At 69.5% G+C, this 90386-nt stretch carries 89 protein-coding genes, 1 pseudogene and 1 riboswitch; of the genes and pseudogenes, 29 read left to right on the top strand and 61 right to left on the bottom strand.

Features of this window, described 5'->3' with window-relative positions; all coding sequences use genetic code 11:
- Positions 1-256: HNH endonuclease signature motif containing protein (locus EHW97_RS15555; protein ID WP_208001997.1), on the top strand; the 256-nt coding region annotated here is incomplete at its 5' end.
- A gap of 1 nt (position 257) precedes the next feature.
- Here EHW97_RS15555 and priA read toward each other — a convergent pair.
- Positions 258-983 carry a bifunctional 1-(5-phosphoribosyl)-5-((5-phosphoribosylamino)methylideneamino)imidazole-4-carboxamide isomerase/phosphoribosylanthranilate isomerase PriA gene (gene priA, locus EHW97_RS11005; RefSeq protein WP_124237213.1) on the bottom strand — a complete coding sequence of 242 codons (726 nt, stop codon included), beginning with the start codon at positions 981-983 and terminating at the stop codon, positions 258-260.
- Positions 984-1065: 82 nt separating this feature from the next.
- On the opposite strand from priA, the gene EHW97_RS11000 reads away from it, so the two are divergent.
- Positions 1066-1710: a YitT family protein gene (locus tag EHW97_RS11000; protein ID WP_124237212.1), complete on the top strand. Its 645-nt coding sequence runs from the start codon at positions 1066-1068 to the stop codon at positions 1708-1710.
- 6 nt (positions 1711-1716) lie between these two features.
- Here EHW97_RS11000 and hisH read toward each other — a convergent pair whose 3' ends face one another.
- The 4 genes from hisH to hisD are packed head-to-tail and all read right to left on the bottom strand — an operon-like array spanning position 1717 to position 5342.
- A complete protein-coding gene (gene hisH / locus EHW97_RS10995; protein WP_124237211.1) occupies positions 1717-2358 on the bottom strand; it encodes an imidazole glycerol phosphate synthase subunit HisH in 642 nt (213 codons plus the stop codon).
- Positions 2355-2957 (bottom strand): imidazoleglycerol-phosphate dehydratase HisB, encoded by a 603-nt coding sequence (hisB, locus tag EHW97_RS10990; RefSeq protein WP_124237210.1) that lies wholly within the window; start codon positions 2955-2957, stop codon positions 2355-2357. The genes hisH and hisB overlap by 4 nt, the downstream gene beginning before the upstream one ends.
- Positions 2954-4033 (bottom strand): histidinol-phosphate transaminase, encoded by a 1080-nt coding sequence (locus tag EHW97_RS10985; RefSeq protein WP_124237209.1) that lies wholly within the window; start codon positions 4031-4033, stop codon positions 2954-2956. The genes hisB and EHW97_RS10985 overlap by 4 nt, the downstream gene beginning before the upstream one ends.
- Position 4034: 1 nt before the next feature.
- Positions 4035-5342 (bottom strand): histidinol dehydrogenase, encoded by a 1308-nt coding sequence (hisD, locus tag EHW97_RS10980; protein ID WP_243696405.1) that lies wholly within the window; start codon positions 5340-5342, stop codon positions 4035-4037.
- 56 nt (positions 5343-5398) lie between these two features.
- On the opposite strand from hisD, the gene ybaK reads away from it, so the two are divergent.
- Positions 5399-5887: a Cys-tRNA(Pro) deacylase gene (gene ybaK, locus EHW97_RS10975; protein WP_124237208.1), complete on the top strand. Its 489-nt coding sequence runs from the start codon at positions 5399-5401 to the stop codon at positions 5885-5887.
- Here ybaK and EHW97_RS10970 read toward each other — a convergent pair.
- The 4 genes from EHW97_RS10970 to EHW97_RS10955 all read right to left on the bottom strand — a co-directional run bounded on the left by EHW97_RS10970 (position 5865) and on the right by EHW97_RS10955 (position 11814).
- Positions 5865-6383 (bottom strand): hypothetical protein, encoded by a 519-nt coding sequence (locus tag EHW97_RS10970; RefSeq protein ID WP_124237207.1) that lies wholly within the window; start codon positions 6381-6383, stop codon positions 5865-5867. The two genes, ybaK and EHW97_RS10970, sit on opposite strands and share 23 nt — an antisense overlap.
- Positions 6380-9922, bottom strand: a complete 3543-nt coding sequence (dnaE, locus tag EHW97_RS10965; RefSeq protein WP_124237206.1) for a DNA polymerase III subunit alpha — start codon at positions 9920-9922, stop codon at positions 6380-6382. Before dnaE ends, EHW97_RS10970 begins: the two co-directional genes overlap by 4 nt.
- 111 nt (positions 9923-10033) lie before the next feature.
- Positions 10034-10837: an ABC transporter permease gene (locus EHW97_RS10960; RefSeq protein ID WP_124237205.1), complete on the bottom strand. Its 804-nt coding sequence runs from the start codon at positions 10835-10837 to the stop codon at positions 10034-10036.
- Complete coding sequence (locus tag EHW97_RS10955) at positions 10834-11814, bottom strand: ATP-binding cassette domain-containing protein (RefSeq protein WP_124237204.1); 981 nt, start codon at positions 11812-11814, stop codon at positions 10834-10836. Before EHW97_RS10955 ends, EHW97_RS10960 begins: the two co-directional genes overlap by 4 nt.
- Before the next feature lie 69 nt (positions 11815-11883).
- Here EHW97_RS10955 and EHW97_RS10950 point away from each other — a divergent pair, with 69 nt between their 5' ends.
- Positions 11884-12531, top strand: a complete 648-nt coding sequence (locus EHW97_RS10950; protein WP_124237203.1) for a TetR/AcrR family transcriptional regulator — start codon at positions 11884-11886, stop codon at positions 12529-12531.
- Here the strand turns inward: EHW97_RS10950 and EHW97_RS10945 are convergent.
- The 4 genes from EHW97_RS10945 to EHW97_RS10930 are packed head-to-tail and all read right to left on the bottom strand — an operon-like array spanning position 12522 to position 15655.
- On the bottom strand, positions 12522-13745 hold the full coding sequence (locus EHW97_RS10945; protein WP_124237202.1) for a pyridoxal phosphate-dependent aminotransferase: 1224 nt from the start codon (positions 13743-13745) through the stop codon (positions 12522-12524). The genes EHW97_RS10950 and EHW97_RS10945 overlap by 10 nt on opposite strands.
- Before the next feature lie 49 nt (positions 13746-13794).
- Positions 13795-14721 (bottom strand): RluA family pseudouridine synthase, encoded by a 927-nt coding sequence (locus tag EHW97_RS10940; protein WP_124237201.1) that lies wholly within the window; start codon positions 14719-14721, stop codon positions 13795-13797.
- Positions 14718-15281, bottom strand: a complete 564-nt coding sequence (gene lspA, locus EHW97_RS10935; protein ID WP_243696404.1) for a signal peptidase II — start codon at positions 15279-15281, stop codon at positions 14718-14720. The genes EHW97_RS10940 and lspA overlap by 4 nt, the downstream gene beginning before the upstream one ends.
- Positions 15254-15655, bottom strand: coding sequence for a TraR/DksA family transcriptional regulator (locus tag EHW97_RS10930; protein WP_124237200.1), 402 nt, complete (start codon positions 15653-15655; stop codon positions 15254-15256). Before EHW97_RS10930 ends, lspA begins: the two co-directional genes overlap by 28 nt.
- A 60-nt stretch (positions 15656-15715) precedes the next feature.
- On the opposite strand from EHW97_RS10930, the gene ileS reads away from it, so the two are divergent.
- A complete protein-coding gene (gene ileS, locus EHW97_RS10925) occupies positions 15716-18889 on the top strand; it encodes an isoleucine--tRNA ligase (RefSeq protein WP_279432312.1) in 3174 nt (1057 codons plus the stop codon).
- 79 nt (positions 18890-18968) lie between these two features.
- On the opposite strand, the gene EHW97_RS10920 is transcribed toward ileS, so the two are convergent.
- From EHW97_RS10920 to EHW97_RS10825, 20 genes are all read right to left on the bottom strand, one after another.
- Positions 18969-19751, bottom strand: a complete 783-nt coding sequence (locus EHW97_RS10920) for a DivIVA domain-containing protein (protein WP_124237199.1) — start codon at positions 19749-19751, stop codon at positions 18969-18971.
- Between the two features lie 118 nt (positions 19752-19869).
- Complete coding sequence (locus EHW97_RS10915) at positions 19870-20160, bottom strand: YggT family protein (RefSeq protein WP_124237198.1); 291 nt, start codon at positions 20158-20160, stop codon at positions 19870-19872.
- 3 nt (positions 20161-20163) lie between these two features.
- Positions 20164-20667, bottom strand: a complete 504-nt coding sequence (locus EHW97_RS10910; RefSeq protein WP_124237197.1) for a cell division protein SepF — start codon at positions 20665-20667, stop codon at positions 20164-20166.
- A 42-nt stretch (positions 20668-20709) separates the two neighbouring features.
- The gene (locus EHW97_RS10905; RefSeq protein ID WP_124237196.1) at positions 20710-21423 is read right to left on the bottom strand and encodes a YggS family pyridoxal phosphate-dependent enzyme; all 714 of its coding nucleotides are present in this window, start codon (positions 21421-21423) and stop codon (positions 20710-20712) included.
- A complete protein-coding gene (locus tag EHW97_RS10900; protein WP_208001996.1) occupies positions 21420-22088 on the bottom strand; it encodes a purine nucleoside phosphorylase YfiH/LACC1 family protein in 669 nt (222 codons plus the stop codon). The genes EHW97_RS10905 and EHW97_RS10900 overlap by 4 nt, the downstream gene beginning before the upstream one ends.
- Before the next feature lie 2 nt (positions 22089-22090).
- On the bottom strand, positions 22091-23254 hold the full coding sequence (gene ftsZ, locus EHW97_RS10895; RefSeq protein ID WP_124237195.1) for a cell division protein FtsZ: 1164 nt from the start codon (positions 23252-23254) through the stop codon (positions 22091-22093).
- Between the two features lie 159 nt (positions 23255-23413).
- On the bottom strand, positions 23414-24124 hold the full coding sequence (locus tag EHW97_RS10890) for a cell division protein FtsQ/DivIB (protein WP_124237194.1): 711 nt from the start codon (positions 24122-24124) through the stop codon (positions 23414-23416).
- Positions 24117-25526 (bottom strand): UDP-N-acetylmuramate--L-alanine ligase, encoded by a 1410-nt coding sequence (gene murC / locus EHW97_RS10885; protein ID WP_124237193.1) that lies wholly within the window; start codon positions 25524-25526, stop codon positions 24117-24119. The genes EHW97_RS10890 and murC overlap by 8 nt, the downstream gene beginning before the upstream one ends.
- On the bottom strand, positions 25523-26599 hold the full coding sequence (murG, locus tag EHW97_RS10880) for an undecaprenyldiphospho-muramoylpentapeptide beta-N-acetylglucosaminyltransferase (protein ID WP_124237218.1): 1077 nt from the start codon (positions 26597-26599) through the stop codon (positions 25523-25525). Before murG ends, murC begins: the two co-directional genes overlap by 4 nt.
- A 9-nt stretch (positions 26600-26608) precedes the next feature.
- The gene (gene ftsW / locus EHW97_RS10875) at positions 26609-27817 is read right to left on the bottom strand and encodes a putative lipid II flippase FtsW (RefSeq protein WP_124237192.1); all 1209 of its coding nucleotides are present in this window, start codon (positions 27815-27817) and stop codon (positions 26609-26611) included.
- 45 nt (positions 27818-27862) lie between these two features.
- Positions 27863-29341 (bottom strand): UDP-N-acetylmuramoyl-L-alanine--D-glutamate ligase, encoded by a 1479-nt coding sequence (murD, locus tag EHW97_RS10870; RefSeq protein WP_378079925.1) that lies wholly within the window; start codon positions 29339-29341, stop codon positions 27863-27865.
- Complete coding sequence (gene mraY, locus EHW97_RS10865) at positions 29317-30381, bottom strand: phospho-N-acetylmuramoyl-pentapeptide-transferase (RefSeq protein ID WP_124237190.1); 1065 nt, start codon at positions 30379-30381, stop codon at positions 29317-29319. Before mraY ends, murD begins: the two co-directional genes overlap by 25 nt.
- 34 nt (positions 30382-30415) lie before the next feature.
- On the bottom strand, positions 30416-31786 hold the full coding sequence (locus EHW97_RS10860; protein ID WP_378079922.1) for a UDP-N-acetylmuramoyl-tripeptide--D-alanyl-D-alanine ligase: 1371 nt from the start codon (positions 31784-31786) through the stop codon (positions 30416-30418).
- Positions 31783-33264 carry a UDP-N-acetylmuramoyl-L-alanyl-D-glutamate--2,6-diaminopimelate ligase gene (locus EHW97_RS10855; protein WP_124237189.1) on the bottom strand — a complete coding sequence of 494 codons (1482 nt, stop codon included), beginning with the start codon at positions 33262-33264 and terminating at the stop codon, positions 31783-31785. Before EHW97_RS10855 ends, EHW97_RS10860 begins: the two co-directional genes overlap by 4 nt.
- A gap of 63 nt (positions 33265-33327) precedes the next feature.
- Positions 33328-35070, bottom strand: coding sequence for a peptidoglycan D,D-transpeptidase FtsI family protein (locus tag EHW97_RS10850; RefSeq protein ID WP_124237188.1), 1743 nt, complete (start codon positions 35068-35070; stop codon positions 33328-33330).
- Positions 35067-35486 carry a cell division protein FtsL gene (gene ftsL / locus EHW97_RS10845; RefSeq protein ID WP_124237187.1) on the bottom strand — a complete coding sequence of 140 codons (420 nt, stop codon included), beginning with the start codon at positions 35484-35486 and terminating at the stop codon, positions 35067-35069. Before ftsL ends, EHW97_RS10850 begins: the two co-directional genes overlap by 4 nt.
- Positions 35483-36433 carry a 16S rRNA (cytosine(1402)-N(4))-methyltransferase RsmH gene (gene rsmH, locus EHW97_RS10840; RefSeq protein WP_124237186.1) on the bottom strand — a complete coding sequence of 317 codons (951 nt, stop codon included), beginning with the start codon at positions 36431-36433 and terminating at the stop codon, positions 35483-35485. Before rsmH ends, ftsL begins: the two co-directional genes overlap by 4 nt.
- A 208-nt stretch (positions 36434-36641) precedes the next feature.
- Positions 36642-37094 (bottom strand): division/cell wall cluster transcriptional repressor MraZ, encoded by a 453-nt coding sequence (gene mraZ / locus EHW97_RS10835; RefSeq protein WP_243696403.1) that lies wholly within the window; start codon positions 37092-37094, stop codon positions 36642-36644.
- A 239-nt stretch (positions 37095-37333) separates the two neighbouring features.
- Positions 37334-37720, bottom strand: a complete 387-nt coding sequence (locus EHW97_RS10830) for a DUF3040 domain-containing protein (protein ID WP_124237185.1) — start codon at positions 37718-37720, stop codon at positions 37334-37336.
- Between the two features lie 22 nt (positions 37721-37742).
- Entirely contained in the window at positions 37743-38474 is a 732-nt protein-coding gene (locus tag EHW97_RS10825; RefSeq protein ID WP_124237184.1) for a methyltransferase, read from the bottom strand.
- Between the two features lie 50 nt (positions 38475-38524).
- Here EHW97_RS10825 and EHW97_RS10820 point away from each other — a divergent pair, with 50 nt between their 5' ends.
- Entirely contained in the window at positions 38525-39787 is a 1263-nt protein-coding gene (locus EHW97_RS10820; protein ID WP_124237183.1) for a phytoene desaturase family protein, read from the top strand.
- Between the two features lie 10 nt (positions 39788-39797).
- Here the strand turns inward: EHW97_RS10820 and metF are convergent, their stop codons facing one another.
- Entirely contained in the window at positions 39798-40691 is an 894-nt protein-coding gene (metF, locus tag EHW97_RS10815) for a methylenetetrahydrofolate reductase [NAD(P)H] (RefSeq protein ID WP_124237182.1), read from the bottom strand.
- Positions 40692-40714: 23 nt separating this feature from the next.
- Here metF and EHW97_RS15780 point away from each other — a divergent pair, with 23 nt between their 5' ends.
- Together EHW97_RS15780 and pknB are read left to right on the top strand one after the other, a co-directional pair.
- On the top strand, positions 40715-41758 hold the full coding sequence (locus EHW97_RS15780) for a polyprenyl synthetase family protein (RefSeq protein ID WP_243696402.1): 1044 nt from the start codon (positions 40715-40717) through the stop codon (positions 41756-41758).
- A 106-nt stretch (positions 41759-41864) separates the two neighbouring features.
- Positions 41865-43817 carry a Stk1 family PASTA domain-containing Ser/Thr kinase gene (pknB, locus tag EHW97_RS10805; protein ID WP_166367483.1) on the top strand — a complete coding sequence of 651 codons (1953 nt, stop codon included), beginning with the start codon at positions 41865-41867 and terminating at the stop codon, positions 43815-43817.
- A 53-nt stretch (positions 43818-43870) separates the two neighbouring features.
- Here the strand turns inward: pknB and EHW97_RS10800 are convergent, their stop codons facing one another.
- Both EHW97_RS10800 and EHW97_RS10795 read right to left on the bottom strand, forming a co-directional pair.
- On the bottom strand, positions 43871-45205 hold the full coding sequence (locus EHW97_RS10800) for a class II 3-deoxy-7-phosphoheptulonate synthase (protein ID WP_124237179.1): 1335 nt from the start codon (positions 45203-45205) through the stop codon (positions 43871-43873).
- Between the two features lie 60 nt (positions 45206-45265).
- Entirely contained in the window at positions 45266-46015 is a 750-nt protein-coding gene (locus EHW97_RS10795) for a lysophospholipid acyltransferase family protein (protein ID WP_124237178.1), read from the bottom strand.
- Between the two features lie 55 nt (positions 46016-46070).
- Between EHW97_RS10795 and EHW97_RS10790 the strand changes: the two genes are divergently transcribed.
- The gene (locus EHW97_RS10790; RefSeq protein ID WP_124237177.1) at positions 46071-46508 is read left to right on the top strand and encodes a hypothetical protein; all 438 of its coding nucleotides are present in this window, start codon (positions 46071-46073) and stop codon (positions 46506-46508) included.
- Here the strand turns inward: EHW97_RS10790 and EHW97_RS10785 are convergent.
- Positions 46408-47451, bottom strand: a complete 1044-nt coding sequence (locus EHW97_RS10785; RefSeq protein ID WP_124237176.1) for an ROK family glucokinase — start codon at positions 47449-47451, stop codon at positions 46408-46410. The genes EHW97_RS10790 and EHW97_RS10785 overlap by 101 nt on opposite strands.
- A 20-nt stretch (positions 47452-47471) precedes the next feature.
- A complete protein-coding gene (locus tag EHW97_RS10780; protein ID WP_124237175.1) occupies positions 47472-47915 on the bottom strand; it encodes an SRPBCC family protein in 444 nt (147 codons plus the stop codon).
- A 103-nt stretch (positions 47916-48018) separates the two neighbouring features.
- Between EHW97_RS10780 and EHW97_RS10775 the strand changes: the two genes are divergently transcribed.
- Positions 48019-49755: an AMP-dependent synthetase/ligase gene (locus tag EHW97_RS10775; RefSeq protein WP_243696401.1), complete on the top strand. Its 1737-nt coding sequence runs from the start codon at positions 48019-48021 to the stop codon at positions 49753-49755.
- Here EHW97_RS10775 and EHW97_RS10770 read toward each other — a convergent pair.
- The 4 genes from EHW97_RS10770 to EHW97_RS10755 form a co-directional block, all read right to left on the bottom strand.
- The gene (locus EHW97_RS10770; protein WP_124237174.1) at positions 49722-50987 is read right to left on the bottom strand and encodes a hypothetical protein; all 1266 of its coding nucleotides are present in this window, start codon (positions 50985-50987) and stop codon (positions 49722-49724) included. The two genes, EHW97_RS10775 and EHW97_RS10770, sit on opposite strands and share 34 nt — an antisense overlap.
- Positions 50968-51903 carry a C40 family peptidase gene (locus EHW97_RS10765; RefSeq protein WP_166367482.1) on the bottom strand — a complete coding sequence of 312 codons (936 nt, stop codon included), beginning with the start codon at positions 51901-51903 and terminating at the stop codon, positions 50968-50970. The genes EHW97_RS10770 and EHW97_RS10765 overlap by 20 nt, the downstream gene beginning before the upstream one ends.
- A gap of 50 nt (positions 51904-51953) precedes the next feature.
- Positions 51954-52095, bottom strand: a riboswitch (cyclic di-AMP (ydaO/yuaA leader).
- A 65-nt stretch (positions 52096-52160) separates the two neighbouring features.
- Positions 52161-53522, bottom strand: a complete 1362-nt coding sequence (locus EHW97_RS15865; protein ID WP_124237172.1) for a hypothetical protein — start codon at positions 53520-53522, stop codon at positions 52161-52163.
- A gap of 80 nt (positions 53523-53602) precedes the next feature.
- Positions 53603-53881 (bottom strand): hypothetical protein, encoded by a 279-nt coding sequence (locus EHW97_RS10755; RefSeq protein WP_124237171.1) that lies wholly within the window; start codon positions 53879-53881, stop codon positions 53603-53605.
- Positions 53882-53992: 111 nt separating this feature from the next.
- Between EHW97_RS10755 and EHW97_RS10750 the strand changes: the two genes are divergently transcribed.
- Positions 53993-55675, top strand: a complete 1683-nt coding sequence (locus EHW97_RS10750; protein WP_243696400.1) for a DEDD exonuclease domain-containing protein — start codon at positions 53993-53995, stop codon at positions 55673-55675.
- Positions 55672-55950, top strand: coding sequence for an Lrp/AsnC family transcriptional regulator (locus EHW97_RS10745; protein WP_124237169.1), 279 nt, complete (start codon positions 55672-55674; stop codon positions 55948-55950). Before EHW97_RS10750 ends, EHW97_RS10745 begins: the two co-directional genes overlap by 4 nt.
- Before the next feature lie 15 nt (positions 55951-55965).
- Here EHW97_RS10745 and trpD read toward each other — a convergent pair whose 3' ends face one another.
- Together trpD and EHW97_RS10735 are read right to left on the bottom strand one after the other, a co-directional pair.
- Positions 55966-57006, bottom strand: a complete 1041-nt coding sequence (gene trpD / locus EHW97_RS10740) for an anthranilate phosphoribosyltransferase (RefSeq protein WP_124237168.1) — start codon at positions 57004-57006, stop codon at positions 55966-55968.
- Complete coding sequence (locus EHW97_RS10735; protein WP_124237167.1) at positions 57003-57410, bottom strand: response regulator; 408 nt, start codon at positions 57408-57410, stop codon at positions 57003-57005. Before EHW97_RS10735 ends, trpD begins: the two co-directional genes overlap by 4 nt.
- A 24-nt stretch (positions 57411-57434) precedes the next feature.
- On the opposite strand from EHW97_RS10735, the gene ctaE reads away from it, so the two are divergent.
- The 4 genes from ctaE (at position 57435) to qcrB (ending at position 61768) form a co-directional block, all read left to right on the top strand.
- On the top strand, positions 57435-58073 hold the full coding sequence (ctaE, locus tag EHW97_RS10730) for an aa3-type cytochrome oxidase subunit III (protein ID WP_124237166.1): 639 nt from the start codon (positions 57435-57437) through the stop codon (positions 58071-58073).
- A gap of 61 nt (positions 58074-58134) precedes the next feature.
- Positions 58135-58986, top strand: coding sequence for a cytochrome bc1 complex diheme cytochrome c subunit (qcrC, locus tag EHW97_RS10725; RefSeq protein ID WP_124237165.1), 852 nt, complete (start codon positions 58135-58137; stop codon positions 58984-58986).
- A complete protein-coding gene (gene qcrA, locus EHW97_RS10720; RefSeq protein ID WP_124237164.1) occupies positions 58983-60062 on the top strand; it encodes a cytochrome bc1 complex Rieske iron-sulfur subunit in 1080 nt (359 codons plus the stop codon). Before qcrC ends, qcrA begins: the two co-directional genes overlap by 4 nt.
- The gene (gene qcrB / locus EHW97_RS10715; protein WP_124237163.1) at positions 60059-61768 is read left to right on the top strand and encodes a cytochrome bc1 complex cytochrome b subunit; all 1710 of its coding nucleotides are present in this window, start codon (positions 60059-60061) and stop codon (positions 61766-61768) included. The genes qcrA and qcrB overlap by 4 nt, the downstream gene beginning before the upstream one ends.
- Before the next feature lie 80 nt (positions 61769-61848).
- On the opposite strand, the gene EHW97_RS10710 is transcribed toward qcrB, so the two are convergent.
- The 12 genes from EHW97_RS10710 to EHW97_RS10655 form a co-directional block, all read right to left on the bottom strand.
- Positions 61849-63006 carry a Cmx/CmrA family chloramphenicol efflux MFS transporter gene (locus EHW97_RS10710; RefSeq protein WP_124237162.1) on the bottom strand — a complete coding sequence of 386 codons (1158 nt, stop codon included), beginning with the start codon at positions 63004-63006 and terminating at the stop codon, positions 61849-61851.
- Positions 63007-63238: 232 nt separating this feature from the next.
- On the bottom strand, positions 63239-64438 hold the full coding sequence (locus EHW97_RS10705; RefSeq protein WP_243696399.1) for a L,D-transpeptidase: 1200 nt from the start codon (positions 64436-64438) through the stop codon (positions 63239-63241).
- Positions 64439-64475: 37 nt separating this feature from the next.
- Positions 64476-64871: a cytochrome c oxidase subunit 4 gene (locus EHW97_RS10700; RefSeq protein ID WP_124237161.1), complete on the bottom strand. Its 396-nt coding sequence runs from the start codon at positions 64869-64871 to the stop codon at positions 64476-64478.
- Positions 64872-64874: 3 nt separating this feature from the next.
- On the bottom strand, positions 64875-66650 hold the full coding sequence (gene ctaD / locus EHW97_RS10695; RefSeq protein ID WP_465252552.1) for an aa3-type cytochrome oxidase subunit I: 1776 nt from the start codon (positions 66648-66650) through the stop codon (positions 64875-64877).
- Complete coding sequence (gene ctaC / locus EHW97_RS10690; RefSeq protein ID WP_243696398.1) at positions 66647-67480, bottom strand: aa3-type cytochrome oxidase subunit II; 834 nt, start codon at positions 67478-67480, stop codon at positions 66647-66649. The genes ctaD and ctaC overlap by 4 nt, the downstream gene beginning before the upstream one ends.
- Positions 67481-67591: 111 nt before the next feature.
- The gene (locus EHW97_RS10685; RefSeq protein ID WP_124237158.1) at positions 67592-68578 is read right to left on the bottom strand and encodes a carbohydrate kinase family protein; all 987 of its coding nucleotides are present in this window, start codon (positions 68576-68578) and stop codon (positions 67592-67594) included.
- Positions 68579-68704: 126 nt separating this feature from the next.
- Positions 68705-69067, bottom strand: coding sequence for a HesB/IscA family protein (locus EHW97_RS10680; protein WP_121794146.1), 363 nt, complete (start codon positions 69065-69067; stop codon positions 68705-68707).
- A 93-nt stretch (positions 69068-69160) separates the two neighbouring features.
- Complete coding sequence (locus EHW97_RS10675; RefSeq protein WP_124237157.1) at positions 69161-70288, bottom strand: glycerate kinase family protein; 1128 nt, start codon at positions 70286-70288, stop codon at positions 69161-69163.
- 2 nt (positions 70289-70290) lie between these two features.
- Positions 70291-71559 (bottom strand): aspartate aminotransferase type Ic, encoded by a 1269-nt coding sequence (locus EHW97_RS10670; protein WP_124237156.1) that lies wholly within the window; start codon positions 71557-71559, stop codon positions 70291-70293.
- 26 nt (positions 71560-71585) lie between these two features.
- On the bottom strand, positions 71586-72158 hold the full coding sequence (gene pspAB, locus EHW97_RS10665) for a PspA-associated protein PspAB (protein ID WP_124237155.1): 573 nt from the start codon (positions 72156-72158) through the stop codon (positions 71586-71588).
- Entirely contained in the window at positions 72158-73057 is a 900-nt protein-coding gene (gene htpX, locus EHW97_RS10660) for a zinc metalloprotease HtpX (protein ID WP_124237154.1), read from the bottom strand. Before htpX ends, pspAB begins: the two co-directional genes overlap by 1 nt.
- Positions 73032-73754: a PspA/IM30 family protein gene (locus EHW97_RS10655; protein ID WP_124237153.1), complete on the bottom strand. Its 723-nt coding sequence runs from the start codon at positions 73752-73754 to the stop codon at positions 73032-73034. The genes htpX and EHW97_RS10655 overlap by 26 nt, the downstream gene beginning before the upstream one ends.
- Positions 73755-73823: 69 nt before the next feature.
- Here EHW97_RS10655 and EHW97_RS10650 point away from each other — a divergent pair, with 69 nt between their 5' ends.
- Positions 73824-74366, top strand: coding sequence for a DUF3043 domain-containing protein (locus EHW97_RS10650; RefSeq protein ID WP_124237152.1), 543 nt, complete (start codon positions 73824-73826; stop codon positions 74364-74366).
- Positions 74367-74385: 19 nt separating this feature from the next.
- On the opposite strand, the gene EHW97_RS10645 is transcribed toward EHW97_RS10650, so the two are convergent.
- Both EHW97_RS10645 and gcvT read right to left on the bottom strand, forming a co-directional pair.
- The gene (locus EHW97_RS10645) at positions 74386-74586 is read right to left on the bottom strand and encodes a hypothetical protein (RefSeq protein WP_124237151.1); all 201 of its coding nucleotides are present in this window, start codon (positions 74584-74586) and stop codon (positions 74386-74388) included.
- Positions 74587-74588: 2 nt separating this feature from the next.
- Positions 74589-75689 (bottom strand): glycine cleavage system aminomethyltransferase GcvT, encoded by a 1101-nt coding sequence (gene gcvT / locus EHW97_RS10640; protein ID WP_124237150.1) that lies wholly within the window; start codon positions 75687-75689, stop codon positions 74589-74591.
- A gap of 32 nt (positions 75690-75721) precedes the next feature.
- Here gcvT and EHW97_RS10635 point away from each other — a divergent pair, with 32 nt between their 5' ends.
- Both EHW97_RS10635 and EHW97_RS10630 read left to right on the top strand, forming a co-directional pair.
- Entirely contained in the window at positions 75722-77158 is a 1437-nt protein-coding gene (locus EHW97_RS10635; RefSeq protein ID WP_124237149.1) for a leucyl aminopeptidase, read from the top strand.
- A complete protein-coding gene (locus EHW97_RS10630; protein WP_124237148.1) occupies positions 77155-78474 on the top strand; it encodes a serine hydrolase domain-containing protein in 1320 nt (439 codons plus the stop codon). Before EHW97_RS10635 ends, EHW97_RS10630 begins: the two co-directional genes overlap by 4 nt.
- Before the next feature lie 33 nt (positions 78475-78507).
- Here EHW97_RS10630 and EHW97_RS15770 read toward each other — a convergent pair whose 3' ends face one another.
- A complete protein-coding gene (locus tag EHW97_RS15770) occupies positions 78508-79068 on the bottom strand; it encodes a hypothetical protein (protein ID WP_243696397.1) in 561 nt (186 codons plus the stop codon).
- Positions 79069-79185: 117 nt separating this feature from the next.
- Between EHW97_RS15770 and lpdA the strand changes: the two genes are divergently transcribed.
- From lpdA to EHW97_RS10610, 3 genes and pseudogenes are all read left to right on the top strand, one after another.
- Positions 79186-80565: a dihydrolipoyl dehydrogenase gene (gene lpdA, locus EHW97_RS10620; protein WP_124237147.1), complete on the top strand. Its 1380-nt coding sequence runs from the start codon at positions 79186-79188 to the stop codon at positions 80563-80565.
- Between the two features lie 17 nt (positions 80566-80582).
- Positions 80583-82288 (top strand): annotated as a pseudogene (sucB, locus tag EHW97_RS10615) (2-oxoglutarate dehydrogenase, E2 component, dihydrolipoamide succinyltransferase).
- A gap of 4 nt (positions 82289-82292) precedes the next feature.
- The gene (locus tag EHW97_RS10610; RefSeq protein ID WP_124237146.1) at positions 82293-83183 is read left to right on the top strand and encodes a TIGR01777 family oxidoreductase; all 891 of its coding nucleotides are present in this window, start codon (positions 82293-82295) and stop codon (positions 83181-83183) included.
- A 13-nt stretch (positions 83184-83196) separates the two neighbouring features.
- Here the strand turns inward: EHW97_RS10610 and EHW97_RS10605 are convergent, their stop codons facing one another.
- The gene (locus tag EHW97_RS10605) at positions 83197-83610 is read right to left on the bottom strand and encodes a hypothetical protein (protein WP_124237145.1); all 414 of its coding nucleotides are present in this window, start codon (positions 83608-83610) and stop codon (positions 83197-83199) included.
- Positions 83611-83729: 119 nt separating this feature from the next.
- Between EHW97_RS10605 and lipB the strand changes: the two genes are divergently transcribed.
- The 3 genes from lipB to EHW97_RS10590 all read left to right on the top strand — a co-directional run bounded on the left by lipB (position 83730) and on the right by EHW97_RS10590 (position 86164).
- The gene (gene lipB, locus EHW97_RS10600) at positions 83730-84452 is read left to right on the top strand and encodes a lipoyl(octanoyl) transferase LipB (protein WP_124237144.1); all 723 of its coding nucleotides are present in this window, start codon (positions 83730-83732) and stop codon (positions 84450-84452) included.
- A 10-nt stretch (positions 84453-84462) separates the two neighbouring features.
- A complete protein-coding gene (gene lipA / locus EHW97_RS10595; protein ID WP_124237143.1) occupies positions 84463-85395 on the top strand; it encodes a lipoyl synthase in 933 nt (310 codons plus the stop codon).
- A gap of 64 nt (positions 85396-85459) precedes the next feature.
- Positions 85460-86164, top strand: coding sequence for a DUF4191 domain-containing protein (locus EHW97_RS10590; protein ID WP_124237142.1), 705 nt, complete (start codon positions 85460-85462; stop codon positions 86162-86164).
- A 2-nt stretch (positions 86165-86166) separates the two neighbouring features.
- Here the strand turns inward: EHW97_RS10590 and EHW97_RS10585 are convergent, their stop codons facing one another.
- Positions 86167-86580: an RDD family protein gene (locus EHW97_RS10585; RefSeq protein WP_124237141.1), complete on the bottom strand. Its 414-nt coding sequence runs from the start codon at positions 86578-86580 to the stop codon at positions 86167-86169.
- A 197-nt stretch (positions 86581-86777) separates the two neighbouring features.
- Between EHW97_RS10585 and glnA the strand changes: the two genes are divergently transcribed.
- From glnA to EHW97_RS10565, 4 genes are all read left to right on the top strand, one after another.
- On the top strand, positions 86778-88199 hold the full coding sequence (gene glnA, locus EHW97_RS10580; protein ID WP_124237214.1) for a type I glutamate--ammonia ligase: 1422 nt from the start codon (positions 86778-86780) through the stop codon (positions 88197-88199).
- 292 nt (positions 88200-88491) lie between these two features.
- Positions 88492-88866, top strand: coding sequence for an FAD-dependent oxidoreductase (locus EHW97_RS15970; protein ID WP_378079927.1), 375 nt, complete (start codon positions 88492-88494; stop codon positions 88864-88866).
- Positions 88812-89510: an FAD-dependent monooxygenase gene (locus EHW97_RS10570; RefSeq protein ID WP_378079923.1), complete on the top strand. Its 699-nt coding sequence runs from the start codon at positions 88812-88814 to the stop codon at positions 89508-89510. Before EHW97_RS15970 ends, EHW97_RS10570 begins: the two co-directional genes overlap by 55 nt.
- Positions 89511-89548: 38 nt before the next feature.
- Positions 89549-90133 (top strand): TetR/AcrR family transcriptional regulator, encoded by a 585-nt coding sequence (locus tag EHW97_RS10565; RefSeq protein WP_166367480.1) that lies wholly within the window; start codon positions 89549-89551, stop codon positions 90131-90133.
- Positions 90134-90386 lie beyond the last annotated feature (253 nt).

The raw sequence follows: 90386 nt of genomic DNA, 5'->3' as shown, positions 1-90386 counted from the left end.
CCGATACCCCTCGCACCACCTACGCAACGCAATCCGCTTCCGCGACGGCACCTGCAGATACCCCGGATGCACCACCAAAGCCACCAACTGCGACCTCGACCACCGACAACCGTTACCGGACGGCCCCACCTCAGGCGACAACCTCTGGGCGTTATGCCGACACCACCACAAACTCAAAACCTTCGACCACGCCGTGCCCATCCCACACGAGGAGGGCTGGGCCTGGGACGTCGGCGGCACGATCCTGACCGAGTAGGTCAGACCTCGGCCACGGCGGCGAGCGCCTCGGGGAGGGTGAACGCGCCCGCGTAGAGGGCCTTGCCCACGATGGCACCTTCGACCCCGATCGACGTCAGCGATGCGATCGCGCGCAGGTCGTCCAGGCTGGAAACGCCGCCCGACGCAACGACCGGCTTGTCCGTGAACTCGCACACCTGACGCAGCAGGTCCAGGTTCGGACCCTGCAGCGTGCCGTCCTTGGTGACGTCGGTGACCACGTAGCGCGCGCAACCGTCGCGTTCGAGCCGCTCGAGCACCTCGAACAGGTCGCCGCCCTCCTCAGTCCATCCACGAGCGGCCAGCGTGCGGCCGCGCACGTCGAGCCCTACGGCGATCCGGTCGCCGTACTCGGCGATGGCGCGTCGGCACCACTCCGGGTTCTCGAGGGCGGCGGTACCGAGATTGACCCGACGGCAGCCCGTGGCGAGCGCCGCAGCGAGCGAGGCGTCATCGCGAATGCCACCGGAGAGCTCGACCTTGACGTCCAGACGCCCCACGACCTCGGCGAGCAGCTCGCGGTTGTCGCCCTTGCCGAACGCCGCGTCCAGGTCCACGAGGTGAATCCACTCTGCGCCGTCGGTCTGCCACTGCAAGGCGGCTTCGAGGGGCGATCCGTAGGAGGTCTCGCTGCCGAGTTCGCCCTGGACGAGTCGGACAGCCTGGCCATCGGCCACATCGACGGCGGGAAGGAGCTCAAGAGTCACGCACCCGATCGTATCGGCGCCCCCGCTGCCGTCGGCGGCGGCCGCTCGTACAGTGGTCCAGCCGTCGAACGCAGGAGGAGCCGTGGAGCCGGAGCACAGCGAGCAGGACCGAGACGGAAGCGAGCCGAGCACCGTCACGCTGCCTCACACCCCGGCCGAGGACGTGCTCGGCGTGCTCACCGGGACCTTCCTCGCGTCGCTGGGCCTGTACCTGCTGAACACCAGCCAGGCGGTCACCGGCGGCACGGCCGGCTTGTCGCTCTTGCTGTCCTACGCCGTCGCGCCCCCGTTCGCCGTGCTGTTCGTAGCGGTCAACCTGCCGTTCTTCGCACTCGCGGTGTGGAAGAAGGGATGGCTGTTCACGGGCAAGACCGTCGTCGCCGTGCTCCTGGTCTCCGGATTCTCGTCAGTCCACCAGCACGTCATGCCGCTCGACCACCTCGACCCGGTCTACGCCGTGATCACCGGCAATCTGCTCGCCGGGGTCGGCCTGCTGATCCTGTTCCGCCACGGCGCGAGCCTCGGCGGCTTCAACATCCTGGCCCTCATCCTCCAGGAACGTGCAGGACTGCGCGCCGGCTACGTCCAGATGGGACTCGACGTCGCCGTGGTCGTGGCAGCGCTCGCGGTGGTCCCGGTGACCAACGTCGCACTGTCGGCTGCCGGCGCGGTCGTACTCAACATCGTCCTCGCCTTCAACCACCGACCTGAGCGCTACCGCGCCTGAGCCGGCTCAGAGCGTCGCGAGCCAGTTCTCCAGCAGGCGGCGCCCGGCGTCGCCCGACTTCTCGGGGTGGAACTGCGTCGCCCACAGCGGGCCGTGCTCGACACCGGCGACGAAGCGGTCGCTGTCGTAGTTCGTCCACGTCACGCGCGGCGGCGCGAACGGTCCCCCACCGTCAAGCTCCCAGCGACGCACACCGTACGAGTGCACGAAGTAGAACCGTTCATCCTCGATGCCGGCGAACATCTGCGAGCCCTCGGGGACCTCGACCGTGTTCCAGCCCATGTGCGGCACGATGTCGGCCTGCAACCGCTCCACGGTGCCAGGCCACTCCCCGCAGCCCGCGGTCCGCACACCGTGTTCGATGCCCTCACCGAACAGAATCTGCATACCGACGCAGATCCCGAGGACGGGACGACCTGCGATGAGCCGACGTTCGATGATGCGTTCGCCGTCGACCGACCGCAGACCACGCATGCACGCCTCGAACGCGCCCACGCCAGGGACCAGCAGACCTGCAGCGTTCTCCGCCTCCGCCGGGTCGGCGGTCAGCACCACATCGGCACCGGCGCGTTCGACCGCCCGCACGGCCGAGCGCAGGTTGCCCGAGCCGTAGTCGAGGACCGCGACGCGGGGACTGGTGGAGGTCATAGAGCTCCCTTGGTGCTCGGGACACCCGACTCACGCGGATCGACGGCGACGGCCTCGCGGAGGGCCCGCGCCAGCGCCTTGAACTGCGCCTCGGCGATGTGGTGCGGGTCGCGGCCGCTGAGCAGCGTCATGTGCACGGTCATGCCGGCGTGGTGCGCGATCGACTCCAGCACGTGCGACGTCAGGGAGCCGATGTACTGACCGCCGATGATGGCGGTGATCTGACGCTCCGGTTCGCCGCTGTGCACGAAGTACGGGCGTCCCGAGACGTCCACGACGCACGCGGCGAGGGCCTCGTCGAGCGGAATCGTGGCGTTGCCGTAGCGGCGGATGCCCGACTTGTCGCCCAGCGCCTCACGCAGCGCGTCACCGATGCAGATCGCCGTGTCCTCGACGCTGTGGTGCGCGTCGATGTGCAGATCGCCTTCGGTGCGCACCGTGAGGTCGATGAGCGAGTGCCGACTCAACGCCGTCAGCATGTGGTCGTAGAAGCCCACGCCCGTGCTGATGTCGGCGATACCGGTGCCGTCGAGGTCGAGTTCGACGACGACGTGGCTCTCGGAGGTCTTGCGCTCGATGCGAGCAGTGCGTGCGGTCATCGGGGGTCGACCTCCATGAGTGCGGTGTAGAAAGCGTCCATCTCCTCGGGCGTGCCGACGGAAACCCGCAGCCAGCCTTCGGGTCCAGTCTCCCGGATGAGCACGCCGCGATCGACCAGACCCTGCCATACGGCGTGGCGGTCGGCGAACCGGCCGAACAGCACGAAGTTGGCGTCGGACTCGGCGACGTCGTAGCCGCGCCCCGCCAGCCACGCGGCCAGTTCGTCACGGGCCTCGCGGAGCGCGTCGACCTGGGCGAGGAGCTCATCGGCGTGCGCCAGAGCGGCGGTCGCCGCGGCCTGGGTCACCGCGGAGAGGTGATATGGCAGTCGGACGATGCGCAACGCGTCGATCACGGCCGGGTCCGCGGCGACGTAACCCACACGGCCGCCAGCCAGCGCGAAGGCCTTGCTCATCGTGCGCGTCACCAGCAGCCGCGGGTGGGTATCGAGCAGTTCCAGCGCCGTCGGGGTGCCGGCACGCCGGAACTCGGCGTACGCCTCGTCGACGACCACGACACCGGGCGCGACGTCCAGCACCGCCTCGACGGTCGCCAGCGGCAGGGCCGTGCCCGTGGGGTTGTTCGGGGAGGTCAGCAGTACGACGTCGGGCTGTTCGGCCTTGATGAGCTCGACCGCGGCCTGCGGATCGACGGTGAAGTCGTCCGCGCGCCGGCCCGCGACCCAGCGCGTGTGGGTGTCGCGGGCGTACTCCGGGTACATCGAATAGGTCGGCGCGAAGGACACCGCCGTCCGGCCCGGGCCGCCGAACGCCTGCAGGATCTGCAGCATGACCTCGTTGGAGCCGTTGGCGGCCCAGACGTGATCGCCGGTCAGGTCGTGGCCGAGGTACTGCGCGAGACGTTCGCGCAGCTCGGTCGCTTCACGGTCCGGGTACCGGTTGAGCCCGAGTGCCGCCGCACGCACCGCCGCGGCGATGTCGTCGGCGACCGCCTCACTCGGGGCGTACGGGTTCTCGTTGACGTTGAGACTGATGAGGTCTGGGAGCTGTGGGGCGCCGTACGGCTCGTAGCCGCGCAGATCCTCGCGGATCGGCACCCATTCGGGCAACGGCATGTCAGCGCTCCAACCGGATCGAGACGGCCGCACCGTGCGAGGGCAGGTCCTCGGCCTCAGCGAGCGCGACCACCCTGCGGCCGACCTCGTCGAGCGCCTCGGCGCTGTAGCTCACGACGTGCATGTTCTTGCAGAACGCCCGTACGGACAGTCCCGAGGAGTGGCAGGCGCAGCCCGCTGTCGGCAGGACGTGGTTGGAACCGGCGGCGTAGTCACCGAGTGACACCGGCGTGAACGCGCCGACGAACACCGCGCCGGCGTTGACGATACGAGCCGCGACGGCCTCCGCCTCGCGGGTCTGGATCTCCAGGTGCTCGGCCGCGTAGGCGTTGGCGACGTCCACTGCTTGGTCCAGATCGCGGACGAGCACGGTGGCGGACTGACGCCCGCCGAGGGAGGTGCGGATGCGCTCGGCGTGCTTGGCCGCGGCGACCTGCTCGAGGAGGGCCGTGTCGACGGCATCGGCGAGCGACTCGCTGTCGGTGATGAGCACGCTCGCGGCCAGCGGGTCGTGTTCAGCCTGGCTCACCAAGTCGGCCGCGACGTACGCGGGGTCGGCGGTCTCATCGGCGATGATCGCGATCTCGGTCGGGCCCGCTTCGGCGTCGATCGCAACGGTGCCCTGCAGGTACCGCTTGGCGGCCGCGACGAAGATGTTGCCCGGCCCGGTGATGAGGTTGACCGGAGCACAGTCCTCGGTCCCGTACGCGAACATCGCCAGGGCCTGGGCGCCACCGGCGGCGTACACCTCCTCGATCCCGAGCAGCGCGCACGCGGCGAGGATCGTGGGGTGCGGAAGCCCGCCGAACTCGGCCTGCGGCGGACTGGCGAGCGCGACGCCCGGAACGCCGGCGACCTGAGCCGGGACGGCGTTCATGACGACGGTGCTCACCAGCGGTGCTAGGCCGCCGGGAACGTAGAGACCGACGCGCTGCATCGGCACGATGCGCCGCTCGACCCGTGCGCCGGACGCGACCTCGGTGACGACGGTCTGCTCGAGTTCGGCCTCGCAGGTGGCGCGCAGGCGCGCGACGGACTCCTCGAGCCCGGCACGGATCATCGGATCGAGATCCTTCAGAGCACGGGTCATCGCCTCGACCGGAACGCGCAGGCTCTCGGGCCGCACGGCGTCGAACCGCTCCCCGGCGTCGAGTACGGCGACGCTGCCTCGCTCGCGCACGTCCTCGCAGATCGGCGCGACCGCGGCGAGGGCATGCTCGACGTCCACCTCGGCCCGCGGTACCGCGTGGCGGTACTCATCGAGGGTCGCAGGGGCGAGGGAACGCAGGTCGAGACGTCGTGGGGTCACGGATCAATTCTACGGAGCGCCGCGATCGCCCCGGCCCGCGCCGCTACCGTGGACCGGTGGGCACCAAGAACAAGGGCGACGCGACCCCGGCGTTCGCCGCCTTGCGGCGGGCGGGAGTCGACGTCATCGCGCACAGCTACGAACACGACCCCGGCTCCGCATCCTACGGTCTGGAGGCCGCAGCGGCGCTCGGGGTCGCGGCCGGGCGGGTCTTCAAGACTCTCGTCGTCGACCTCGACGGCGAGCTGTGTGTGGCGGTCGTTCCGGTCGAGCACTCACTGGATCTCAAGGCGGCTGCGTCCGCGTTGGGCGGAAAGAGGGCCCAGCTGGCGGACCCCGCGGCCGCGCAGCGGGCCACGGGATACGTGCTGGGCGGCATCTCTCCGTTCGGACAACGCAAGGCGCTGCGCACCGTGGTGGACGAGACGGTGCAGGAGTGGCCGACGGTCTTCGTGTCCGGCGGTCGCCGTGGTCTCGAGGCGGAGGTCTCCCCCGCTGATCTCGTGCGGCTGACGCGTGCCGTCACGGCTCCGATCGCGCGGTGACCGCGTCGCCCTGCACCGGCTCCGGAGCCCGCAGGAAGGTCGCTGCGACGATTCCGAGCAGACCGCCCAGCGTCCACATGAGCATCGGCGAGACGGCACCGAGCTCGAACCGCATGGGAACTCGGTCGCCGGGTTGGAGGCCGGTGACCGTCTGGGGGTCCGGCGGTCCGAACGAGTAGCCGACGCGTGAGCAGATGAGCGCCGCGACCACGGTGGCGACGATCACCACCGGCGCGAGTCGCCAGCCATCGGCGGCGCGACGGACCGCGAGAACCCAGCCGAACACGACGGACAGCACGAACCCGATCACCGCGAACCAGGCGACGATGCCGAACTGCGCCGCCGCGGCCCCCTCACTCAGCACCAGGCCCTGCTCGCGGTACTCCCACTGCGCGGGCTGAGCCACGGCGAGCCAGAGGAACCCGGCGGCGGCACCGAGCACGGCCATGATCAGCACGGCCGTGACCGCGGCGCTGAGCCACGACTTGACGCTCACCCGAGGCACCCGGGCCCGAGCAGCTCCTTGAGGTCGGCGAACAACGCCGAGCTGGTGGACACGCGCAGCGAATTGTCCAGACGCATGGTCTTGACTGTGCCACGGCCCGTCAACTTCAGATGCACCTCGGTGACGCCCGGGTGCGAGGCCAGCACCTGCTTGAACGACGAGACCGTCTCGGGCGTGCACATGGCGACCGGAATGGAGACGGTCAACGGACCACCGCCGCCGCCCTGCCCGGCGGCAGGGCGCGTGATCTCCTGCGCGGAGAGGTCGACGCCGTCGTCGCTACGTCGCAAGCGGGCCTTGACCACGACGATCGAATCCTGCACGAGCACCGGCGCGGCGAGGTTGTACGCCGCAGGGAAGACCATGACGTCGACCGAACCCTCGAGATCCTCGATCGTGACCGACGCCCATGTGTCGCCCTTCTTACTGAGGCGACGCTGCACGTTGGTGATGAGGCCGCAGATACGCACCTGAGAGCCGTCGGGCCGTTCGGCGTCCTCCAGCAGCTCGCCGATGGAGCAGTCGCCGCTCGCGCGGAGCACGTGCTCGAGGCCCGCGAGCGGATGATCCGAGACGTAAAGGCCGAGCATGTCGCGCTCGAAGCTCAGCAACTGCGTCTTGTCCCACTCGTTGAGGTCCGGGATGGTGACGTCGACACCGGTGAAGTCGTCGTCGAACGCCCCGAACAGCGAGTCCTGCCCGATCGCGGCATTGCGTTTGAGGTCGATGTACTGGTCGACCGCCTCCTCGGCGATCGTCGTCAGGGCACGACGACGATGCCCGAGTGAATCGAAGGCGCCCGCCTTGATCAGCGAGTCGAGCACCCGCTTGTTGCAGACCTGCGTGGGCACCTTGTCGAGGAAGTCGGCGAAGTCGGTGTACGCGCCCTTCTCCTCACGGGTCTCGACGATGCCGTTGACCACGTTGCTGCCGACGTTGCGGATGGCGGTGAGCCCGAAGCGGATGTCGGTGCCGACCGAGGTGAAGTTGTGGAACGACTCGTTGACGTCCGGCGGAAGCACCTTGATGCCCAGGCGTCGGCACTCGCCGAGGTAGATCGCCGACTTGTCCTTGTCGCCCTTGACGCTGGTGAGCAGGGCCGCCATGTACTCGGCCGGGTAATGCGCCTTGAGATAGGCCGTCCAGTACGACACCACGCCGTAGGCGGCCGAGTGGGCCTTGTTGAAGGCGTAGTCGGCGAACGGGACGAGGATGTCCCACAGGGTCTTGATCGCCTCTGCGGAGAACCCGCGCTCCTTCATGCCCGCCTCGAAGCCCTCGAACTCCTTCTCCAGGACCTCGCGCTTCTTCTTGCCCATGGCGCGCCGCAGGTTGTCGGCTTGTCCGAGCGTCTGCCCGGCGAGCTCCTGGGCGATGCTCATGACCTGCTCCTGATACACGATCAGGCCGTAGGTCGTGCCGAGGATCGGTTTGAGCGCCTCGGTGAGCTCGGGGTGGATGTAGTCGATCTTCTGCTTGCCGGTCTTGCGCTTGGCGTAGTTCGTGTGGCTGTCGGCGCCCATCGGACCGGGCCGGTACAGCGCGATGACGGCCGAGATGTCCTCGAAGTTGTCCGGCTGCATCATGCGCAGCAGCTGTCGCATCGGGCCGCCGTCGAGCTGGAAGACGCCGAGCGTGTCGCCGCGGCCCAGCAACCGGTAGGTCTCGGGGTCGTCGAAGGGGATGTCCTCGAGCACGAGGTCCACGCCACGGTTGGCCTTGATGTTGGCCACCGCGTCGTCGAGGACCGTGAGGTTGCGCAGCCCCAGGAAGTCCATCTTGACCAGACCCAGCGACTCGCACATCGGGTAGTCGAACTGGGTGATGATCGCGCCGTCCTGCTCGCGCTTCATGATCGGCACGATGTCGAGCAGCGGCTCGCTGCTCATGATGACGCCGGCCGCGTGCACACCCCACTGGCGGATCTGTCCCTCGAGTCCGAGCGCGACGTCGTAGACCTTGCGGACGTCCGGGTCGTTCTGGTGGAGCTCGCGGAAGTCCTTGCCGTCGGCGAAACGCGCGTGCTTCTCGTTGAACAGTTCGCTCAGCGGCACGCCCTTGCCCATGACGTCGGCAGGCAGCGCCTTGGTGATCTTCTCGCCCATCGCGAACGGGTAGTCGAGCACGCGCGAGGCGTCCTTGATGGCCGCTTTGGCCTTGAGCCGGCCGAACGTGGCGATCTGGGCGACGCGGTCGGACCCGTACTTCTGGGTGACGTACTGGATGACCTCACCGCGACGACGCTCGTCGAAGTCGATGTCGAAGTCGGGCATCGACGGACGCTCGGGGTTGAGGAAGCGCTCGAAGATCAGGCCGTGCTGCAGGGGGCACAGGTCGGTGATCCGCAGGGCGTAGGCGGCGATCGATCCGGCTCCAGAGCCACGACCCGGCCCGACGCGGATGCCGTTGTTCTTGGCCCAGTTGATGAAGTCCGCGACCACGAGGTAATAACCGCAGTAGCCCTTGGTGCGGATGACGTCGAGTTCCTTCTCGACGCGCTGGCGCACCTCGTCGGAGAAGTCGTCGCCGTAGCGGTCGCGGATGCCCGCCCAGACCTCCTTGACGAACCAGGACTCCTCGGTCTCACCCTCGGGGACGTCGGCGCGGGCCATGTACCCGCCGGTCGACTCGGTGAACTCGATGTCGCAGCGCTCGGCGATGAGCAGCGTGTTGTCGCACGCCTCCTTCATGCCGTAGGTGTCCTCCCACAGCTCGCGCATCTCGGCCGCGGACTTGATGTAGTAGCCGCCGCCGTCGAACTTGAGCCGCTTGGGATCGCTGATCGTCTTGCCGGAGGCCACGCAGATCAGCGCGTCGTGAGCCTCGGCGTCCTGCGGGTGCGTGTAGTGCGAGTCGTTGGTGGCCACCGGCGGGATGCCGAGTTCACGGCCGAGGCGCAGGAGGTCGTCACGCACGACCTTCTCGATGCCGATGCCGTGGTCCATGAGCTCGAGGAAGAAGTTCTCCTTGCCGAAGATCTCCTGGAATTCCCCCGCCGCCCGACGGGCCTCCTCGTACTGGCCGAGGCGCAGCCGGGTCTGGATCTCACCGGAGGGGCAGCCGGTGGTGGCGACGATGCCCGAGGCGTACCGCTCGAGCAGTTCGCGGTCGGCGCGCGGTTTGTAGTAGTACCCCTCCAGGCTCGACAGCGAGGAGATCCGGAAGAGGTTGTGCATGCCCTCCGTGGACGTGGCGAGCATCGTCATGTGGGTGTACGCGCCACCACCGGCGACGTCGTTACCGGCCTCCTCGGCGCTGTCGCCCTTGCCCCAGCGCACCTTGCGACGCTCGCTGCGATGCGTGCCCGGGGTGAGGTACGCCTCCATGCCGATGATCGGCTTGACCCCGTGCTTGCGGGCCTTGGACCAGAAGTCGTAGGCACCGTGCACGTTGCCGTGGTCGGTCATCGCGATCGCCGGCATGCCGAGCTCGGCGGTACGTTCGAACAGCCCGTCGAGTAGGGCGTGACCGTCGAGCATCGAGTATTCGGTGTGGACGTGCAGGTGCACGAAGCTCGAATCGCTCGGCATCGCGGCTGTGGCCTCCAGACATGACGAGATCGGTGCCCAGCTGGGCGTCGTCGGGGAAGGCCTTCAGCCTACGCCAGCGCTCTGACAGAACCGACGAGGCTCGCCACGGGCTCAGCGTGACGAGGCTCGCTGATACTGACGGACGCAGAGCGGCACGAAGACGGCCAGGATGATGCCGACCCACACCAGGGTGTACAGCGCCGGGTTCTGCATCGACCACACGTCCGGAACCGCCATGCCGTCAGGAACGTTGCCGAACAGCTCGCGCACCGCCTGCGTGATGGCCGAGACCGGATTCCACTCCACGACCGTCTGGAGTCCGGAGGGGAACGACTCCAACGGCACGAAGGCGTTGGAGACGAAGGTCAAGGGCATGATCACCATGAAGGAGGCGTTGTTGATGACATCGACGCTCGGGACCAGCAGGCCGATGTAGGCCATCACCCAGCTGATCGCGTAGGCGAACAGCAGCAGCAGCGCGAACGCCGCGATCGTCTCCAGGATCGAGCCACGTGCCCGCCAGCCGACCAGCAGACCGGTGAGCGCCATGACGACGAGCGATACGACGTTGTACACGACGTCGGACGTGGTGCGTCCGACCAGCACGGCGGACCGCGCCATCGGCAGGGACCGGAACCGGTCGATGAACCCCTTCTGCATGTCCTCGGCGAGCGCGGCACCGGAGTACGTCGCCCCGAAAACGACGGTCTGGGCGAAGATGCCGCCGATGAGGAACTCCTTGTAATCCAGGCCCGGACCTGCGTCGATCGCGCCGCCGAACACGTACGCGAACAGCAGCACGAACATGATCGGCGACATGAGGACGAAGACCATGATCTCCGGCACGCGCTTGATCTTGATGAGGTTGCGCTTGGCGACGACCCACCCGTCGGTGGCGACACGGACCATGCTCATCGGACGGTCTCCTTCTCCGGCTCGTTCTCGGTGGGCTCGTGGTCGGCCTCGTGGCCGGTCAGAGCCAGGAAGACGTCGTCGAGCGTGGGGCGGCGCAGACCGACGTCGAGGACCTCGATACCGGCGGACTCCAGGCGCTGGAGCACCGCCATGAGTTGACGCGCGCCGTCACCGCTGACCGCCGCGGACAGGCCGCGGTCGCGACGCCGCACCTCGCCGCGGGCGAGTTCGGCGAGGATGCTCGCCGCCTCGTCGACCCGCTCGTCCTTGGCGACGACCATCTCGATGCGCTCGCCGCCGGTCTGCGACTTGAGCTGGTCGGCCGTTCCCTGGGCGATCGCGCGGCCCTTGTCGATGACGATGATGTCGTCGGCGAGCAGGTCCGCCTCCTCCAGGTACTGCGTCGTCAGCAGCAACGTGGCGCCCGACGCGACGAGTTCCTCGATGACGTCCCACATCTGCTGCCGACTGCGCGGGTCGAGACCTGTGGTGGGCTCGTCCAGCACGAGTACCGGCGGTTCGGCGACGAGCGCACCCGCGAGGTCGAGCCGGCGCCGCATACCTCCGGAGTAGGTCTTGGACGGCCGGTCGGCAGCGTCCGCGAGGTCGAAGCGCTCGAGCAGCTCACGAGCCCGAGCACCGGCTCGTTTGGCGCTCATACCGTAGAGACGGCCGACCATCTGCAGGTTCTCGAACCCCGTCAGATGCTCGTCCACCGCGGCGTACTGACCGGACAGGCCGATGCGTTCACGGACGCCGTTGGGGTCCGCGAGCACGTCCACGCCCGCGACCTCCGCCGTGCCCGCGTCGGGCTTGAGCAGCGTCGTCAGGATGCGCACCGCGGTGGTCTTGCCCGCCCCGTTGGGACCGAGCAGACCGAGCACGGTGCCCTGCGGCACCCGCAAGTCGAGGCCCGCGAGCGCCTCGACGTCTCCGTACCGCTTGACCAGGCCCTCCGCCTGGATCATGTCGCCCATGAGGTCTCCTCCGTCACGTGAGCGGGTAATGTTGACAACGTACACATCGCCACTGACAGGAATCAACGAGTGACGACAGCGGACCGCCCGTACCACCACGGAGAGCTTCCCGAGGCGCTCATCGACGCCGGACTGCGGCTCTCGCGGGCAGGCGGTGCGGCTGCGCTCACGCTGCGCGCGGTCACGCGAGAAGCGGGCGTCTCCGCGACCGCGGCCTACCGCCATTTCACCGATCACGACCACTTGCGCCGCGACACCGCGCGCCGCACCCGGCGCGCGCTGGCCGACACCATGCTCGCCACGATCGCGGAACTCGGCACGGACCTCCCCGCGGCGGAGACGGCGGTGCAGCGGCTGCGGGGCGTAGGGCTGGGCTACATCCGGTTCGCGCTCGACGAACCGGGATGGTTCGACCTCGCGTTCTCGATGCCGGACGATCCGACCGCCACCCCCGACGACGCGCCTGGACCCTTCGAACTCCTCATGGAATCGCTCGACGCGATGGTCGCCACCGGGGTGCTCTCCCCCGACCGCCGCCCGGGTGCCGAGTGGGCGTGCTGGGGCTCCGTGCACGGCTTCGCCGACCTCGTGGCCCGCGGGCCGCTGCGCGATCAGGAACGCGTGGTGGTCGACCAGCTCGGGCGCAACGTCGTCGAGGCGGTCATCGCCGGCGTGGTCGCCGGATCGCTCGATGCGTTGCGCGGCCCTCAGGCCTGACGGTAGCTGCTGAGGAAGTTGCCCAGCCGCTGGATGGCCTCGGCCAGATCGCGCGCCCACGGCAGCGTCACGATGCGCAGGTGGTCCGGGCGCGGCCAATTGAAGCCGGTGCCCTGGGTGATGAGGATCTTCTCGCTCGTGAGCAGGTCGAGCGCCAGCTGCTGGTCGTCCTTCACCGGGTACACCTCGGGGTCGAGTCGAGGGAACGCGTACAGGGCCCCGCGCGGCGTCACGACACTGACCCCGGGGATCTTGCGCAACTCCTCGACGGCGGTGTCGCGCTGCTCGAGCAGCCGCCCTCCGGGCAGGATCAGTTCCTTGATCGACTGGTAGCCGCCTAACGCGACCTGGATGGCGTTCTGCGCGGGCACGTTGGGACACAACCGCATCGAGGCCAGCAGCGTGATGCCCTCGAGGTAGTCCTGGGCGCGCTCCAGCGGACCGGTGACGACGAGCCACGCCGAGCGATACCCGCACACCCGGTACGCCTTGGACAGTCCGTTGAAGGTCAGCGTGAGGACGTCGGGCGCCACGCTCGCCAGCGGGATGTGCACCGCGTCGTCGTACAGGATCTTGTCGTAGATCTCATCGGCCATCAGCACGAGATCGTGCTTGCGGGCGAATTCGGCGATCGCGGTGAGCGTCTCGCGGCTGTACACCGCGCCGGTCGGGTTGTTCGGGTTGATGACGACGATGGCCCGGGTCCGGTCGGTGATCTTCGACTCGAGATCCTCCAGGTCCGGATTCCAGCCGTTCTCCTCGTCGCAGAGGTAGTGCACGGGCACGCCGCCGGCGAGGTTGGTCACGGCCGTCCACAGCGGGTAGTCCGGCGCGGGGATGAGCACCTCGTCCCCATTGTTGAGCAGTGCCTGCAGCGCGATCTGAATCAGCTCGGACACGCCGTTACCCAGCCAGACGTCATCGATGTCGATGGCCGGGAAGCCCTCCTGCAGCTGGTAGTGGTGCACCACGGCCCGGCGCGCCGACTGGATGCCACGCGAGTCGGAGTATCCGGCGGAGGTGGGCAGCCCGGCGATCACGTCCTGGAGGATCTCTGAGGGCGCGTCGAAGCCGAAAGGCTGAGGGTTGCCGATGTTGAGCTTGAGGATCCGGTGCCCCTCGGCCTCCAGCGCCGCCGCACGCGCGCTGACGGGTCCGCGGATGTCGTACAGGACATCGCGCAACTTCTCCGACTGCCGCACCACTGGACTCATGGCGTCATTCTGTCACTGCGGTCCGCGCGCACCGTGTCGCACACCCGGGTCAGGAGAGGTCGCGCACCACGTCGAGGGCGTGCTGGAGGTCGGGCGGGTAGGGCGACTCGAACTCCACGTACTCGCCGCTGCGGGGATGGATGAACCCGAGCCGGACTGCGTGGAGCCACTGCCGTTCCAGTCCCACCTTGGCCGCGAGTGTCGGATCGGCCCCGTACTGCAGATCGCCGACGCACGGGTGCTTGAGGGCGCTCATGTGCACACGGATCTGGTGGGTGCGACCGGTCTCCAGTTTGATCGTCAGCAACGACGCGTACCGGTGCGCCTCGAGCGTGTCGTAGTGGGTCACGCTGGGGCGGCCGTCCGAACGCACCGTGAACTTGAAGTCGTGCTTGGGGTGCCGAGCGATCGGCGCGTCGATCGTGCCGGTGTGCGGATCAGGGTGCCCCTGCACGAGCGCGTGGTAGGTCTTGTCGACCGTGCGGTCGCGGAACGCCTGCTTGAGCACCGAGTAGGCGGCCTCGGACTTCGCCACGACCATCAGCCCGCTCGTGCCGACGTCGAGCCGCTGGACGATGCCCTGCCGCTCCGGAGCGCCTGAGGTCGAGATGCGGACCCCCGCCCCGGCCAGGTGACCTGACACGGTCGGCCCCTCCCAGCCGACGCTCGGGTGCGCCGCGACCCCGATCGGCTTGTCGACCACGACGATGTCGTCGTCCTGGAACACGATCGACATGCCCTCGACGACCTCGGCGACGACCTCGGCGGTACGGGCGGCAGGGATCTCGGCCTCCAGCAGCACGCCGCTGTCGACGCGCTCGGACTTGGCCGGCGGTACGCCGTCGAGCAGGACGAGCCCCTCGGCGATGAGCTCGCCGGCGCGCGAGCGCGACAGGCCGAACAGCCGGGCCAGGGCGACGTCGACGCGCTCGCCGGCCAACCCTTCGGGCACGTACACCGATCGGCTCTCAGTCATGCCCGCTCACCGCCCTTGGGGCGCCGTTCCTCGCGGGTCCCGTCGATGCCGATGCCCTGGAAGGCGCGGATGACGATCATCACCGCGGCCACGTTGAGCGAGATGTCGGCGACGTTGAAGACCGGCCAGTTGGGCAGCTGCAGGAAGTCGACGACGTGGCCGTGCAGCGCCCCAGGCTCGCGGAAGATGCGGTCGGCGAGGTTGCCCGTGGCGCCCGCAAGGAAGAACCCGAACGCGACGGCCCACCAGCGGTCGCGCAGCTTGCGGGCCATGACGATCAGCACGACGCTCGCGGTGATCGCGACGATGCTGATCACGATGGTGAACTCGGCCCCGGCACCGAACGCCGCACCGGGGTTGCGCAGGAACGTCAGCCACAGCAGGCCGGGGATGACGGTGACGCGGTCCTGCCCCTCGAGATAGGCGACCGCGAGGATCTTGGTGACCTGATCGAGGGTCCAGACCAGGACCGCGACGATCGCGAACAGACCGATCCGTGACCGGCGGGGCGCTGTGGCGTCCGCTGACGAACTCAGCGACGCTCCTCTTTCCTCTTGCATTCCATGCATAGTGTCGCACGGGGGAAAGCCATGAGCCGCAGCTTGCCGATCGGCTCCCCGCAGTTCTCGCAGATTCCGTAGCTTCCGTCCTCGAGACGCTCGAGCGCCTTCTCGGTCTGGATGAGCAGGACCTGCTGGTTCGCGGCGAGTGACATCTCGGCGTCGCGCTCGAGGCTGTTGGAGCCCACGTCGGCCTGGTCGTTGCCGGCACCGTCCACGCCGGCGGCCAGCATCTCGCGCAATTCGACCGCCGAGGTCTTGAGCTCGGCGGCAAGGCGCTCGATGTCACCGAGCAGCTCGGTGTGAACCTGCTCGATCTCTTCGTCCGTCCACGGATCTTCGTCCGCGCGGACCGCCAACGTCGTACTGGGCATGCCGGGACAGTAGACCGACCGCGCCCCGGTGGCAAGTTCTGGATCCGTAGAATCGACCGCGTGACCTCACACGCCTCGACATCGTCAGAATCCGCTGCCCTCTACCGCCGGGTGCCCGCGCAGATCGAGCTTCCGGCCATGGAGCGCGAGATTCTCGATTTCTGGCGTGAGAACGCGGTTTTCGCCGCCTCGCTCGACACCCCCGCCGATGCACCCCGCTGGACCTTCTATGAGGGCCCCCCGACAGCCAACGGCACTCCCGGGACGCACCACGTGGAGGCGCGCGTCTTCAAGGACGTCTTCCCCCGCTTCAAGACCATGCAGGGCTACCACGTGGACCGCAAGGCCGGCTGGGACTGCCACGGCCTTCCGGTGGAGATCGCCGTCGAGAAGGAACTGGGCCTGGGCGGCAAGCCCGACATCGAGGCGTTCGGTATCGCCGAGTTCAACGCGCGCTGCCGTGAGGCCGTCCAGCGCAACGTCGACCAGTTCGAAGAGATGACCGACCGCATGGGCTACTGGGTCGACATGCGCGAGCCCTACCGCACGATGGACACCGAGTACGTCCAGAGCGTGTGGTGGGCGCTCTCGCGCATCTTCGAGCAGGGACTGCTGGCCGAGGATTACCGGGTCGCGCCCTACTGCCCGCGCTGCGGCACGACGCTGTCGGACCACGAGGTCGCGCAGGGATACGAGACCGTGGTCGACCCTTCGGTCTACGTGCGTTTCCCGCTCACGAGCGGACCGTGGGAGGGCACCGACCTGCTGGTCTGGACCACCACGCCCTGGACGCTCGTCTCCAACACCGCGGTCGCGGTCCACCCGGAGGTGACCTACGTCGTGGCGAGCCGCGGCGACGACCGTGTCGTCGTGGCCGAACCGCTCGTGGCGGCCGCCCTGGGCGACGACTGGACCATCGGAGAGCGGATCATCGGCCGCGAGATGGAGCGCTGGACCTACCAGCGCCCCTTCGAGTTCGTCGAGTTCCCCGAGTCGGCGCACTTCGTGGTCGTCGCCGAGTACGTGACGACCGACGACGGCACGGGGCTGGTGCACCAGTCGCCGGCCTTCGGTGCCGACGACATGGCGGTCTGCCGCTCGTACGGGCTTCCCGTGGTCAACCCGATCACCAACGACGGCCACTTCGAGGCGGGCGTGCCGCTCGTCGGCGGCCAGTTCTTCAAGGACGCCGACGCGGCGCTCGTCGATTCGCTGCGTGAGCGCGGCCTGCTGTTCGCCAAGCTCGACTACGAACACTCGTACCCGCACTGCTGGCGCTGTCATACGCCGCTCATGTACTTCGCTCTCCCGGCCTGGTACGTGCGCACCACCGCCCGCAAGGACGAGCTGCTCGCGGCCAACGAGGCCACGACCTGGTACCCGGACACCGTCAAGCACGGCCGCTACGGCGACTGGCTCGAGAACAACATCGACTGGGCACTCTCGCGCAATCGGTACTGGGGCACTCCCCTGCCGATCTGGCGCAACGACGCCGACCCGACCAAGCTCGTGTGCGTCGAGTCGCTGGCGCAGCTCTCGGAGCTCACGGGCCGGGACCTGTCCGAGCTGGACCCGCACCGGCCGTACATCGACGACGTCACGTTCACGATCGACGGTGAGCCCGGTACCTACCGCCGCGTGCCGGAGGTCATCGACGCCTGGTTCGACTCCGGCTCGATGCCGTTCGCGCAGTGGGGCTACCCGCACGTGCCCGGTTCCAAGGAGCGCTTCGAGCAGGCGTTCCCGGCCCAGTACATCTGCGAGGCGATCGACCAGACCCGTGGCTGGTTCTACTCGCTCATGGCCGTCAGCACGCTGGTGTTCGGCCACAACAGCTACGAGAACGTCGTGTGCCTCGGCCACATCCTGGCCGAGGACGGCAAGAAGATGAGCAAGCACCTGGGCAACATCCTGTTGCCCATGCCGCTCATGGACGAGCACGGAGCCGACGCTCTGCGCTGGTTCATGGCGTGCTCGGGCTCGCCGTGGTCCGCGCGGCGCATCGGCGACACCGCGCTCACCGAGATCGTCCGCAAGGTGCTGCTGACCTACTGGAACACCGTCGCCTTCCAGGCGCTCTACGCTCGCGCCGAAGGATGGACGCCGCAGTCCGGCGACGCTCCGGCCGTCGCCGACCGACCCGTGCTCGATCGTTGGCTGGTCTCCCAGACCCACCGGCTCGTCGAGAGCGTGACGTCGGCCCTCGAGGACTTCGACACCCAGGGCGCGGGCCAGCAGCTGGCGACCTTCGTCGACGATCTCTCGAACTGGTACGTGCGCCGCTCACGTAAGCGGTTCTGGCGGGGCGACACCGCCGCGCTCGCGACGTTGCACGAGGTGCTCGAAGTCGTCACCCGGCTGCTCGCTCCCCTCGTTCCGTTCATCGCCGAGCGGGTGTGGCAGGACCTCATCGTTCCCGTGACACCGGAGGCTCCGCGCTCGGTGCACCTGGCCACGTGGCCGGCCGCCGATACCGCGCTCATCGAGGAGGGGCTGGCCGAACGCGTCGAGCTCGCCCGCCGCGTGACCGAACTCGGCCGCGCCGCACGGGCGGAGGCCAAGATCCGTACGCGCCAGCCCTTGCGCCGTGCGCTCGTCGGGTCGGCCCACTACGACGCACTCGGCGAGGACCTGCGTGCCGAGGTGTGCGAGGAGCTCAACGTCCGTGACGTGGAGTCGCTCGCGGCAGCAGGGGGCGATCTCGTCGACTACACCGCCAAGGCGAACTTCCGTGCCCTCGGCAAGCGCTTCGGTCAGCAGACCCCGAAGGTCGCTGCGGCGATCGCTGCGGCCGACCCCGCACAGATCGCCGCCATGTCCACGGCCGGCACCACACTGACGCTCTCGGTCGAGGGCGAGGACGCCGAGATCGGCCCCGACGACGTCATCGTGTCGGAGCGCCCGCGTGAGGGATGGGCGGTCGTCAATGAACAGGGCGAGACCGTCGCGCTCGACCTCGACCTCGACGACGAGCTGCGCCAGGCCGGCGTCGCCCGAGAGATCGTCCGTGCCCTGCAGGAGGCACGCAAGAACGCCGGCCTGGAGATCACCGACCGCATCGCCGTCCGGTGGACAGCGGGCTCGGCGACCGCGGAGGCTGTGCGTGCTCACGCGGCGTCGATCGCCGACGAGGTGCTGGCCACGTCCCTGGACGAGGACGCCTCGGTGACCGGCGCCGAGGACGCGGTGCGTGACGCCGACCTCGACGTCACCTTCGCGCTCGGCCGGGTCTGAGTCCGAGCCGGGAGCACCGGCATACGAGAGCGGCCCCCCACCAGATGGTGGGGGGCCGCTCTCGTCGGACGTGGGAGTGTCAGCTCTTGTCGCCCTCGACCGGCGTCGACGCGATGTCGTCGGCCGCGAGGATGCGGTTGCCGCCGCGGCGCACCTGCGAGGTGGGCTCGATGTTCTCCTGCTCCGAGAGCTGCTTGAGCTGGTTCTCGAAGTACGCCTTGAGCCGCGCGCGGTACTCGCGCTCGTAGGCACGCAGGTGGTCGACCTCGGTCTGCAGCTCCTGGCGCTGACGCTCGATGTCGGCGAGGGCCTGCTGACGACGCTGGTTGGTCTCTTCGTCGAGCTTGTGAGCCCGCATGCGGGCGACCGCCTCGAGGCGCTCGGCCTTCTCCTTGGACTCGGTCTCGAGGCGCTCGGCCTCGGTGCGCGCGTCGGTGAGGAGCTTGTCGGCCTCCTCCTTCGCCGACTCCATGAGCTGGTCGGCGTTGGTGGATGCGATCTCCAGCAGACGGGCCGCCGCAACCGACGCCTCGCTGACCGTCGTGACCTTGGGCGCCTCGGGCACCGGCGCCGACTCGGGGGCCTTGACCGGCTCGGGCTCGGGCTCGGGCTCCGGCTCGGGAGCCTTGACCGGCTCGGCCGGCTGGCTCACCTGCAAGCGGGTCTGCTCGGCAGCCGGGGTGGCGGCCGGGCCGCCCGCGCTCTCGAGCTTGCTGCGCAGCTCGGCGTTCTCGGCGAGCAAGCGTTCGAGTTCGGCTTCGACCTCGTCGAGGAACTGATCGACCTCGCCCATGTCATAGCCTTCACGCAGCCTCACGGCTGTGAAACGCTTTTCGCGCACGTCCTCCGGCGTCAGCGGCATCGGTTCACCTCTAGGTTTGTGGTCACAAGTCGATCAGTCACAACATATCCACCGTACTCTGTCGCAGTGCAGGGCCGCTACGCGCCCGGCCCATTGACGGCACGATGTAGCGATCAGCCTAGTAGAACAGGCGCGGAAGCACCGCCTGCAGGATGATCAGGACGATGAGGAGCACCATCGGCGACAGGTCCAGCATGACCTGGCCGAGGCGCACGGGCGGGATCACCTTGCGCAGGGCGCGCAGCGGCGGATCGGTCACGGTGTAGATCGCCTCGCAGATCACCGCGACGAAGCCCGTGGGCCGCCATTGACGGGCCAGCACCTGAACCCAGTCGACGATGAAACGAGCGATGACGAGCCAGATGGCGATCTGGATGACGATCCAGATCGCGTCGCCTACGGCTGCCATGTATCAACTTTGGTTGTAGAAGCCACCGGCAACGATGGCCTGCTTGTCCTCTTCGGAGACCATGATGCTCTCCGGGGACAACAGGAAGACCTTGGCCGTGATCCGGTTGAGGGAGCCGCGCACCGCGAAGACCAGCCCGGCGGCGAAGTCGACGAGTCGCTTGGCGTCGTCGTCGCTGATGTCGGAGAGGTTCATGATCACGGGCACACCCGAGCGGAAGTGCTCGCCGATCGTCCGCGCGTCGTTGTAGGTGTGCGGCGTGACGGTCTCGATCCGCGACAGGTCGGCGCCGGTCATGGACGCAGCACGATGCTGGTCCAGGTCGGCCACGGGGCGCACGGCCGGACGGAACGTCTGCTGCGCGGCAGCAGGAGCCGTCTGGACAGCACGCGGCGACGTCCGCACCGGAGCCGGTGCGGGCTCGGTGTAGTCGTCCTCATCGGAACCGAAGTCGGCCTGTTCGACGAGGCCGAGATACTCTCCGACTTTCCGCATTGCGCCTGCCATGGCTACTCCGTCAGTGTCGTTGCGAGATGGTCTAGTGCGAGGTTACTGCAGCGGGGGCCGTTCACCGAGGATCGAACGCCCGATGCGCAGGTGTGTCGCGCCGTGGCGCACCGCGGCGGCGAAGTCCCCGCTCATGCCCGCCGAGATCATGTCGGCCGAGGCGTGGCGAGCACGCAGCCCATCGGCGATCTCGGCGAGGTGAGCGAAGTGCGGTTCGGGGTCCTCCCCCAGCGGCGCCACGGTCATGACGCCACGTAACCGCAAGGCGGGTGCGTCGGCGACGAGATCGGCCAGTTCGTCGACGCCCTCGGGCAGCACCCCGGCGCGACCGGCATCGTCGCCGCCGAAGTCGACCTGCACGAGGCAGTCCAGCACCCGCTCCGCCGCCTCCGCGCCGCGCGCCAGCGATCGGGCCAGCTTCGGCCGGTCGACGCTGTGCACGACATCGGCGTAGCGGGCGACGGCGCCGGCCTTGTTGGTCTGCAGCCCGCCCACGAAGTGCATCCGCGGCCGGGCCACGCCTGCGGACAGCAACCCGTCGAGTTCCTCGAGCTTGTCGCGCGCCTCCGGGTGACGGTTCTCCCCCACGTCGGTGACGCCCAGGCCGGCGAGCAGCGCGACATCGGCGGCCGGGTAGGTCTTGGTGACCGCGATGAGCGTGATCTCGTCGCGCGCACGCCCCGCGGCGGCACAGGCGTCGGCGATCTCCTGCTCGACGCGCGCAAGGCGTGCCTCGAGCTCGGCACGGCGCGTCACGCCGCGGCTCCTGGCTCGCGGAGGGCGAGGACGGCACCGAACCGGCCGGCCGCCTCACCCTGGCGACGGTAGGAGTGGAAGCGCTCGTCCTCGATCGTGCAGCCGCCCACGGTGGTCGCGGGAACGTCGAGGGCGCGCAGCTGGGCCGCGACTCCGGCACCCAGGTCGAGCGAGTGCGTCCCCCACGAGGTGGTGGACGCGGTGCCGGGTACCAGTGCGTCCACCTCCTGTGCCATGTCCTCAGGCACTTCATAGCAGCGACCGCACGCGTGGGGTCCGACCCAGGCATGAAGCTGCGCAGCGCCCCGTTCGCGCAAGGACTCGACCGCTGCGGCGACGACCCCGGCGGCCATGCCGACCCGCCCGGCGTGGACGACGGCACCGATCGGGGCGACGGCGTCGGCCAGAACGATGGGCACGCAGTCGGCCACCCGGACGACGGCGGCGACACCCGGGCGGTCGAGGATCAGTGCGTCGGCGGTGGGAACGACGTCCGGATCAGCGACAGCGACGTCCGCGCCGTGGACCTGACGCATGATCGCGACCCGTTCAACATTGAACGCGGACGGGATCTCGCGCAGCCCGGCGTCGGGCGGCGCGAGATCGCTCGAACCGTCGGTGAAGGCCAGCTCGGCCGGACTGAATCGTTCGCGGAACCAGAACACCGTCAGCGCAGGAAGTCCGGGACGTCGAGGCCGTCGTTGAAGTCGCTCTGCGAGGCGGGGACAGTGCGCGGCTCAGGCGTCGGGGCCGGGCTGCTCGGTTCGGGGCGCGGGGCGCGCTCCGGCGCGGGCTGCTCGGCCGCGGGCGGCGTGCTCGGCGCGGCGTTCTGCTGCGGCGCCTCGCCCTTGAGCAGCGCGGGCTGGGAGGCATCGCGCGCCTTGGGCTCGCCGCCATCGAAGCCGGCCGCGATGACGGTGACGCGCACCTCGTCGCCGAGCGAGTCGTCGATCACCGCACCGAAGATGATGTTGGCGTCGGGATGGACCGCGTCGCTGACGAGCCCGGCCGCCTCGTTGATCTCGAAGAGGCCGAGGTCCGATCCACCAGCGATCGACAGCAGCACGCCGCGAGCGCCTTCGATGGACGCCTCGAGCAGCGGGCTCGAGACCGCCATCTCGGCCGCGACGGCCGCGCGGTGCTCCCCGCGGGCCGAACCGATGCCCATGAGCGCCGACCCGGCATCGCTCATGACCGACTTGACGTCGGCGAAGTCGAGGTTGATCAGGCCCGGCGTCGTGATGAGGTCGGTGATGCCAGAGACGCCCTGGTAGAGCACCTGGTCGGCCTGGCGGAAGGAGTCGAGGAGGCTGACGTTCTGGTCGCTGATCGACAGCAGCCGGTCGTTCGGGATGACGATGAGGGTGTCGACCTCTTCACGCAGCCGCTGGATGCCGTGGTCGGCCTGGTTGGAGCGGTTACGGCCCTCGAACTTGAACGGCCGGGTCACGACGCCGATCGTCAGCGCGCCGAGCGAACGCGCGATGCGAGCGACGACGGGCGCGCCACCGGTACCGGTGCCGCCGCCCTCCCCCGCGGTGACGAAGACCATGTCGGCGCCCTTGAGCGCCGCCTCGATCTCGTCGGCGTGGTCCTCCGCGGCCTTCTGACCGATCTCGGGGTTGGCGCCGGCGCCCAGCCCGCGCGTGGAGTCGCGACCGACGTCGAGCTTGACGTCGGCGTCGCTCATCAGCAGTGCCTGTGCGTCGGTGTTGATGGCGATGAACTCGACACCCTTGAGGCCGACCTCGATCATGCGGTTGACGGCGTTGACGCCGCCACCGCCGATGCCGACGACCTTGATCACCGCGAGGTAGTTCTGAACCGCCATGCTGCTTGCCCTTCGCTCGTGAATGCTCTCGTGGGGCCGAGACCCGAAACCTTAACCCTGAGGTAGAGGCTTATAGTTATGTCAACCTCGTGACATGACATGACTCTAGGCCGATCACGAGGACGAGTACGGCCAACACGCCGCGCGCCGTCGGTCAATTCAGTCGCGCGTCGTCGGGCGCGTCGGAACACTCACGTCGTAGACCGCCGCGGGGACGTCCAGCAGGACCTTGAGGACGCGGATCTTGGGTCCCGGGTCCTCCGCGCTCCCCCACACCACGGCGCGTCCGTCGAGGAGAGCGAGTTCGACCGAGTCTTGCGTCTCGGCACTGATCGCGGCCACCTGACCCGCGAGCGCCGGGTCGGTGTCGCGCAGGTCGTGCGCGACGCGCGCGGCCGCCGCGACGACGTCAGCGTCGTCGGCGTCGACGCGCAGCTCTGGCAGCCCGGCCTCGGGCGAGTCGACCGGGAGGAAGATGACTCCCTGGGCGTCGACTTCCCACGGACGGTTGTCCCGGCTCACCCATGCCGACGGGGTCCGTTCGGTCACCGTGATGACGACGGTCTCGGGCCACGAGCGCGAGACCTCGACCCGGCGCGCCGGCGCGAGTTCGCTCACCCGTCCTTCGATCGCCTCGGTGTCGAGCCGCGCCAGCGGCGTGTTCAGCGGCACCTCCGCTGCCTGGAGCACCTGCTCCTCGGTGAGGTGCTCGATGCCCGTGACCCGGACCTTCTGGGCGACCAGCAGGCCCGAGAACCAGACGGCCCACACGCCGGCGCCGATCATCGCGACGACGAGGACGGCGAACACGACGCGAATCCACCGGCGCCGGCGGCGTTGCTTGAGCTTGGCCGCGAAGGCGTCACTCACCGGGCTGCTCCAGCAGCGACAGCAGCGCGGGCCCGACCTCGGTGACGTCCCCGGCGCCCAGCGTGACGACCACGTCGCCGGGTCGCACCGACGACGCCACCGCGGCGGGCGCAGCGGCGACCGACCCGACGACGCGTGCGGGCGGTCCGGCGACCGCGTCGACGATGAGCTGGGAGGTGACCTCGGGGTCGGGGTCCTCGCGCGCGAGGTAGATGTCGAGCACGGCGACCTCGTCGGCGAGCGAGAGCGCCTCCCCCATCTGGCCGCCGAAGATCCGGGTGCGGCTCACGAGATGCGGCTGGAACACCGCGACGAGGCGCGATTCACCCGCGACCGCCCGTGCGGCCGCTAAGTCGGCGGCGAGTTCGGTGGGGTGATGCGCATACGAGTCGTAGACCCGGACTCCTCCGGCCTCGCCCTTGTACTCCATGCGGCGCGCGGCACCGCGGAAGGTGCCCAGCCCGGCGATGAGCGGGGCCACCGGATACCCGAGGGCCCGGCCGGCCCCGAGGGCGAGCAGCGCATCGAGGGCGTAATGCCGCCCTGGGACCAGCAGCTCGAGCTCGTGCGTGTCGCCCTCCACGACGACGCGCAGCCGGGTCGTAGTGCCGTCCACGCGAAGCTCGGCACCGGCGATGTCCGCGACGGCGGGGGCGAACCCCACCGTGACGACCCGCAGGCCGGCGGCGCGGGCTCGGTCGGCGATCCTTTCGGCGCCGGGGTCCTCGGTGTTGACGACCAGGAAGTCGCCGACCGTCGCGACGAAGTCATCGAAGGCCTGTTCGTAGGCCTCGACGCTGCCCCACATGTCGAGGTGGTCGGCGTCGATGTTGGTGACGATCGCGCCGGAGGGCGCATAGTGCAGGAACGCTCCGTCGCTCTCGTCGGCCTCGACGACGAAGACCGGATCCGCACCGGCGCGTGCGTTCGTCCCGAGCGCCGGCACTTCGGCGCCGATCGCGAACGAGGGGTCCGCGCCCGCACCCACGAGGGCGCACGTGAGCATGCCCGTCGTGGTGGTCTTGCCGTGGGTCCCGGCGACCGCGACCGTGGTGATCGGCGGGGTCATGAGCGAGGTGAGCCCCGCCGAGCGGGGCCAGAGCCGCAGTCCGCGCGCACGTGCAGCGACGATCTCGGGATTGTCCTCGCGCACCGCCGTGCTCGCCACGACGGTGTCGACGCCGTCGAGATGAGCAGCGTCCTGGCCGACGAAGCACGTGATGCCCTCGGCTCGCAGGGCCTCGATGACCGCCGAGTGGCGGGCGTCCGATCCCTGCACGACGACACCGCGCTGCGCCATGATCCGAGCGATGGCCGACAGCCCCGCACCACCGATGCCGACGAAGTGCACGGTGCCGAGCTGTTCGGCGGGGAGCACCTCGTCCGGGAACGGGATCCTCACCGGCTCTCCCCCGCTGCGTGGATCATCGCGGCCAGCCGCTCGGCGGCGTCCGCGCGGACGATGTCGGATGCGGCACGCGACATCTCGGCCAGGCGGGTCGCGTCGCCGACCAGCGGGATGACGGCGTTCTCGACCCAGGCCGCGGTGAAGGCTGCGTCGTCGATGAGGAGACCGCCTCCGGCCTCGACGACCGGATGCGCGTTGAGCGCCTGCTCGCCGTTGCCGATCGGCAATGGGACGAACGCCGCGGGCAGCCCGACGGCGGCGACCTCGGTGACCGTGTTGGCGCCGGAGCGGCAGACGGTGAAGTCGGCCGCTGCGTAGGCGAGATCCATGCGGTCGATGAAGTTGAGCACGCGGTACGGCGGCTGTCCGGGGGCGGTCTCGACGGGGACCTCCTCGGGACGGCCGGCCGCGTGAAGCACCTGCACGCCGGCCGCGGCGAGCGCCGGAGCGGCTGCTGCCATCGCCTGGTTGATACGTCGCGCACCTTGCGATCCACCAGTGACCAGGATCGTCGGGAGGTCCGGGTCGAGTTCGAAGAAGGCGCGTGCCTCAGCGCGGCGTGCCGCGCGGTCGAGCGTCGCGATCTCACGGCGGATCGGCAGGCCGAGGTACTCACCGTGCGGGAGTTCGGTGTCGGGGAAGCTCGTGGCGACGTGCGTCGTGAAGCGTGCGCCGAGCTTGTTGGCGATCCCCGGCAGCGCGTTGCCTTCGTGGACGACGATGGGGAGGCGTCGCCGCCGCGCGGCCAGGTATGCGGGCACAGAGACGTAGCCGCCGAAGCCGACGACCACGTCGGGTCGCACCGTGTCGAGCACGGCGAGCGTCGCCTTGACCGTCGAGCGCAGCCGGACCGGCAGCTTCACGAGATCGGCGTTGGGCCGCCGCGGCAGCGGGACCGGCGGGACGAGTTCGAGCTCGTACCCGGCGCGCGGGATGAGCTCGACCTCCAGACCCCGGGGGGTGCCGAGGCAGACGATCGTGTCGCCGGACTCGCGCAGCACCGCTGCGGTCGCGAGCAAGGGGGATGTGTGGCCGGCGGTTCCGCCGCCGGCGAGGAGAACGCGCATCGTCATCGTCTACTTCTTGCTGCCGCGACGGCGCTGGCGGCGGCTGGCCGCCAGTGCTTGAGCCGCGCCGGGCTCGGTCGTGGCGCACTTGGCCAGGACCCCGAGTCCCACGAGCGTCGCGAGCAGGCTGGAACCTCCGTACGAGATGAGCGGCAACGGGATGCCGATGACCGGCAGCAGGCCGAGCACCATGCCGACGTTGATGATGGCCTGCGACAGCAACCAGATCGTGATGCCGGCCGCGGCGTACCGCGCGAAGCGGTCGCGGCTGCGCATGGCGATCCGGAAGCCGACGAAGCCCAGCATGCCGAACAGGCTCAACAGCACCAGCGTGCCGGCCAGGCCGAGCTCTTCGCCGATCACGGCGAGGATGAAGTCGTTGTGCGCCTCGGGCAGCGCCCCCCACTTCTGCCGGCTGCCGCCGAGCCCGACGCCCCAGAAACCGCCCCGGGCGAACGCCATCATGGCCTTGATCGACTGGTGGCCGGCACCCTCGGGGTCGGCGGTGGGGTCGAGGAAGCTGAGCAGTCGGGTGATGCGGTGCGGTGCCGTGGCGACGAAGAAGATGAGCAGGACGCCGAGCGCCAGCACCATGAACCACATGTGGCGGCCCGGCAGCCCGGCGACCCACAGCATGCCCACGATGACGGCGAACAGCACGAGAGCGGTGCCGAGGTCCTTCTGCGCCACGACGAGCGCGGCGACCGCGCCGGCCACGGGCACCATGGGCGTGAGGATGTACCGCGGGGTTCCGAGGTACTTGTACCGCCGCGCGTAGAGATCCGCGATCCACAGCACGAGCGCCAGCTTGGCGAGCTCGGACGGCTGGACGCTGACGCCGGCGAACAGCGGCAGCCAGTTGCGGTTGCCGTTGATCTCGACGCCGAGCGGGGTGAAGGTCAGGCCGATGAGCACGACCGTGCCGAGCAGGGCGGGCCGCATCAGGGCGCGCAGGACGTTCCAGGGCAAACGCAGCACGGCGACGAAGCCGAGGACACCCAGCACGGCGAAGACCGCCTGCCGGGTGACGATGTAGAAGGAGTTGTCGAACAGGCGCAAGGCGTAGACCGAGCTCGCGCTCAGGACCATGATGAGGCCGAGGCCGAGCAGGATCGCCGTGAGCCCGAGGACGATCTGGTACGACGCGAGCGGGCGCGAGAGCACCTGACGGACGGCATCGAGCGCCGACGTGGACCGGCGGGGTGCCGAAATGCTCATGAGCAGATCCTTCGGCGAGCGGGGGTGGGGAAGGAAGTGTCGGGACTACGCGCGTTCGGCGAGCCGTCGTACGGCGTCCGTGAACGCCTCACCGCGGTGCGCGTAGTCGGTGAACTGGTCCATGGACGCGCAGCCGGGGGCCAACAGCACCGTGTCACCGGCGTCAGCCAGCGACGAGGCGACCTCGACGACGCGATCCATGAGGTCATCCTGTCCCGTCTCGACCTCCACCACGGGGACTTCGGGCGCGTGTCGCGTGAGCGCGTCGGCGATGATCGCTCGATCACGTCCGATGAGGACGACCGCGCGGAGCCGGTCGCGCGCCTCGGTGACGAGGTCGTCGAAGGTCTGGCCCTTGGCCAGCCCACCGGCGATCCAGACGGCGCGCGGGACCGATCGGAGCGAGGCCAGCGCCGCATGCGTGTTGGTGGCCTTGGAGTCGTCGACGTAGCGCACGCCGCCGATCGAGCCGACGTCGGCGACGCGATGCGGCCCCGGCCGGAAGGCGCGCAGCCCGTCGCGCACCGCCTTGGGCTCCACTCCGTGCGCGCGAGCGAGCGCGGCCGCGGCGAGTGCGTTGGCGACGACGTGGGGCGCGTCGGAGTACAAGTCGCGGACGGAGCCGAGCTCGGCGGCCTGCTCAGCGCGATTCTCCACGAAGGCCCGGTCCGCGAGCAGTCCGTCCACCACGCCGAGCTCGCTCAGCCCGGGGATGCCGAGCGTGAAACCGATCGCGCGCGCCCCCTCGACGACGTCGGCCTCCTCGACCAGGCGCCGGGTCTCGGGGTCGGCGACGTTGTAGACGCACGCGCGCTGCACGTGTTCGTAGGCGCGGCCCTTGGCGGCGGCGTACGCCTCCGCTCCTCCGTGCCAGTCGTAGTGGTCGGGCGCGATGTTGAGGACGGCGGCTGACTCGGCCGACATCGAGGTCGTCCAGTGCAGTTGGAAGCTGGAGAGTTCGACGGCCAGGACGTCGTATCCGGCCGGGTCCATGACCGCCTCGAGGACGGGCGTACCGACGTTGCCGACCGCACGAGCACGCAGCCCGGCGGCCTGCAAGATGCTCTCGAGCATCCGCACCGTCGTGGTCTTGCCGTTGGTCCCGGTGACGACGAGCCACGGAGCGGCATCGGGTCCGCGCAAGCGCCAGGCCAGCTCGACGTCACCCCACACGGGGACGCCGCGCTCGGCGGCCTGCACGAGCATCGGGGTGTCCGGCCTCCAGCCCGGCGAGGTCACCACGAGGTCGACGTCGTCGGGGAGCGTGGCGGTGGCCCCCTCCCCCAGACGCACGTCGGCGCCGAGGATCTGCAGCAGCGTGGCCTTCTCGCGACGCTCGCGGTCCCCTTCGGACTCGTCCACGGCGATGACCGACGCGCCCAGGTGCGTCAGTGTGTCCGCCGCGGCGAAACCGCTGATGCCGAAGCCGGCCACGACCGCCCGAACGCCCTCCCACGAGGATTCGCGGCCGAGCGCCGACACGTCCTTGAGCTCACCGCTCATGCGAGCCGGACCCACTCCCAGTAGAAGATGCCCATCGCCGTGGCGACGCATAGTCCGCTGATGATCCAGAAGCGGACGACGATGGTGATCTCCGCCCAGCCTTTGAGCTCGAAGTGGTGCTGCAACGGAGCCATGCGGAAGATGCGCTTGCCGCCGGAGAGCTTGAAGTAGCCGACCTGCAGGATCACCGAGAGGGTGATGATGACGAAGAGGCCGCCGAGCACGACCAGCAGCAGCTCGGTGCGGGTCATGAGTGCGAGGCCGGCCATCGCGCCGCCGAGCGACAGCGAGCCGGTGTCGCCCATGAAGATCTTGGCCGGATAGGTGTTCCACCACAGGAATCCGAAACACGCGCCGGTGAGGGCCGAGGCCACCACCGCGAGGTCGAGCGGGTCGCGGACCTCGTAGCAGCCGGCGGCGCTCTCGGAGGCACAGTTCTGATTGAACTGCCACACGTTGATGACGACGTAGGCAGCGAACACCATGGCGGAGGCGCCGGTGGCGAGCCCGTCGAGACCGTCGGTGAGGTTGACGCCGTTGGAGGTGCCGGCGATGAGCACGAGCACCCACAGGACGAGCAGGATCGTAGGCAGGGTCCAGCCCGGGATGTCGCGGGTGAAGGACACCGCGTGCGTGATCGGCGTCTGGCCGTTCTCGTCCTCCCATCGGATCGCGAGGATCGCGAAGATCAGGCCCACCGCGATCTGGCCGATCATCTTGGCCTTGCTGCGCAGTCCGAGGGAACGCTGCTTGGAGATCTTGATGTAGTCGTCGAGGAAGCCGATCGCGCCCAGGCCCGTGAAGAGGAAGAGCAGCAGGAGCGCCGACGCGCTGGGAGTGAACCCGGTGGCGAGCTTGGCGACGAGATACGCCAGCAGGACCGAGATGATGATGACGAGACCGCCCATCGTCGGGGTCCCGCGCTTGGTGTGGTGCGAGGTCGGTCCGTCGTCGCGGATCAGCTGGCCGTACCCCTTGGCCACGAGCACCTGGATGGCGAATCTCGTCCCGATGAGGGTGCCGAGCATACCGATGGCACCGGCGATCAGGACGGCAAGCACGGCAAGGGGTTCCTTTCGGTGGGTGACGACGGCATCAGTCTGCGAGCAGGGCCTCGGCGACACGTTCGAGACGTTCGCCCCTCGATGCTTTCACAAGCACCACCTGGTCCGGTCGCAGACTAGCCATGAGTCTACGGATCGCCGCGTCGGCCGTCGGGACGACCTCCGCGATCGATCCGGCCCCGCGTGCGATGGGTGCCGCCTCGTCGCCGACGACCAGGACCCGCCCCACCCCCAGCGTCGCAGCGAGCCGACCGACGACCTCGTGATGCTCCTCGCTCGCGTCGCCGAGTTCGAGCATGGCACCGAGGACGGCGACCCCGCGGTCTCCCGGAGCGACAGCGGCGAGGGTGCGGAGGGCGGCCGCCATCGACTCGGGATTGGCGTTGTACGCATCGTTGAGCACGGTGAGCCCGTCCTCGCGCACGTGCCGCTCCATTCGCATAGGCGATCCCGCACCCGCCGCTGCCAACGACGCAAGGGCATCCTCGGTCGACACGCCCGCGGCCCGCGCGGCGGCGAGCGCCGCGGCGGCATTGACCACTTGATGCTCCCCCAACTGCGGCACGGTGAGGTCGTGTTCTTCTCCGTCGACGATCACCTGCAGATGCGGGTGGCCCTGAGCGTCGAGTTCAGGTGCTCCGAGGAAGCGGATGTCCTCGCCAGCACGGCCGAAGGAGGCGACGCGAGCCGCGGTGCGGGCCGCCATCGCCGCGACGCGCACGTCGTCGGCGTTGAGCACGGCGGTCCCGTACGGCGGCAGGGCCTCGACGAGCTCCCCCTTCGCCTGGGCGGTCGCCTCGGGCGAGCCGAACTCCGAGGCGTGGGCGGAACCGACGTTGAGCACCACCCCGACCTCGGGCGGTGCGATGCGACACAGGTGCGCGATGTGGCCGATGCCCCGCGCCCCCATCTCCACGACGAGGTAGCGCGTCTCCTCGTCGGCTCGCAGCACGGTGAGCGGGACGCCGAGCTCGTTGTTGAAGGAGCCTTGCGGCGCGATCGTCGGGCCTGCCGCGCTGAGCACCGAGCCGAGCATGTCCTTGACGCTCGTCTTACCCGCAGAGCCGGTGATGCCGACGACGGTCAGGTTCCCCTGCTCACGCAGACGGTCCAGCACGTGCCGCGCCAGTGCCGCGAGCGCGGCCGTCACGTCGTCGACGAGGATCGAGGGCACGTCGACGTCACGCGTGGCCAGCACCGCAACCGCACCGTCCGCGATCGAGGACGCCGCATAGTCGTGCCCGTCCACGTGCTCTCCCTCGAGCGCGGCGAACAGGGCACCCGGACGCACCTCACGCGAATCGATCACGACGGGCCCGTCGACCGTGACGTCGGCCGCCGCATCGACGAGCCGGCCGTCCACCACCGAGGCGATGTCGCCGAGGGTGAGGCCGGCGATCACGCGCGCGCCTCGAGACACTCGCGCAGGACGTCGCGATCGTCGAAGGGATGCACCACTCCGGCGATCTCCTGTCCCCGCTCGTGCCCCTTGCCGGCGATCACGACGGTGTCACCGGGGCCGGCCATGGCGACGGCCTCCGCGATCGCCGCCTTCCGGCCCGCGACCTCCCTGACCGTGGCGCTCGTGCCGCGCGCTCCACGAAGGACCGCAGCGCGGATGGCACCGGGTTCCTCCGTGCGGGGGTTGTCGTCGGTGACGATGACGACGTCAGCGTGCTGGGCTGCTGCGGCACCCATGAGCGGCCGCTTGCCGTGGTCGCGGTCGCCGCCTGCGCCGATCACGATGATGAGTCGTCCCGTGGTCATGGGCCGCAGCGCGTCGAGCACAGCGACGACCGCGTCCGGCTTGTGCGCGTAGTCGACGACCGCAGTGAAATCCTGCCCGGCGTCCACCCGCTCCATCCGGCCCGGAACGCCCGCGCTCTCCGCGATCCCACGCGCCGCCTCCTGCGGGTCGTGGCCCTGGACGGCGAGCGCCGCGACGACTGCGGCTGCGTTGGCGACGTTGAACGTGCCCGGCAACGGCACGGAGAGGTCGACCTCGACGCCCTCGGGTCCCAGCAGTCGAGCCGTCGTGCCGGTCGGGTGAGCGACGACATCCACGGCGCGCCAGTCGGCCGGGTCACCATGCGTCGAGACCGTGACGACCGGCACCGTCGAGCCCGTGGCCAGGCGCCGTCCGTACTCGTCGTCCACCACGACGACGCCGGAGTTGGCGTGCTGCGGTGTCAGCAGGCTCGCCTTCGCGGCGAAGTACTCCTCCATGTCCGCGTGGAAGTCGAGGTGATCGCGGCCGAGATTGAGGAACACGCCGACGTCGAACGTGAAGCCGTCGACTCGTCCCTGCGCCAGCGCATGGCTCGAGACCTCCATGGCGCAGACCTCGACGTCCTCCTCCCGCATCACGGCGAAGAGCGCCTGGAGCGCGGGCGCTTCGGGCGTGGTGAGCGCGGAGCGCGCCGGCACACCCCCGATGCGTGTGCCGATCGTGCCGATGACGGCGCTGCGATCCGCACCGAGCGCCGCTTCGGCCAGGTACGTACTCGTGGTCTTGCCCTGGGTCCCGGTGATGCCGATCGTCGTGAACGCCTTCGTGGGGTGGTCGTACAGCTCCGCTGCGAGTTCGGGCAGCACGGCCCGCGGGTTCTCCAGCACGATGTAGGGCACGTCGTCCGGCACGCACTGCAGACCGGCCGCGTCGGTCAGCACCGCGACGGCGCCCTCACTCACCGCCTGCGGCGCGTACCGGCCGCCGTGCGTCGTCGACCCCGGGAGCGCGGCATACAGGTCGCCGGGGACGACATCGGCGGTGTTGAGGCTCAACCCCGTCACCTCGGCCTCGCCGAAGGCACGGGCACCCAGCTGCCGGGCGATGGACCGCAGCGAGCGGTGCGGCAGCGCCCGCGGACGTACTCTCATCGACGCTTCCTCCACGGCTCCCAACCTACTGCGTCACGCTCGCGCGCACCGCTCGGGAGGCGATCACCAGTACTGCTCGACCTTGGGCGGCGCGGACCCCGTCGGAGTGACGCCGAAACGCTCCAAGGTCATCGACATGATGTCGTGGAACACCGGTCCGGCGAGCGAGCCACCACCGGCGCTCGCCGGGGGCTTGTCGATGACGACATAGGTGAGGAATCGCGGCTTGTCGGCCGGCGCGAAGCCGGCGAACGACACGGTGTTCTGACCGCGGACGTACCGGCCGGTCTCCGGGTTGACGCGCCACGCGGTGCCGGTCTTGCCCGCCACGCGGTACCCCTCGATCTGCGCCGCAGGGGCCGTGCCGTCGTCGGCGGTGACGGCCTCCATCATGCGCGTGACCTGCGCCGCGGCCTCCGAGGAGACGACCCGTTCGGACTTCCCCGCCTCGTTGGGGGTCTCGGTGCCGTCCGGCGCGATCGTCGACTCCACGACCGTGGGGTCACATGCCACGCCGTCGTTCGCGATGGCACCGAGCGCCCGCATCATCTGCATGGCGGTGACCGAGATGCCCTGCCCGAACGAGGTCGTGGCGTGCTTGGCGTCGGTCCAGCTGTCCGCCTTCTCCAGGATGCCCGCCGATTCACCGGGCAGCTCGACCCCGGTCGCCCTGCCGAACCCGAACTTGCTCAGGTAGTCGTGGAAAGTCTCGTCGTCCATCTGCTGGGCGGCGATGATCGTGCCGAGGTTGGACGATTGGGCGATCACGCCGGCGGCGGTCATCTGCAGTTCGCCGTGGTCCCAGTGGTCGCCGATCGGGAACCCGTCGATGACCATCTGGCTCGGCACGCGGATCTTGGAGTCGGCGTCGATGAGGCCCTGGTCGGCCAGCGCCGCCATCGTGACCGGCTTCATGACCGAGCCCGGCTCGTACACCGTCTGGGTGGCCCGCGACACCGTGTTGCGCTCGGTGATGCCGGTCCGGGCGTCGGGGTCGAATGTCGGCGACTGCGAGATCTGCAGGATCTGGCACGTCTTGACGTCCATCGTGATCGCCAGGCCCCAGTCGGCGCCGGCGGACGAGACGACCTCGGCGAGCCGTTGATCGGCGTACCACTGCAGGTCACGGTCGATCGTGGTCTTGACCGACGTGCCGGGCACCATCTCCTCCACGGTGCTGTCGGCCATCGGGATGCGCTGTCCCGTCGAGGACACCTCGAAGGTGCTCGACCCGTCCTTGCCGGTGAGCGTCTCGTCGTACATCTGCTCGATGCCCTGGACGCCCTTGCCCTCGGCGTCGGTGAAGCCGAGCAGGTTGGCCGCCAGCGATCCGCCCGGATAGCTGCGCAGCACCTCCTTCTCGGTGAAGACGCCGGTGTAGGACGCGTCGCGGACGGCCTCGACCGCGTCGGTCGCCTCGGAAGCGGGCAGGTCGCGCACGAGGTAGACGAAGCGGGAGTCCGGCGTACGCAGGGTTTCGATCGTCTCGAAGTAGTCGATGCGATCGGGCAGCTTCTCGTAGAGGATGCGGGCGATCTGCGGAGCGTGCTCGGCGGTCATGCTCGGATCGGCCGTGATCGTGAGCCCGTCGACGTTCGAGGCCAACTCGACGCCGTTGCGGTCGAGGATCTCGCCGCGCGGGGCGGGCACGGTCGTGGTCGCCGTCCCGGTCTGCACCGCCATCGCGGCGTACGCCTTGGCGTCGACGCCCTGGATCTGGAACAGGCGTGCTCCGAACAACAGGAACACCGCGAGCACGACGATGAGACAGAAGCGCAAGCGTCGGCGCGTCACCGCAGTCGTCACGGCGCACCTCCGGGTTCGGCCGGGATCGGCTGGCCGATGACGGCGCCGTCCGTCAGCCGCAGGAACACCGGCGTCGCCGGCGGCACCATGCCGTCGTCGGCGGCCTTCTTGGCGAGGGACTGCGGACTCTGCAGGTCCTGCAGCTCGCGCTCGAGTGCCTGCCGTTGGATCTGCAGGCTCTCCGCCTCGCGCGAGAGCTCGGAGAGCTGGAACGACTGCGCCTGCATGAGCGTGCTCATGACGATGAGACCGACGAGACCGAGACCGAGCACTCCCAGCAGCACGACGACGAACGGCGCCTTGTGCGCACGCTGGCGAACCGGCGCGACCAGGCGCAGCCCGGCTGATCGGACCTCGTGGCCGCGGGCGACGAGCGCGCGGCCTGCATGGGCGGCGGCAGTACCTCGTGCGCTCATGCGGTGATCCTCTCGACGGCGCGCAGCCGGACCGGCTTCGCGCGGGGGTTCTCAGCGATCTCGGCGTCGGAGGCCTTCTCCGCGCCACGGGTGACGAGTCGGAACTTCGCCTCGTGCTCCGCAGGCACCACCGGGAGCCCCGGCGGCGCCGTGGACGTCGTGGCCTGGGCGAAGACCCGTTTGGTGATGCGGTCCTCGAGCGAGTGGTAGGCCATCACGACGACGCGACCGCCCACCGCGGTGTGCTCAAGGGCGGCGGGCAGAGCGCGACGCGCCGCTCCCAGCTCGTCGTTGACCTCGATCCGCAGCGCCTGGAACGTCCGCTTGGCCGGGTGTCCTCCGGTCCTGCGTGCCGGTGCCGGGATCGCGTCGCGGACGAGCTCGACGAGCCGCGCGCTCGTGGTGAACGGCTCCTCCGCCCGCGCTCGCACGACGGCGTCGGCGATGCGGCGGGCGAACTTCTCCTCGCCGTACTCGCGCAGCACCCGCGCCAGCTCGGCCGCCTCGTAGGTGTTGAGGACGTCGGCGGCTGTCAGGGGGTCGCCGGGGTTCATCCGCATGTCGAGCGGAGCGTCCTGGGCGTAGGCGAAGCCGCGCTCGGCCTGATCGAGTTGCATCGACGACACCCCGAGGTCGAACAGCAGGCCGGCCACTCGCTCGACGCCGGCGGCGGCCGTCGCGTCGGCGATGGCGTCATAGACCGCGTGGACGCCCACGAAGCGATCACCGAACGGTGCCAGTCGTTCGCTCGCCCGTCGCAGCGCGTCGGGGTCACGATCGATGCCGACCACCCTCACCTGCTCGAAGCGCTGGAGCATGGCCTCTGCGTGGCCGCCGAGTCCGAGGGTGGCGTCCACGATCACGGGAGCCGTCGACGCCTCGATGGCGGGCGCGAGCAGTGCGAGGACCCGTTCGCGCAGGACCGGCACGTGCTGCGCCGGTGTCATAGGGACCCCAGGGCGAACGCGATCACGGCGGTCACTGCGGCGGACCCGCCGAGCGACACCGCCATCACGGCGCAGCGCTCGGCGATCTGCCGTCGCAACCGCGGGGCAGCTCCTGGCGCGGTCGTGGGGACAGATCCCCGCCCGCGTGGTTCTGACACCGGGGAAGGGATGTCAGATCCACCCAGGCGGGCATCTGAGCCCGCTACCGTCAGAAGATGCCCGGCATCACCTCGTCGGACATGTCCGCGAAGGTGTCCTCCTGCTCGGCGGAGAACTCGTCCCAACGCTGTGAGTCCCAGATCTCGATGCGGTCCATCGCACCGACGACCGTGCAGTCGCGGCCGAGACTCGCCCACTCCCGCAGCACGGGAGGGATCGAGATCCTCCCCTGCTTGTCCGGCGTCTCCGATGACGCGCCGGAGAACAGCATCCGCAGGAAGTTGCGCGCCTGCCGGTTGGTGAACGGCGTCGAGCGCACCCGATCGGTGAACTCCGTGAACGCCTCGGGCGTCCAGCCGTAGATGCAGTGCTCCTGACCCCGCGTGAGGATCACGCCGTGCTCGAGCCGGGGCCGGAACTTGGCGGGCAGGAAGAGGCGCCCCTTGTCGTCCAGACGCGGGGTGTAGGTGCCGAAGAAGTTGGTGACGTCGGGATTCACCACGGCCCTCCTCACCTCGCGCCATGAGCCACATGAGCTGCTCCTCCACCAGTTGCTCCATTTTGCACCACCTTAACCCACTTTGCACCACCTTTCCGCCACAGACACGTCGACACGGCGCGTGTCGTGGCGGGAGCAGACGAAAGCCCCGCCGGCTTTTTGCCTGCGGGGCATAGAAAAACCGCCCTCACCTCGCGGTGGGGCGGTTGAGTGGTGGGAAGTGGTGCGTCAGTGGAGCATGATCAGCGTCCGTCGTCCTGACGACGGTTCCAGCGCTCCTCCATCCGGTCGACGAAGGACCCCGAACCCGAGCCCTTGGGCTGCGGCGACCTCGGCCTGCCCTCCTCGCCGCCGCCCATCATGCCGCGCCGCCAGGTGCGGATGAAGGCGTAGGCGCTGGCCACCATGGCGACGAAACCGACCACACCGAGCCAGGTGGTGGCGGTGACCGCGCCGGCCAGCAGCATGGCGACGGCCGCGATGAATCCGACCGCGGCCAGCACAGCGAACTTGCGATACTGCGCGGCCAGCTTCGAACCGCGCAGAGTGGACGCGAAGTCGGGATCTTCCTCGGCCAGCGACTGCTCGAGCTGGGCCAGCAGGCGGGCCTCTTCGTCAGAGAGCGGCACGGTGGACTCCTCGGTCGGGTGGTTACTTCGATTCTAGGCGTGCGATCTGCTGGAGACCACCCGAGCAGGTGGAGAAATCGCGGCGGCTGCGAGCCGATTGTTCCAGGGCGAACAGCGCCTCCCGAGCACCCGGTTCCGTGTCGACGACGGAGCTCGGGACCAGGTCGGCGAAGACCCGCAGTCCACGGGTGGGAGCGGCCGCGAACCCGTGCGCCTCCAGCAGGGCGTCGAGTTCCTCGGCGAAGAAGCGGCGGGGACCGTGATCGCGCACGTCCCACGCGTCGAGTGGACGCTCCACGAGGGCCAGCGCGCCGGCGAAGTCTCCGGTGACCGCCCGCGCCAGCGCCCCGCCGACTCGACCCGCCACGGCCACGCTCACCAGACCCTCGGGCACGAGCGCGGTGGCGACGGCTGCGAGGGCCGCGTCGGGGTCCTCGACGTACTCGAGCACGCCGTGGCACAGCACGAGGTCGACCGACGCCGCCGGGACGTGATCACCGAGGTCTCCGGTGTCACCCAGCACGTGGCGGATCTCGACGCCGGCCTCATCGGCTCGTCGGGCCAGTGCCGCGAGCGCGTCCGGGCTCGGGTCGACGACGGTCACCTCGTGGCCGGCTTGGGCGACGCGTACCGCGTCGCTGCCCGTGCCGCCTCCGAGGTCGAGCACGCGAAGGACCTGACTGCTGCCGGCCGTCGCGACATCCAGCGCGTCGCGCACCGCCTGCCACATGACCTCACCGCGTACCGGACCCATGACCACAGCCTAGGGGACCGGCCTCGGCCCCACGGTCGTATGCTGCCGCCATGGCCCGCGTGGTGATCGTCGGTGGTGGCTTCGCCGGCCTGACGGCGGCCGCGCGCCTCGCGAAGCTGCGGCACGACGTGACTCTGCTGGAAGCGTCCGGAACCCTCGGCGGCCGGTTGCGCGGCCTCGAATGGGACGACCACGCCTGGCACCTCTCCCCCGAGACCGTGACGCTGCCGGGCGTCTTCCGCGACTTCTTCCGCAAGTCCGGCCGCACGATGGACCGCGTCATCGACATCTCCCCGGCCGGCCCGCGCCGGCACATCGTGGTGCGGGGCCGACGTCGCGACGTTCTCGACCTGCCGTTCGGCACCCGCGGTGCCCAGCACGACGCGGTGGTCGAGACGTTCGGATCGGATCCGTGGTCCCCGTGGGTGGACTCGCTGGGGCCGGTGTGGGACGGCGTGCGGCGCCGCATGTTCGACGAGGTCTATGACGGCGGGCTCGAGCGGCCGTATCGGCGGCTGCTGCGGCCGCGGCGGACCGTACGGCAGGCGGCCCGGTCGGCCTTCCGCGACCGCCGTTTCCGCACCCTGGTGCTCGATCCGGTGAGGCTGGCCGGCGACGACCCCGCGCACACACCCGCCTACACGAGCGTGTGGCACTACGCCGAGCGCAACTTCGGGCGGTGGCGCTTCGCCGGCGGGCTTCCCGCGCTCGCCGCCGCGCTCGAGCGACGGACCGGCGAGCGGAAGGTCGACGTGGTGCGGTCGACGCGCGCCCTGGACGTGAGGTACGCCGACGGAGCAGTCAGCGGTGTCGAGACCGCCGACGGCACTGTCGACGCCGAGGTGGTGGTGTGGTGCGCTCCGGAGCTGCCCCGCTCCTACCGCGAACCGTCGTTGGTGCGACGGATTCCGGCGCCGCGTTCGCTGCTCGTGCTGCGCGAGCCCCTCGACCTCCCCGAGGAGATCGTGGTGCACGCCGAGCTCCCCGTGCGCCTCTGGCAGTCCGGTCCTCGCCACTGGGTCGCGGAGAACCGGGCTGGCGGAGACGTCCTCGACGTCCTGGCGAGCGCCGGGATGGACTGGCGGCCGCTGGTGACCGCCCGCCGCGACCTCGCGCCGCGCGAACTCGTCGGACTCGGGCACGACGGCTGGGCCTGGCGCGGATGGCGCGCGGCGGCGCAACGTCCGGGGGTTGCGGCGCGACACGGTCTGTTCTTCGCCGGCGCGCACGCCCACCCGGGGTCGACGCTCGAGCTCGTCGGGCTCGCGACCGCCGCGGTGGCCGGTCACCTCGGAGAGGTGCCGCGCCGCTGACCGGGACCGCTCAGATGCGGCCTTCGGCGCGCAGCGTCTCGAAGATCTCCCGGGTGGCCTTGGAGCGGTTGAGCGTCATGAAGTGCAGTCCCGGCGCGCCCGCGTCGAGGACGTCGCGGCACAGCTGGGTGGCGAGCTCGATGCCCTTCGCGCGCACCGCCGCACGGTCCTCGGCGATCGGTTCGATCTGCTCGAGGACCTCCGCCGGCATGGCCGCCCCGGAGAGCTCGGCCATGCGCGCCACCTGCCCGAAGTTGAGGATCGGCATGATGCCCGGGATGATCGGCAGATCGCACCCGAGGCCGCGAACCCGCTCGACGAGCTCGACATAGTCGCTGGCGCGGAAGAACAGCTGGGTGATCGCGAACTCGGCACCCGCGCGAGCTTTGGCCACCAGCACCTCGGCGCACGCCTCGAGACTCTCGGCGTCGGGATGCCCCTCGGGGAACGCGGCCACGCCGACGGTGATCCCGCCCATGCGCTCCGCGAGTTCCACGAGTTCGATGGCGTGATTCATGCCCTCGGGGTGACCCTCCCACGGAGCCCGCGGGCCGCCCTGGGGATCGCCGCGCAGCGCCAGCACGTGGTCGACGCCCGCCGCGAGGTACTGCTTGAGGACCGACTCGATCTCCGCCGTGCTCTGGCCGACCAGGGTCAGGTGGCCGACCGGCTTCATCGACGAACCGCGGGCGATCCGCTCGGTGATGCGGACCGTGCGCTCCTGGCTGGTGCCGCCGGCGCCGTAGGTCACCGAGACGAACGTCGGGGCGAGCGGCTCCAGCTCCGAGATCGTGCGCCACAGCTGCTCCTCGCCCTCATCGTCCTTGGGCGGGAAGAACTCGAACGACGTGGTGGGGCGCTCGTCGCGCAGAGCGTCGACGAGGGAGCGGTCGGATGCGGGCACGTGCCAACGGTATCGTGATGGATGTGACCACCCCGCTCGACGATTCCACATTCCGGGAGCGCGTCGAGCACGAGTTGCACGCCGTCGCCGCGGCGCAGCGCGCGCGGCTGTCCGACATCGCGGCCCCGCTGACCGAGCTCGTCGACGCTGCCGCGGCGTTCGTCGCCGGAGGCAAACTGCTCCGGCCCCTCTTCTGCTTCGCCGGCTGGCAGATCGCCGGCGGCGATCCGGACGACCCCCGCATCGCCCGCGCCGCGGCCGCGTTCGAGTGGCTTCAAGGCAGCGCGCTCGTCCACGACGACCTCATGGACGGTTCGGATACCCGCCGCGGCCGTCCGAGCGTGCACCGCGCGTTCGAGGCGCAGCATCGCCAGGAGGGACGCTCCGGCGATCCTGTCGCCTTCGGGAGCCAGACCGCGATCCTGCTCGGCGACCTGCTGCTCAGCTGGGCCGACGAGCAGATCCGGCGCGTCCCCGAGGGCACCGACTGGCACCTGACGCGGGCGCTCCGCTTCTGGGATCTGGCCAAGACCGAGGTCATCGCGGGGCAGTTCCTCGACGTGCTGGCGCAGACGCGCCGTGAGTTGAGTGTCGAGGACGCCATGCGGGTGGTGCGATTCAAGGCGGCGACCTACACGATCGAGCGTCCGCTGCACGTCGGTGCGACCCTCGCCGGCGCCGACGACGCCCTGCTCGCCGGCCTGACCCGCGTGGCCCTTCCCCTCGGTGAGGCGTTCCAGCTGCGTGACGACGTGCTCGGCGTCTTCGGCGACGCCGCCGCGACCGGCAAGCCCACCGGCGACGACCTGCGTGAGGGCAAACGCACGGTGCTCGTCGCCCGGGCGGCCGAGCGCCTCGGCGCGGACCGCGTCCTCGGTCTGCTCGGTCATGAACACGGCGTCGACGAACTCGCCGCGCTCATCGAGTCCAGTGGGGCCCGCGCCGACGTCGAGGACGACATCGCCCGCCTCGAACGCGAGGCCGACGATGCTCTGGCGGCCCTCGGTCCCGAGGCGGTCAGGATCCTCACGCCGCTGGCTCGAGCCGCGACGCGTCGACACCGCTGACGAGGCGCGCCGCAGCGCCGCGAATCGACGGGAGTTTCGCGGCGGTTCTCTACACTCAAAGGGTCCGGGCCGGCCGGCCCACGACGCATGCCGCGAGGAGGTATCGGTGACGGTCACCGGCGATCAAGCGCTGGTCGGGCACACGCTCGACGGCCGTTACGTGATCCACGAGCGGATCGCGCGCGGTGGCATGGCCAGTGTCTTCCGCGCCACCGACCTGCGCCTCGACCGCATCGTCGCGGTCAAGATCATGCACGCCGGCCTCGGCGACGCCGATGATTTCCGGCAGCGTTTCGTCTCCGAGGCCAAGGCGGCCGCCAAACTCAACCACCGCAGTGTCGTGGCGGTCTTCGACCAGGGCACCGACGGCGACTTCACCTACCTCGTCATGGAGTACGTCCCGGGGCGCACCCTGCGCGACGTGCTCCGTGACGAGGCCCCGATGTCACCCCAGCAGGCGCTCGCCTACCTCGACCCCATCCTGCAGGCGTTGTCCGAGGCGCACGCGGCGAAACTCATCCACCGCGACGTCAAGCCCGAGAACGTCCTCATCACGCCGACCGGCGAGGTCAAGGTGGCGGACTTCGGGCTGGCGCGCGCCGTGAGCACCTCGACGACGCACAGCGGCGGCGCCCTCATCGGCACGGTCTCCTACCTGGCGCCGGAGGTCGTCCTGCACCGCGGCTCGGACCCTCGCGCCGACGTGTACGCGTGCGGGGCGATGCTCTTCGAGATGCTCACCGGCCGCAAGCCGCACGTGGCCGATACGCCCATCCAGGTCGCGTACATGCACGTCAACGTCGACGTCCCGGCACCGTCGACGCTCGTGGGCGGTCTGCCCGACTACGTCGACGCGCTGGTCGCACGGGCTACATCGCGCGATCCCGAACGCCGCTCCCCCGACGCCCGCGCGCTGCTGCACCAAGTCCGGCAGGTGCGGCGCGCGCTCGCCGACGGCGCCGAGGACGATCCCGAGCTCGCGGCGGATCTGCTGCCGACCTCACCCCGGGACAGTGAGGACGAGCCGACCCAGGCCGTCGACCTCGCCGCGCTCGGCTCGGCCGCCGACACCGCGCACACGACCGCGATCGCCGAACCCACCGTCGCCTGGTCCCAGCCCGCGCCAGTCCAGCCCGACGAGGTTGTCGAGAAGGAGGCACCCCGACGCGAGAAGTCCCGCCGGGGCCTGTTCCTCCTCATCGCCGCGCTGATCGCGCTCGTGCTGACGGCGCTCGGCGGGTGGTATGTCGCAGTCGGCCGTTACGTCGACGCTCCCGAACTCACCGGGCTGTCACGCGACGACGCGGTGAAGACCGCACAGGCGGACGGTTTCGAGGTCGAATTCGCTCCCGCCGCGTTCTCCGAGGACGTCCCAGCCGATCACGTCATCTCCACCGATCCGGCCGCCGGCGAGCAGATCCTGCCCGACACCACCATCACCGTGACCTTGTCCAAGGGCAAGGAGCGCTACGAGGTCCCCGACCTCGCCGGCAAGACGGTCGATGAGGCGCAGACGATCGTGGGATCGCTCAATCTCAAGCTCGGCGACACGACCGAGGAGTTCCACGAGGAGATCCCGCAAGGCAGCATCATCCGCGTGACCAACTACGACGTCGGGGCGCAGGTCAAGCGCGACACCGCACTCGACATCGTCGTGAGCAAGGGCCGCGAGCCCATCGCGATCACCGACTACGTCGGCACACCGATCGACGAAGCCCGCAACGGGCTGCAGGGCGTCGGATTCCTGGTGAACGTCCAGGAGGAGTTCAGCGACGACGTCGAGGAGGGGCGGGTGATCTCCCAGCAGCCGCAGGGTGGCACCGCGTTCCGTGGCGACACCGTCACCCTCGTCGTGTCGAAGGGCCCCGAGATGGTCAAGGTGCCCGACCTCGGCGGCAAGTCCGAGGCCGATGCCAAGAAGGCGGTCGAGGAGGCGGGGCTCAAGCTCAACGCCACCCGCAACCCCCTCGCCGGCGACGGCGCGAAGGTGCGCTTCCAGAGCCCGAGCGCCGGAACGGAACGCCGCAAGGGCGAGACCGTCACCGTCTTCCTCAGCTGACCGGACTCACCCGCGCCCTCACCCCGGTGGTTGGGTACGGCCGGGTGCGTGTCTCAGCGCCCCGAGAGCATCTCCGCGACGAGGAAGGCCAGTTCGAGCGACTGTGCGCGGTTGAGTCGCGGGTCGCACAGCGTCTCGTAACGGTGCGCGAGGTCGGCCGCCGACAGACGCGAGCCGCCGCCGACGCACTCCGTCACGTCGTCACCGGTCAGCTCGACGTGCAGGCCGCCGGGCCAGGTGCCGAGCGCGCGGTGGACCTCGAAGAACCCGCGCACCTCGTCGATGACTGCATCGAAGTCGCGCGTCTTGTAGCCGTTCTCGGTGGCGAAGGTGTTGCCATGCATCGGGTCGGTGACCCACGCGACCTCGACCCCGGCCGCGCTGACCTTCTCGATGAGGTGCGGCAGCAGGTCGCGGATCTTGTCGGCGCCGAAGCGGGTCACGAACGTGACCTTGCCGGGGATCCGCTCGGGGTTGAGCTTCTCGTACAGCGCGATCGCGTCGTCGGGAGTGCTCGTCGGGCCGAGCTTGACACCGATGGGGTTGGCGATCCGACTCAGCAGTTCGACGTGTGCGCCGTCGAGCTGCCGGGTGCGCTCGCCGATCCACAGGAAGTGACCCGACACGTCGTACGGCAGCTGCGTCCGCGAATCGATGCGGGTGAGTGCGTGTTCGTACTCGAGGATGAGTGCCTCGTGGGAGGAGTAGAAGTCCACGGTATGGAGCTCGGCCGGGTCGGCGCCGATGGCCTCCATGAACGCGAGCGCCCGGTCGATCTCGGCGCCCATCCGCTCGTACCGCTCCCCCACGGGGCTGTTGCGGACGAAGTCGGTGTTCCACACGTGCATCTGTCGCAGATCGGCGTATCCGCCGGTGGTGAACGCGCGGATGAGGTTCAGCGTGGCGCTCGAGGCATGGTAGACGTCCAGGAGGCGCTGCGGGTCGTGACGACGCGCCTCCGGGGTGAAGTCGAAGCCGTTGACGGCGTCGCCCCGGTAGGCCGGCAACGTGACGCCCTCACGGGTCTCGGTGTCGCTGGAGCGGGGCTTGGCGAACTGCCCGGCGAGACGGCCGACCTTGACGACCGGCACGCTCGCGGCGTACGTCAGCACGACGGCCATCGACAGGAGCACGCGCAGCTTGTTCCGCGTGTTCTCCGCCGTCACGCCCTCCAGAGTCTCGGCGCAGTCGCCGCCCTGAAGGAGGAACGCCTCGCCACGGGCCACCGCGGCCATCTTGTCGCGCAGCGCGTCGCATTCGCCCGCAAACACGAGCGGGGGCATCTTCCGCAGCGTGTCGACCGCACGATCGCGCTCGACCTGATCGGCATACGTCGGCTGCTGGGCGGCGCCGATCGCATGGAGGTCGTCAAGGCTGGGAATGCTCACCGCACCAGGATACGCGGGGCTCCTCGCCCCGTGAGACGCGGTTTCATCGTGCGGACGGGCTCACTCGTTCAGCTCATCCCAGACTTCGTCGGACTCGGCCTTCTCACGCTCCGCCGCGGCGGCCTCGGCCAGCTCCTTGTCGCGCTTCTTGGCGTCCTGCGCGTAGAGGTCGACGTACTCCTGACCGGTGAGATTCATGATCTCGTACATGATCTCGTCGGTGATCGCCCGCAGGATGAAGCGGTCGGACTCCAGGCCCTCGTAGCGGCTGAAGTCGAGTGGCCGACCGAACTTCACCCCGGGCCGGGCGAACCGGCCGAAGACCTTGCCCGGCGGCGCGATGATGTCCGTGTTGAGCACGGCCACCGGGATGACCGGCACCTTGGCCTCGAGCGCGAGGCGCGCGACGCCGGTGCGACCCCGGTAGAGCTTGCCGTCGTGCGAGCGCGTGCCCTCGGGGAAGATGCCGCACACCTGCCCTTCGGACAGCAGCCGCAACTGAGTCTTGAGAGCGCCGGCCGCAGCCGATCCGCTCGTGCGGTCGATCGGGACCTGGCCGGTGCCGCCGAAGAACTTCTTCTGCAACCAGCCTTTGACGCCGGGCGACTCGAAGTACTCGGCCTTGGCCACGAACGTGACGCGGCGCGGCATGACGAGCGGCATGAACAGCCAGTCGCTGTACGACAGGTGGTTGGCGGCCAGGATCACCGGCCCCTGACGCGGCACGTTCTCGAGCCCTTCGGCGAACGGACGAAAGATCACGCGCAGCAGCGGACCCAGCGCCAGGTACTTCAAGAACCAGTAGAGCACGAGAGGACGATACCTCCCCTCGCCCTCGCGCCCTCGGCGGTGCGAGGATGTGGTCATGACCGAGCGCGACGAGCGCGACGAGTTCGACCGGATCGTCGAGGGGCTCGAGCTGGACGTGGAGGGCCTGCCCGATCTGGACGAGGCCGCGGCCGAGCACGCCCGGCGCGAGGAAGAACGTCAGCGCGCCGCCGCCGAGGCCGACGAACTCCCCCACGAACTGCGTGACGCCGACGAGGTGGAGGAGGAGCCGTTCTACCGCCAGGTTCCGCCCGCGCGGCTGCGTCCCGCGCGGGGCACGGGGTTGGCGTGGGCGGGCGTCGCGGCGGCTCCGGTGCTGGCGCTGCTGTCGGCCGTCGTGGGCTTCTGGCTCCCTGCCGAGGTGCTCGCCGTGCTCACACTCGTCGCGGTCGTCTCGGTGGCCTGGCTGGTCTGGCACCTGCCCGAGCGCGGACCCTCCCACCGGGATTGGCCAGACGACGGCGCCGCGCTGTAAGCCGGGCCATGTCGGCGGCACCGATCAGACCGGCGTCCGGCCCCAGGTGGGCACCGACGATGCGTGCCTCAGCGCGGTAGCCGCGCCCCGTCAAGGTGCGCGCGAACGCAGCGCGCGCCGGGCTGAGAAGCAGCTCGCCGTTCTCGCTCACGCCGCCACCGATCACGAACAGACCGGGGTCGACCGCGGCGGCCACGTTGGCCAGGCCCACACCCAGCCAGTCGCCGACATCGCTGACCCAGGCTCGGGCCACCTCGTTGCCGGCGAGGGCGTGCCGCCCGACCGACGCTCCGTCGACCCGCTCGAGGTCGCCGCCGGCCTCCGCGAGGAGTTTGCGGCCGAACTCGCTGCCCTCGAGCGCCGCCGCGCGGGCGCGGCGCTGCAGCACCCGGCCGCTGGCGTACTGCTCCCAGCAGCCGACGTTGCCGCACTCGCACGGCAGGCCGTCCGGGACGACGCGCATGTGCCCGAACTCCCCGGCGATGCCGAAGTGCCCGCGATAGGGCTGCCCGTCGATGACGATCGCGCCGCCGATGCCGGTGCCCAAGGTCACCATCACGAGGTCGGGCTCGTTCTGCGCCGCGCCGAAACGCCATTCGGCCCAGCCGCCGGCGTTCGCGTCATTGTCGACGAGCACGGGGAGACGGGTGCGCCGGGCGACGGCGTCCCGGAGCGGTTCATGGCGCCACGCCAGGTGGGGAGAGAACAGGACGGTCGACTGGGAGACGTCGACGTAGCCCGCGGCACCGATGCCGATCGCCCGGACCGTGTACTCGGCGCGGAACTGCGCCGTGACGTCGGCGATCGCGTCGACGATCGCCACCGGGTCCGTGGTGGGCGTCTCGCGTCGCGCTCGGGCTACGACGCGGCCGTCCTCGTCGACGACGCCGGCGGCGATCTTCGTGCCTCCGATGTCGATCCCGACGGCGAGTCGCTCAGCCATGCTGCTCCCCCGTTCTTCGCTCAGACGTCAACAGATTCGACCCGCTTCTTCAGACCCTTCAAGGCGGTGTCGACGATGACCTTCTCGGCCTTGCGCTTGAGCATCCCGAGCAGCGGCACCGAGACGTCGACCCGCAGCTGGTAGGTCACCCGGGTGGTGTCGGCGGCGACCCGGTCGAGCCGGTACGCGCCGTCCATGGCAGTGAGCATGGACGCGTCACCGACCATGCTCCAGGAGACGGCGTCATCGCCCTCCCACCGGTAACCCAATGTGAACTCGTCGCGGATGGGCGGGGCGGCCAGCAGGAACCGCACCTCCTCGGCGCGACCGTCGTCACCGGCTTTGAGCACGGTGACCTCCTGCATGCCCGTCGCCCACGAGGGATAGGACTCGAAGTCGGCGATCACCGCCATGACGGTGGACGCGGGCGCGGCGATCACGATGTCGCTCTCGGTGCGCGCCATCGGTCCCTCCTCTGTCGTCATGCAGGACCGGCGGTCCCGACCACGCCACAGCCTAACCACCGTCACCCTCCTGAGCCGATCCGCGGGAGTAGGGTGGTGGGCTGTGAGCACCCCCGCGACGACGCGCGATCTCGGCAATCTCTCGCTCGATCTGCTCGACCGACTGCGCACCGCCCCGGATGCCGTGGCGCTGCGCCGACGTGTCGACGGCGCGTGGCAGGACGTCACCGTCCGCGAGTTCCACGGCCAGGTGGTCGCCGCCGCCAAGGGTCTCGTCGCCGAGGGCGTCGACGCCGGTGACCGGGTCGCGCTCCTGGCCAAGACGCGGTACGAGTGGACCGTCCTCGACTACGCGATCTGGTGGGCCGGCGCGATCACCGTGCCGATCTACGAGACCTCGTCGGCCGCGCAGATCGCCTGGATCCTCTCCGACTCCGGCGCCACGCACGTGTTCGTCGAGACCGAGGAGCATCGCGAGCGCGTGGAGCAGTCGCGCGAGGAGGCCCAGCAGGTCGAGCACGTGCGACTGCTCGACGACGTACTGACGACGCTGGCGGAGGTCGGCGCGGACGTGCCGGACGAGGTCATCGAGGAGCGGCTCGCGACACTGACATCGGACTCCCTCGCCACGCTCATCTACACGTCCGGCACCACCGGACGCCCCAAGGGTTGCGAGCTGACGCACGGCAACTTCCGTGCCGAACTCGGCGGTGCGCTCGAGAGCCTCCCGCAGATGTTCTCCCAGCCGGGTGCGTCGACCCTCCTCTTCCTGCCCCTCGCTCACGTCTTCGCGCGGATCATCCAGATCGGCGCGATCCGCGCGGGCGCGGTGCTCGGGCATACGGCCGACATCCCCGACCTCGTCGAGCACCTCGGCGAGTTCAAGCCGACGTTCATCCTGGCCGTGCCGCGGGTCTTCGAGAAGGTCTTCAACTCCGCGAGCAGCAAGGCGTACGCCGAGGGCAAGGGCAAGATCTTCGATCGCGCTGCCCAGACCGCCATCGCCTACAGCCGGGCCACGGAGGACGACGGCCGCGCCGGCCTGCTGTTGCGCGCCCGCCACGCACTCTTCGACAAGCTCGTCTACGGCAAGCTGCGCGAAGCCCTCGGCGGCCGGGCCGTGTACGCCATCTCCGGCGGCGCTCCCCTCGGCGATCGGCTGGGGCACTTCTACCGCGGCATCGGCGTGACGGTCCTCGAGGGCTACGGCCTGACCGAGAGCACCGCCGCGCTCGCCGTGAACCGTGTCGACCGGCAGCGCATGGGAACCGTCGGCGTCCCCTTCCCCGACACCGAGGTCAGGGTGGCCGACGACGGCGAGCTGCTGTTCCGCGGTCCGCAGGTCTTCCGCGGCTACTGGCGCAATCGGGAGGCCACGGCCGCGGTTCTCGAAGCCGACGGCTGGTTCCACACCGGCGACCTCGGCGAGATCGACGACGACGGTTTCATCAAGATCACCGGCCGTAAGAAGGAGATCATCGTGACGGCCGGCGGCAAGAACGTGTCACCCAGCATCCTGGAGGACCGCGTTCGCGCTCACCCCTACGTGAGCCAGTGCCTGGTGGTGGGTGACGGCAAGCCGTTCATCGCCGCGCTCGTGACCATCGACCGCGAGCACTGGACCGGCGACCTCGACGACCCGGCGCTCCACGACGCCGTCCAGAGCGCCATCGACGACGCGAACACGCAAGTGTCACGCGCCGAGTCGATCCGCAAGTTCACCGTGCTCGATGAGGACTGGACGGAGGAGAACGGTTATCTGACGCCCTCGTTCAAGGTTCGGCGCCACGCCGTACTGCGCGATCTTCACGACACCGTCGAGGCGTTGTACGTCAGGTAGTCGCGCCATTGGGCGGTGACCGTGGCAAGGTCCGTGCCGACGGCCTCCCGAAGGGCGGCCTCGACACTCGTGCCCTCGCCGCTGGTCACCCGGCGGTAGAAGTCGAACACCGGCTCGAAGCCGTGCTGTTCGACGAGCATCCGGATCGCCAGCCAGGCTGACTCGTACACCGCGGTGACGCGCTGGGCATCGGCGAAGTCCTCACGTGTGGGCAGCCGCTGCGGCGGCCCGTCGTCCCGCACCTCGTCGAGGATGCGCTCGGCGCTCTCCGCGAGGCCGGCGTCGTCGTCGCGCAAGGCGACCCAGTCGGCGAAGCCCTCCACGACCCACATCGTGTCCTGCCCCGGAGCTCCGACGACCTGCGTCAACTGGTGCACGGCTTCGTGGGTCATGACGATCTGGCGCGCGCGGGCGTCCATCGTGGAGAAGACGTTCGGATTGAGCGCGACGACTGCTCCGGCGTCGGAACCGGCGTCCAGGCGCGTCGTGACCGCGGCGATGGCCGCCGCCTCGTCGGGCGCTCGACCGACGAGACGTGCCAGCAGGTCGGTACTGGCCGGTTGCACCACGACGAGCGGGTCGGGGCGTGCCTCACCCAGCGCTGCTTCGACCGACGCGGCGGCACGATCGGCCAACTCCGTGACGTCGTGCTCTGCGACGTCGCCGACCGCGACGACCGCACCCGCGCCCCCACGATCGACCGCGAGCGGGCCCGCCAGCCAGATCGGCAGCGGGTCGTCCTCGTGCGGCTCGGAGCCGGCGAGGACGAATCGATCGTCCTCGTAGGAGAAGCGGAGCACGACGGTGCTGCGGCGCGCCCCCGCTGGGAACACCGTGCCGTCAGCCTCCCACGCGACGCGCACGGTGACGGTGGTCGTCCCGTCGTCGCGTGAGGGTGCCTGACCGCCGTCGACGTAGCGCAGCGCCATCGATGCGGTGCCGAGATCGCGCAAGGCGTCGGAGACGGCACTGGCCGTCGCACCGCCGCCCGCGGCATCGGCGAACGCCTCGGTACCGGCACTTCGGCTCATGTCCGACAGCTGCTGGTCGATCCGTCGTACGGCGTCGGAGGGATACATCACGCTCGCGGCCCCCGGGTCGTCGGTGCGCCACGGGTGCTGCCAGAGCACCAGGGCGCCGCCGACGACCACGAGGGCCGCGAGCGCGAGAAGATTGGCCCGCAGCAGGGTGCGCGGGCGCGAAGCGTCAGGGTCAGCCGACGCGCGAGGCAACCGAGAAGCCGCTCAGACCGACGATCTCGACCGTCTTACCCGGGCGGGGTGCGTGGATGACCTGACCGTTGCCGATGTACATGCCGATATGCGACATGCTCGAGTAGGCCACCAGGTCGCCGGGCTGGACCTCGCTGATCGGGATACGCGTTCCGGCGTCGATCTGCGGACCGACCACGCGCGGCAGCGAGACGCCCGCGGCGGCCCACGCCGCCTGCGTCAGGCCGGAGCAATCCCACGAGTCGGGGCCGGTGCCGCCGTACACATAGGGATCGCCCAGCTGGCCGAGCGCGAAGTTGATCGCCGCCTGCGCGTTGCCGCTCGCCGGCGGGATGTCGACGGGTGCCTGCGTGTTGCCCGGAGCGGTGAGCTCCTCACGCTGCGGCGCCTCGAGACGCTGCAGGTCGGCCTGAGCGCGTTCGTAGTTGGCCTCGACCTCGGCCTTCTTCTCCTTGGCCTCGGCCACCGCGGCGTCGAGGCTCTTGCGGTGCTCCGCGAGCTTCTTCTGGCGGTTCTTCAACTCGCGGCTGGTGTCGCCGAAGGCGTCCAGCGCCTCGGCGCGCGAGGTGTTGAGGGCGTCCACAGCGCTCAGACCGTCGAGGAACACCTGAGCGTCCTTGCTGGCGAGCAGGTTGACCGTCGGTCCGAGGGGCGCGTCCAGGTGCTGCTGCACGATGGCGGACTCGAGCTCCACACGCTGCGCCTCGTACTGCTGCTCCACGGCGGCGATCTCCGCGGTGAGCTCGTCGATGCGCTTGGTGAGGGTCTGCTGCTCCTCGGAAAGCTGATTGACCTCTTCGTTGGCCGCTTCAGCGGCGTGGAACGCACGCTCGACGTCAGCAGGCGTGACCTGCGGATCGGCGTGTGCGGACGAGAGGGACAGTACTGCGGCGAGTGCGAGGGACGTGGAACCCACGGCGATCGCTCGCAAGGGCGCGACTCGGTGCGTTCGCGGCACGGATCATCTCCTGCAATCCTCGACGCCTACCGGGTGAGCTGACGGGTTCGGGCTCAAGGCTGCCCTACGGTCAGGCACGAGGCCTGACCGATTCACCCCAAAGTGGTTGGGTCCCCGGTTCGCCCGAAGGCGATTCGGCGGTGCCAGCGTCCCGACCGTCGGCCGAGGTCTCCGCTGACACAAGACCCCACTGTAGGCACCCGGCCCGGGGCCGATCAACTCGCCCCGCTGTTAGCTGGACGACGTTTTCGCCGCGCGGCGACCCGAGAGACCATCGACGTCCCGATCACGGTCGCAGCGGACCCGAGGATGAGCAGCGCGGCCATCGAGGCCGCGCCGGTGTCGGGAAGCTCCGCCGTGGGTGCAGCGATAGGCACGAGATGGCCGGGACGGGCCGCCGGCGGAGCGGAGGGTTCGGCGCCCGGATCGGCAGGCGGCGGCACCGCGACAGCGGCCACCGTCAACGGCGCCTCGTCCACGACCTCGCCCGCGACCCGCAGCTGCAGCACGTACGTGGCCTCGGCACGGGGCGCTTCGATGTCGACCTCCGCCCGACCCGCGCCATCCGTCGCGGTGGCAGCGAGCTGCTCGCCGGAAGCCAGCGTGACGGCGAAATCGGTGGCGGCAGGCAGACCCGAGACCTTCAGCGTCGTCACGGCGCCCGGTTCGACCGAGGAGACCGGCGGCACCAGCGTGGGATCGAAGGAATAGGTCACGGTGATGTAACCGGCACCGTGGTTGGGCCGAGTGGAAAGAGGAGTCAGCCCTGGCGCGAGGTACCCCGAGCCTCCACCGCCGGCACCCGCCGTCCGCATCGGGGGCTGTCCCCAGAATCGAGCGCTCCCGCCGCCTCCCCCGGCATATCCCCCGCCCCCGGCAGCCGTGGGATAATTGCCGAAGGACGCCGCCGCTCCCCCATCACCGGGAGTGATGCGGCCCTCGGCGTCGACCGTGGCGACCCCGCCGGTGCCGCCCGCGACGGCGACGGGCGAGGACGGCCCGCCCGGTGTGCCACCGACGGCACCGGAACCCGCCGCGGGCAGATCAGGATCATTCTCGCCACCAGCGCCGTGCGGGTCGATGGATGCATAACCCCCCGCGCCGCCGGCGAGGGTCACGACGCGCGTGGATTCGTTGGTGAAATGTCCGCCACCGCCGCCTCCCCCGGCCACGGCGACGAACCGGCCCGGCACGGCGAGATAGCTTCCTCCTCCGCCCGAGGCGAGGATCGGACCGTCGTCGCGATTCCCACCGAAAGTCAGGGTGCCTTCCTTGCCGACGAGGAGATGGAGAGTCTGCCCGTTGTAGGACGTGCCCAGATCGACCACGATGGTGCCGCCCGCGCCTGCGGAGTCGCCAGCGGCATCCTGGCTGTTGGCGGCGCCGGAGCCTGCCGCGATCTCGGCGGTCAGATCGGAGAGTCCGGCGGGTACCTGCCAGGTCGCCTGTGGCCCCGGGGCGAAGGTCACCGTGCACGCGGACAGGCAGGGCGCGGCGCCGTGAGCTGGAACAGCGGCCACGATGACACCAGTGACCGCCGTTGCGAGACTCGCGACGGCAGAAGCAAGGACACGCACGGAGACACCCTTCGAACGGCGGCAAATCACCGGCACTGTAACCGTGCGCACGGCGGTGTGTCCGGCGATTCGCTTCCCGTTCAGGCTCCTGCGGGGTCCGGAGTGGAGGACGGCGTGACGGTCACGAGCCGCAGCGGCGGGACGAGCCCGGAGCCGGCGAGCGCGTCGAGCGCGGCGCGCTCCTGCTCGTCGATCTGCACCGGATCGTCGGCCGGCGGCCCGAGCAGGACACTGACGACGCAGTCGGCGCAGGCGCCGGGGCTGCGGACGACGCACCGGTCGCAATCGACCACGAGGCTCTCGGTGTCGTGGTCGCCCGGCCGGCCGTGAGGCGATGCGGCGAAGCTGTGCTGGTTCATGCCTGCGACGCTACGGACCGTCACTGACATTTCCGGCGAGTCGCCGTCTCGGACTCCTTCAGAGATCTCCCGCGGACCGAACTGACAGTGGACCCGCCTAGCGTGTCCGCCGTGGTGATCCAACCGACCTTCGACGATCTCGGCCGTCCGCTGCTCGACACGACGTTCTGCGTCGTCGACCTCGAGACCACGGGCGGATCGCCGGCCAAAGGGTCGAAGATCACCGAGGTCGGCGCCGTCAAGATCCGCGGCGGAGAGGTACTCGGCGAGTTCCAGACGCTCGTCAACCCCGACGAGTCGATTCCCGCGTTCATCACCGTGCTGACCGGGATCACCGACCAGATGGTCATCGACGCGCCCCGGATCGACGAGGTCCTGCCGAGCTTCCTCGAGTTCGCGCACGGCTGCGTCCTCGTCGCCCACAACGCGCCGTTCGACACCGGCTTCCTACGGCACGCGGCCGGCGAACTGGGCATCTCCTGGCCTCGGTTCGAGGTCCTCGACACCGCGGTCCTCGCCCGCCGCGCCCTGCTGCGCGACGAGGTCCCCAACGTCAAGCTCGCCACCCTCGCAGCCAAGTTCTCCGAAGTCACTCCCGACCACCGCGCGCTCACCGACGCACGGGCGACGGTCGACGTGCTGCACGCCCTCTTCGAGCGGCTCGGTTCACTCGGCGTCACCACGTTCGAGGAGGTCCGCGACTTCACCGCAGCCGTCTCCCCCGCCCAGCGCGCCAAGCGCCACCTGGCCGATCACCTTCCCGACGCGCCCGGCGTCTACCTGTTCCGGCGCAGCGACGGCGAGGTCCTCTACGTCGGCACGTCGCGCTCCTTGCGCCGACGCGTCCGCTCGTACTTCACCCGCGCCGAGACGCGGTCGCGGATGGGCGAGATGATCGCGCTCGCCGAACGCGTCGATCCGGTCGTGTGCGCCACCGCCCTTGAAGCGCAGGTCCGCGAGCTGCGGCTCATCGACGAACACCGCCCGCCGTACAACCGGAGGTCCAAGTTCCCGGACCGTCAGTCCTGGATCAAGCTCACGTCCGAGCCCTGGCCCCGGTTGTCCATCGTGACGCGTGTCCTCGACGACGGTGCCGACTACATCGGCCCGTTCCGCCGCGCCGCCGCCGAGTCGGCGGTGGCCGCGCTCCACGAGTCATTCCGTGTCCGGCAGTGCACCACCCGCTTCGGCAAGGTCCCGCGACGATCACCGTGCGCCCTGGCCGAACTGGGTCGGTGCCTGTCTCCCTGCGACGGCAGCGTCGACGCCGAGCGCTACGGCGACGAGGTCCAACGGCTCCGCGACGCCCTCCACGGTGACCCGGCGGCCCATGTCGTGCGGCACGTCGAGGACAAGATGACGCAACTGGCCGCCGCCGAGCGTTTCGAGGACGCGGGCGCCTGGCGCGACCGGCTCGCGGCGTTCCTGCGCGGCTCGCGCCGAAGTCAGCGACTCCGCTCGCTGACCGAGCAGCCTCAGCTCGTCGCCGCGGCGCCCCACGAGGACGGCTGGGAGATCCACGTCGTGCGCCACGGCCGGCTTGCGGCGGCCGGCATCCTTCGTCGCGGCACCGCCACGTGGCCGTGGGTCGAGTCGCTGGTCGCCAGCGCGGAGACCGTGACCCCCAGCCACGGGCCGTGCCCCTCCGGGCTCGTGGAGGAGACGGAGGCGATCCTGCGCTGGCTGGAGCAGCCCGGCGTCCGGCTGATCGAGGGCAGTTGGGCGTCCCCGCGCTGGAGCACGGCTCGCCATCTCGACCGCTACGAGGTCGATCGCTCTATGCTCGCTGTGTGATCACCGCGATTGTCTTCATCGAGGCCGAGGTCTCGTCGATTTCCGAGACCGCCGAGCAGATCGCCGAGATCCCCGGAGTGAGCGAGGTGTACTCGGTGACCGGCGACCTGGATCTGATCGCCATGGTGCGCGTCCGGTCGCACGAGGATCTCGCCAAGGTCGTCCCGGACCGCATCAACAAGGTTCCCGGCGTCCTCAGCACGCAGACGCAGATCGCCTTCCGCGCCCTCAGCAAGCACGACCTCGAGGACGCCTTCTCCATCGGCCTCGACTGACCGGACGGGCTCAGCTCACCCCACGAGGCGCTGGGTCACGCCGCTCCAGCGGTCCAGGACCGCTTGCGCAGCGCCGGAGTCGATCGACTCGGCCGCACGCTCCACACCGCGCGCGATCCGCTCGGTGAAGCTGCCGGCACCGGCCTCGTGCGCGGCGATGCCCGCCCCCGCGTTCAGCAGCACCGCGTCGCGGACCGGGGACTTCTCACCGGACATGACCCGGCGGAAGACGTCGGCGTTGTACTCGGGGTCGCCGCCGCGCAGGGCGTCCGGCGCGGCCAGGGCGATGCCCACGTCGCGCGGATCGAAGGTCTCGGCCCGGATCTCGCCGTCGGCGTCGGGCAGCCACACCTGGGTCGTGTCAGAGACCGTGATCTCGTCGAGGCCGTCGTCGCCGCGGAACACGAACGCCTCCGCGCCGCGCCGGGCCAGTACTCCTGCCATCAGCGGGGCCATCCGGGGGTCGGCGCACCCGATCGCCATCGCGGCCGGCCGTACCGGGTTGGTCAGCGGTCCCAGGAAGTTGAACACCGTCGGGACGCCGAGTTCGCGACGGACCGGGCCGGCGTACCGCAACGACGGATGGAACACCGGCGCGAAACACAGGGTGATCGACGCTTCGGCGTAGACGTCGAGGATCCGCTCGGCCGGGACGTCGAGCCGCACGCCGAGCCGCTCGAACACGTCGGCCGTGCCGGTCTGGCTCGACGATGCCCGGTTCCCGTGTTTGACGACGCCGATCCCCGCACCGGCGATCGTCACGGCCGACATCGAGGAGATGTTGACGGTCTTGGCCATGTCGCCGCCGGTGCCGACGATGTCGACGACGCGGTCATCGAGGTCGAGCGTGGTGGCCTTGGCGTACATGGCGTCGACGAGCCCTTGGAGTTCATCGAGGGTCTCGCCCTTGGCCCGCAGCCCGATGGAGAAACCGGCGATCTGCGCGGCCGTCGCGTCCCCGGAGAGGATCTGCTCCATCGCCCACTGCGCCTGGGCATGGTCGAGGTCGCCGCCGGCGACGAGCGTCGACAGCAGCTGCGGCCAGGTGTGGCTCATCGGCGTGCGGCCAGGCGCGTCCGGGCCACCTCGAGGAAACTCTCGGCGAGCCGGAAGGGGTCGATCGGATGCGGGACGGCCGCTTCCGCTCGGGACCAGGTGGCGAGCCAGGCATCCTGCTCGCGGGCGGTGAGCACGATGACGGGAGGCGCGTGGAAGATCTCGTCCTTGATCTGGCGCGCGATGCCCATGCCGCCGGCCGGCACCGCCTCGCCGTCGAGGATCACGACGTCGATGTCACCCTCGTCGAGCCGCTGGATGACGACCGGCTCGGTGGCGACCTCGACGAACTCCACGCGCGGCAGATCGGGGTGCGGACGCTCTCCGATCGCCGATTTCACTGCGGTGCGAACCTCGCGATCGTCGCTGTACAAGAGGACACGCAGGGTGTGGTCATCGGTCACAACCGAATCGTACATAATGAAGGCGTGGCGACTACTTCAGCGATTCCCGCGTCCCGGCTCCACGGCGTCGAAGGACGGCCGTCGTATGTGACGGTCGGAACGATCGTCTGGCTCTCGAGCGAGCTGATGTTCTTCGCAGCCCTCTTCGCTGCCTACTTCACGGTGCGCAGCGTCGCCCCGGATCTGTGGGCGCAGGAGACCGAGCTGCTGAACCTCCCGTTCGCCACCGCGAACACGACGATCCTGGTGCTGTCCTCGTTCACGTGCCAGTTCGGCGTCTTCGCCGCGGTGCGCGGCCGCGCGGGCCGGGTCGGCTCGCTGCTCAACGTCGCGCAGTGGGGCATGCGCGAGTGGTTCATCCTCAGCTACATCATGGGCGCCATCTTCATCGGCGGCCAGGCGTTCGAGTACGCCGAGCTGGTCCACCACGGCCTCACGATCCAGAGCTCCGCGTACGGCAGCCTCTTCTACCTCGCCACCGGCTTCCACGGCATCCACGTCATCGGTGGTCTCATCGCCTTCCTGCTCGTCATCGGCCGCACCTACGTGGCGCGCAAGTTCACCCACGAACAGGCCATCTCGGCGGTCGTCGTGTCCTACTACTGGCACTTCGTCGACGTGGTCTGGGTGGCGCTCTTCGCGGCCATCTACCTGATCCAGTGAGCAAGGCTCACCTCACAATTTTCGACCTGGGTGTCCAGGGATACGCTGAAGAAATCACGGAATGAGGTTCTCGGTGCGCACATTGTCGACCAGACGCCGGCACCCCCTGGCCGGACTGTTAGTTCTCGCGGTGGGGCTGCTCATCACGGGTGGCCTGTACGCCGCGGTGGCGCCCAAGGCGGCCACGGCTGAAGAGTCGGCGTCGACGAGCGACATCGAGGCGGGCCGCCAGCTCTTCCTCGTGGGCTGCGCGAGCTGCCACGGCGTCAACGCTCAGGGCATCAACACCGAGGGCGCCGACGGCGAACCCGGTAACTACGGTCCCCCGCTGATCGGTGTGGGCGCCGCCGCCGTCGACTTCCAGGTCGGCACCGGCCGCATGCCGATGGCGCAGACCGCGCCGCAGGCGCCGCGCAAGGCCGACGAGTACACGGACGAGGAGACCGCTCAGCTCGCCGCGTACATCGCCTCGCTCGCGCCCGGTCCGCAGATCCCCGAGGAGCGTTACCTCGACTGGGAGAGCGTGGACGAAGAGGGCCTCGCCGAGGGCGGCGAGTTCTTCCGCACCAACTGCACGGCGTGCCACAACTCCGTCGGTGCCGGTGGTGCACTCCCGAACGGCCGCTACGCCCCGTCCCTGGACGGCGTCGAGGCCAAGCACATCTACGAGGCCATGCAGACCGGCCCCCAGCAGATGCCCGTGTTCTCCGATGACGTGATCACGCCCGAGGAGAAGCTCAAGGTGATCGCCTACATCAAGACGATCTCCGAGCAGCCCAGCTACGGAGGCGTCAACGGCGGCAGCCTCGGTCCCGTCGTCGACGGCGTCTGGGTCTGGGTCGTGGCGCTCGGCTCGCTCGTCGGATTCGCAATCTGGATCGGCTGGCACGGAACGAGGACGAAGAAGCGATGACGCAGGAACTCGAGAAGACCACCCCCGCCGGCGATCCGATCGCCGATCCGGGCCTCCCGGAGCACCAGTACCGCCCGCAGGACGTCGATCCGGCGCAGGAGAAGCGCACGGAGCGTCAGATCGCCACGATGTTCGGCGTCGCGACGCTGCTGCTCCTCGGGTTCTGCGTCGCCTACTTCACGATCGACCAGGACGCGCTGATCTTCGTCAACGGCGCCGGCACCGGCGGCTGGTCGGCGATGAACTTCACCCTGGGCCTCACCCTCGGTGGCGCCCTGCTGCTGATCGGCACCGGCATCATCCAGTGGGCCAAGAAGCTCATGGGCGACCACGAGATCATCGAGATGCGCCACCCCGCCCGCTCCTCCGAGGAGGATCGCAGCGCGGTCATGGCCGACATCAACGCCGGCATCGAGGAGTCCGGGATCGGCCGTCGTCCGCTGATCCGCAACAGCCTTCTCGGCGCGCTCGGCGCGATGGGCCTGCCGGCCATCGTCATGCTGCGCGACCTCGGACCGCTGCCCGGCGACAAGCTCATGCACACGGTCTGGAAGCCGGGCATGCGCGTGGTCAACGACGTCTCGGGGCAGCCGATCCGGCCGTCGGACGTCGAGGTCGGCCAGCTGGTCAACGGCCAGCCGGCGATCTTCTTCGAGACCGACGACGAGGGCCACGCGGTCATGCACGGCCACGATGTGCTCAACGCCAAGGCCAAGGCCGCGGTCATCCTGGTGCGCATGCGCCCCGAGGACATCACGCCTGCTGAGGGTCGCGAGAACTGGGGTGTCGACGGCATCCTGTGCTACTCCAAGATCTGCACGCATGTCGGCTGCCCGATCAGCCTCTGGGAGCAGCAGACGCACCACCTGCTGTGCCCCTGCCACCAGTCCACGTTCGATCTCGCCGACAACGGCAAGGTCATCTTCGGCCCCGCTTACCGTCCGCTGCCGCAGCTGCCGCTCGCAGTCGACGAAGAGGGCTACCTGGTCGCCGTGAGCGACTTCCCCGAGATCGTCGGTCCCTCCTACTCCTTCCTCGACCGCGATCAGAAGAAGCTTGACGAGGAGATGGCATGAGCCAGACCTATACCCCCGTCGAACGGACGGCGACCGGCAAGAAGCTGGCCGGCCCCGTCGGCTGGCTCGACGAGCGCCTCGGCCTCGCCGGACCCGCCAAGAAGAACCTGCGCAAGGTCTTCCCCGAGCACTGGTCGTTCATGCTCGGCGAGGTCGCCTTGTGGAGCTTCGTCGTCCTGCTCATCACGGGCGTGTTCCTCACGCTCTGGTTCGACCCGAGCATGGCCGAGACCACGTACACCGGTTCGTACCGTCCGCTGAACGGCGTCGAGATGTCGGTCGCCTACGCCTCCTCGCTCGATATCAGCTTCGACATCCGCGGCGGCCTGCTCCTGCGTCAGATGCACCACTGGGCGGCGCACCTGTTCATCGCCGCGATGTTCGTGCACATGCTGCGCGTCTTCTTCACGGGCGCGTACCGCAAGCCGCGCGAGCTCAACTGGCTCATCGGCCTCGGTCTGCTGATGCTCGGCATCCTCGGCGGCTTCAGCGGCTACTCGCTCCCCGACGACCTCCTGTCGGGCACGGGCCTGCGGATCGCCGACGGCATGATCAAGTCGATCCCGCTCATCGGCACTCACGTCTCGTTCTTCCTCTTCGGCGGCGAGTTCCCCGGCGACCAGATCATCGGTCGCCTGTACATGGTCCACATCCTGCTGATCCCGGCCCTGCTGCTCGGCCTCATCGCCGCGCACATGCTGCTGCTCGTCTACCACAAGCACACGCAGTTCCCCGGCCCCGGACGCACGAACGAGAACGTCGTCGGCTACCCGGCCCTGCCGGTCTACATCGCCAAGGCCGGTGGCTTCTTCTTCATCGTCTTCGGCGTCATCGCCTCGATGGCCGCGCTGTTCACCGTCAACGCGGTGTGGATCTACGGTCCGTACAACCCGGCCGAGGTGACCGCGGGCTCGCAGCCCGACTGGTACATGGGCTTCGCGGAGGGCGCGCTGCGGATCTTCCCGCCGCTCGAGTGGTCGTGGTTCGGCAGCACGTGGGCGATGAGCGTCTTCATCCCGGGCCTCGGCTTCCTCGGCCTGCTGTTCGTCGCCCTCGGCGTCTGGCCGTTCATCGAGCGCGCCATCACCCGCGACGAGCGTGAGCACCACCTGCTGGAGCGTCCGCGCAACAACCCGACGCGCACCGGCCTCGGTGTCGCCGGCATGACGTGGTTCGGTCTGCTCTGGATCGGTGGCGGCAACGACGTCATCGCGCTCAAGTTCGGACTGGACCTCAACGCCATCACGTGGTTCCTGCGCGTGGGCATCTTCGTCGGGCCGGTCATCGCGTTCATCGTGACGCGCCGCATCTGCATCAGCCTGCAGCGCAAGGACAACGAGGTGCTGACCCACGGCTACGAGACCGGCGTCATCGACCGCTCCCCCGACGGTGGCTACTCCGAGCGCCACGCGGCACTGCCGATCGAGAAGCAGTACGCCGTCACGTCGGCCAAGGAGCGTCCGAAGGCGATCGAGGCTCCCGAGCTCGTCGACGAGAACGGTGTCGATGCGCCTCGTTCGCGCCGCGAGCGTCTGCGTCACCGGATGCGCCGGTTCTACTACTTCGGCTCCGGTGCCGTTGACAAGCCCACGGCTGAGGACATGGCCCATGCCGAGGAGCATCTGCGGGGCTCGAACGAGCACCCGATCGAACTCGGCGAGGACTTCCAGGGCGTGTCCGAGACCGGTGTCCCGCGGGTGCACTGAGCACTGGCATCACGGCGAAGGGCCGTTCCCCCACCGGGGAGCGGCCCTTCGCCGTTCTCAGTACGTCGCGCGGTGAGCCCTCAGGCCGCCGTGACAGGGACGGTCGTCAGCTGACCCCGCGCCGCGAGCATGATGATGAGCGCCGCCGTCGTCAGCCCCACGGCGACCCAGACCGGTGTCATCACGTTCGAAGCAGCCGCCAGACCCAGCGCGCCGAGAACAGGACCGACGACGGCACCGACATTCAGGGAGGCCGTTGCGTAGGCGCCAGCCATCGTCGGCGCATTCGATGCGGCGTACAGGACCCGCGTGATCAGCGTGCTGCCGACGCCGAAGGACATCGCGCCCTGCACCAGGATCATGACCATCAGGGCAACCGGATGTGAGCCGCTGAGCGCCAGCAGAATCCACCCGGCGAGCAACAGAGGAGCGCCGCCGGCGAGCACGAGGCACGGTCGTTGGTCCGAGAGTCGTCCGGCAAGGGTGACCCCCACGAACGACCCGACGCCGAACATCACGAGCGCGACGGGCACCCAGACATCAGCCAGCGCGGCGACCTCCGTCACCACGGGAGCGAGGAAGGTGAAGACCGCGAACGTCCCCGCGTTGACCAGCGCGCCGAGCCCCATGGCGAGGAGGAGTCGTGGCGACGTCAGGTGAGCGAGCTCAGCACGAAGGCTCGCTCGGCCGTCTCCCCCGCGGGTCCTGACGGGTCTGCTGTCGACACCTCGGAGAACGCCGACGGCAGCCGGAATGCAGAGCAGTGCGATCGCCCAGAACGTCGCGCGCCACCCCACAGCCGTGCCGAGCATCGCGCCGGCGGGGACTCCCGCCACGGTAGCGATCGTCGTGCCGGACAGCAGTACGGCCAGAGCGCGTCCCTTGCGATGCTCAGGCACGAGCCTCGTCGCGGTGTTCAGCGCAACAGCGAGGAACCCCGCGTTCGCCACGGCGCTGAACACTCGGGCGGCCAGGAGGACCGGGAAGCGATCCGTGACAGCTCCGACCACGTGGAGGGCTGCGAACGCGACGAGACAGACGAGGAGCGTTCTTCGAGGCGGCCAGCGGCGGGCGAACGCGGCCATCACCGGCGCGCCCACGACCATACCCGCAGCGAACGCGGAGGTCAGCAAGCCCGCGGTGGCGACGGTGACGCCGAGATCGGCAGCGATGGCGGGGAGCAGTCCCGCGAGCATGACGAAGACCGCCAGGGCAAGCAGGTAGAGAACGAATGGCATCGAGTACTCCGAGGCGAGAGATCAGAACGTGAGGTCCTCGTCACCACGGCAGGCCCGGAAACGATTTGATGCGCGCCCGCGAGGACGCTGGGCGCTTAGCGGTTCACGGGGCTGGCGGGGTGACCGACAGCCCCTGACCTGTCTGACTCAGGGCTCGACACCCGACGCAGTCTAGCGTCGCCCGGTGGTGCCGTCTCGTCGGCCGGCGTCGTGAGCGTGAGGCAGGGCGCGGCTACGCGCCCGGAGCGGCCTCAGGAGCGCCCTGGAGGGCCGATCCGGCCTTCCAGGTCTCCCAGTCCACATTCCAGTCGGTCCAGCCGTTCTGCGCTTCGAGGGGCCGCGGACTACCGACGAACGTGATGACGTCACCGCGCTTGGAGTTCTCGTACAGCCACGCCGCGTTCTCCGTGCTCATGCCGACGCAGCCGTGGCTGACGTTGGCGCGCCCGTGGGAGCCGGCCGACCACGGCGCGGCGTGGACGAACTCGCCGGAGTTCGTGAGGCGCAGCGCCCACTTCACGCCCTTGAGGTTGTAGTAGTTCGGATCTGCTGAGTCCACGCCGGTCGTCGCAGCGTCCATGTCGATGGAGGCGTGCTTCTCCATGACGAGCTTCGTACCCTCGCGACTCGCCCATTGCGGCGCGCCGGTGGACACGGGGATGGTCCGCGCGACCTGGCCATCGATCTGCACGGTCATCGTGTGGGCGTTGACGTCGACAGTCGAGACGACCGATGAGCCGACCTGGAAATCGACCACCTGGTCCTGCTGGCCGTACACGCCGTTGCCCGCGGGCAGGCTGTTGAGCTGCAGATCCACGCGCACCTTCGTGCCGGCGGGCCAGTAGTCCTTCGGGCGCCAGTGCGCGGTGCGATCGTTGAGCCAGTTCCAGGCGCCCTCGACTCCCGGGTCGGACGTGACGGTCATGTGCTGTTCGAACGTCGCCTTGTCCTGCACGGGGACGTCGAACATGACGATGACCGGCATGCCGACCCCGACGGTCTCGCCCTGCAACGGGACGACCGAGGGATACGTCTGCTCGTCGAGCGTCAACGCCTGACTCGTGAAGGACGCGGCCAACGACGCGGTCTCGCCGTCCTCGCCGGTCGCCTGGGCCTCGAGGCGGTAGGCGACCCCGGGTTCGAGCCGCTCGCCCGCCGTCCAGCGGCCGCCCTCGATCGTTCCGTCGATGACGGCGTCGCTCGTCGTGTCGCGGACGGCCGCGCTGTCGAGCGTGCCGTTCGTGACATCGACCGTCACCACCGTGTCGACCGGGACGTCGGTCGCACCGTCGGCCACATTCGCCTGAAGCTCGGCGGCGGGCTTGTTCGCGACGGGGGTGAACGACGAATCGCCGTCGCTGCTGCAGGCGCTGAGCAGCAGGACGGCGATCAGCGCGGCGGTAGCACCGCGCAGAAACGACGAGGGGATCACCGTGACAGTGTAGTCACAATGATCCCCTCGTCCAGTCTCAGTGGGCGTGGACTCCGCGGTAGTACTCGAAGACCCAGCCGACGACGACCACGGCGCCGAACGGCACCGCCAGGAGGAACAGCCACCACCCGACGACGATGCCGAGCATCAGCACGCCGAACACCATGGCCGCCCACAGCGGCCACCAGCTGAACGGCGGGAAGAAGCCGAGCTCGCCGGCGCCGTCGATGATGTCGCCGTCCTTGCGGTCCTCAGGACGCGGATGCACCTGCTTGCTGACGAACCCCAGGTAGAGCACCAGCATGAGGCACAGCAGCAGCGTCATCGTCAGAGCCGTCGTGCCGGTCGGGTCGCCCGAGAGCACCCAGTAGGTGGGCGTGACGAAGACGAAGAAGACCGCACAGCCTGCGAGGATCCAGAACTCGTTCTTCATGGCTCACTCACCATCCTTGTCGTGCCGGCGGCGGTTGTTCTCGCCGAGCGCTTCTTCGCGGTCACCGATGTCCGGAGCGTCGGACAGCGTCTGCGTCTCCGCAGGGTTCTGCCGCATCTCCAGCGCCGCGAGGTCCGGGTGGTGCAGGTCGAACGCCGGGCTCTCGGAGCGGATGCGCGGCAACTTGGTGAAGTTGTGACGCGGCGGCGGCGAGGACGTCGCCCACTCCAGCGTGCGACCCCAGCCCCACGGATCGTCGCGGCCCACGAGCGGAGCCTTGCGCGAGATCCACACGTTGTACAGGAACGGCAGGGTCGAGGCGCCGAGCAGGAACGCGCCGATCGTCGAGATCTCGTTCAAGGTCGTGAAGCCGTCGAGCGCTCCGTAGTCGGCGTAGCGGCGCGGCATGCCCGCGACACCCAGCCAGTGCTGCACGAGGAACGTCAGGTGGAAGCCGATGAACAGCAGCCAGAAGTGGATCTTGCCGAGCTTCTCGTTCAGCATCCGGCCGGTCATCTTGGGCCACCAGTAGTAGAACCCGGCGAACATCGCGAACACGACGGTGCCGAAGACGACGTAGTGGAAGTGCGCCACCACGAAGTAGCTGTCGGACAGGTGGAAGTCGAGCGCCGGCGAGGCGAGGATGATGCCGGTCAGACCGCCGAAGAGGAACGTCACCAGGAAGCCCAGCGCGAACATCATCGGAGAGTCGAACGACACCGAGCCGCCCCACATCGTGCCGATCCAGTTGAAGTACTTCACGCCCGTCGGCACCGCGATGAGCAGCGTCATGAACGAGAAGAACCCGAGGTTGACCGCGCCGGTGACGAACATGTGGTGCGCCCAGACCGTCGCCGACAGCGCGGCAATGGCGAGCGTCGCGAAGACCAGACCGACGTAACCGAAGACCGGCTTGCGGCTGAACACCGAGAGGACTTCGGTGATGATGCCGAAGAACGGCAGCGCGATGATGTACACCTCAGGGTGACCGAAGAACCAGAACAGGTGCTGGTAGAGGATCGGTCCGCCGGTGGCGGCGTCGAACACGTGGGCACCGAGCATCCGGTCCGCGCCGAGCGCCAGCAGCGCCGCACCGAACACGGGGAACACGATGATGACGAGCAGGCTCGTCACGAGCGCGTTCCACGTGAAGATCGGCATGCGGAACATCGTCATGCCCGGAGCGCGCATCGTGAAGATCGTGGTGATGAAGTTGACGCCGCCGAGGATCGTGCCCAGACCCGCCATGTAGAGGCCCATGACCCACAGGTCGCCGCCCATGCCCGGGGTGTGGATCGAGTCGCTCAGCGGGAGATACGCGAACCAGCCGAAGCTCGCCGCGCCACCGGGGACGATGAAGCCCGAGACGGTGATCAGACCACCGAACAGGAACATCCAGTAGCTGAACATGTTGAGTCGCGGGAACGCGACGTCGGGAGCGCCGATCTGGATCGGGACGATCATGTTGGCGAAGCCGAAGAACAACGGCGTCGCGAACAACAGCAGCATCACCGTGCCGTGCATGGTGAAGAGCTGGTTGTACGTCTCGTCGCCCACGATCTGCGAGCCCGGACGGGCCAGCTCGGCACGGATGATGAGCGCGAGCACGCCGCCGAACAGGAAGAACGCGAACGAGGTCAGCAGGTACAGCTTGCCGATCAGCTTGTGATCGGTGGTGGTCAGGATCGTGACGATCTTCTGACCGATCGTGCGCTCACGCGGAAGCAGGACGGACGGGGAAGCGCTGCCCTCGTCGAACGCCGCGGTGGTGGCCATCATTCTCCTCTGTCATCAGGCGTGCCGGCGATCTTGGTCGCCTCGGACGGGCCCTGCGGACGGCCGATCTGGCCGGCCTCCTCGAGCTCCTCCAGGTGCGCGTCGTACTCGTCGCGGGACACCACATGCACGTTGAACAGCATGCGGGTGTGGTAGATGCCGCAGAACTCGGCGCAGCGACCGGTGAAGGTGCCCTCGCGGTTCGGGGTCATCGTGAAGCTGTTGTCCTGGCTTCCGGGGAAGACGTCCATCTTGAAGTAGAACTCCGGGACCCAGAACGAGTGGATGACGTCGGGCGACGTGAGCTGGAACTCGACCGACTCGTTGACCGGCAGGTACAGATCAGGCAGGTGCTCGGTATCGCCCTGGTCGTAGACGGTCTCACCGTCGGTGGCCTCGGGCTCGAGGTAGTTGAACGTCCACTGCCACTTGCTGCCGACGACCTCGATCGTGTGATCGGGGTTCTCGACGTCCTCGAGCATCGTGCTCTGCGCCTGGACGGTGTGGAAGAAGAACACCGAGACGATCATGACGGGGGTGATCGTGTACAGAACCTCGATCGGGAGGTTGTACCGGATCTGCGACGGTCCGGCCTCCTCGCCACGACGGCGCCGGTAACGGATGGGCGCGTAGAGGATGAGCGCGAACACGACCACGAAGACCACGAGCGTCGTGATCCATGCGCCGAGCCACAGGTGCCACATCGGCTCAGAGCGATCGGAGCCGGCGATCGGAAGCGCGAGACGCTTCAACTCCGACTCGTCAAGAGGGGAACAGCCGCTGAGCAACACCACGGCTGCGGCGAGGATCGCCGCCAACTTCTTCCGACCCACGGGGCGCCTTTCTGAAACCTGGACCATCACCTGGTTGTCACCAAAACCCTAACGCAGTGCCTCGCTGAGAGATCGCTCAGGTCGGCCTCACTCCGCCACGTCGTCACCGGCTCACCCGCGGATCGCGAGGGCTTGGTGAATTTCTTCACGAGCGTCGCGGCCGTACTGCTGCTCGACGCGGCGCAGGAAGGTGTCGGCGTGGAGGTCGTACTCCTGCGTGCCGACCGTCTCGACGACGGCGGCGGCGATCGTGCAGCCCACCTCGGCGCACCGCTGGGGGCTGAGCCCGGCCGCGACGCCGGCCAGGTAACCCGCCCGGAAGCTGTCGCCGACGCCGGTGGGATCGACCGCTTCGATGCCGTCGATGGCGGACACCTCGATGCGCTCACCACCGGGCGTGTAGACGACGGCCCCGTCCTTGCCGTGCGTGACGACGCGTGTGCCGACGTGCTCTTGGACCTCGGCCTCGCCCCAGCCGGTCTTCTTCTCGATGAGCGCGGCTTCGTACTCGTTGCAGAACAGGTAGGCCGCGCCGTCGATGAGGTCGCGGATGATCTCGCCGTCGGCCCAGGCGAGCTGCTGGGAGGGATCGGCCGCGAACGCCAGGCCGATCTCGCGGGCGGCCCGCGTGTGACGCAGCATGCCCTCGGGGTCGTCCGGGCCGATGAGCAGCAGATCGATCGGCCGGCTGCTGTGCAGCTCGGCGATGTCGATCTCACGCGCCTCGGCCATCGCGCCGGGATAGAACGTCACGATCTGCGCGTGCGCGTCGTCGGTCGTGATGGTGCACAGGGCCGTGTGGCGGTCCCGCGAGACGCGCAGCTGGGAGCAATCGACGCCGGCCGTCTCGAGCCACTTCTGGTAGCCCTGGTCGGCGAAGTCGGTCCCGACGGAGGCGACCAGCGTCGGGGCGTGCCCCAACTGAGCGAGACCGAACGAGATGTTGGCGGCGCAGCCGCCACGACGGACCTCGAGGTCGTCGACGAGGAACGAGACCGAGATCTTGTCGAGCTGGTCGGGGACCAGCGAGTCCGAGAAGCGGCCGGAGAACGTCTGCAGGTGGTCGGTCGCGACCGACCCGGCGATGGCGAGATGCACTGATCCAGCATACGAACCCCTCCCCCGCGTCCCCAGCCCCCCGGGCCGTGCGGCGACCGTGAGCGCGGAAATGACGACGGCGCCGGGGTGAGTCGAACTCACCCCGGCGCCGTCAGGAGAGGCTGATCAGTGGAACGAGTCGCCGCAGGCGCACGAACCGGTCGCCATCGGGTTGTCGATCGTGAAGCCCTGCTTCTCGATGGTGTCGACGAAGTCGATCGTGGCGCCGTGGAGGTACGGCAGGCTCATCCGGTCGACGACGACGTTGACGCCCTCGAACTCGCGGATCTCGTCGCCGTCGAGCGAACGCTCGTCGAAGAACAGCTGGTACCGGAGGCCCGAGCAACCGCCCGGCTGCACGGCGATGCGCAGCGAGAGGTCGTCACGGCCTTCCTGGTCGAGCAGGCTCTTGACCTTGGCCGCCGCTCCGGAGGTCAGCGTCACTCCGTCGGCCGGCGCCGTGGTCTGGGTCTGGTCCGTCGTGGTCATGTGTGCTCCTGCCGGTGGACTGCTGGTGATCGAGGTCAACGCCCCCCGTCACGATTCCATTCCCATCGTACGCGCTCGCGGGAACGAACTCGATCAGCGTCCAGCTCCGGCGGATGTCGACCAGGTGCGGGCGACACGCGCCGCGAGGTCGGCCAGATGGCGTGCAGGGGCGTGCATCGCCTCCTCCACGGCGAGGCGATCGGTGAGCCCGTAGGCCGATTCGACGCCGAGGGCACGCATCTCCCGCGCTCCGACGTCGACCGTGCCCGCCAGCACGACGCAGGGGCGCGCTGCCTCCGCGGCGATCGTGGCGACACCGTAAACGACTTTGCCCGCCCGCGACGCGTAGTCGAACGCCCCCTCGCCGGTCAGGACCAGGTCGTGCGACCGGGCGAGGGCACGGAGGCCGGTGGCGTCGGCGACGACCCCGAGACCGGTGGTGACGGAGCCACCGAGCAGCAGCAGGGCGAATCCCAGTCCGCCGGCGGCGCCGGCCGACGGCGAGTCGGCGAGTCGTCGTTCGGAGGGGGTGCGTCCGCAGACCGCGACGACGAAGCCGTCGAGGACCCGGTCGACGCGCAGGATGTCCTCCTCGGAGAACCCCATCTGTGCGCCGAACATCTTCGACGCGCCGAACATGCCGAGCAACCGGGTCTCCACGTCGGCCGCGACGACCAGCTCGACACCGGACAACCGCTCCCGGGCGGCCATCACGTCGACGGCCGACACCTGCTCCAGCCCGGCGGGTCCCCGGTCGAGCGGCCCGTCCGCCGTGGCACCGAGCGCCGCGAGCAGCCCCGCTCCCCCGTCGTTCGTGGCGCTGCCGCCCAGACCGACGACGATGCGGCGGGCACCGGCGTCGACGGCGGCGGCCACCGCCTCGCCGACGCCGAAACTCGTCGCCGTCCACGGTGAGCGGCGTGCCGGCTCGACCACGTGGAGGCCGCACGCCTGCGCCGACTCCACGTAGGCGGTGGATCCGTCGACGAGCAGTGAGACGGGCAGCGGCTCACCGACGGGACCCCGGACGGTGACCGCGTGCAAGCGGCCGCCGAGAGCGGCGTGCAGCACCTCGACGAAGCCAGGCCCGCCGTCCGCCATCGGCGCGACGGTGATCTCGTCGTCCGGGGCCGTGCGGCGCCAGCCTTCGGCGATCGCCTCCGCGGCCTGGGGCGCCGTGAGCGTCCCGGAGAACGCGTCGGGCGCGACCAGGACGCGCACGGTCAGGCCAGCGCTTTCTCCGCCGCTGCGAGCAGCACGCAGGTGCAGAGCCCCTCCATGGCGGCACGCAGCTCCTCCAGCGGCGGGAACGACGGCGCAATGCGGATGTGGCGGTCGCGCGGGTCTTGTCCGTACGGGAAGGCGGCTCCGGCCGGGGTGAGCGCGATGCCCGCCTCCTTGGCCAGCTGCACGACCCGCGCCGCGGTGCCGTCAGGCACGTCGAGGCTGACGAAGTACCCGCCCCGCGGCTGCGTCCACGTGGCGACGCCGTGGTCGCCGAGCCGCGCGCTGAGGATCTCATCGACGGCCGCGAACTTCGGACCGAGGATCTCGCGGTGCCGCTCCATGTGGGCGAGCACGCCCTCGGCGTCGCGCAGGAAACGCGCGTGCCGCCACTGGTTGACCTTGTCCGGCCCGATCGCGCGCACCGCGGCGTGTCCGAGGTACCAGGCGATGTTGGCCGGCGAGCTGCCGAAGAAGCTCACGCCGGCGCCCGCCAGCGTGATCTTGGAGGTGCTTGCGTAGATCAGCGGCCGGTCGGGATGGCCGCTCGAGGCGCACAGCCCCAGGATGTCGGCGGTCTTGACCTGCTCGTCGGTCAGATGGTGCACGGCGTACGCGTTGTCCCAGAAGATCCGGAAGTCCGGCGCCGCCGTCTCCAGCGCGGCGAGTTCGGCGGCGACCGCCTCGCTGATGACCGCGCCGGTGGGGTTGGAGTACGTCGGGACAAGCCAGATGCCCTTGACCGACGGGTCCTTGACGAGTTCGCGCACGGCGGCCATGTCCGGGCCGTCGTCGAGCATGTCGACGGCCACCATGTCGATGCCGTAGTGCTCGCAGATGGCGAAGTGGCGGTCGTAGCCGGGCGACGGGCAGATGAAGGTGACCTTCTCCTCCGCCGCCCAGGGGCGCGGCGAGTCGGGGTTCCCGTGCACGAGCGACCACAGGATCGTGTCGTGCATGAGCGACAGGCTGGCGTTGTCGCCCGCGACGAGCTGCTCGACCGGCACGCTCAGCAGTTCAGCGAAGATCGAGCGCAGTTCGGGCAGACCCGTGTTGCCGCCGTAGTTACGGACGTCGACTCCGCCGGCGCGGTAGTCGTCCGCACCCGGGAGGGTGAGCAGCTCGGTGGAGAGGTCGAGCTGCTCGGCCGAGGGCTTGCCGCGCGTGATGTCGAGGGACAGGCCGGCCTGCTTGAGGGCGTCGTAGGCCTGGCGCTGGTGGTCGTGGAACTCCTGCAGGTCCGCGCGGGACAGGGTGTCGATCGTCACGGTCCCAACCTATCGCGCGGTGCGGCTCAGCCCAGCCCGGGCGCGCCCCAGATGGCGAGCCAGCGACCGAGATCCTTCTCGACCGGGACGTCCGCCTCCACGATGCCGCGGATCTGGAGTTCGAGGGCGTTGTCGCGTCGCTGCGCGGACCCGCTCTCGGGGACGAACGGATAGAACGTGCCGCGCTTGAACAGGTAGACCAGGGCGAGCGTGCGGCCCTGGTATTCGAAGAGGAACGTCGAGCACAGCAGCGCCGAACTGAAGCCGTGATCGGCCAGCGAGGAGTTGAGGGCGTGCAGGTCGGTCGCGACGGCGATCGCGTCCCCGGCCTCGCGGTGCACCGACAACCAGGTGAACCCGTACTGGTCCTGGGTGCGCTCGATTCTGGCGCCTTCGTCGACGGTGATGATCTGCTCGACCTCGGCGATCACGTCGTCGTCCGCCGATCCTTCGCTGTCGCGGAAGCAGACCGCACCCCGGCCGAGGAATCTGAAGCCCTGGACCTCCAGCGAGAGCGCGGCCTGCGGCACCGAGAACAGCACCTCGAGATCGGCCTTCGGCGGCGTCGTACGACCGAAGATGGCGTCGAGGAAGCCCATCAGCCACGCTCCGAGAGGTCGGCGCTGATCTGCGACAGCTGCGCGAGCCGGCGGTCCAGCGACGGGTGCGTCGACATCAGCGCGGCGACCGACTCGCCGTTGAGCGCCGGGGCGATGAAGAACGCGTTCATGCTCTGCACGTCGCGCAGATCGCGGTTGGGGATGCGCGACATGTCGCCCGAGATCTTCATCAGAGCGGACGCGAGCTTCGAGGGGCGGCCGGTGAGGTAGGAACCCGACCGGTCGGCGCTCAGCTCGCGATACCGCGAGAGGGCGCGCGTCAGCAGGAAGCTGACGAAGTAGACGAGCACGCTGACGAGGAACACCACGATGAACGCGGGTCCGCCGTTGTTGTTGTTGCGGTTGTTGCCGCCACCGAAGTAAAAGCCCCAGCGGGTGATGAAACCGGCCAGCAGACCGAGCGAGGACGCCACGGTCATCACCGAGACGTCGCGGTTGGCCACGTGCGCGAGCTCGTGGGCGAGGACGCCTTCGAGCTCGTCGGCGTCGAGGCGCTGCATGATGCCCGTCGTCACGCACACCGCCGAGTGGTTCGGCGTCCGCCCGGTGGCGAAGGCGTTCGGGATGTCGGTGACCGCGATGGCCACCCGGGGTTTGGGCATGTCGGCCAGCGCCACGAGGCGGTCGATCATGGCGTGCAGCTCCGGAGCCTGCTGCGGGCTCACGACCTTGGCACCCATCGACTTCAGCGCGAGGCTGTCGGAGAAGTACCACTGCCCCCAGGCCAGACCGAGCGTGATGACGAGGCCGATGACGGCGCTGCCGGAGAAGTAGATGAGGACGGCGCCGAAGGCGACGTAGAGCGCACCGAGACCGAGGCTCACGGTCCCCATGCGCCAGGAGAGCCCCCGATCACGACGAAATCTGGTGCGGGCCATCGTTTCCCTTCTTGTCGTGGTCCAGTGGCGGCAGATCGCCGAGCGCGGCGTCGAAGTGGCGGGCGAGAGCGTCGTCGGGCGACTCCCCCGGTCGGGTCACGATGCCCTCGGCGACCAGCTCGTCGACCGCGTCGGCGGTGGCTTCGAGTTCTCGCGTGTGGCGTTCGGCCTCGTCCATCGCCTGACCGATCTCACTCGTGGCCGAGGAGATGCCGCGCGTGGCGTCGTTGATCTCGGCACGGGCGCTCGCCGCCGAGTACCGGGCGGTCAGCGTGTCCTTGCGCAGGCGGAAATCCTCGATCTGCCGCTCGACCCGGGTGGCAGCCTGTTCGAGCGACTGCTCCTCGCGCGCCAGCGAGGCATGGCGGTCGGCGAGTTCCTGGTGTGCCTTCTCGAGCGTGACCTTGCGGGTGAGGGCGTCGCGGGCGGCGGCGTCGTCGCCACGGCCCACGGCGTCGCGAGAGCGCGCGTCGAAGTCCTCGATCTGCCGCTGCAGCTGCGCCATCTGCACCTCGACGCGCTTGCGGCTCGTGGCCACCTCGGCCACACCACGGCGCACGCGAGTCAGCATCTGGATCTGCTCGCGGTACGTCTCGTCGAGCTTGCCCCGAAGACGTTCGGGGTTCTCCAGGTCGCGTTCGGCGGCACGCGAGCGCCACCACCGTCCGATGCGCGCTGAGATCCCACCACCTGCCATGGGCCCAGCGTACGGGGTCGCGCCATGCTGCGGGACGGCTGATTGGCGACGCCCGGTAGGGTTTCGCGCGTGATCGACGACGCACCCGGCAAGGGCCGCCCCACGCGTTCCCGCAAGGAAGCCGAGGCCGCTCGCAAGGAGCAGATGAAGCGGCCCACGGGACGCCGCGAGCAGATGCGCCGTGAGCGCGAGCGCCGTAACAAGCTGCGCGACAAGCAGCTCGCCGCCCTCGACGGACGCGGCGACGCCGCCTACCTTCCGGCCCGCGACCGCGGGCCTGTCCGGGCGCTGGTCCGCGACTACATCGACCGGCGCCGGTCAGTGGCCGAGTACATGCTGCCGATCCTCGTCGTCATCCTGGTCCTCAGCTTCATCCCGAACCCGACGGCGGTCACGGTCGTCTTCTTCCTGTGGAGCGTGACGATCCTGTCCACCGTCGTGGACGAGATCTTCCTCGTGATCGGCCTCAAGCGGGAGCTCAAGCGTCGCTTCGAGCCCGGCGAGACGAAGGGCGCGGTCACCTACGGCGTGCTGCGCTCGACCCAGCTGCGCCGCACGCGTCGGCCTCGCCCGACCATCGAGCGCGGCGAACCGCTGCGCGATCGCTACTGATCGCGCCGCGCCCTGAACCTCACTCCGCGTGCAGGCTCATCGGCCCGTAGACCTCGGTGTCGCCCTCGTGGAGACGCACCTGGTCGACCCCGTTGCCGAGAAGCGTCTCGAACTCCAGCCCGATGAACGTCTCGGCGTCGCTGCGGCTCTCGAAGTCGTGCGAGTTGCCGACCTGTGCGCCGTCGGCGGTCTCGTAGGTCCAGCGCCATGCAGCGGTCATGCTCAGTCCTCCTTGGTCGAGGGGGTCACGAACGGTGGTTTCACCACCGTGAACGATTGCGCGCGTCCTCGCACGTCGACGACCACCGTGTCGCCGTCGGCGACGCTGCGATCGAGGAGGGCCAGGCCGATCCCCTCTCGCAGCGTGGGGCTGAAGGTGCCCGAGGTGACCTCGCCGACCGTGCGTCCGTCCTCAGTCGCCACCTGCATGCCGGGACGAGGGATGGCGCGTCCCTGCGCGCGCAGCCCGCGCAGCGTCGAGACCGTCTTCTCCGCACGCTGACGCTCCAGCGCGGCTTTGCCCCAGAACTCGTCCTTGTCCCAGCCGACCGCCCAGCCGACTCGCGCCATGACGGGGCTGATCTCGGCCGAGAGCTCGTGACCGTGCAGCGGATAACCCATCTCGGTCCGCAGGGTGTCCCGGGCACCGAGGCCGCACGGACGGATGCCGGCGTCCGCGCCCGCCTCCATGACGGCGTCCCAGACGTCCGCGGCGTGATCGCTCGAGACCACCAGCTCGTAGCCGCGCTCGCCGGTGTACCCGGTGCGGCAGACGATCGCCTCGTGCCCGGCGATCGCGGCGGTGGCGAACGACATGTAGTCGTGGTCGGCCGGCACGTCGAGCCGAGACAGCACCTCGGCGCTGCGGGGACCTTGCACCGCGAGGATCGCGTAGCGCCGGTGGAGGTCGGTGACGTCGACGCCTTCGGGGGCGTGCGCCGCGAGCCGGCGGACGACCTCGGCGGTGTTGGCGGCGTTCGGGATCAGGAGGACCTCGAAGTCGCTGCGCAGGTACGCGATGAGGTCGTCGACCGTCCCGCCGTCCTCGTCGCAGCAGAGGGTGTATTGAGCCTGGCCGGGGCGGATCTTGCGCAGATCGTTGGTGAGGCAGCGGTTGACGAACTCGGCCGCGCCGGCGCCGCGCACCATCGCCTTGCCGAGGTGGCTGACGTCGAACAGCCCGACTCCCTCACGCACGGCGGCATGCTCGGCGAGGACGCCGCCGCCCGCATATTCCAGCGGCATCTCCCAGCCGCCGAACTCGGCGAATTTGGCTCCCAGCGCCTCGTGGCGGTCGTGCAGCGGCGAGTGCAGCAGGTCCATGCGCCCAACCTACCCGTGGATACAGTGTCGGCATGGTCTCGGTATCCCTGCGTCCCACAGCCCCGTCCAGCGACGTCGTGATCCGCGCGATCCGCGCCTCCGACGCGCTCGACGAGGACACCGTTCCGTTCTCCGCGCTCGGTTTCCGACAGGAGGCCGGGCAGACGCTGGTGACCAGCAGTCCGGCCGGGACGAAGGCGCCCGTCACGGTGTTCGTCGCAGTCGACGACGAGGCGAGCGACGAGGACCTGCGCCGTGCCGTCGCCGCCGGCCTGCGGGCCGCTCCCCCGGCACGTCACGCCGTGGTGGAGTTCGGCGCGCTCGAGCCGCACCAGCTGACCGCCGTCGCCGAGGGTGCCGTGCTCACGGCCTACCGCTTCGACCGCTACCAGGGCACGAAGGCTCGCGAGAAGGCTGCGCAGAAGCCTCAGCTGAGCGAGGTCAGCATCATCGCCTCCGACGCCCGCAAGTCGGAGGCCAAGACCGCGGTCGAGCGCGGCGTCACCATCGCGGAGGCCGTGTGTCAGGCCCGCGACTGGGTCAACACCCCCTCGGGCGACCTGCGTCCGGCCGACTTCGCCGCGCAGATGGAGGCCGGCGCCGCGAAGGGCGTCACGGTCACCGTCTGGGACGAGAAGCGTCTCGCGAAGGAGAGGTGCGGCGGCATCCTCTCGGTCGGGCGTGGATCGGAGGCGCCTCCGCGGCTCGTCACCTTGACCTACTCCCCCTCCAAGGCGACCAAGCACCTCGCACTCGTGGGCAAGGGCATCACGTTCGACTCCGGCGGCCTCTCGCTCAAGCCCGGCGCCAGCATGCAGACCATGAAGTGCGACATGGGCGGGGCGGCGGCGATCGTCGCTGCCGTCAACGCGATCGCCGCCCTCGGCCTGCCCATCCGCGTCACCGCCTACGCGTGCCTCGCCGAGAACATGCCGAGCGGTTCGGCCACGCGTCCGGGCGACGTCATCACGATGCGCAACGGCAAGACGGTGGAGGTCCTCAACACCGACGCCGAGGGCCGCATGGTCATGGGCGACGGGCTGTCCCTGGCCACCGAGGCCGAGCCGGACCACATCATCGACGTGGCCACGTTGACCGGCGCCGCGATGACCGCGCTCGGGCAGCGCACGGCCGCGATCCTCGGCAGTGACGAGTACTTCGAGGAGCGCGTCTTCGCCGCCTCACGCGAGGCCGGTGAGGACATGTGGCGCCTGCCGATCACGGACGAGGTCGTCTCGGCGCTCAAGTCCTCGCACATCGCCGACCTGCGACAGATCAGCAGCAAGCCGTACGGCGGCACGCTGTTCGCCGCGGCGTTCCTGCGCGAGTTCACCGGCGACATCTCGTGGGCGCACCTCGACATCGCCGGTCCGGCGTTCAACGACGGCGGTGCGTACGACTACACGCCCAACGGCGGTACCGGCGCCGGCGTCCGCACGCTCGTGCAGATCGCCAGCACCCTGGCATGAGCCCGTTCGACGAGCGACTTCACCGCGAGCACGTCGAGCGACGCCTCCCCTCGGTGACGGCGGCGGTCGTCGCTACCGATGAGGTCGTGTGGGCCGGTGCGGTCGGTGCCCGGGACGGGCGCGACGGCGCTGCGGTCGATCGCGCGACGCGGTATCGCATCGGCTCCATCACCAAGACGTTCGTCGCGGTGGCGGTGCTGCGGGCGAGGGAACAGGGTCTGCTCGACCTGTCCACGCGCGTCCGGCAACTCCTCCCCGATGCCGCACATGCGTCGTTCGCCGACGTCACCGTCGCCCAGCTGCTGACGCACACCTCGGGTCTCCAGGCGGAGACCCGAGGTCCGTGGTGGGAGCGGACGCCCGGCCTCGACTGGCCGACGCTGCGGGACTCGGCGCTTCGCCTCGCGCACCCGCCCGGCACGCGCTTCCATTACTCCAACGTCGGCTACGCGATCCTCGGCCGCATCGTCGAGCAGTTGCACGGTCGTCCGTGGTTCGACGTCGTCCGTGACGAGGTGCTCGCACCGATCGGTGCCGCGGACGCGATGTCGCTGCGGCCCGACACCTCGGCCGCGGTTCCGCTGGCGGTCCATCCGCACGAGGACCTGCTCCACGCCGAGCCCGAATTCGACGCCGGAGCGATGGCTCCCGCCGGCCAGGTCTGGTCGTCGATCGACGGCCTCGCCCGGTGGGCTCGGTTCGCGTTGAGCGACGGCGAGGGACTCCTCAGCCCCGCGACGATGGATCTCATGCGGGTTCCGCTGGCGGTGGACGACCGGCTGGGCGCGGGATGGGACAGCGCACAGGGGCTCGGCTGGCGCATCTGGCACGACGGTGCACGGCGGTACGTGGGTCATGGCGGCTCGATGCCCGGGTTCCTCGCGACCCTGAAGGTCGAGCCGGAGCGCGGCATCGGAGTCGTGGTCCTCACCAACACGACGCACGGGCTCGGCGAGCTGGCGGACGGCCTGCTGCGGGAGGCCGAGAGCGTCGTCCCGTCGCCGGCGGCTCTCCACCCGCAGCCGTCCGCGACGGTGCGGGAACTGCTCGGCACCTGGTACTGGGGACCGGCTCCGTTCATCGCCGAGCCTCACGAGGACGGCTTCCTGCTCAGCCCCGCGGAGGGCGCCGGGCGCGGCTCGCGCTTCGTTCCCGACGGCGACGGATGGAGGGGGCGCGACGGCTACTACGCCGGCGAACGCCTGATCGTCCGCGACGACGGCGCCCTCGACCTGGCGTCGTTCATCTTCACGCGGCAGCCCTACGACCCCGCCCACTCCTACCCCGGCGATCTCGATCCAGCCGGCTGGCACTGAGGAGCGGCGCGGACCTGAACGGCCGGTCGGCTGTCACTGCAGGTCGAGGGTGCGAGCGGCGTCCTCCACCTTGTCCCAGTCCGTGCGGTCTCCGCCGCGGCGGTCGGGGTGCGCTTTGGCGCGCGCGATCCTCCAGACCCGCTCCATCTCGTCGCGCGAGGGATCCTTGCCCAGCGGATCGACGCCCGCGACGGTCTCCAGGATCATCAGGGCCGCGAACTGGGTCGGACTGAGCCCGCTGCGTGCGGGCGCGGGGGGCGTGGAGACGCGGCGCTCGGCGGCCACGCGCTGGTTGTACTCACGCATCCGCTGCGGGTAACCGACACGGTTCGCGTCGTAGATCGGCATCTGGTGCTTCCGAGCGAAGTCGGAGGCGACCTTGGCAGAGGCGACCCGCTTGCGCGTCCACTCTCCGTCCGAGGCGACCAGCAGCACCGTCGTCTGGGTGACCGCGGTCGCCGGCTCGACGAACGCTTCCACTCCGCGCCGGGTCGCGACAAACTCCTCCAACGCCTTCAGATCGGCGCGATTCGCCTCACGGTCCGAGACGACGGCACCGGCGTCGGTGCGCTTGCGACGAGAGAACCAACCCACCCCCCTAGTGTGCCCGACGGCGACGAGCCGGAAGTTACTGACGGGTCGGCGACCCCGGTGGGCACGAGCGCATCTCTGGTGACAAGATGGAGCGCAGACACCGAGGGGAGGACTGCTGTGGCCCACGCCGATCCCGGCACCGTGTTCGACATCGTCGTGCTCGGAGCTGGAAGCGGAGGCTATGCCTGTGCTCTCCGCGCGGCGCAGCTCGGCAAGTCCGTCGCCCTCATCGAGAAGGGCAAGCTCGGCGGGACGTGCCTCCATGAAGGCTGCATCCCCACCAAAGCACTGCTCCACGCAGCCGAGGTCGCCGACACCGCCCGCCACGGCTCCGCGATCGGCGTCTCGACGCGGTTCGACGGCGTCGACATGCCGGCGGTCCAGCGCTATCAGCAGGGTGTCGTCGACCGGCTGCACCGCGGACTCACCGGTCTCATCGCCACCTCGGGCATCACCGTCGTCGAGGGCACCGGTCGACTGGTCGATGCGCACACCGTCGAGGTCGATGGCCGCCGCTACACCGGCACCAACGTCGTCCTGGCCACAGGTTCCGTCCCGCGCACGCTGGGCGTCGAGATCGGTGGCCGCGTCGTCACCAGCGAGCAGGCACTGACCCTGCAGGAGCTCCCCGAGCGGATCGTCGTCATCGGCGGCAGCGTCATCGGCGTCGAGTTCGCCTCTGTCTGGGCCTCGCTCGGAGCGCAGGTCACGATCGTCGAGGCGCTCGACCGCCTCGCCCCGCTCGAGGACCCGGTGCTCAGCAAGGGTCTGGAGCGCGCGTTCCGCAAGCGCTCGATCGGTTTTCGCACCGGCGTCAAGTTCACCCAGGTCTCGCAGGACGACGATCGCGCCGTCGTCCAGCTCGAGGACGGCTCGGCGCTCGAGGCCGACCTCGTCCTCATCGCCGTGGGCCGCGGACCGCGTTCGGAGGGCATGGGCTTCGAAGAAGCCGGGCTCGCACTCGACCGGGGCTGGGTCACGACCGATGAGCGGCTGCGCACCAACCTCGACGGCGTCTATGCCGTCGGTGACCTCGTCGCCGGGCTCCAGCTCGCGCACCGAGGCTTCGCGCACGGCATCTTCGTGGCCGAAGACATCGCAGGGCTCTCCCCCGCACCGGTCGTCGACGAACAGATTCCGCGCGTCACCTACTGCGAACCCGAGCTCGCTTCGGTCGGCCTGACCGAAGCGCAAGCCCGGGAGAGGTTCGGCGACGTCGACGTCGTCGAGTACAACCTCGCCGGCAACGGCAAGAGCCAGATCCTGCAGACCGCAGGCCTGGTCAAACTGGTCCGTCAGCAGGACGGGCCGATCGTCGGGGTCCATATGATCGGTGCCCGGATGGGTGAGCAGATCGGGGAAGCCGCTCTCCTGGTCACTTGGGAGGCGTACCCCGACGATGTCGCCCCGCTCATCCACGCTCACCCCACGCAGAACGAATCACTCGGTGAAGCCGCCCTGGCACTCGCCGGCAAGCCGCTCCACTCGCACGCCTGAATCGGACAGAGGAACACATGGCAACCAACGTCACCCTTCCCGCCCTCGGTGAAAGCGTCACCGAAGCAGGTCGGCGACACCGTCGAGGTCGACGAGCCCCTGCTCGAGATCTCCACCGACAAGGTCGACACCGAGATCCCCTCGCCCGTGGCCGGCGTCCTCCTGGAGGTCAAGGTCGACGAGGACGACACCGTCGAGGTCGGCGAGGTGCTCGCCGTGATCGGCGACGAGGGCGAGTCCCCGTCCGACGCCGGCGACGACACCGCCGACGCTCCGGTGAGCGAGGAGAACGTCACCGAGGAGACGCAGGAGGAGCACGCGAGCGAGCCCGACGAGGCCGCGCCCGCGCCCCAGCCCGAGGCCAAGCCGGCCGGCGGCTCCGCCGGCGGCCAGTCGGTGACACTGCCCGCGCTCGGCGAGAGCGTCACCGAGGGAGCAGGTCGGCGACACCGTCGAGGTCGACGAGCCCCTGCTCGAGATCTCCACCGACAAGGTCGACACCGAGATCCCCTCGCCGGTCGCCGGCACGCTCCTCGAGATCAAGGTCGAGGAGGACGAGACGGTCGAGGTGGGCGCCGAGCTCGCCATCATCGGCGACGCCGACGCCGCCCCCGCGCAGGAGGCGGCTCCGCAGGCCGAGCCGGAACCCGAACCGCAGCCCGAGCCCGAGCCGGAACCGCAGCCGGAGCCCGAGCCCGAGCCGGCCCCGGCGCAGCCCGAGCCCGCCAAGCAGGCCCAGGAACCCACTCGCGCCGAGCAGTCCGCTCCCGCCCAGGCGGAGAACTCGACCGGCGGCGACGAGGGGTACGTGACCCCGATCGTCCGCAAGCTCGCCAAGCAGCACGGCGTCGACCTGTCCTCGATCCAGGGCAGCGGCGTCGGTGGCCGTATCCGCAAGCAGGACATTCTGGACGCGGCCAAGAAGGCCGAGCAGCCCAGCGCCCCCGCCGCTCAGGCGCCTGCCGCGGCTGCCGCGCCCGCGCCGTCCACCGAGGTCTCGGCGCTGCGCGGCAAGACCGAGAAGCTCTCGCGTCTGCGCAAGACGATCGCGGCGCGACTCACCGAGTCGCTCCAGGTCTCGGCGCAGCTCACGCAGGTCCACGAGGTCGACGTCACCGAGATCGCGCGTCTGCGTGCGCAGCACAAGAACGCGTTCGCCGAGCGCGAGGGCGTCAAGCTGACGTACCTCCCCTTCTTCGCGAAGGCGGCGGTCGAGGCGCTCAAGGCCTACCCGCAGCTCAACGCCTCCCTCGACCTCGAGGCGGGCACGGTCACCTACCCGGCCGGTGAGCACCTCGGTATCGCGGTCGACACCGAGCGCGGCCTGATCGTGCCGGTCATCAAGGACGCCGGCGATCTCTCCATCGCCGGGCTGGCTCGCAAGATCGCCGACGTCGCCGAGCGCACGCGGACGAACAAGATCAGCCCCGACGAGCTGAGCGGTGGCACCTTCTCGATCACCAACCTCGGCAGCAACGGTGCACTGTTCGATACGCCGATCATCAACCAGCCGCAGGTGGCGATCCTCGGCGTGGGTGCGGTCGTCAAGCGCGCGGTCGTCGTCACCGACGCCCACGGCAGCGACAGCATCGCGGTCCGTCACATGGCGTACCTCGCGCTCACCTACGACCACCGCATCATCGACGGTGCGGACGCCGGCCGGTTCCTGACCGCCGTCAAGCAGCGTCTTGAGGGCGGGGCCTTCGAGGGCGAGCTCGGCTGACGTCATGCGCGTCGTCATCGGAGGGGCATCGGGATTTCTCGGTGCCCCGCTGGTGTCGGCGCTGCGCGACGCCGGGCACGACGTCACGCGGCTCGTGCGCGGGGACGCGGCCGACGCTGACGCGTCGCCATGGGACCCGGCAGCCGGCGAGGTCGACGAGGCTCTCATCGCCGACGCCGACGTCGTCGTGAACCTGTCGGGTGCGCCCATCTCGCAATGGCCGCGCACCGGACGCAGGGCCGAGGAGATCCTGCGCTCGCGGCTCGGTGCCACCACCACGCTCGCGCGGGCCGTGGCGCACGCCCCCACTCCCCCGGCCTTCCTCAGCGGGTCCGGCATGTCCTGGTACGGCGTCGACCGCGGCGCGCGGGTGCTGACCGAGGAGGACGGCCCCGGCGACGGCTTCCTGGCCGAGGTCTCGCAGGCGTGGGAGACCGCCACCACTCCGGCGGTCGAGGCCGGCGCCCGCGTGGTCTACCTGCGCACCTCGATGGTGCTGGACGCCTCGGGTGGCGCCCTCAAGCTCATGAAAGTCCCGTTCTCGTTCGGCTTCGGGGCCCGGCTCGGCTCCGGCCGGCAGTACTTCTCCTGCATCAGCCGCCGCGACTGGGTTCAGGCGGTGTGCTTCGCTGCCGAGCATGACGAGATCAGCGGGCCGCTCAATCTCGCCGCCCCGAACCCGCCGACCAACGCCGAGTTCACGCGCGCCCTCGCCCGCGCCCTCGGACGCCCCGCCGCGCTCACCGCGCCCTCGTTCGCGATCCGGGCCGCGCTCGGCGGCATCGCCGAGGATCTGCTCGGCTCCTTGCGCCTGGAGCCGCGGCGACTGACCGAGTCCGGCTTCTCCTTCGCCGACCGCGACGTGGACGCGATCCTCGCCACGGCACTCGCCTGAGACACGCTCCGAGTCACCTGCGCTCGCGCACGTCGCGGATGCGCCAGCGCCCCTCCTCCACCACCAGCGTCACGTCACGCTCATTCCAGTTGTCGCGAGGAAGATCCCGCTGGGTGGCGTCGGGGAGGACCGCGACGGCAGCGCCGAGGCGTTCGACGCTGCGCACCCTGTCGTCGGCCAACCGCTCGCAGGAGCGGCGTTCGAGTCGTGCGCCACGCACCGTGATGCCGCGGTCCCGGTACTCGGTGAGCACCTGGCGGTCGGCGGTACCTGCGGCGGAGCCCTCAGCGTAGACCGCGTCGAGCGCCGCCGGGTCCGCCCGGGCGTAGGCGATCTGACGCTGCACGTCGAGGCCCTCGACGACCAGGCAGGGGTCTGCTGCAGCGGAGGGCAGGAGCGTGGCCAGCACGGCGATGAGGTCACCCATGTCGCCCATCGTCGCGCTGACCTACGCCGAAGGCTCCGGCCTTTCCACAGGCACCGCGCAAGCGGCTGGTCGCGAACGCCTCGCCGACGAGGTCGGTCAAGAGGCGTAGGCTGACGGGCGTGAGCCTACGCATCCTGGACTCCTGGTACGGCGAGCAGGCGATCGACTACCTCGACGCCTGGGAGCTGCAACGCCAGCTGCATGCGGACCGCGTCGCGGATCGGATCGAGGACACCGCCCTCTTCCTGGAACATCCGCCGGTCTACACGGCCGGCAAGCGCACGGAACCGTTCGAGCGCCCGCAGGACGGCACCCCGGTGGTGGACGTCGACCGCGGCGGCAAGATCACCTTCCACGGGCCCGGTCAGCTGGTCGGCTACCCGATCACCAAGCTGCCCTCCCACGTGCTGGTCGTCGACTACGTCCGGCGCGTCGAGGAGGCGCTGATGCGCGCGCTCGCCGAGTTCGGCGTCACCACGGGTCGCGTGCCCGGCCGCTCGGGAGTCTGGCTGCCCGAGGCGCCCGGCCGCCCGGAACGCAAGATCGCCGCGATCGGCATCCGCGTCTCGCGGGGCGTCACGATGCACGGGTTCAGCCTCAACTGCGACGTCGACCTCGGCTGGTACGACCGGTTCGTCCCCTGCGGGATCGCCGACGCCGGTGTCACCACCCTGTCGGCCGAGCTCGGCCGGACGGTCACGGTACCCGAGGCCGCTCCCGCGGTGGCCCGGCACCTCACGGACCTCCTGTCCTGGAAGCCGTACGACCCCAGTCCGGACATCGACCGCACCGCCCATGTCGGCCTCTCGGTCGGCTCGGTGAAGCTCCCGGTGCAGGGGTAGGCTGACCACGATGACTATCGCACCCGAAGGCCGTAAGATGCTGCGCCTCGAAGTCCGCAACGCGCAGACGCCCATCGAGAAGAAGCCGTCGTGGATCAAGACGCGCGCCAAGATGGGTCCGGAGTACAACGAACTCATGCAGCTCGTGAAGGGCGAAGGCCTGCACACGGTGTGTCAGGAGGCCGGGTGCCCCAACATCTTCGAATGCTGGGAGGACCGCGAGGCCACCTTCCTCATCGGCGGAGAGCAGTGCACGCGACGCTGCGACTTCTGCCAGATCGACACCGGCAAGCCGACGGCGCTCGACCGCGACGAGCCGCGCCGCGTTGCCGAGAGCGTGCAGAAGATGCAGCTGCGGTACGCCACCATCACCGGTGTCGCGCGCGACGACCTTCCCGACGGCGGCGCCTGGCTGTACGCCGAGACGGTGCGCAAGATCCACGAGCTCAACCCGGGAACGGGCGTGGAGAACCTCATTCCCGACTTCAACGGCAAGCCCGAGCTGCTGACCGAGGTCTTCGAGTCGCGGCCCGAGGTGCTCGCGCACAACGTGGAGACCGTCCCGCGCATCTTCAAGCGCATCCGCCCGGCGTTCCGCTACGAGCGTTCGCTCGACGTGCTGACGCAGGCGCGGGCCTTCGGTCTGGTGACCAAGTCCAACCTGATCCTCGGCATGGGTGAGACCCGCGACGAGGTCTCCGAGGCGCTGCGCGACCTGCACGAGGCCGGCTGCGATCTCATCACGATCACCCAGTACCTGCGCCCGTCGGTGCGCCACCATCCCGTCGAGCGCTGGGTCAAGCCCGAGGAGTTCGTCGAGCTGGCTGCCGAGGCCGAGGAGATCGGCTTCGCCGGTGTCATGTCCGGGCCGCTCGTCCGCTCGTCCTACCGCGCCGGCCGCCTGTACCAGCAGGCGATCGACGCGCGCAGCAAGGCCGAGTAACCGGCCGGTCCGGCCTAGCGTCGGGCCGCTCCGTGGGCGCAGGGCGCTCGCGTAGAATCGACGCATGTCCAACGCTCCTGCCGTCCCCACCGGCCGCATCGCGCAGATGCGCCAGGCCTACCGCAACACCAAGCAGACCGACCCGAAGCTGGGCTGGATTCTGCTCGGCGTGTGGATCCTGACGGCAGCGATCGTCGCGACGCTCAGCCTCGTGCTCATCGGCACCGGCTGGCTCGGCATCGTCCTCACGGTGCTGTTGGTCCTCACCACGGCTTCGCTTGCCACGATCACCGTCTTCGGTCGCCGCGCCGAGCGCTCGATGTACCAGCAGGCCGAGGGTCAGCTCGGGGCCGGCGGTGCCGCGCTGACGATGCTGCGCGGACGCTGGGACGTCAAGCAGGCCGTCGGCTTCACCAAGCAGCAGGATGTCGTGCACCGTGTCATCGGCCGCCCCGGCGTGATCCTCGTCGGCGAGGGCAACCCGGGCCGCACGCGTTCCCTGCTCGCCAGCGAGGCCAAGAAGCACCAGCGCATCGTCGGCGAGGGCACCCCGGTCACGACGCTCGTAGTCGGTCGCGGCGAGGGCGAGGTCCCGCTCCCCAAGCTCGTCAAGAAGGTCCGCAAGCTGCCCAAGGCGATCAAGCCGGCGCAGCAGACCGACATCCTCTACAAGGTCAAGGCGCTCGACGCGATGCGTCCGGCCGCCCCCATGCCGCGTGGCCCGATGCCCACGAGCATGAAGGGCGCCCGCAAAATGATGCGCGGCTGAGTTCAGCTCGCCTTCGGCACCTTCACGACTTTGCTGCCCACCGCGAGATCGTGAAGGCCGCGGCCGTCTTTGGTCTGGATCAGCGCCGGGACGACGACGCTCATCAGCGCGGTGCGCAGCAGTCCGCGCCACCAGCCGATCACGGCACCGTCGCGGTTGATGACGGCGAGCCGCACCGCGCGCTTTCCCGGAGACACGCCGAACAGCCCCACGAAGAGTCCGACGAACACGATGAAGACGAACTGGATGACGAAGCTCTGGCGGGGTCCTTCGGGCGGATAGCCGATCCCGAACGCGAGGCCGGCGATCAGCGCGGCGAGCAGCCAGTCGATGACGAGCGCCACCAGCCGGCGGCCGATCGTCGCTTCAGTCGGATCTGCGACGTCAGGGGCGTCGTGGGAGGGCGATGACGGCACGGGTCGAGCCTATCGAGCAGGTCCGCACGGCCTTTCTCGCGGCCCGCAAGGTCACCGTCGAGTTTGTAACATCGATGAAACAAACCAGTGATGGACGGGAAACTGCACGTGCGTAGCGTCAAGGACGACGCTCCCCACCGCGTCACGATCACGTAGTACCGACGATGACCCGCCAACCGGCGGTCGAGGAGGCCCTCATGTTCGGCAATGCCGACGAGCTGTTCAAGTACATCAAGGACGAAGGTGTCGAGTTCATCGACGTCCGCTTCACGGATCTGCCGGGCATCCAGCAGCACTTCACCGTACCGGTCTCCTCCTTCGACGAGGGCGTGTTCGAGAGCGGCCTCGCGTTCGACGGCTCGTCGGTCCGCGGGTTCCAGAGCATCGACCAGTCGGACATGACGCTGCTCCCCGACCTCAAGACGGCCTACGTCGATCCCTTCCGCGCGCGCAAGACGATCGCCATCGACTTCTTCGTGCACGACCCGATCACCGGTGAGGCCTACTCGCGCGACCCGCGCAACATCGCTCGCAAGGCCGAGGCGTACCTGAAGACCACCGGAATCGGCGACACCGCCTTCTTCGCGCCCGAGGCCGAGTTCTACATCTTCGACCGCGTCAGCTTCGGCACGAGCGCGAACAAGTCGTACTACGAGATCCAGTCGGCCGCCGGTGCCTGGTCCACCGGCGACGACATCGTCGACAACCGCGGCTACAAGGTGCGGTACAAGGGCGGCTACTTCCCCGTCACGCCGACCGACCACTTCTCCGAGCTGCGCGGCGACATGATGGCCAACCTCGAGCGCGTGGGCCTCACCGTCGAGCGCGGTCACCACGAGGTCGGCACCGCCGGCCAGGCCGAGATCAACTACAACTTCGACACGCTGCTCAAGGCCGCCGACGACGTGATGAAGTTCAAGTACATCATCCGCAACACGGCGTGGGCCGCGGACAAGACCGTGACCTTCATGCCGAAGCCGATCTTCGGCGACAACGGCTCGGGCATGCACGTCCACCAGTCGATCTGGAGCAACGGCGAGCCGCTGTTCTACGACGAGGCCGGCTACGGCGGACTGTCGGACATGGCCCGCTACTACGTCGGCGGAATCCTCAAGCACGCTCCGAGCCTGCTCGCCTTCACGAACCCGTCGGTCAACTCGTACCACCGCCTCGTGCCGGGCTACGAGGCGCCGATCGCGCTCGTGTACTCGGCCCGCAACCGCTCGGCGTGCGTGCGTATCCCGATCACCGGCAACAACCCGAAGGCCAAGCGCATCGAGTTCCGCTGCCCCGACCCGTCGGCCAACCCGTACCTCGCCTTCTCGGCGCTGCTGCTGGCCGGCCTCGACGGCATCAAGAACAAGATCGAGCCGCCCGCGCCCGTGGACAAGAACATCTACGAACTCCCGCCCGAGGAGTACGCGCAGATCGACCATGTCCCCACCTCGCTGGGCGCCGTGCTCGACTCGCTCGAGGCCGACCACGAGTTCCTCACCGCCGGTGACGTGTTCACGCCCGACCTCATCGAGACGTGGATCGAGTACAAGCGCACCGAGGAGATCGCGCCCGTGCAGCTGCGCCCCCACCCGCACGAGTTCGAGCTCTACTACGACATCTGATCCGCGTGGGCGACGCCCACCGGCCAGCTGGCTGAAACGGCCCCTGAGCTGCGAGGACACCACCCAGCGTCCTCCAGCGTCAGGGGCCGTTTCTGCTGCGGCGCCATTGCAGCCCGAACCGCTCCACGGCCCGCGTGCCGATACGCCGGCGTCCCCATTACCGAAGCCCTTGGGAGAAACCCGGGGCCGCGGCTTGTGCGTCCTCGTGCCGGTGCTTCAGGTGACGCACTGCCAGAATTGTAGTGTCAAGAGACTATGAACGTAGTAGCATGAAGGCGTGAGGCGCGAAGCGATGATTGTCGGGGCGGGTATCGCGGGCCTGGCCGCTGGGAGGGCACTGCTGGACGACGGTTGGGACGTGACGCTGTACGAGCGTGCCGATGGCTTGCCTGCGACGGGAACGGCGTTGGGCATGTGGCGGAGGCGATGGCGGCGCTGGAAAGGCTCGGCATCGCGGACGCGGTGCGAGAGCAGGGGGTTCTGCAGCAGGGAGCCACATTCCTTCGTCCGGACGGATCGACGTTCGCTCGAGTCATCTCGCGCGAGCCTGCCTACCTGGTCCCCCGACCGACGTTGCATGAGCTCCTCTACAGCGGCGCTCTCGAGGGAAAGGTGCGATGGTCGTCGGCCGTTTCAGATCATGCTTCTCTTCCCGAGGCCGATCTGATCGTGGGTGCCGACGGGATCAACAGCCGGATCCGGCAGGCCGTCAGCGACCGGACAGCCTCGTCGCGGCCGCTCGGAACGGCCGCATTTCGCGGAGTCGTGCCCGGGACTGTTGACGAAGTGACGGAGACGTGGGGGCGCGGACGCCTCTTCGGCATCACGCCCCACGATGCGCGGACGACCAACTGGTTCGCCTGCGTGCGGGAGGATCTTCTCAACGAGCGGGGAGGCGACCTCTCGGAGGCAGAGCTCCTGACCGAGCTGTTCGGCGACTGGCATACGGGAGTTGCGCAGGTCGTGAACAAGGCGATCTCCACGCAGATCGATCGACGCGCATTGCATGACTCAGCTCCACTGGCCTCAATGGTCCGAGGACGCACCGTGGTCATCGGTGATGCGGCCCACGCGATGGCACCGAACGCGGGACGCGGCGCGTGCGAAGCGCTCATCGATGCGGTGCAGTTGGCGGATGCGCTCCGCACAGCCGCGACGATCGAGGACGGACTGCGTGCATTCGATCGGAGTCGGCGTCGCGCCGGGCAGAGAACGGTACGACTCTCGCGTTTTCTCAACAAGATGTCGACCGCGCGCCACTTCGGTGGCGTCCGTCAGCAGATGATGAACGCGCTCACCCGCTTCGCCTGATGGATGGCGATGTTGACGAGCGACGACGAGAGCCGAGAATGAAGAGCAGCCAGAACAACCGAGACCGAGCACTGCACGCCGCCCTCGCCATCGCCGGCAGCCAAGGGATCCGCGCGTTGACGCACGGGCGGGTCGATTCCACGGCCGGCTTGCCTGCCGGAACGACCTCCAATCACTTCCGCACTCGCGCCGCGCTCCTCCACGCCACAGTGGATCACCTCGTGAAGGCCGAGCAAAGCGCTTTCGCCGCCGATAGTGCACCACGGACCGTGGACGATCTGATCGAAGCGATCACCCAGTTCATACAAGACGCTGCCGGGGCGCAGCGAGAGCTCACCGCTGCCCGGTACGCGTTCTTCGTCGAAGGATTTCACGATCCGCACATCAAAGAGACGCTTGCCCAGGCACGCCAACGGATCGACGTCTGGGCTGCGCAGTCCCTTGAGAGACTGGGCGTCTCGCGGCCTTTCGCGGCTGCTGATCGAATCCTCACCTATGTCGACGGTGCGATCCTGCACGCACTCGCTTTCGACGGGATCTCCTACGTCCAGGATCTCGCGGTCGCCGTCCGCTCGTTGATCGATGGCGTAGAAGGCGCATCGGCGCAGGATCCTGCCCACTGAATCGCCCAGGAGATCGGGCGGTCGTCTGAGAGGAGTTCTCTGGACATGAAGGAGCTGTCAGGAATGATGCTTGACGACGTGATTGTGGTCGGTGCCGGGCCCACGGGTCTGCTGCTGGCCGCCCCGCATCGAGTTGGTCGAGCAGTGGCCGATGAGGATCCGCCAGTGTGTGTTTGAACCGTCCCGGCGTGTCCGGAGAGCTGATTCATTGGAAGGATCACTCTCATGGCACGACCCAGCAAGTACCCGACCG

Source organism: Aeromicrobium camelliae (genome assembly GCF_003850045.1).
Classification (GTDB): domain Bacteria; phylum Actinomycetota; class Actinomycetes; order Propionibacteriales; family Nocardioidaceae; genus Aeromicrobium; species Aeromicrobium camelliae.
This window is presented reverse-complemented; position numbering and strand designations above follow the sequence as displayed.

Coding starts and splice junctions, on each gene's coding strand:
- hisH (WP_124237211.1), bottom strand. CDS start 2,358: ATGACCTCCACCAGTCCCCGCGTCGCGGTCCTCGACTACGGCTCGGGC.
- hisB (WP_124237210.1), bottom strand. CDS start 2,957: ATGACCGCACGCACTGCTCGCATCGAGCGCAAGACCTCCGAGAGCCAC.
- EHW97_RS10985 (WP_124237209.1), bottom strand. CDS start 4,033: ATGCCGTTGCCCGAATGGGTGCCGATCCGCGAGGATCTGCGCGGCTAC.
- dnaE (WP_124237206.1), bottom strand. CDS start 9,922: ATGCCGAGCGATTCGAGCTTCGTGCACCTGCACGTCCACACCGAATAC.
- EHW97_RS10960 (WP_124237205.1), bottom strand. CDS start 10,837: ATGAGCATGGTCCGTGTCGCCACCGACGGGTGGGTCGTCGCCAAGCGC.
- EHW97_RS10955 (WP_124237204.1), bottom strand. CDS start 11,814: ATGGGCGACATGATCCAGGCGGAGGGCCTGGTCAAGCGGTACGGAGAC.
- EHW97_RS10945 (WP_124237202.1), bottom strand. CDS start 13,745: ATGAGTCCAGTGGTGCGGCAGTCGGAGAAGTTGCGCGATGTCCTGTAC.
- EHW97_RS10940 (WP_124237201.1), bottom strand. CDS start 14,721: ATGACTGAGAGCCGATCGGTGTACGTGCCCGAAGGGTTGGCCGGCGAG.
- lspA (WP_243696404.1), bottom strand. CDS start 15,281: ATGCAAGAGGAAAGAGGAGCGTCGCTGAGTTCGTCAGCGGACGCCACA.
- EHW97_RS10930 (WP_124237200.1), bottom strand. CDS start 15,655: ATGCCCAGTACGACGTTGGCGGTCCGCGCGGACGAAGATCCGTGGACG.
- EHW97_RS10920 (WP_124237199.1), bottom strand. CDS start 19,751: ATGCCGCTGACGCCGGAGGACGTGCGCGAAAAGCGTTTCACAGCCGTG.
- EHW97_RS10915 (WP_124237198.1), bottom strand. CDS start 20,160: ATGGCAGCCGTAGGCGACGCGATCTGGATCGTCATCCAGATCGCCATC.
- EHW97_RS10910 (WP_124237197.1), bottom strand. CDS start 20,667: ATGGCAGGCGCAATGCGGAAAGTCGGAGAGTATCTCGGCCTCGTCGAA.
- ftsZ (WP_124237195.1), bottom strand. CDS start 23,254: ATGGCGGTTCAGAACTACCTCGCGGTGATCAAGGTCGTCGGCATCGGC.
- murG (WP_124237218.1), bottom strand. CDS start 26,599: ATGCGCGTTCTCCTCGCCGGCGGCGGAACCGCCGGCCACACATCCCCC.
- ftsW (WP_124237192.1), bottom strand. CDS start 27,817: ATGAGCATTTCGGCACCCCGCCGGTCCACGTCGGCGCTCGATGCCGTC.
- EHW97_RS10855 (WP_124237189.1), bottom strand. CDS start 33,264: ATGAGAGTACGTCCGCGGGCGCTGCCGCACCGCTCGCTGCGGTCCATC.
- ftsL (WP_124237187.1), bottom strand. CDS start 35,486: ATGAGCGCACGAGGTACTGCCGCCGCCCATGCAGGCCGCGCGCTCGTC.
- rsmH (WP_124237186.1), bottom strand. CDS start 36,433: ATGACACCGGCGCAGCACGTGCCGGTCCTGCGCGAACGGGTCCTCGCA.
- EHW97_RS10825 (WP_124237184.1), bottom strand. CDS start 38,474: ATGGGTCCGGTACGCGGTGAGGTCATGTGGCAGGCGGTGCGCGACGCG.
- EHW97_RS10820 (WP_124237183.1), top strand. CDS start 38,525: ATGGCCCGCGTGGTGATCGTCGGTGGTGGCTTCGCCGGCCTGACGGCG.
- EHW97_RS10790 (WP_124237177.1), top strand. CDS start 46,071: ATGACCGAGCGCGACGAGCGCGACGAGTTCGACCGGATCGTCGAGGGG.
- EHW97_RS10785 (WP_124237176.1), bottom strand. CDS start 47,451: ATGGCTGAGCGACTCGCCGTCGGGATCGACATCGGAGGCACGAAGATC.
- EHW97_RS10780 (WP_124237175.1), bottom strand. CDS start 47,915: ATGGCGCGCACCGAGAGCGACATCGTGATCGCCGCGCCCGCGTCCACC.
- EHW97_RS10755 (WP_124237171.1), bottom strand. CDS start 53,881: ATGAACCAGCACAGCTTCGCCGCATCGCCTCACGGCCGGCCGGGCGAC.
- trpD (WP_124237168.1), bottom strand. CDS start 57,006: ATGAGCCACACCTGGCCGCAGCTGCTGTCGACGCTCGTCGCCGGCGGC.
- qcrC (WP_124237165.1), top strand. CDS start 58,135: ATGAGGTTCTCGGTGCGCACATTGTCGACCAGACGCCGGCACCCCCTG.
- qcrA (WP_124237164.1), top strand. CDS start 58,983: ATGACGCAGGAACTCGAGAAGACCACCCCCGCCGGCGATCCGATCGCC.
- qcrB (WP_124237163.1), top strand. CDS start 60,059: ATGAGCCAGACCTATACCCCCGTCGAACGGACGGCGACCGGCAAGAAG.
- EHW97_RS10710 (WP_124237162.1), bottom strand. CDS start 63,006: ATGCCATTCGTTCTCTACCTGCTTGCCCTGGCGGTCTTCGTCATGCTC.
- EHW97_RS10700 (WP_124237161.1), bottom strand. CDS start 64,871: ATGAAGAACGAGTTCTGGATCCTCGCAGGCTGTGCGGTCTTCTTCGTC.
- ctaD (WP_465252552.1), bottom strand. CDS start 66,650: ATGATGGCCACCACCGCGGCGTTCGACGAGGGCAGCGCTTCCCCGTCC.
- EHW97_RS10680 (WP_121794146.1), bottom strand. CDS start 69,067: ATGACCACGACGGACCAGACCCAGACCACGGCGCCGGCCGACGGAGTG.
- pspAB (WP_124237155.1), bottom strand. CDS start 72,158: ATGGGCTTCCTCGACGCCATCTTCGGTCGTACGACGCCGCCGAAGGCC.
- htpX (WP_124237154.1), bottom strand. CDS start 73,057: ATGGCCCGCACCAGATTTCGTCGTGATCGGGGGCTCTCCTGGCGCATG.
- EHW97_RS10655 (WP_124237153.1), bottom strand. CDS start 73,754: ATGGCAGGTGGTGGGATCTCAGCGCGCATCGGACGGTGGTGGCGCTCG.
- EHW97_RS10645 (WP_124237151.1), bottom strand. CDS start 74,586: ATGACCGCTGCATGGCGCTGGACCTACGAGACCGCCGACGGCGCACAG.
- gcvT (WP_124237150.1), bottom strand. CDS start 75,689: ATGGACCTGCTGCACTCGCCGCTGCACGACCGCCACGAGGCGCTGGGA.
- EHW97_RS10635 (WP_124237149.1), top strand. CDS start 75,722: ATGGTCTCGGTATCCCTGCGTCCCACAGCCCCGTCCAGCGACGTCGTG.
- EHW97_RS10630 (WP_124237148.1), top strand. CDS start 77,155: ATGAGCCCGTTCGACGAGCGACTTCACCGCGAGCACGTCGAGCGACGC.
- EHW97_RS10610 (WP_124237146.1), top strand. CDS start 82,293: ATGCGCGTCGTCATCGGAGGGGCATCGGGATTTCTCGGTGCCCCGCTG.
- EHW97_RS10605 (WP_124237145.1), bottom strand. CDS start 83,610: ATGGGTGACCTCATCGCCGTGCTGGCCACGCTCCTGCCCTCCGCTGCA.
- lipA (WP_124237143.1), top strand. CDS start 84,463: ATGACTATCGCACCCGAAGGCCGTAAGATGCTGCGCCTCGAAGTCCGC.
- EHW97_RS10590 (WP_124237142.1), top strand. CDS start 85,460: ATGTCCAACGCTCCTGCCGTCCCCACCGGCCGCATCGCGCAGATGCGC.
- glnA (WP_124237214.1), top strand. CDS start 86,778: ATGTTCGGCAATGCCGACGAGCTGTTCAAGTACATCAAGGACGAAGGT.
- EHW97_RS15970 (WP_378079927.1), top strand. CDS start 88,492: ATGATTGTCGGGGCGGGTATCGCGGGCCTGGCCGCTGGGAGGGCACTG.
- EHW97_RS10565 (WP_166367480.1), top strand. CDS start 89,549: ATGAAGAGCAGCCAGAACAACCGAGACCGAGCACTGCACGCCGCCCTC.